Raw genomic sequence first — 115,343 nt, forward strand, 5'->3', positions numbered from 1 at the left:
TAAACAGGCCGATCATGCCGCTGTCCATGCCCAGGGCGCTGAAGGCGTTGTTCAGGTCGCTGGTGTCCTTGACGTTGCCCAGGGCGTTATCCAGCCCTGCTGCTTTACCGCTCGAGCCCAGTAGACCGGCCAGTGCCCCCAACTCACCGCCGCCCGAGAGCATGTCGATGCCCGGCACGCTTTTGGCCAGTTCCGAGTAGTCGGTCGAACTCAACTGGTTCTTCGCCAGCCCCAGCATCGCCCCGGCACCGCCGACGGCTTGTTGTGGGGTGATGTCCAGTTCACTGAGGGTGCTCAGCAGGTCGGCTGTCTGCGGCGTCGGTGCGGCAGTTTCGGCCGCGTCACCGCCCTTCATGCCGGCAATGGCATTGGCCGCATCGCTCAGGCTGAACTGTGCAAAGGCCGGGCTGGCGGCCAGGGTCAGGAGTGATGCCAATGCAAAACCGCGTGAAATTTTCATTCAGACATCCTCTTGCGTCATGAAAAACGCCCGGCTTACGGGCGCAAAGCTGCCGATTTGACCGGGCAAACGCGGACATGTTCCTCAGGTTTCCACCCAATTCCCATCCACTCGTCACAAAGCAGCCCTGTAGCCTGCGGCACTATCAGATCTGCTAGTGGGCGGCGCTGCTCGAATGCACCACAGTAAAACCCTGGATCGACAAACTCATTCAGGAACCTGGCCATGCTCCCCACTCGAGAAACGCTGCTCTGCCGCTACCGTTACGACGCGCTGGATCGTCTGGTTGATTGCACTCCCTCTGCGCAGGCCCCCACCCGACGCTTTTACCTGAAAGATCGCCTGGCTACCGAGATTCAAGGTGTGGTGCAGCGTTCGATCATGCAGCACAACGATCAATTGCTGGCTCAACAGCAGCGTCAGAGTGGGGCCGTGGAAGCGTGCTTGCTTGCCACTGATCAACAGCGTTCGGTATTGAATGTACTCGACGCATCTCGCCCCCATCCCCTCGCCTACTCACCCTATGGTCATCGCCCTGCGGAAAGCGGCTTGCTCAGCCTGCTCGGCTTCAACGGCGAACGGCCGGATCCGGTGACGGGGGGTTATTTGTTGGGGAATGGTTATCGGGCGTTTAACCCGGTGTTGATGCGGTTTAACAGCCCGGACAGTTGGAGCCCGTTTGGGGAGGGAGGGTTGAATGCGTATGCATATTGCGTAGGGGATCCGGTGAATCACGCAGATCCATCGGGTCATTCCATTTGGATAGTCCGACTTGCTAAAGGAATTGGTAATTTTTTAGGAGCAAGAACACCAGCTAGTAGCGCTAGTGTATCGCGCGGAGCAACACGTTCACCGCAAAGTGGGGATTGGGTAGGCGGCGTAGTCGAAGGTTCTGGAGTGCCAGATCTTGCAAAAGTGTTTGCCCAATTGAGTGATGATATTGACGCTGGCGTATCCGTTCCAAGAGAGAAGATTACTCCATGGTTCATTGAATGGCGCATCTTTAAAGAGCGGAGCCGCGCAATGCCACCGGACCTTCCAACTTACGAAGAAGCTGGCAGGCTCGCCGCTAACTCTAGCCCACCAGACTACAACAATGTAGTTAGCCAGACTAGTCCATCAGCCTACAACAGTGTAGTTAGGCAGGGTTTACCTCGGTGAGTTATTGATGATTCATACATAGATAAAAAGGGCGACAGCACGTCGCCCTTTTCTTTTAGCAGTAGTAATTACGCCGCACTAAACATCTTATGCGGATCAATCACAAACTTCTTCGGCACACCCGCGTCAAACTCGCCATACCCCTGCGGCGCCTGATCCAGGCTGATCACCTGCACCCCCACCACTTCGGCGATGTTGATGCGGTCCCACATGATCGCCTGCATCAGCTGGCGGTTGTACTTCATCACCGGGGTCTGGCCGGTGTGGAAGCTGTGGGATTTGGCCCAGCCCAGACCGAAGCGGATGCTCAGGCTGCCCATTTTCGCGGCAGCGTCGACAGCACCCGGGTCTTCGGTCACGTAGAGGCCGGGGATGCCGATCTTGCCTGCCACACGCACCACGCCCATCAGCGAGTTGAGCACGGTGGCCGGGGCTTCGTGTTTCACGCCGTCATGGCCATGGCCACGGGCTTCGAAGCCGACGGCGTCGATGGCGCAATCCACTTCCGGCTCGCCCAGCAGTGCGGCGATCTGTTCGTGCAGCGGCGTGTCCAGGGACAGGTCGGCGATTTCGAAACCCTGGGCCTTGGCGTGAGCCAGGCGCACGGTGTTGACGTCACCGATGATCACCACCGCCGCACCCAGCAGGCGAGCGGATGCGGCCGCCGCCAGACCGACCGGACCGGCACCGGCGATGTACACGGTGCTGCCCGGGCCAACGCCAGCGGTCACGGCGCCGTGATAGCCGGTCGGCAGGATGTCCGAGAGGCAGGTCAGGTCGCGGATTTTTTCCATTGCCCGGTCGCGATCCGGCAGTTTCAGCAGGTTGAAGTCGGCGTACGGCACCATGGCGTATTCGGCCTGGCCACCGGTCCAGTCGCCCATGTCGACGTAACCATAAGCACCGCCCGGACGCGCCGGGTTGACGCTCAGGCACACGCCGGTGTGCATCTCTTTGCAGGAACGGCAGCGCCCGCAAGCCACGTTGAACGGTACGGATACCAGGTCGCCGATTTGCAGGTTCTCGACGTCGCTGCCCTTCTCGATCACTTCACCGGTGATCTCATGGCCCAGCACCAGGCCGGTTTGCGCCGTGGTACGCCCGCGCACCATGTGCTGGTCGGAACCACAGATGTTGGTGGATACCACACGCAGGATGACAGCGTGTTCAATCTTCCTGCCGCGCGGGTCCTGCATTTTCGGATAGTCAATATTCTGCACTTCGACCTTGCCAGCGCCGAGATACACCACACCACGATTGCCAGACATGCTTTCACCTCGCTGTTGTTTTTATGGAACCGCGTTGCCCAGGCAGGCAGCGCGTTAAATGCTCGGGTTATTGCCTGTGTGTCTTGTGTTGTCTGTTATGCCGCTATCGCGAGCAGGCTCGCTCCTACATTGGAATGCATACCCCTGTAGGAGCGAGCCTGCTCGCGATTGCAATCTAAAGAACGACTGTTCTGTTCGCGTTCAAAAACACTCTTCTCTCAATGTGATACCCGACCGCCCGGGCCAGCGTCAGCCCTTCGATATCCCGCCCCTTGGCGATCAGATCTTCCGGGTAATGGCTGTGGTCCACTGCCTCCACACCCTGGGCAATGATCGGGCCTTCATCCAGGTCGTTGTTGATGTAATGCGCGGTGGCGCCCACCAGTTTCACACCCTTGTTGTAGGCCTGGTGATAGGGCTTGGCGCCCTTGAATCCGGGCAGCAGGGAGTGGTGAATGTTGATCGCCTTGCCATCGAGCTTGCGGCACAGTTCCGGCGACAGCACTTGCATGTAGCGCGCAAGGATCACCAGTTCGGCGCCGGACTCTTCGATGACCTGCCACACCTGGCGCTCTTGCGACGGTTTGTCGTTCGGGTCCAGCGGGAAGTGGTAGTACGGAATCTGGTGCCAGTCGGCCAGTGGCTTGAGGTCCGGATGGTTGGAGACCACCGCGGCGACGTCCATCGACAACTGGCCGATGCGTTGGCGATAGAGCAAGTCGTTGAGGCAGTGATCGGCCTTGGAAACCATGATCACCACTTTCGGCCGATAGTTCGGCGCGACCAGTTCGAAGATCATGCCGAAGGCTTCACCGCGCTCGGCGAGGCCCGCGCGGAAGGACTGCTCGTCGAAACCGTCGGGCTGACGGAATTCCACGCGAATGAAGAAACGGCCCGAGAGCCGGTCATCAAAGGAATGGTGCTCGGTGACGTAGCAGCCCTGCTCGAACAGAAAGCGGGTCACCGCGTCCACGGTGCCGAGCACGCTGGGGCAGTCGGCGGTCAGAATCCATGTGTCTGGGGCGCGGCTCATAGTGCGGTGACTCCTGTGAAATCGGTGGATGCCTACTGTAGGAGCGAGCCCTGCTCGCGATGGAGGCCAACGATGACGCGTACTTTCTGATTCAACGCGTTGCCTTGAAGTCCATCGCGAGCAGGCTCGCTCCTACAGTGACGGTGGTGATCAGCCCTGTACGCTCAGGCCGTACTCGGCAGAAGCATCCTGCAACCACAGCCACCAGTAATCCGAGAAGCTGCGACGAATCAGCAGTTCCCAGGTGTCTTCGGCAGTGTGACGGATCATCAGTTGCGACTTGGCGAACACCGTGCCGACGGCTTTGCCCACCGGGAAGTTGTTCGGGTGCACGTCGTAGCTGGTGGACTTCATCAGCACCTGGCGCACGTTAGGGCCGCTCAGTTCGAGGAGTTGCTGGCCGCCGCTGACGTTGACGATTGCAATGTGCAAATCGCCCAGCGCTGCGCGCAGTTTTTGCTCGGCGGCCAGTTCTTCACCGGTCGGCACGATCAGCAGCCACTCATCCGGCCCCATCCATTGCAAACTGGTTTCGCCTTTGACGATGACGCTCAGTGCACCCGGCAATTCGATGCCGAGGGCCTTGTGTACGCCGGCGGCAAACGCGGCATCGTGGCCATCGCCACGGATGGTCAGGTGGCCGAGGAGTTTTTTCTCACGCACGGTCACACCGGCGTTCTTGCGGCCCTTGCCCACCAGGCTGGCGAGGTCGGCATGATGCAGCGACGACTCGGCCTTGGCCCCGGAGGTTGGGCGTTGTTGGTAAACATTGGCTGCGGTCATAAAGCACCTTTCCTGAATTCGTAATCCCTGTGGGAGCGGGCTTGCCCGCGATAGCGATTCGTCAGTCACAGTTGTGCTATCTGGTCTGACGCCATCGCGGGCAAGCCACGCTCCCACAGGTACTGTGGTGTCACACGTTCTGGCGATCGCCCTTCGGATCGAAGAACACCGAAGAAACGATTTCCGCCTCGATCACGCTGCCGTCGGCCAGCGGTGCGAACACTCGCTCGCCCATCCGCTGCAACCCGCCCTTGACCACGCCCATGGCGAACGAATAGCCCAGGGAGTTGTGCAGGTAACTGGAAGTCACGTGCCCCACCATGGTCATCGGGATGGCTTGCTTGGTGTTGAACACCAGTTGCGCACCTTCCGGCAGCCATTTGTTCGGATCGATCGGCTTCAGGCCAACCAGTTGCTTGCGCTGATCACGCACGCAGTCTTCACGGTTCATGCCACGCCAGCCGATCCACGAGAACGGTTTGGTGCGACCGACACACCAGCCCATGTTCAGGTCGTCCGGGGTCATCGAGCTGTCAGTGTCCTGACCGACGATGATGAAGCCCTTCTCGGCCCGTAGCACGTGCATGGTTTCGGTGCCATATGGCGTCAGGTTGTACTTCTTGCCGGCGTCGACGATTTTCTCGAGCACGCCCATCGCGTAGTCGGCTTGCACGTTGACTTCGTACGACAGCTCACCGGTAAACGAAATCCGGAATACCCGCGCCGGCACACCGCCCACCAGACCTTCTTTCCAGGTCATGAACGGGAAGGCTTCGTTGCTCAGGTCGATGTCGGTGACTTCAGCGAGCAGCTTGCGGCTGTTCGGCCCGGACAGGGTCATGGTCGCCCAGTGGTCGGTGACGGAGGTGAAGAACACCTTCATGTCCGGCCATTCGGTCTGGTGGTACAACTCCAGCCACTGAAGTACGCGAGCCGCGCCGCCGGTGGTGGTGGTCATGACGAAATGGTTGTCGGCCAGGCAAGCCGTCACGCCGTCGTCGAAGACCATGCCGTCTTCTTTGCACATCAGGCCGTAACGCGCCTTGCCCACATCGAGCTTGGTCCAGGCGTTGGTGTAGACGCGGTTGAGGAACTCGCGCGCATCCGGGCCCTGGATGTCGATCTTGCCCAGGGTCGAAGCATCCAGCAGGCCGACGCTGTCGCGCACGGCTTTGCATTCGCGCTTCACCGCGGCATGCAGGTCTTCACCGGATTTCGGGAAGTACCAAGGACGTTTCCACTGGCCGACGTCTTCGAACTCGGCGCCATTTTTCAGGTGCCATTGATGCAGTGCGGTGTAACGTACCGGCTCGAAGATGTGCCCACAGTGACGACCGGCTACGGCGCCGAATGTCACCGGCGTGTAGTTCGGACGGAACATGGTGGTGCCCATCTGCGGGATGGTCACGTTCAGCGAACGGGCAGCGATGGCCAGGCCGTTGACGTTGCCGAGCTTGCCCTGATCGGTGCCGAAGCCCAGCGCGGTGTAGCGCTTGACGTGCTCGACCGACTCGAAGCCCTCGCGGGTCGCCAGTTCGATGGCGGCGGCGGTGACGTCGTTTTGCAGGTCGACGAATTGCTTCGGCGCCCGTGCGGTGTTCTTTTCGTGGGGCACCTGGAACAGCGCCAGGGTCGGCTCTTCGAGACGGCTCAGGGCTTTCGGCAGTACGCCTTCGACAGTCTGGAACCCGGCTTCAGCAGCGGCGCGAGCGCCGCCTTCAAAACCATCGGCCAGGGAATCGCCGAGGCCGTAGACGCCGTTGATGCCACCGACGCACACGCGTTTCTGCGGTGCTTCACCCGGTACGAAACCGAGGATGTCTTCGCGCCAGATCGGCTTGCCACCCAGGTGCGAAGCCAGGTGAACCACCGGGCTGTAGCCACCGGAGCTGGCGACCACGTCGCAGTCGAGCCATTCGCCTGGGCTGGTCACGGTGTGGGCTTTGACATCGATGGCGGCCACACGGGCAGCGGTCACGTGCTTGCTGCCACGAGCCTCGATCACGGCACTGCCGGTGAGGATGCGGATGCCTTTGGCGCGGGCTTCTTCCACCAGCGCACCACGCGGATTGCTGCGGGCGTCGGCGATGGCCACCACTTGCAGGCTGGCATCGAGCCAATCCAGGGCAACGCGGTAGGCGTGGTCGTTGTTGGTCGACAGCACCAGCTTCTTGCCCGGTGCCACGCCGTAACGACGCACGTAGGTCGAGATGGCGCCGGCGAGCATGTTGCCCGGCACGTCGTTGTTGCCGTAGACCAGTGGACGCTCGTGAGCGCCAGTTGCCAGCACCACGCGATTGGCGCGGACCCGGTGGATGCGCTGACGCACCTGGCCAATCGGTGCGCGGTCGCCGAGGTGATCGGTCAGGCGCTCGTGAATGGTCAGGAAGTTGTGGTCGTGGTAGCCGTTGACCGTGGCGCGCGGCAACAGCAGCACGTCCGGGGTGTTCTTCAGTTCGTCGATGACGCTGGCGACCCACTCGGTCGCAGGCTTGCCGTCGAGGCTTTCGCGGGAATCGAGCAGGCTGCCGCCGAACTCTTCCTGTTCGTCAGCCAGGATCACCCGGGCACCGCTGCGCGCAGCGGCCAGTGCAGCGGCCAGACCTGCTGGGCCAGCACCGACGATCAGCACGTCGCAGTGCTGGTTCATGTAGTCGTAGGTGTCCGGATCGTTCTCGGTCGGCGAGCGGCCAAGACCGGCAGCCTTACGAATGTACTTCTCGTAAGTCATCCAGAACGATTGCGGGTACATGAAGGTTTTGTAGTAGAAGCCCGGTGGCATCAGCTTGCCGCCGACCTTGCCGAGAATCCCCATCATGTCGTTGTTCACGCTCGGCCAGCCGTTGGTGCTGGTGGCGACCAGGCCTTGGTACAGCGCCTGTTGCGTGGCGCGCACGTTAGGGATCTGCGTGGCTTCGGTGGCGCCGATCTGCAGCACCGCGTTCGGCTCTTCGGCACCGGCGGCGAAGATGCCGCGCGGACGGGAATACTTGAAGCTGCGACCGATGATGTCGACGCCGTTGGCCAGCAGTGCAGCGGCCAGGGAATCGCCTTCGAAGCCTTTGTAGTTCTGGCCGTTGAAGGTGAAGGTCAAGACTTTGTTGCGGTCGATCCGTCCGCCGTTGGACAGGCGATTGATCTGGCTCATACCTTCTCTCCCAGAGCCGTGCTGGCCGCTTTCGGGCTATCGGTCTTGTCGGTGAATTGTGGCTTGGTGCCGATCTTGTAGGTTTCGAGAATCTCGTAGGTCACGGTGTCGCGGGTGACGTTGAAGTACTGACGGCAACCGGCGACGTGATCCCACAGCTCGTGGTGCAGACCGCGCGGGTTATCGCGGAAGAACATGTAGTCGCCCCACTCCTCGTCGGTGCAGGTGTTCGGATCCAGTGGACGCGGGATGTGCGCCTGGCCGGATGCATGGAATTCCTCTTCGGAGCGCAACTCGCCGCAGTGAGGACAGAAGATATGCAACATGGGGATTTCTCCTGTTAGTGGGCAACCGCAGCAGCGCCGTGTTCATCGATCAACGCACCGTTGTGGAAACGGTCGATGGAGAAAGGTGCGGCCAATGGGTGCATTTCACCCTTGGCCAGGCTCGCGGCAAACACGTTGCCCGAGCCAGGTGTGGCCTTGAAGCCGCCGGTGCCCCAACCGCAGTTGAAGAACATGTTCGGTACCGGGGTTTTCGAAATGATCGGGCAGGCATCCGGCGTGGTGTCGACGATGCCGCCCCACTGACGGTTCATGCGTACCCGCGACAGCACCGGGAACATCTCGACGATGGCCTGGATGGTGTGCTCGATCACCGGGTACGAACCACGCTGGCCGTAGCCGTTGTAGCCGTCGATACCGGCGCCAATCACCAGGTCGCCCTTGTCGGACTGGCTGATGTAGCCGTGCACGGCGTTGGACATGATCACGCTGTCGATAATCGGCTTGATCGGCTCGGACACCAGCGCCTGTAGCGGGTGGGATTCGATCGGCAGGCGGAAACCGGCGAGCTTGGCCATGTGCCCGGAGTTACCGGCGGTCACTACGCCGACGCGCTTGGCGCCGATAAAGCCCTTGTTGGTTTCAACGCCGATGCACACGCCGTTTTCCTTGCGGAAACCGATCACTTCGGTCTGCTGGATCAGGTCCACGCCGAGGGCGTCGGCGGCCCGGGCAAAGCCCCAGGCCACGGCATCGTGACGGGCCACGCCGCCGCGACGCTGGACGGTCGCGCCCATCACCGGGTAGCGGGTGTTCTTGGAGCAGTCGAGGTACGGAATCTCGTCGGCAACCTGTTTGGCATCGAGCAGTTCACCGTCCACGCCGTTGAGGCGGTTGGCGCTGACCCGACGCTCGGAATCACGGATGTCCTGCAGGGTGTGGCACAGGTTGTAGACGCCACGCTGGGAGAACATCACGTTGTAGTTCAGGTCCTGGGACAGGCCTTCCCACAGTTTCATCGCGTGTTCGTACAGGTGCGCCGACTCGTCCCACAGGTAGTTGGAACGAACGATGGTGGTGTTGCGCGCGGTATTACCGCCGCCCAGCCAGCCTTTCTCGACCACGGCCACGTTGGTGATGCCGTGTTCCTTGGCCAGGTAATAGGCCGTTGCAAGACCATGCCCGCCACCGCCGACGATGACCACGTCGTAGACCTTTTTAGGGGTCGGCGTGCGCCACATTTTCTGCCAGTTTTCATGATGGCTGAGAGAGTGTTTGAAGAGGCCGAAGCCCGAGTAGCGTTGCATAGTCATTTACTCCAAAACCGCACTCAGCGATAAACCGGGAAGTCCGCGCACAGGGCCGCCACTTGCTCGGCGACATTGGCCTCGACATCGGCATCGCCGAGGTTGTCGAGGATGTCGCAGATCCAGCCGGCCAGCGTGACGCACTGGGTCACCTTGAAGCCGCGCGTGGTGACCGCCGGGGTGCCGATGCGCAGGCCGGAGGTCACGAACGGCGACTGTGGATCGTTCGGGACAGCGTTCTTGTTCACAGTGATGTGGGCGCGACCGAGTGCTGCATCCGCCTCTTTGCCGGTCAGGCCCTGACGGATCAGGCTGACCAGGAACAGGTGGTTGTCGGTACCGCCGGACACTACATCGTAGCCGCGTTTGATAAACACGCCGGCCATGGCCTGGGCGTTGTCGATCACTTGCTGCTGATAAACCTTGAAGCCAGGCTCCAGCGCTTCCTTGAAGCACACCGCCTTACCGGCGATCACGTGCATCAGCGGGCCGCCCTGGGCACCCGGGAAAACTGCCGCGTTGAGCTTCTTCTCGATTTCTTCGTTGGACTTGGCCAGGATCAGGCCGCCACGTGGACCGCGCAGGGTCTTGTGGGTAGTGGTGGTGACCACATCGGCGTAAGGCAGCGGGTTCGGGTACAGACCAGCAGCAACCAGACCGGCCACGTGGGCCATGTCGACGAACAGCAGCGCACCGACCTTGTCGGCAATCTGGCGGAAGCGTGGGAAGTCGAGGGTCTTGGAGTAGGCCGAGAAGCCGGCAACGATCATCTTCGGCTTGCACTCGACGGCCAGGCGCTCGACTTCGTCGTAATCGATCAGACCGGTCTTGGTGTCGATGCCGTACTGCACGGCGTTGTACAGCTTGCCCGAGGACGACACTTTGGCGCCGTGGGTCAGGTGGCCACCGTGGGCCAGGCTCATGCCAAGGATGGCGTCGCCGGCTTGCAGCAGGGCCAGGTACACGGCGCTGTTGGCCGAGGAACCGGAGTGCGGCTGGACGTTGGCATAATCGGCGCCGAACAGTTGCTTGGCGCGCTCGATGGCCAGTGCTTCAACCTTGTCGACGTGCTCGCAGCCACCGTAGTAGCGCTTGCCCGGATAACCTTCGGCATATTTATTGGTCAGGCCGCTGCCTTGCGCTTCCATCACGCGCTTGCTGGTGTAGTTCTCCGACGCGATCAGCTCGATGTGATCTTCCTGACGTTGCTCCTCGGCATTCATCGCCGCCAGCAGTGCATCGTCGTAACCCTGGATCTGGTCTTGCTTGCTGAACATCGCGTCTCTCCCAGCGGCGGCGGTGCGCCATTCGTCTCGGTGAGGCACTGGCGTTTCGGCAGTGCCCTTTGGTAGCGATGGTATGACTGGCTTGGAGTCGTCAAATGCCTACGGGCGCCACGCAAAGGTGCGTTTACGACATGGGAAGAAATGGCTGGCGGAACACGACCGTCGATCCGGCGCGAATCCCCTGTGGGAGCGAGCCTGCTCGCGATAGCGGTGGGTCAGCCACCATCATTACCGAATGTGGCGCCGCCATCGCGAGCAGGCTCACTCCTACAGGGTCAGGCGATGAGCTGTCGCACTGCGAGCAACACCAGGAAATGCAAGGGATAGAGCGCATACGCCCAGCGCCGCATCGGCAGTGGTTTTACGTCATGGGCATGTCGCAACAAGAACACTCCGAGCCATGGCGCGATCAGACACGTGACGATGGCCGGAATCGCCGCGACATTGCCCAGGCGAGCGGCGTGATACAGCACCTGCCACTGATTGGCCGCCAGGCACACCACCCCCGCCAACAGTGCGAAATACCAGGGGCGTTGCAGTACCAGCAGCATCGCCAGCGGCAACAGCACGCCAAAGAACCCGAACATCAATCGCTGGGAGAAAAACCCTGCCAACAGCAACGCGCCCACCGCCAGCAACCGCGACGCAAGCACCGGCTGCTGCCAGCCACGAACCACCAACAAGCCCAAGGCGAGGGTTGGCAGCACATTCAAGGTATCGGGATTGGGAATGTACATCCGGTAAGGAATTTCACTCACCGCACTAAATAGCAACAACCACCCTAGATAGCGCCACTGACCACCGGTCGTCGTAGTCCGCGTGCGCGCCAGATTGGCCGCCATCGCCAGGCAAAACCACGGAAACGCCAGGCGTCCCGGCACATACAACAGATCGGCGGAATAACCGACATATCGCAGGTGATCGAGCACCATGCTCAACAGCGCCAGCCACTTGAGCAGATCCAGTGCCCCGTCGCGCTGCTTTAAGTGCATGGTCTTGTGCATGGTCTTGTGCATTGTCACGTGCATAATTGCCCTTCGACACTGTATTTTCCCGACAGCGACATCCTGTGCGCTCCACCTGACGATCTTGGGTCTAGTGCGCACCCTCATTGACCACGGGACGCTTCACCATAGGCATCTCGACCACGGAAGCAGGCCATGACCGACAAGAGCCAACAATTCGCCAGCGACAACTATTCCGGTATCTGCCCTGAAGCCTGGGCGGCCATGGAACAGGCCAACCACGGCCACCAGCGCGCATACGGCGACGACGAGTGGACCGCTCGCGCCTCCGACGGATTCCGCAAGCTGTTCGAAACCGACTGCGAAGTGTTTTTCGCCTTCAACGGCACCGCCGCCAACTCGCTAGCGCTGTCGTCGCTGTGCCAGAGTTACCACAGCGTGATCTGCTCGGAAACCGCCCACGTCGAAACCGACGAATGCGGCGCCCCTGAATTCTTCTCCAACGGTTCCAAACTGCTGATCGCCCGCACTGAAAACGGCAAGCTGACCCCGGAATCGATCCGCGAGGTCGCGCTCAAGCGCCAGGACATCCACTACCCGAAACCCCGCGTCGTGACCCTGACCCAGGCCACCGAAGTCGGCAGCGTCTACACCCCGGACGAAATCCGCGCCATCAGCGCCACCTGCAAGGAACTGGGCCTGAACCTGCACATGGACGGCGCGCGCTTCTCCAACGCCTGCGCTTTCCTCGGCTGCACCCCGGCTGACCTGACCTGGAAGGCCGGCGTCGACGTGTTGTGCTTTGGCGGCACGAAAAACGGCATGGCGGTGGGCGAGGCGATTCTGTTCTTCAACCACAAACTGGCGGAAGACTTCGATTACCGCTGCAAGCAGGCCGGGCAGCTGGCGTCGAAAATGCGCTTCCTGTCGGCGCCGTGGGTCGGGATCCTGGAAAACGACGCCTGGCTCAAATACGCCAACCACGCCAACCACTGCGCGCAATTGCTCGCCGAGCTGGTCAGCGACATTCCCGGCGTGGAGCTGATGTTCCCGGTACAGGCCAACGGCGTGTTCCTGCAACTGTCGGAGCCGGCCATCGCCGCACTGACCGCCAAGGGCTGGCGTTTCTACACCTTCATCGGCAACGGCGGCGCACGCTTCATGTGCTCGTGGGATACCGAGGTAGAGCGCGTGCGTGAACTGGCGAAAGACATCCGCGAAGTGATGTCTCACTAAAACTCTGGCTTACACAGCCCCCTGTAGGAGCGAGCCTGCTCGCGATAGCGGTGGACCAGCCAACATTGATGTTGGACCTGACTCCGCTATCGCGAGCAGGCTCACTCCTACAAAAGCCATCCGCATCCCCTGATCGTTCGCACCTGAAGACTTCGTCTACATTGTCAGTCGAGCCTGTGCTCACATAACAATAATCAGGAGCGTGCGCATGTCCCTACAAGGCAAAACCCTGTTCATCACCGGCGCCAGCCGCGGCATCGGCCGCGAGATCGCGCTGCGGGCCGCACGCGATGGGGCCAACATTGTGATCGCCGCCAAAAGTGCCGAACCCCACCCCAAGCTGCCGGGCACGATTTTCAGTGTGGCCAAGGAAGTGGAAGCCGCAGGTGGCAAGGCGCTGGCCTTGCAGGTGGATGTGCGTGAAGAGGATGCCGTACGTGCGGCGCTGGCCCGGGCCAATGAACATTTCGGCAGTATCGATGCGCTGATCAACAACGCCGGGGCGATCAAGCTGACCGGGGTGCAGCACCTCGAACTCAAGCGCTTCGACCTGATGCACCAGATCAACACCCGCGCCGTCTTGCTGTGCAGCCAGGCTGCGTTGCCGTACCTGAAGAAGTCCGGCGGCCACATCCTCAACCTGTCCCCACCGCTGAACCTGGCCACCAAGTGGTTCGCCCAATACAGCCCCTACACCGTCACCAAATACGGCATGAGCATGCTGACCCTGGGCATGAGTGAGGAATTCAGGAATTACGGGATCAGCGTCAACTCGCTGTGGCCACAGACGATGATTGCCACCGCCGCCATCGAGTTTCAGCTAGGGTCGAGGGAATCGTTCAAGCATGCGCGCCTGCCGGCGATCATGGCGGATGCCGCCCACGTCATTCTGAACAGCAGCGGGCGCAGCCTGACCGGGCGCCTGCTGATTGATGAGGAGATTCTGCGGGAAAGCGGTGTGACGGAATTCGAGCACTATCGGTTCGCGCCGGACAGCAGCGACAAGCTCATGACCGACTTGTTTATCGACTAAACACCCTCCCCTGTAGGAGCGAGCCTGCTCGCGATGAACCTGAGAACACCGCGGGGGGTCAGGTTGTCAGCGTTATCGTTGACGTCCATCGCGAGCAGGCTCGCTCCTACAGGGACTATTGCGCAACCATTAGAACTCGATGCGCACGTCGCCTTTAGGCACGCTGCAGCACGACAGGATGAACCCTTCCGCTTCGTCTTCCTCGGTGATCCCGCCGTTGTGGTCCATCTCCACTTCGCCGCCCAGCTTCAACACCTTGCACGTCCCGCAAATCCCCATGCCGCACGCTTTCGGAATCATCAGGCCGACCTTGGCCGCCGCCGCATGCACGGTCTCGCCCGGGGCCACGCGAATGCTCTTGCCGGACGCCGTGAACTCCACCTGGTGCAGGTCCGCCACGTCGACTTCTGGTGCTTCGGCCGCTTGTTCGGCGTGCTCCACGGCGTCAGCGCGCGCCTCTGGCGGGGTCGCACCGAAGGATTCTTCGTGATAACGCGACATGTCGAAGCCAGCGGCTTCCAGCAAGCGCTTGACCGCATTCATATAGGGTGTCGGGCCGCAGCAGAATACTTCGCGCTCAAGGAAGTCAGGCGCCATCAATTCAAGCATTCTGTGGTTCAGGTAACCGCGATAACCGGCCCATGGCTCACCCATACCGTGCTTCTCGCAGATCAGGTGCAGGCTGAAGTTGTCGATCCGCGACGCCATGTGTTCCAGCTCACGGTGGTAAATGATGTCTTTAGGCGAACGGGCGCTGTGGATAAACACCATGTCGACATTGCCGTTGGTGTCGTAGAACCAGCGCGCCATGGACATGACCGGCGTGATACCAACGCCACCGCTGAGGTAGAGCACCTTCGGCGCGGTGAAGTCCATGGCATTGAACAGCCCGACCGGCCCGTGCACCGCCAGCTCCTGGCCTTCGTGCAGGGTGTCGTGCAACCAGTTGGACACTTTGCCGCCCGGCACGCGCTTGATGGTCACCGAAAAGCTGTACGGCACCGATGGCGAGCTGGAAATGGTGTACGAACGCATGATCGGCTGGCCTTCAATCTCCAGCTCCAGGGTGACAAACTGCCCCGGTTTGAAGAAGAACAGGATCGGCTGGTCGGCCATGAAGCAAAAGGTGCGCACATCCCAGGTTTCCTGGATGACTTTGACGCAACGGACGATGTGTCGACCATTGGCCCAGGTCTGGGTGGTTACCGGGTTCAGGAAGCTGTTGGACATGCTGATCTCCACGGCCGACTGTCGGCCTTCATGTTGGCGATTCTGCGTATAGCGCGAACCATCCATTTACCTATCTGCGACATTGACATGCTTATCGCGACCAGCCCCCAACGACCGGGGCTTGCGCGTCGGGAACAGATTGCACCATGTCGCCCATGGATAAGGTTCTGGCCTGCGCCGGCCCCACACTCGCTCCATACCAAGACACAACCTTTACACCTTGCGTAGCAAACCTGATTAGCCACTTTCGCCGGCCACGCAGATGGCCTTGAGGATTAAACGATGGACGTCACTACTACCCTGAGCCTGGGCGATCCGCTGGAACCCGCACGCAAGGCCACCGCACAGATGCTGCAAGAGCGCGAGCGCACGTTCTCGCTGCCGCAGCCGTTTTACTCTGACGAGCGGCTGTTTGATATCGACATGCAGGAAATCTTTCAGAAAGAGTGGTTGATCGCCGGCATGACCTGCGAGATCCCGACCAAGGGCAACTACCTGACCCTGCAGATCGGCAAGAACCCGATCATCGTGATCCGTGGCGCCGAAGGCGTGGTCCATGCGTTCCATAACGTCTGCCGCCACCGTGGCTCACGCCTGTGCACCAGCGACAAGGGCAAGGTCGCGAAGCTGGTCTGCCACTACCACCAGTGGACCTACGAACTCGACGGCCGCCTGCTGTTCGCCGGCACCGAAATGGGCGCCGACTTCGACATGAAAGAGTACGGCCTCAAGCCGGTGAACGTGAAGACCGCCGGCGGCTACATCTTCATCAGCCTGGCGGAGAACCCGCCGGCCATCGATGACTTCCTGTCGACGCTCAACCATTACATGGAACCGTACGACATGGAGAACACCAAGGTGGCGATCACCACCACCTTGATGGAAAAGGCCAACTGGAAACTGGTGCTGGAAAACAACCGCGAGTGCTACCACTGCAACGCGTCGCACCCGGAGCTGCTGAAAACCCTGCTGGAGTGGGACGACGTTACCGACCCGCGCGCCGACCAGGCCTTCAAGGACCACGTAGCCGCCTCCGCCGCTGCCTGGGAAGCCGAGAAGATCCCTTACGCCCACGCCAGCTTCGGCCTGCGTAACCGCATCGTGCGCATGCCGCTGCTCAAGGGCACCGTGTCGATGACCATGGACGGCAAACAGGGCTGCGCCAAGCTGATGGGCCGCATCCAGAACCCGGACCTGGGCTCGATGCGCATCCTGCACCTGCCCCACTCCTGGAACCACTGCATGGGCGACCACATCATCGTGTTCACCGTGTGGCCGATCAGCGCCCAGGAAACCATGGTCACCACCAAGTGGATCGTGCATAAGGACGCGGTCGAAGGCGTGGACTACGACGTGGAGCGCATGCGCCAGGTCTGGGACGCCACCAACGATCAGGACCGTCGCCTGGCCGAAGAGAACCAGCGCGGCATCAACTCCACTGCGTACCAGCCTGGGCCGTACTCCAAGACCTATGAGTTCGGCGTGGTGAACTTCGTGGACTGGTACAGCGAGCGGTTGCTGAGCAACCTGGGGGCCGAGCCTGCGCCGTACCTCAAGGGTGTCCCGGTTAGCGGCTAAACATCAAAAGCATCGCGAGCAGGCTCGCTCCCACAGTGGATTTGTGAACGACACAGATCGAGTGTGGGAGCGAGCCTGCTCGCGATGGCGCCCTCAGCATCAACACAGTCCTCTCGGTAATTCCTCTCTTCATTAGAACTGTACGAAATATGATCTATCTCGTTCAGGCCTATGCCCGCCGCACCTCCCAGCCTTCCACAAACAAGTTATCCACACCTCCACCCACAGCAATTGGGGACAACTGTGGAAAGACTGCAAAATTTCTCCACAAAAACCAAAGAAAAACGGTGACTTATCCAGAAGCATGCTTCCACGGGCGCACTGGTCGTTTTTTGATCAGAAGCCTGAAAGGCACGAACGGCGTAGCTTATAGAGGATGGCAAACACCTTATCCACAGAAGCGCCAACAGACTTTGGGGTTAACTTCGAAGACGCTGTGGAAAACCGCTATGACTCGCAAGAAACCGGTGATTGCGTGGAATTCTACGGCTCACAACCATCAATTGATCATTTTTTAACCGAGACCATGTAAGCCGCTGTTTATAAGGCCTACAGCCGATAGCAAACATCTTATCCACAGAAGCGCCAACAGAGATTGGGAGCAAGTCTGCATCCACAACAGCACTTATCCCCTTGAAAAAGCTTGGAAAAACTACAAACAGGACTGGTTGTTTTTTAACCGTCAGCCTACAAGGCTTGATTTGTATGGGGTGTAGCGAGGGGCGAACATGTTATCCACAGAACCACCAACAGGGATTGTGGGTAAACACCGAGTTGTTCAGACTTTATTGAGGCATGAATGACCTGAATCCAGGTCCAGGTTCAATTCAAAGTCTTTGAAGGCGCGCCATCCGAGCAGTATCGACGGGACGTATTGCCCTGCTATCAGCGACGGCGGGATGGTAAAGCCCGGGTAGTATTTGTAGGTGACCGCCATGATGTTGCCTTGCAGGGCCAATACGCCGTCGAAGCGTTGGAAACGCTTGTTGTCGTTGGTGGAAACGCTCGAGCTTCCCGGTGTCAGCGCCTGCACAACGCTGAGCTGCCTGCCGGGTGACGAGGCCGTCAGGTAGTCGACATTTCCGGTATCGATGATGGCCTGCGTTACCCGGCGATCCAGCTGTGCGGCCACCACCAGCCGTTGATTGAGATCCAGGCGGCTGACGACAATCGACGCATCACAACGTGTGGCCGGCGGGGGATTCAGCTCCAGTGTGCTGCTGGTGATCTTCAAGCGCCCCAGCTTGCTGATCAGATCCAGCCCCAACAGGTTATCCCGGTCGCTGACAAAGACCAGGACGTTCTTGAACTCGCGGGTGCCGACTTTCAGCGACCGGAGAATTCCCAGCCTCGCAGCCAGGCCCTTTTCGCCATAAAACGTGCTGTAGCGATAAAAAGCATCGGGCAACAACTTGATGCCCATCTGTTTCGCCGTGTCGATGTTGACCCGGGTTTGCGGTGCGCCCGTGTCCAGTACAAAACGCGCCGAGGCACCATTGGCCGCGCCGATCTCGATAAATGGCAGCACTTGTTCAGCGATGTAGAAGTCGTCGGCATACGGATGGAGCGGCAGCACCTCATGCCTCGTCGAACCGCTGACCGAGAAATCGCCGGTCGCCGCCAGGACAGCCAGTGATTTGCTGCCAAAGGTGGAGAACAGAGGTTTCAGATAGGCGTTGGCCGCAATCGCCCGGGCATGCCTGGCCTTGATCGCCAGATAGTATTCGGGGAGTTGGTTGGCGACTTTGGCTTCGAGCAATCTGGCGAAGACCGTCACCGAACAGCTGAGGTGTCTATCGGCATCCAGCACCTTGTCGCACTGTTGCCGCAGTTGCTCCAGGGACGCGCTACGGCCCTGTTCGGAGTCTATCCAGCGATAAAAATCCTGGTCAGCCTCAGACGCTTTTGTCTGGACGGCAGAGATCAAGCCTGTGGATACCCACATGGCCGATGCAAGGAGTGCCAGAAGAGCGATAGTCTTCATATTCAGGCCAGTCATAAAAACCGGGGGTTATGAGTCAGCGCTGAATGTCTGAAAGCTCCCGAAAGCGTGCCGCACCCTTGATCAGCGCACAGAGAACTGTAGCTCACCGCCCTCGTCGGCGTGGGACGAGAGCGAGGGTTCGTGGCGTTGTGGATAACCGTCGCCGGTCGACCTCTCGAGCAAGCTCAAGGCCTGTGCATAAGATAGGCGTCACCGGTGACGCGGATCATGGGATGAGGGGTGACCTGGCAGGTCTTGATTATCCCGAAACCGTGCCGCTCGTAAAAACGCCGGGCGCCAGTGTTGGCGGCGTAATCGATCAGGCTCAGGCCATTGAGCCCCAGTTGGTCGGCGCGTTCTTGAGCGTGGGCGAGAAACTGTACGCCCAACCCCCGATTGCGCCAGCCTTCATGCAGGGCCAGGCTGGAGATGTACAGGGTATCGGGTACCTCCATGTCGGCGTAGGGCGCCAGTACCGGGTCGGTCGTCGGCACCGCCAGTGGGTCGTGGCGCATCACGTAGCTGTGCATCATGCCAATGACCTGACCACCGGCCTCGGCGATCAGGCAGTTCTGGTAGGAGAAGTCCACGTCGTCGCGTGCATAGCGAATGGCGCCGACATCCAGCAATGCCTGGCCGGGTTCGGCCAATTGGCTCCAGATGTAATCCGAAGCGCCTTCCGATGAAATCTGAAACAGGCGAGCAATCTCACGCGCATCGCCGCGCGTGGCCGAACGAAACAGCACTTCCATTTAGCTGGACTCCACAGGGCTTTGAGCGCCCGATTTAACGCGAACGCTTGAGGCGCGACAACGCAGCGACGGCACGGTTGTTTGTCCGGTTGTTACAGCTTGCAGCGCAGCCCTAGCGGACTACACCTTCCTCAACCAGCAACTTCAGAATCGCCTCGGCCCCGGCCTGGGCCGTCACGCCCTTGAGCACCTGCCCGCCTCCACCACTGGCCTTCGCCGTCGCAGCTTTCATACGGTCGGCACCGCTCTTGGCCTTGATCACCTTCAGGCGCTTGGGCCGTGGCTTGGCCGGTTGCAGGGTGGCGACCGCGAGCAGTTCATCGTCGATGACCTCGACGTCCTGCGCTTGCAGCACGCCGCGTCGGGCCGGGCCGTAAGCGCTCTGCCGAGGCTTGGGTGCGGCGTTATCCACCGTCGCCAGAAACGGCAGGCGCACCTTCAATCGACGGCGTTGACCGCGGGGCAAGGCTTGCAGCACCAGCGCCGAACCGCCATCGATGGACTCGACCTGCGCCAGCCCCACCACCAGCGGCCAGCCCAGGCTTTCGGCCAGCAGGAAGGGCAACATGCCCGAGCCTTCACCGGTTTCCGCCTGGCTGCCGGTCAACACCACTTGAGCACCGGCATCGCGCAAATACTCGGTCAGCGCCGGTAGCGCGTCGGCGCCTTGCGGTTGTTCCAGCACATGCAGTTGCTCAAGCCCCATGCCCAGGTAAGCGCGTAATGCAGGCTCGGCGATGTCGCCGGCATGCAGCACCTGCAAGTTATCCCCAGCCAATTGCAGGCCCAGTTCAACCGCCCGCGCATCCTGCTCCGCGCGACGCGGCCGACCGGACGTCGGGTGGGCGCCGATGGACACCAGGCTGATGATTTTCGTGCTCATAAACCTTTCCTTCCCTTAAGCCGCATCGCGCTTGGCGTCGTTGCGGTAAGCCTCTACCGCCTCGATCAAGGCTTGAAGAATCTCCGCGCTCTCACCGATCACCGAGAGGTCCGCACGCTTGATCATGTCGCAGCCAGGGTCGAGGTTGATCGCCACCACCTTGTCGCAGGCACCAATGCCTTGCAGGTGCTGGATCGCCCCGGAAATCCCCACCGCCACATAGACCCGTGCGGTAACCCAGGTACCGGATGCGCCGACCTGACGGTCGCGGGCCATGAAGCCATCGTCCACCGCCACCCGCGAGGCGCCTTCGGTCGCGCCGAGGGCTTCGGCGGTCCTGTGGAAAAGTCCCCAGTCCTTGACCCCATTACCGCCGGAGAAAATGAACTCGGCTTCGGCCATGGGAATTGCCGCCGGATCGACGGGCACCGCGCCCAGATCTTCGATCCGCGACAGGCTGCGCGCCACGGTTGTGGATAACTCCACCGGCAAGGCTTCGTGACGGGTTTCGCTGACCGGTTCGGCGCACTCGGCAGCCGCCAGAATCAATCGCGCCAGCGGACGGGCAAGGTCTTGCAGACCCGCGCCAGCACGGCCGATGCACTCCTGATCCTTGACCTGCCAGACCCGCGTGGCCGGGCGCTCGCCCAGTGCCGCAGCGAAACGCCGGCCGAGCTCACCACCGCCACTGCGGCTGTCCGGCAGCAACCAGTGACGCGGGCTGAACTGGTTATCCACAGCCCGCAGGCCCTGGACCCGTTGCTCCGGTGCATAACCGCTGAACTCTTCGCCTTCCAGCACCAGCAGCCGGTCGACGCCCGCCGTGGCAAAAGCGTTTTCCTTGTGTTCGCCGAAGACCACGGCCAGCACCGCGCCGTCCTTGCCGGCCAACTGATGAGCCAGGCCCAGCAGGTCGCGGTCGTGACTGCTCAAGCGACCACCGACCATGTCCGGCACCACGCTGATGTAAAACGCCGGCGCGGCCACCTGATGCAGCGGCAACTGCACTTCAACAGCAGCCGAGCGTTTGGTCGCCCCGCCCTGCTGGGCGCCGCTGCGGTCGATGCGTTTGATACCGTTGGGACCAATGAAACCGATGCCATGGGGATTCTTGCGGATGACGCCGTTAGGCCCCATCCAGCTGTGTTGCGCCGGCTGCATGGCTGCGTGCAACGGGTGCAGACGGTTGCGGGCAATCCATTCGGCCCGAGGGTCGCGGCGGATAATGTCGCTCATCAGTGCACCTCCGCGGGTTCACGTTGGGCCGGTGTAGAAGGTTTGGTCGCGGCTTCTTCCAGCAACGCGTCGGCCACCAGTTCGGCAATGTCCTTGATCATCGGCCGGGGTTCGACCACGCCTTCGAGCATTGCGGTGCATTGTGGACAACCTACGGCCACCAGTTCGGCGCCGGTTTCGCGGATGTCTTCCATGCGCATGTCGGGAATCCGCTGCTTGCCGGGAATGTCGGTGATCGGCGCGCCGCCGCCACCGCCGCAGCAGCGCGAGCGGAAGCCGGAACGTTGCATCTCTTTCACTTCGATCCCGAGGGCGCGCAACACCTGACGCGGCGCCTCGTATTCGCCGTTGTAGCGACCGAGGTAGCACGGATCGTGGTAGGTCACGCTGTCGCCTTTGTGCTGACCGAGGTTCAGCGCGCCGGCCTGGATGATTTCCGCCATGTAGGTGCTGTGGTGCTGCACCAGGTAGTTGCCGTCGAAGGCGCCGTACTCGTTTTTCAGCACGTGGAAGCTGTGCGGATCGCAGGTGACGATGCGGTTGAAGCTGTACTTGGCCAGGGTCTGGATGTTGCGTTTGGCCAACAGCTGGAAGGTTGCTTCGTCGCCCAGGCGCCGGGCCACGTCACCGCTGTCGCGTTCTTCGAGGCCGAGCACGGCGAAGTCGATTTTCGCCGCCTTGAGCACTTTGACGAAGGCGCGCAGGGTGCGCTGGTTGCGCATGTCGAAGGCGCCGTCGCCGACCCAGAACAGCACGTCGGTGGATTTCTTTTCACTGAGCAGGTTGAGGTTCAAGTCTGCTGCCCAGTTCATCCGCCCGCCCGGCGCGAAACCGCCCGGGTTGTCGGTAGCGATCAGGTTTTCCAGGACTTCGGCACCCTTGTTCGGGGTCGCACCTTTTTCCAGGGTCAGATGACGGCGCATGTCGACGATGGCATCGACGTGCTCGATCATCATCGGGCATTCCTCGACGCAGGCGCGGCAGGTAGTGCACGACCACAGGGTCTCGGCATCCACCAGGCCGTTGACGATCGGCTGATGCGGATTACCGGCGTGTTCGCCAATCGGCTTGCCGGGATACGGGCTGCCGGCGAACTTGGCATCGGTGCCACCAGCCAGGCCGACGACCATGTCCTGAATCAGTTTTTTCGGGTTCAGCGGCTGGCCGGCGGCGAAGGCCGGGCACGCTGCTTCGCATTTACCGCACTGCACGCAGGCGTCGAAGCCGAGCAACTGGTTCCAGGTGAAATCCTTGGGTTTTTCCACGCCCAGTGGCGCGGTCGGGTCGTTCAAGTCCAGAGGCTTGAGGCCCGTGGAACGACCACCGCCGAAGCGTTCGGCGCGACGGTGCCAGGCCAGGTGCAGCGCACCGGCGAAGGCGTGCTTCATCGGCCCGCCCCAGGTCATGCCGAAGAACAGTTCCGACACACCCCACAACACGCCAACCCCGAGAATCGCCGCCAACAGCCAACCACCGAAGTTTTCCGGGAGGATCCCGGCCACCGGCAGGGTCAACAGGAAGAACGAAGCCGAGAACGCCAGCAGGCTTTTCGGCAGGCGCATCCACGGGCCTTTCGACAGGCGCGACGGCGGGTTGCGTCGACGCAGGTAAACAAAGATCGCGCCGACGAACATGATCGCCGTCATCAGTAACAGCGCATAGCCGAGGAAGCGGTTATGCAGGCCGAAACCATGCACCAGAATCGCCAGCACGATGGACGCCACCGCACCGCCGGCTGTGGCAACGTGGGTGTTGGCAATGTATTTGTCCCGCGCGACCACATGGTGCAAGTCGACCATGTAGCGCTTGGGCATGGCGAACAGGCCGCCGATCAGGTCGACTTTCGAAGCCCGGCCCCGGCGCCACATGGCCACCCGCCGCAACGCGCCCAGGACACCAAGGCCCAGGGCTGCGAACAACAGGATTGGAAGAAGGGTGTTCAACATGGTGAAGCTCCCAAAGACCTCGGGTCTTGCAAGGGTTCATGTGCTTGCCGTTAAAGGCCTGGCACCGACCTGTGGCGAGGGGGCTTGCCCCCGTTCGGCTGCGAAGCAGTCGTAAATCGGTCAAATGCATTTTTTACTGACAGACCGCATTGACTGATTTTGGGGCCGCTTCGCAGCCCAACGGGGGCAAGCCCCCTCGCCACAGTGATGGTGGTGATGCTGTTAGAAATCCTTGCACAACCGCAGCGCGTCGTAGATCGCAGCGTGTGTATTGCGCTGAGCCACACAGTCGCCGATACGGAACAGCAAGTAGCCGTCGCCCGTGGTGCTCAGCGAAGGTTGCGGCTTGATCGCGAACAAGGCTTCGATGTCCATCTGGCCTTTGTTGCGCGAGCCTTCCTTCAGCGCGTAGTAGATTTCTTCGTCCGGACGCACGCCGTTTTCCACCACCACCTGGTCGACCACCCGCTCCTCTTTGGCGCCGGTGTATTCGTTTTCCAGCACCGCCACCAGCTTGTCGCCTTCGCGGTAGACCTTCTCCAGCATCATGTCGCCGGTCATGATCACTTCTTTGGGGTACATGCTGCGGTAGTAAGTCGGGAACGACGTACCGCCGATGGCCACGCCCGGTTTGATGTCGTCGGTGACGATCTCGACCTGGCTGCCCTTGTCGGCGAGGAAGTCAGCCGTCGACATCCCGGTGAACTCACAAATGGTGTCGTAGACCAGCACGTTCTTGCCCGGCGCGACCTTGCCGTCGAGCACGTCCCAGCTGCTGACCACCAGGCCTTCAGCCGCGCCCCAGTGTTCGTTCTGCTCCAGGAACGGATGACCGCCCACCGCCAGCACCACCACATCCGGACGCAGGTCCAGGATGGTCGCCGCATCCGCCGCGGTACCCAGGCGCAGGTCGACTTTCAACCGCGCCAGCTCCAGCTGGAACCAGCGAGTGATACCAGCGATCTGGTCCCGCTGCGGGGCTTTCGAGGCCGTGGTGATCTGCCCGCCGATGAATTCCTTCTTCTCGAACAGGGTCACGTCGTGGCCGCGTTCGGCCGATACACGAGCAGCTTCCATCCCGGCCGGGCCGGCACCGACCACCACCACCTTGCGTTTGACGCCGGTGGTTTTCTCGATGATGTGCGGCACGCCCATGTATTCACGGGAGGTCGCGGCGTTCTGGATGCACAGCACGTCCAGGCCCTGGTACTGGCGGTCGATGCAGTAGTTGGCGCCGACGCACTGTTTGATCTGGTCGACCTGGCCCATCTTGATCTTGGCGATCAGGTGCGGGTCGGCGATGTGAGCGCGGGTCATGCCGACCATGTCGACGTAGCCGCCCTCCAGAATACGCGTGGCCTGGTTCGGGTCCTTGATGTTCTGCGCGTGCAGCACAGGTGCCTTGACCACTTCCTTGATGCCGGCCGCCAGATGCAGGAACGGCTCCGGTGGATAACTCATGTTGGGGATAACGTTGGCCAGGGTGTTGTGGGTGTCGCACCCTGAACCCACGACACCAATAAAATCGATCATGCCGGTGTCGTCGTAGTACTTGGCGATCTGCTTCATGTCCTCATGGGACAAGCCATCCGGGTGGAATTCATCACCGCACAGACGGATGCCGACGCAGAAATCAGGGCCGACTTCCTTGCGCACGGCCTTGATCACTTCCAGGCCGAAACGCATGCGGTTCTCGAAGCTGCCGCCCCATTCGTCGGTACGCTTGTTGACCCGCGGGCTCCAGAACTGGTCGATCATGTGCTGGTGCACGGCCGACAATTCGACGCCGTCCAGGCCACCGGCCTTGGCCCGCGCCGCAGCACTGGCGTAGTTGCCGATCACCCGCCAGATTTCTTCCGGCTCGATGGTCTTGCAGGTCGCACGGTGCACCGGTTCACGGATACCCGACGGCGACAGCAGGGTTGGCCAGTGCTCGCCGTCCCAACGGGAGCGTCGGCCCATGTGGGTAATCTGGATCATGATCTTGGCGCCATGCTTGTGCATGGCATCGGCCAGGTTCTGGAAGTGCGGAATGATCCGGTCGTCCGCCAGGTTCACCGACTTCCACCAGCCTTGCGGGCTGTCGATGGCCACGCTGGAGGAGCCGCCGCAAATTGCCAGGCCGATCCCGCCCTTGGCTTTCTCTTCGTAATACTTGACGTACCGGTCGGTGGTCATGCCGCCGTCGGTGGCATAGACCTCGGCGTGCGCGGTGCTGAGCACGCGGTTGCGGATGGTCAGTTTGCCGATCTGGATCGGCTGGAACATTGCTTCGAAAGCCATGGCGGGTTCCTCGACTTACAACGGCTTGACGGTGAACAAGCCGTCTTCGTGGCCCTCTTCGGAGCCACCGTAGACTTGCTCGGCCACGGTGCGGATCTTGCTGCCGCGAGCGGCGAGGATCTGGTCCATGGCCCCTGCAAACCAGCCGGTGAACATGTAGTCGACCTTGCGTCCGACCTTGCCGTACACGTAGACGAATGCCGAGTGTTCGAGCTTGACGCTGGCGGTGCCTTTGTCGAGGTCGATGTCCTGGATCTTGAACAGGCCCCAGCCGCGCTGCGACAGGCGCTTCATGTAGTGTTCGAACACCGCGACGCCTTCCAGGCCGTGGCATTCGGCTTCTTTTTCACACCAGTGCCAGGCGGACTTGTAGCCGGCCTTGTAGAGGATTTCGGCATAGGCTTCAGCGCCCAGCACTTCCTCGATGCCCATGTGGTTGTTGACGAAGAAATGGCGCGGCACGTACAGCATCGGCAGGGCGTCGGAGGTCCAGACACCGGTTTCGCTGTCGACTTCGATTGGCAATTGCGGGGCGATCTTGGCCATGGAAACTTAACTCCAGAAAATTCGTTGTGTTGCCCGCTGCACGGACGGCAGCGGGAAAGGATTCAGAAGTGCGGCGGCTTATTCGCCCCAGACATCTTTCAAAACGTTGACCCAGTTCTCGCCCATGATCTTGCGCACCACGCGCTCGGAGTGGCCGCGCTTGAGCAGGGTCTCGGTCAGGTTCGGGAACTCGCCCACGGTGCGGATGCCCAGCGGGTTGATGATCTTGCCGAAGCTGGTCAGGCGGCGGGCGTAGCCCTTGTCGTGGGTCAGGTATTCGAAGAAGTCCTGGCCGTGGCCCTGGGTGAAGTCGGTGCCGATGCCGATGGCGTCTTCGCCGACGATGTTCATCACGTACTCGATGGCTTCGGCGTAGTCGTCGATGGTCGAATCGATGCCCTTGGCCAGGAACGGCGCGAACATGGTCACGCCAACAAAACCGCCATGGTCAGCGATGAATTTCAGTTCTTCATCGGACTTGTTGCGCGGGTGCTCCTTGAGCCCCGACGGCAGGCAGTGGGAGTAGCAGACCGGCTTCTTCGATTCGAGGATGACTTCTTCGGAAGTCTTGGAACCGACGTGGGACAGGTCGCACATCACGCCAACGCGGTTCATCTCGGCGACGATTTCGCGACCGAAGCCCGACAGGCCGCCATCACGCTCGTAGCAACCGGTGCCCACCAGGTTCTGGGTGTTGTAGCACATCTGCACGATGCCAACGCCGAGCTGCTTGAAGACTTCGACATAGCCTATCTGGTCTTCAAAGGCGTGGGCATTCTGGAAGCCGAAAAGGATGCCGGTCTTGCCCTGCTCCTTGGCTTTACGGATGTCGGCGGTGGTGCGCACCGGAATCACCAGGTCGCTGTTCTCGCGGATCAGCTTCTGGCTCGCGGCGATGTTGTTGACAGTGGCCTGGAAGCCCTCCCACACCGACACGGTGCAGTTGGCTGCGGTCAGACCGCCCTTGCGCATGTCTTCGAACAGTTCACGGTTCCACTTGGCAATAATCAGCCCGTCGATAACGATGCTGTCGGCGTGCAATTCGGCTGGGCTCATCAGGCTGTCCCCTTATTAGCGATTCATGCGCCGAATCGTCTGCCGGCGCTTTGGGGCCAGCATATGCCTCGGTGCCTAAGCACCCGGGTGCAAAAACGACAGGGGAATTGCCGAAAGCGTCAATCCGCGACAAAGGGTCGTCGCCAGGCACAATCACCGACCTGTTCAAGGCCCGCGGCTTGGGCCAGAATTCGCCGCATCACTGGATGCTTCACTGGACAAGGGCGGCGACGATAATGAAATCGATCATTCTGGCAATGGCACTGATTGCGACCGGCGTACACGCAGCGGAGGTGTCCGACGACAACCCGTGCGACAAAGTCGAAAACGACGTCCAGACCCTGGAATGCTCGGCCTTCAGCAAAACCTCCGCCGAAGACCTGCTCAAGGAAAACCTCCAGGGCCTGGCCGAGCGCATGCAGTCGCAGTACGGCAAAAACCCGTCGCAACTGGCCGACATCACCGCCAAGATCAAAGCCGCCCAACAGCAATGGCTGAAGACCCGCGACGCAGACTGCGCCATCGAAGCCTTCCCTGCCACCGCCGGCAGCAAGGCGCTCACCATTGCCCAGAACGATTGTGTGGCGCGGATGAGTGATGAGCGGTCGGAGTTTTTGGAGTCGATTGGGCAGGAGTAGTCCTGAAAATTCCGGTGAAAGCTGGAACTGCATCCAGCTTTCAACTGCGGCTTCCCTTCTTCCTACAACAAGTTCTGATCTCGCCTACGCGCATTGCCTGGAAGCCCCAATCTGTGGGTTTTTCACGCAACATCCTGACAATTGTTGTTGATTGGCCATCTGAAAAATATAAGTAAAGATTCGCAAATCTTATAAAAGACTTATATTCTTCCATGAACAGCATCCACTGGACTCGAAAGGCCGTTAAGCAACTCCTGAAATTGCATTCCGTTCATCAGGGTCAGGTTCGTGATGCCATCACGGCGCTGGCAGGCATGCCCGATGTAGGCAATGTCAAAGCACTGGTCGGTCATGACTACGCTTATCGACTGCGTGTCGGTAACTATCGGGTTATGTTTGATTGGGATGGCGCGATCAAAGTGGTCAGTATTCAAGAGGTCAAAAAACGCGATGAACGCACCTACTGACATCCAAATCATCAATGACGCCGAAGGCAATCCAGCCTTCGTGGTCATTCCCTATGCACAATACGTGGCGCAGAAAATCGAACCCGACTTGATCCCCCATGAGGTGGTGAGCCGAATCGTCGATGGCGCTACTCCCATCCGCGCCTGGCGCGAACACTTGAACCTTACCCAGGAAGAAGTGGCCAAACGCATGGGCATCACTCAACCGGCTTTCGCCCAGCAAGAGACTGTCGCCAAGCCTCGCAAGGCCACCCGCGAGAAGATCGCTGCGGCTTTTGGCATCACCGCCAGTCAGCTTGAACTGTAAGCTGCACACCCTCTGTCACTAATGGGATTGAACATGAAAGTCTGCGGCATCGAAATCAAGGGCAGCGAAGCGATCATCGCCGTGGCCACGCTGGACGGTCAGGCGCTGGGCCATGTCGCACTCGCCACCAAGAAAATTGCCCTGGACGATGACGACGAAGCCGCCAACGTCAAAGTGTTCGCCGCTCAAGTCGCTTCGTTTGTCCGCGAGAATTCCATCGACCGCATTGCGATCAAGAAGCGCAGCAAGAAAGGCGAGTTCGCTGGCGGGCCGACCACCTTCAAGATCGAAGGGGTTTTCCAGTTGCTGGAGAATTGCGAGGTAGCCCTGCTGTCTCCGCAGACCATCAATGCCCAGGCTAAAAAGCACAATTTCGAACTGCCAGGGACGCTGAACAAGTATCAGCATGAGGCCTATAAAGCGGCGTGTTTGGCGTTGGTGAAGAAGTAATCTCAGGCACCGCTGTACAACTGTAGGAGTGAGCCTGCTCGCGATAGCGGTGCATCAGTCGACATGAATGTGTCTGACAGACTGCCTTCGCGAGCAGGCTCACTCCTACAGGGTTTTCGGGTGTTTATACTTTCGCGGTACGCCGGTCTTCTCTTGGACAGCGCTCATACTTCGCCCGATAACTCCGGGTGAAATACGACGGCGATTCAAACCCGCACGCGATGCTCACTTCCAGCACACTCATGTCGGTCTGGCGCAGCAACTGCCGGGCTTTCTCCAGCCTTAACCGCAGATAGAAATTGCTCGGTGTGTCGTTCAGATGCAGGCGAAACAACCGCTCCAGCTGCCGCCGCGTCACCTTGATCGATTCCGCCAGTTCCAGCGTGCTCAGCGGCGGTTCGCTGTGCTGCTCCATCTCACCGATCACGTGCACCAGCTTCTTGTTGCTGATGCCATAACGGGTGGCGACTTCCATGCGCTGGTGGTCTTTGCGCGGGCGGATGCGGCCAAGCACGAATTGCTCGCTGACCTGGATCGCCAGATCGGGGCCGTGGGCCTGGGCGATCAGATCCAGCATCAGGTCAATGGAAGCGGTGCCGCCGGCGGAGGTGATGCGCCGGCGGTCGATCTCGAACAGCTCCTGGGTGACGCTGAGCTGTGGATAGGATTCCTTGAAGGCGTCGATGGCTTCCCAGTGCAGGGTCAGGCGATGCCCCTCGAGCAACCCCGCCTCGGCGAGGATGAAGCTGCCAGTGTCAATGGCGCCGAGGGTCACGCCTTCGTGGTCCAGGCGGCGCAGCCAGTGCTCCAGCGCCGGGGTGGTGAATTTCAGCGGCTCGAAGCCGGCGACCACCAGCAGCGTCGCGCCTTTTTTCAACGGCTCCAGCGCAGCATCGGCGTTGACCGACATGCCGTTACTGGCCAGCACCGCCCCGCCATCAGCGCTCAGCACATGCCAGCGGTACAGCTCGCCACGAAAGCGATTGGCGACCCGCAACGGCTCGATGGCCGAGATAAATCCGATGGCCGAGAAACCCGGCATCAACAAGAAGTAGAAATCCTGGGACATGGAGCGCACTCGCTTAGCAGGTAACAGGAGGCCAGGTAACGAGAGGGCGGGCAGCGTAGGGATGTTGATACGCCACTTGCGAGCGGCATTCAAGAGCACAGGTCGCTGCAGTGCAAGAGCTGGTCGCCGCAGTGCGCTTTCATCGGTGCTTTGCTGCGTAACTTGGCATCACCGGCGCATCAGACACCGGAACTCACAATAAACGAACTGCCGAGGAACCTGAGAATGAAACGACTGATCAGCAGCTGTGTTCTTGCACTCAGTGGTACCGCTTTGCTGAGCGCCAGTGTCATGGCCGCCGAACCCGCCGCATGCCAGAACGTGCGCATGGGTGTAGTGAACTGGACCGACGTGATCGCCACCAGCGCCATGACCCAGGTATTGCTCGATGGCCTCGGCTACAGCACCAAACAAACCAGCGCCTCCCAGCAAATCATCTTCGCCGGGATCCGCGACCAGCGTCTGGACCTGTTCCTCGGCTACTGGAACCCGCTGATGACCCAGACCATCACCCCGTTCGTCGACGCCAAGCAGGTCAAGGTGCTTGAAGCGCCAAGCCTGCAGGACGCCCGCGCGACCCTCGCCGTGCCGACCTATCTCGCCGACAAGGGCCTGAAAACCTTCGCTGACATCGCCAAATTCGAAAAAGAACTGGGCGGCAAGATCTACGGCATCGAGCCTGGCTCGGGCGCCAACACCCAGATCAAGGCGATGATTTCCAAGAACCAGTTCGGCCTCGGCAAGTTCCAGCTGGTCGAGTCCAGCGAAGCCGGCATGCTTGCCGCCGTGGATCGCGCCGTACGTCGCAACGAAGCCGTGGTGTTCTTCGGCTGGGCGCCGCACCCGATGAACGTTAACGTAAAAATGACCTACCTCACCGGCAGTGAAAACGCCCTTGGGCCGGACGAAGGCAAGGCCACCGTGTGGACCGTCACTGCACCGACATACGCCGAACAATGCCCGAACATCGGTCGTCTGCTGAGCAACCTGACGTTCACCGCCGAAGACGAGAGCCGGATGATGCAGCCGCTGCTGGATCACAAGGACGCTTTCGAGTCGGCCAAACAATGGATCAAGGATCACCCGCAGGACAAAAAACGCTGGCTTGAAGGCGTCACCACCTTCGACGGCAAACCGGCCGCTGAAAACCTGAAACTGACCAGTAAATAAACCCGAACGAACTACCGTCTCGCAGCCCCAACGGGCTGCGAACGGAACCATCACGCCTGGCCAAAACCAAAAACCCGCCTGTAAGGAACCGCCTCATGAACCACGACGTCATCATCACCTGCGCACTCACCGGTGCTGGCGACACGACCGCCAAGAGCCCACACGTGCCGGTCACCCCGAAACAGATCGCCGCTGCCGCCGTGGAAGCCGCCAAGGCCGGCGCCACCGTGGTTCACTGCCATGTGCGTGACCCGCAAACCGGCAAGTTCAGCCGTGACGTGGCGCTGTATCGCGAAGTGATGGAGCGCATCCGCGAGGCGGACGTCGACATCATCGTCAACCTCACCGCCGGCATGGGCGGCGACCTGGAGATCGGTGCCGGCGAGAACCCGATGGAGTTCGGCCCGAATACCGACCTGGTCGGCCCGCTGACCCGCCTGGCCCACGTCGAAGAACTGCTGCCGGAAATCTGCACCCTCGACTGCGGCACCCTGAACTTTGGCGACGGCGACACCATTTACGTCTCCACCCCGGCCCAGCTGCGCGCTGGTGCCAAACGCATCCAAGAGCTGGGCGTGAAAGCCGAGCTGGAAATCTTCGACACCGGCCACCTGTGGTTCGCCAAGCAGATGATCAAGGAAGGCCTGCTCGACAACCCGTTGTTCCAGCTGTGCCTGGGCATCCCTTGGGGCGCGCCGGCGGACACCACCACCATGAAAGCCATGGTCGACAACCTGCCGGCCGACGCGGTCTGGGCCGGCTTCGGTATCGGTCGCATGCAGATGCCGATGGCGGCGCAAGCGGTGTTGCTCGGCGGCAACGTGCGCGTCGGGCTGGAAGACAACCTGTGGCTGGACAAGGGCGTGCTGGCGACCAACGGCCAACTGGTCGAACGTGCTGGCGAAATCCTCAGCCGGCTCGGCGCCCGCGTCCTGACCCCGGCTGAAGGCCGGGCAAAAATGGGCCTGACCAAGCGCGGTTGACCCTTACACATTTTTCCCCAAGTTTTTTCCGAGCCAAATTCAGGAAGTCGCCATGAGCTTTATCACCGAAATCAAAACCTTCGCAGCGCTGGGCAGTGGTGTCATCGGCAGCGGCTGGGTGTCCCGCGCCCTCGCCCATGGCCTGGATGTAGTGGCCTGGGACCCGGCGCCCGGCGCTGAAGCCACCCTGCGCAAACGCGTCGCCAATGCCTGGGGCGCGCTGGAGAAACAAGGACTGGCGCCGGGTGCATCGCAGGATCGCCTGCGCTTTGTCGCGACCATCGAAGAGTGCGTGCGCGATGCCGATTTCATCCAGGAAAGCGCCCCGGAGCGGCTGGAGCTGAAACTGGACCTGCACAGCAAAATCAGCGCGGCGGCCAAGCCCAATGCGCTGATCGGTTCCAGCACTTCCGGCCTGTTGCCGAGCGAGTTCTACGAGAGCGCCACACACCCGGAACGCTGCGTGGTCGGGCATCCGTTCAACCCGGTTTATCTGCTGCCGTTGGTCGAAGTCGTCGGCGGCAAAAACACCGCCCCTGAAGCAGTGCAAGCGGCCATGAAGGTCTATGAATCCCTGGGGATGCGCCCGCTACATGTGCGCAAGGAAGTACCGGGTTTCATCGCCGACCGCCTGCTCGAAGCGCTGTGGCGTGAAGCGCTGCACCTGGTCAACGACGGCGTGGCGACCACCGGCGAAATCGACGATGCCATCCGCTTCGGCGCGGGCTTGCGCTGGTCGTTCATGGGCACCTTCCTGACCTACACCCTGGCCGGTGGCGATGCCGGCATGCGCCACTTCATGGCACAGTTCGGCCCGGCGTTGCAATTGCCGTGGACTTACTTGCCGGCGCCGGAACTGACCGACAAACTGATCGACGACGTGGTCGATGGCACCAGCGATCAACTGGGTAAACACAGCATTTCGGCGCTGGAGCGCTATCGTGATGACTGCCTGCTGGCGGTGCTGGAGGCGGTGAAGACCACCAAAGAGAAGCATGGGATGGCTTTCAGCGAGTAAACCCAGACTTTGGGGCCAGCAGCACTGGCCCCATCGCGAGCAGGCTCGCTCCTACAGGGGAATGCATTCCAATGTAGGAGCGAGCCTGCTCGCGATAGCGGCAGCCCAGTCACCATCAATGTTGGAACTAACATCATGCCCACCCTCACCACCTACCAAACCACCATCATCCCCGACTGGGTCGACTACAACGGCCACCTGCGCGACGCCTTCTACCTGCTGATTTTCAGCTACGCCACCGATGCACTGATGGATCGCCTGGGCCTGGACAGCAACAGCCGCGAAGCCAGCGGCAATTCGCTGTTCACCCTCGAATTGCACCTCAATTACCTGCACGAAGTGAAGCTCGACGCCCAAGTCGAAGTGCACACCCAAATCATTGCCCACGACAGCAAGCGCGTGCACCTCTATCACAGCCTGCATCTGGTTGGTGAAGCCCAGGAGCTTGCCGGCAACGAACAGATACTGCTGCACGTCGACCTCGCCGGACCGCGTTCGGCGCCGTTCAGCGAACTGTCCTTGAGCCGGCTGCAAGCCGTCGTCGCCGAACAGGCAGACCTGCCAACGCCCGAGTACATTGGCCGAGTGATCGCATTGCCCACAAAAAAATAACAAGGAGATCGCCATGAACACCGCCGCTGCATTTGCCGACTTTCGTACCTATCCGTTGATCAGCCCGCTGACTGGTGTGCAGACCCTGGCAGACCGTGTTCTGGTGAAGTGGGCCGACGATCGCGTCAGCCCTTTCCACCATCAATGGCTGCGGGACAATTGCCCGTGCCCGCAGTGCGTCTACACCGTGACCCGCGAGCAAGTGCTGGAAATCGTCGATGTGGCTCCAGATCTGATACCCGATAACACAAGCATCGACGGCGAAGGCTGTTTGACGGTTGATTGGCAGGACGGCCACTCAAGCCGCTTCGACCCCGGCTGGCTACGCGCCCACGCCTATGACGACGAGTCCCGCGCCGAGCGTCAGGCACGCAAGCCGAAAGCCAGGCTCTGGCACAGCGATTTGCAGCTGCCGGTATTCGAATATCAAGCACTGATGACGGATAACGACGCTCTGTTGCAATGGCTGTTGGCGGTACGGGATACCGGATTGACCCAAGTCCGTGGAGTGCCCACCGAGCCCGGTTCTCTGAAGCTGATTGCCCAACGGATTTCCTTCATCCGCGAGAGCAATTTCGGCGTGCTGTTCAACGTGCAATCCAGGGCCGACGCCGACAGCAACGCCTACACCGCTTTCAACCTGCCGCTGCACAGCGATCTGCCGACCCGGGAGTTGCAACCGGGACTGCAATTTTTGCATTGCCTGGTCAACGACGCCGAGGGTGGCGAGAGCATTTTTGTCGACGGGTTTGCCATCGCCGACGCCTTGCGCCGGGAAGACCCCGAATCCTTCAAAAGCCTCTGCGAAATCCCCGTGGAGTTTCGCAACAAGGACCGCCACAGCGACTACCGCTGTCTCGCGCCGATCATCGCCTTGGATGCGTTGGGGCAGGTATCGGAAATCCGCATGGCGAACTTTCTGCGCGGGCCGTTCGATGCCTCGGTAGAACAGATGCCCAAGCTCTATCACGCCTACCGGCGCTTTATCGCAATGACCCGCGAGCCTCGATTCAGGTTGATGCAGCGGCTCAATCCCGGGGAGCTGTGGTGCTTTGACAACCGCCGCACCCTGCACGCCCGCAACGCCTTCGACCCCGCCACCGGGGCGCGGCACTTCCAGGGCTGCTATGTGGACCGGGATGAGTTGTTGTCGCGGATCCTCGTGTTACAACGTTAAACCGCGTCATCGTTCTTCGCGGGCTTGCTCGCGAAGGCGGTATATCAATCAACACAAAACCCACTGAATCACAGGCAAAAAAAGCCCCGATCAAGCCGTGACAGGATCGAGGCAGAGGGTACTGTTGAGGAGCTGCGATGCGAGGGTGACCAAACCTTCGTGAAGCGAGCTGAGTCCAGTGTGCCCACTCCCCCGCGCGCCGGGTTAGCCGAAAACGACATGTTCATAACCAATTGAGCCATTGCGACAATTCGTCCTTGCCGACACCCGGCACCCCTACCAGAATCGAACCACGACACCGTTCCCTGAAGAAGGATTGCGTCATGATGCACGCCGATTTGATAGACCAGGAAGACCTGTTGGGCCAGCTCAAGTCGTTGGGCTTCAACGTGCCCAGTGGAGCCACCGCCGAGCAGGCTTGCGAATGCGTGGTAAGGGGCTTGGACGATGCCCGAGCGTATGAACTTCGCAAGATGGTCAAGGAGATGTACACCAGCAGCGCGACGATCCTGCCGGCAGTGCGCCAGGCCATCGACAAACAATTGCTGCCGGCGTTGTCGGAGTACCAGCAAAACCACACCGCCCGATAAAACGCCTTCGCGAGCAGGCTCCCACACTGGTTCTGTGAACAACACAGATCAAATGTGGGAGCGAGCCTGCTCGCGAATGAAGTCGACCCGGTTTAGAGCCTTACACTGGCAAACGTCGACTCATTGCGCGCCTGGCTCAGCGCCGACAACGGCCCGGACAACGGCGACAGCACCAGTGCTTGTGGCAGCGGCATCATCGCTACTTGCTGGGTGGTGTTGGATCCTACGCGCTCGTCACGCGGCGGAATGCCGAAGTATTCGCGGTAGCACTTGGAGAAGTGCGGCGTGGACACAAACCCGCACACCGACGCCACTTCGATGATCGACATCGGCGTTTGCTTGAGCAGCTGGCGCGCACGGATCAGGCGCAGCTTGAGGTAGTAACGCGACGGCGAGCAATGCAGGTATTTCTGGAACAACCGCTCGAGCTGACGACGGGACACCGCGACATACACCGCCAGTTCGTCCAGGTCGATCGGCTCTTCGAGGTTGGCTTCCATCAACGCGACGATTTCCTGCAACTTCGGCTGGTTGGTGCCGAGCATGTGCTTGAGCGGCACACGCTGGTGATCCTGCTCGTTGCGGATACGCTCGTAGACGAACATTTCCGAAATGGCCGCCGACAGCTCACGACCGTGATCGCGGCTGATCAAGTGCAGCATCATGTCCAGCGGCGCGGTGCCGCCGGAGCTGGTGAAACGGTTACGGTCGAGGGTGAACAAGCGAGTGCTCATCGCAACACGCGGGAAAGCTTCCTGCATCGCCGCCAGGCATTCCCAGTGCACGCTGCAATCAAAACCGTCGAGCAGGCCGGCGCAGGCCAGGGCCCAGCTGCCGGTGCACACCGCGCCGAGGCGGCGGGACTGGCGGGCCTGGCTTTGCAGCCATGACACGTGTTCGCGGGTAACAGTGCGCTGGATGCCGATACCGCCGCAGACGATGACGGTGTCCATTGGCGGGGCTTTGTGCATGGAGGCGTCGGGGGTGATCTGCAGGCCGTCACTGGCCCAGACCTGGCCGCCGTCGACGGTGAGGGTGGTCCAGCGATACAGCTCGCGACCGGACAACTGGTTGGCCATGCGCAGGGGTTCCACTGCGGAGGCCAGAGAAATCAGCGTGAAATTGTCCAGCAGCAGAAAGCCGATGGATTGAGGCGCACGGTTCTGGGGTTGGGCCCCGGAGTTGAACGTCGTCATCGCGGTATCTCCTCACACAAAGCGGGTGATGGCCTCAGGCGGAGGCTCTTTTTATTGCCATCGTTCTCGCGTGGGAGACGGGCTTTGTAATGACAGAGCAATTGCCATGCCTATTTTTGAATGCGCGTTCAATAACTCCTGAAAACGACGTCGGAATGTGTCTATCTATGTCTTGCAAGGCAGGGGATTTAAATGGCCATCAGGACTGGCAAGCGCCCCGGCCCACAAGCTGTGAGCAATTCGGTAGCACTTGTGGGAACGGCGTTGCGCCGCGATGGAAAGGAGTGTCACCGCAGGCACGGGTGACGAGCGGTCGAAGGCCGGTTGGCCCTCGATCGGTGGCAAAACGATTTATCTGTGAGCGACGCGCTAAAAGGTGGCGCGTTTTCGAGCTGGTGTTCACTTAGCGCGCAGTTTTGACTGGTCCGTGGCGAGGGGGCTTGCCCCCGTTCGGCTGCGAAGCAGTCGTAAAAATCTTAGGGCCGCTTCGCGACCCAACGGGGCGGTGCGGCGGTCCGACAAGCCCCCTCGCCACAGGGGCGACTCGGTCTCAGCACTCCACTGCACTGACCGCCAACCCACCCCGCGATGTCTCCTTATATTTGTCATGCATATCGGCACCGGTATCGCGCATGGTGCGGATCACCCGATCCAGCGAAATAAAGTGCTGGCCATCACCGCGCAAAGCCATTTGCGCGGCGTTGATTGCTTTCACCGCGGCAATCGCGTTGCGCTCGATGCACGGCACCTGGACCAATCCACCCACCGGGTCGCAGGTCAGGCCGAGGTTGTGTTCCAGACCGATCTCCGCCGCGTTGCACAGTTGCTCTGGCGTGGCGCCAAGAATTTCCGCCAGCCCCGCCGCCGCCATGGCGCAGGCCGAACCGACTTCACCCTGGCAACCGACTTCGGCACCGGAGATCGAAGCGTTTTTCTTGCACAGGATGCCCACCGCCGCCGCGCCGAGGAAGTAGTCGACGACATTGGCGTCGGTCACGGCCTCGCTGAATTTCATGAAATAGTGCAGCACCGCCGGAATGATCCCCGCCGCGCCGTTGGTCGGCGCCGTGACCATGCGCCCGCCGGCGGCGTTTTCTTCGTTGACCGCCAGGGCGAACAGGTTGACCCATTCCATGGCGCTCAAGGTCGAGCCGATCACGTTGGGTTTGTTCAGTTCCTGCAGGCTGCGATGCAGCTTGGCCGCGCGGCGGCGCACGTTCAGCCCGCCGGGCAGGATGCCTTCGTGTTTGAGGCCCTGTTCGACGCAATCCTGCATGGCGCGCCAGAGCTTCATCAGGCCGCTACGGATTTCCTCTTCGCTGCGCCAGACCTTCTCGTTAGCCATCATTAGTTCAGCTACGCGCAGATTGTGCTTTTTACACAGTTCCAGCAGCTCGGCCGCACTGGAAAAGTCATAAGGCAACACAGTGCGGTCGAGGTCGACGACACCGCTGGAGGCCTGAGTCTCATCGACGACAAAACCGCCGCCGACCGAATAGTAGGTGTCGCGATGCAACTCACCGTCATCACCCTCGACAATCAGGGTCATGGCGTTGGGGTGGAATGGCAGGTTCTCGTCGATCAGGCGCATGTCCCGGGCCCAGATGAAGGGCACCGGCAAGCGACCGTCGAGCAACAGCGTATCGGTCTCGCGCAGGGTGGCGATACGAATGCCGATTTGCGACGGATCGATCGCATCCGGCCACTCGCCCATCAAGCCCATGATCACGGCATTGTCGCTGCCGTGGCCGATACCGGTGGCCGACAACGAGCCGAACAGCTGGACTTCGACACGCCGCACCTGCTCCAGCAACCCGCGCTCACGCAAGTCCTGCACAAACAAAGCCGCCGCCCGCATGGGCCCCACTGTGTGTGAACTGGAAGGACCGATGCCGATTTTGAACAGGTCGAAAACACTGATAGCCATTACTGCCGAACTCCTGGATGGGCCCACTGCGCACGCAAAAGCGCACGGTGACGGAGCTGCTACGCTCAAGCTGCAATCCGCCGAGATGACCGCATCATCAAGCTTTTATCCAGTTGTTCGACGTCTCTAACCGACGCACTCATGCCCACCAGCGCCGCGTGTCTTTTACGCCGTGTTTTCGCCGTTTTTTTGCGGTTCAGCGGGGAAAAAGGGGCTGAAAAAATCTGTAAACGACGTCACCGACACTGGATGCGACCATCCCTGTACTGGATACGACGCACCCTGTAGGCGTCAGATTTTCACTGGTACATGATCATATCGACTCGATTGCAAGGCGCCGTGGTAGAGCTGTCTCCAGAACGCCATCCAACCGCAACCTATAAGTGCGGTGGTCCAGTCGGAACACTGCCAAAAAAAACACCAAGGAGTCCATCCATGAAAGGTTCCCCGTCGTTGTTGTTGGCCGCCATGCTTAGTCTGCCGGTTCTGGCGCAAGCCGCAGAACCGGCGCAGTGCAGTACCGTAAACTTCTCCGATGTCGGCTGGACCGACATCACCGCGACTACCGCGACCACCAGCGTCGTGCTCAACGCCCTCGGCTACAAGACCAAGACCACCATGATTTCCGTGCCCGTGACCTACAAGTCCCTGGCCGACGGCAAGAACATGGACGTGTTCCTGGGCAACTGGATGCCGACCATGGAAAACGACATCAAGGCCTACCGCGATGCCGGCACCGTGGAAACCGTGCGCACCAACCTCAAGGGCGCCAAGTACACCCTCGCCGTTCCTCAGGCGCTGTACGACAAGGGCCTGCATGACTTCGCCGACATCGCCAAATTCAAGAAAGAGCTCGACGGCAAGATCTACGGCATCGAGCCTGGCAACGACGGCAATCGTCTGATCCAGAGCATGATCGACAAGGATGCCTTCGGCCTGAAGACCGCCGGTTTCAAAGTCGTCGAATCCTCCGAAGCCGGCATGCTGTCGCAGGTCGACCGCGCGCAGAAACGCGACACTGCCGTGGTGTTCCTCGGCTGGGCGCCGCACCCGATGAACAAGCGCTTCAAGATTCAATACCTGACCGGTGGTGATGACTTCTTCGGCCCGGACTTCGGTGCCGCCACCGTGGCGACCAACACCCGCAAGGGTTATGCGCAGGAGTGCAGCAACGTCGGCCAGTTGCTGAAGAACCTGGAGTTCACCGTCGACATGGAAAGTGAACTGATGGGCAACATCCTGGACGACAAGATGAAGCCTGACGCGGCCGCCAAGGCCTGGCTGAAAAAGAATCCACAGGTGCTCGATACCTGGCTCGCTGGCGTGACCACCATTGACGGTAAACCTGGCCTGGAGGCCGTGAAAGCCAAACTGCAGTAATCGTTTATGCCGGGCAGGTTCGCCTGCCCGGGCTGTTTATTTCCTTGCATGCGGACGTTCACTACCATGCTGATTGATCAGAAAATACCCCTAGGCCAGTACATCGCAGGCTTCGTTGAATGGTTGACGCAACACGGCGCCAACACCTTCGACGCCATCGCCGTGACACTGGAAACGATGATCCACGGCGTGACGTTTGCGCTGACCTGGTTCAACCCGCTGGCATTGATCGGCCTGATCGCACTGCTCGCCCACTTCATCCAGCGCAAATGGGGCCTGACCGCCTTTGTCGTTGCTTCCTTCCTGCTGATCCTCAATCTGGGGTACTGGCAGGAAACCATGGAAACCCTCGCCCAGGTGCTGTTCGCCACCCTGGTCTGCGTGGTCATCGGCGTGCCGCTGGGCATCGTCGCCGCGCACAAGCCGATGTTCTATACTTTAATGCGTCCGGTACTCGATCTGATGCAGACCGTACCGACCTTCGTGTACCTCATTCCTACCCTCACCCTCTTCGGGCTGGGTGTGGTCCCGGGCCTGATCTCCACGGTGGTGTTCGCGATTGCCGCGCCCATCCGCCTGACCTACCTGGGTATCCGCGATGTTCCGGAAGAATTGATGGACGCCGGCAAGGCCTTTGGCTGCTCGCGACGCCAGCTGCTCTCGCGAATCGAACTGCCCCACGCCATGCCAAGCATCGCGGCCGGTATCACCCAGTGCATCATGCTGTCCCTTTCGATGGTGGTGATTGCGGCACTGGTGGGCGCCGATGGCCTGGGCAAACCGGTGGTCAACGCACTGAATACAGCTGATATCGCCCTGGGCTTCGAAGCAGGCCTGGCGATCGTACTGCTGGCGATCATGCTCGACCGTATCTGCAAACAACCCGACGCCAAAGTAGGGGGTGACGCATGAGCATAATCCGCTTCGAAAACGTAGACGTTATCTTCTCCAAGGATCCACGCGAGGCACTCAAGCTGCTGGATCAGGGCATGACCCGCAACGAGATCCTGAAAAAGACCGGGCAGATCGTGGGGGTCGAAAAGGCCAGCCTGGATGTCGAAAAAGGTGAAATCTGCGTACTGATGGGCCTGTCCGGCTCCGGCAAGTCCAGCCTGCTGCGCTGCATCAACGGCCTCAACACCGTCAGCCGCGGCAAGCTGTTCGTCGAGCACGAAGGCAAGCAGATCGACATTGCCTCGTGCACGCCGGCAGAACTGAAAATGATGCGCACCAAGCGCATCGCGATGGTGTTCCAGAAGTTCGCCCTGATGCCTTGGCTGACGGTGCGCGAGAACATCAGCTTCGGCCTGGAGATGCAAGGTCGTCCCGAGAAGGAACGGCGCAAACTGGTGGACGACAAGCTTGAGCTGGTGGGCCTGACCCAGTGGCGCAACAAGAAACCCAACGAGCTGTCCGGTGGTATGCAACAACGTGTGGGCCTGGCCCGTGCGCTGGCGATGGACGCCGACATTCTGCTGATGGACGAACCGTTCTCGGCACTCGACCCGCTGATCCGCCAGGGCCTGCAAGACGAACTGCTGGAACTGCAACGCAAGCTGCACAAGACCATCGTGTTCGTCAGCCACGACCTCGACGAGGCCCTGAAACTGGGCAGTCGCATCGCGATCATGAAAGACGGCCGGATCATTCAGTACAGCAAACCGGAAGAAATCGTCCTCAACCCTGCGGACGACTACGTGCGGACCTTCGTAGCCCACACCAACCCGCTGAACGTGCTGTGCGGCCGCAGCCTGATGCGCTCCCTGGACAACTGCAAGCGCATCAACGGTTCGGTGTGCCTCGATCCGGGCGGCGATTCGTGGCTGGACCTTGCCGAAGGCAACACTATCAAAGGCGCACGCAAGAACGGCTCGAACATGGACCTGCAGAACTGGATGCCAGGGCAAGCCGTCGAAGGCCTGGAACGCAAGCCGACTCTGGTGGACTCCAGCATCGGCATGCGCGACGCGCTGCAGATTCGTTATCAGACCGGCAACAAACTGGTGCTGCACGATAACAACCATGTAGTGGGGATTCTTGGCGACAGCGAGCTGTATCACGCACTGCTCGGCAAGAACCTGGGGTAAGGCAACAGACACAAAAACGCCGCGAGATAATCGCGGCGTTTTTGTTAGTGCAGAAATACAGCTGCAAACAGAGAGCCCTGTGGCGAGGGGGCTTGCCCCCGTTCGGCGGCGCAGCCGTCGTAAATCCGGATAATGCGGTTTATCTGAACTACTGCAGAGTCTGGGTTTGGGGTCGCTGCGCAACCCAACGGGGGCAAGCCCCCTCGCCACAATTAGAACTGCGGTGCATTCACTGCACCGCAACCCCTTCACAACTCAGCTATAAACCCGGCCAAGGAGCTGCCGATGGCTTTCAAACTGATCGAGCACGTCACGGGTGATCTGATCCTGGGTGAAGCCCATCAAGTCGTAGTCCTGGCTGCCGTTGTGCAGGTACACCTCGGCACGGTAGTAACGCTGACGCGCCTCATCGGACTGCGCCGACTCGGTCGGTGTGGCCAGGTAGCCGTCCAGGCTCACTTCGTAGACGAAAGGGTTGCCCTCTTCCATCTCCACCCGTACGCCCATGCAGCGCTTGGACTTGCCCAGCAGTGTCTGCACTTGCAGGCCTTGAGCACGCATTTGCGCCGTCGCATCTTCCAGCGCAGGGCTCACGTGCTTGTCCATGAAGCGCTGCACCACCGACTGGCTCGGTTGCAGATCCAGTTGGGTCAAGCGCTCGCTGAAACCACGACGACCGCGTGCCGCCAGTTCCGCTTGCTCCTGTTCGATCTGCACGTCCTGGCGCATGGCCTTGTGCAAGCCGAACATGAAGAACACCAGCACCACCGAGAACGGCAGACCGGCCAGCACCACCATGGTTTGCATGGCTTCGAAGTTGCCGGCGAACAGCAGGCCGATGGTCACCAGGGTGATCACCGCCGACCAGAAGATCCGCAGCCAGTGAGGCGCGTCTTCGTCGACGTTGCCGCCCTTGCACGAAAGGTTGGCCATCATCACCGCGCCGGAGTCCGCCGGGGTCAGGAACAGCACGAAACCGACAAAGATCGACACGCCGATCACAATCTTCGACGCTGGGTAATGCTCAAGCAACTGGTAGATCGCCATGGACGGCTGTTCCAGCGCCGTCTTCCCGAGCTCCACCGCCCCATGGTTCATCACCAGGTCCAAAGCCGAGTTACCGAAGATCGACAACCACGCCAGGGTGAAGCCCAGCGGAATCAGCAGCACGCCGGCTACCAGTTCGCGCACGCTGCGACCACGGGAAATACGCGCAATGAACATGCCCACGAATGGCGCCCAGGAAATCCACCAGGCCCAGTAGAACAGGGTCCACAGGCCCAGCCAGCGGTCGGACTTCTCACTGTCGCCTTCGTACACATAGAGGTCGAAAGTCTTCAGCACCACGCCATTCAGGTAGTCACCGACGTTCTGCACGAAGCCGTTGAGCAGGTGCAAGGTCGGGCCGAACAACAGGACGAAAATCAACAGACCGCTGAACAGCACGATGTTGAGGTTGGACAGACGGCGGATGCCGTTTTCCACGCCCGACACTGCGGCGATGGTCGCCACGGTGCTCATCACGATGATCACGATCAGCAGGTTGGTGTTGCTGTGTTCCATGCCGAACAGGTTTTCCAGCCCCGACGACACTTGCAGCGAACCAATCCCCAGGTTGGTCACCAGCCCCAGCAGGGTCACGAACATGCCGAAGCCGTCCACCGCATGCCCGGCCGCGCCCTTGACCCAACGCTCACCCACCAGCGGATACAACGCCGAACGCAACGCCAGCGGCTGGTTATGACGGTAAGCAAAGTAGGCAACGGCCAGACCGACCAATGCGTAAATCGCCCAGCCGTGCAGGCCCCAGTGCAGGAAGGTCAACTGCACGGCCTGACGGGCGGCAAGGTTGCTGCCGGCCACGCCTTCCGGCGGGTTGAAATAGTGGTCCAGCGGCTCCGAAGCACCGAAATACAGCAGCGAGATGCCGATACCCGAGGAGAACAGCATCCCCGCCCAGGCACCGTAGCTGAAGTCCGGGGTGTCGTCCTTGCTGCCCAGTTTCAGTTTGCCGTAGGACGAAAACGCCAGGCCGACGACAAAAATCAGGTAGGCGGCGATCACCACCATGTAGTACCAGCCGAAGCTGCGGGACAACCAGGCTTGCGCCATACCCAGCACTCTGCCGGCCTCTTGCGGGGCGATGATCAGAATGGCGGTCAACAACAGAATCAACGCGGTAGAGGTGTAGAACACCCAACCGTTGACCGTCACCTTCTCGGGTGGGGTCTTTATTAGCGAGGCAGAACTCATGGCACAGATGCTCCGGGCAGTGCGAGAGAAGAACGCAAGGCAAACGAGTTACCCGACCAATCGGTTAGTGGGCAGCCGACCAGCGGGTGATATAAAGACAGCCCGAAAAAAGCCCGAAACCCCTGGAGCGCCGCAGCGCGTAGGTTTCGAGCAGTTTCGGAAGTCATTTTTTCCGCCGCTACACGTAGGAAAATTCACAGACAGCGACGATTTGTCGCAGATCTTATTCTTTGTTGATTGAACGTTCAATCAAAACAAAATAGACTGGCCTTCAACCCGGTAGCCGTCGTACGTCCACCGGAAGGCCTAAGGAGATGTGCAAGATGCCCAAGGTCGGTATGCAACCCATCCGCCGCCAGCAATTGATCGAAGCCACTTTGCAGGCCGTCGATCAGGTCGGAATGGGGGACGCCAGCATTGCGCTGATCGCCCGTTTGGCCGGTGTCTCGAATGGCATCATCAGTCACTACTTTCAGGACAAGAACGGCCTGATTGCCGCCACCATGGGGTACCTGATGACCGTTCTGAGCGAGAACGTCACCCTGCGCCGACAGGCGCTGACAGATGACAGCCCGAGGGCACATCTGCAGGTGATCATCGAAGGCAACTTCGACGCCAGCCAGGTCAATGGCCCGGCAATGAAAACCTGGCTGGCCTTCTGGGCCACCAGCATGCACCAGCCGTCTTTGCACAGGTTGCAGCGGATCAACGATCACCGCCTGTATTCCAACCTGTGCTGCCAGTTCCGCCGCGTGCTGCCGCTCAATGATGCGCGCAGTGCCGCCCGAGGCCTGGCAGCGTTGATCGACGGTTTGTGGTTGCGCGGCGCGCTGTCGGGAGATGCTTTCGACACCGGGCAGGCGCAACAGATTGCTTACGAATACATGGATACCCAACTGGCCAAGCGGGTGAGTTAGAGCACACATAAACGCTCAACCACCGAACGCGCCAGCCACTTAATGCTCTTGCGAGGACTTTATGGCCCGTTTCGAACTGCAAAAACTCTACATCGATGGCGCGTACAGCGACGCCAGCAGCGACGCCACTTTCGAAGCCATCAACCCGGCTAACGGTGAAGTCCTCGCAAAAGTGCAACGTGCGACCCAGTCAGACGTCGAACGCGCTGTGGTGAGCGCCGAAAAGGGCCAGAAAATCTGGGCCGCCATGACCGCCATGGAGCGTTCGCGCATCCTGCGTCGTGCCGTGGAAATCCTGCGCGAGCGCAACGACGAACTGGCCGCTCTGGAAACCCTGGACACCGGCAAGGCCTACTCCGAAACCCGCTACGTCGACATCGTCACCGGCGCTGACGTGCTGGAGTACTACGCAGGCCTGGTACCGGCCATCGAAGGCGAGCAGATTCCGCTGCGCACCACTTCGTTCGTCTACACCCGTCGCGAACCGCTGGGCGTCGTGGCCGGTATCGGCGCGTGGAACTACCCGATCCAGATCGCCCTGTGGAAATCCGCACCCGCCCTGGCGGCCGGTAACGCGATGATCTTCAAGCCAAGCGAAGTCACCTCGCTGACCACCCTGAAACTGGCCGAGATCTACACCGAAGCCGGCGTGCCAAACGGCGTGTTCAACGTCCTGACCGGCAGCGGCCGCGAAGTCGGCACCTGGCTGACCGAGCACCCGCGCATCGAGAAAGTCTCGTTCACCGGCGGCACCGACACCGGCAAGAAAGTCATGGCCAGCGCTTCGAGCTCTTCGCTCAAGGACGTGACCATGGAACTGGGTGGCAAGTCGCCGCTGATCATCTGCGACGACGCCGACCTCGATCGCGCCGCCGACACCGCGATGATGGCCAACTTCTACAGCTCCGGTCAGGTTTGCACCAACGGCACTCGTGTGTTCGTTCCGGCCCACCTGAAAACCGCTTTCGAAGCCAAGATCGCTGAGCGCGTTGCACGCATCCGCATCGGCAACCCGGAAGACGAAAACACCAACTTCGGTCCGCTGGTCAGCTTTGCGCACATGGAAAGTGTGCTGGGCTACATCGCCAAGGGCAAGGAAGAAGGTGCCCGCCTGCTGTGCGGCGGTGAGCGCCTGACCGACGGCGAATTCGCCAAGGGTGCGTTCGTGGCGCCGACCGTGTTCACCGACTGCACCGACGACATGACCATCGTGCGTGAAGAAATCTTTGGCCCGGTGATGGCGATCCTGTCCTACGAAACCGAAGAAGAAGTGATCCGCCGCGCCAACGACACCGACTTCGGCCTGGCCGCCGGTATCGTCACCCGCGACCTGAACCGCGCCCACCGCGTGATTCATCAGCTGGAAGCCGGTATCTGCTGGATCAACGCCTGGGGCGAGTCCGACGCGAAGATGCCGGTTGGCGGCTACAAGCAGTCCGGTGTCGGCCGTGAGAACGGCATCAGCTCGCTGAACAACTTCACCCGCATCAAATCGGTACAGGTCGAGCTGGGCGATTACGTCTCGGTGTTCTGATCCGCACGCGCTCTGGAGTGAACGCCATTGTGGCGAGGGGGCTTGCCCCCGTTGGGCTGCGAAGCAGCCCCATCCAGGCGCTGCATGCTTTCAGATAAAACGCAGTCGCTGATTTTACGACTGCTGCGCAGCCGAACGGGGGCAAGCCCCCTCGCCACAGTTACCCGGCGTCAAGGCGACCGCGACCTGACCAACTTCAAAGAGGGTGCATTCAATGTCCCAAGAATTCGACTACATCATCATCGGTGCCGGCTCGGCCGGTAACACCCTGGCGACCCGTCTGACCGAAGACGCAGGCGTCACCGTCCTGCTGCTCGAAGCGGGCGGCCCGGACTACCGTTTCGACTTCCGCACGCAGATGCCGGCCGCTTTGGCGTTCCCGCTGCAAGGCCGTCGTTACAACTGGGCCTACGAAACCGATGCTGAGCCACACATGGACGGTCGTCGCATGGAATGCGGTCGCGGCAAGGGCCTGGGCGGTTCCTCGCTGATCAACGGCATGTGCTACATCCGCGGCAACGCCATGGACTACGACGGCTGGGCGAAACTGCCAGGCCTGGAAGACTGGTCGTACCTGGACTGCCTGCCGTATTTCCGTAAAGCGGAAACCCGCGACATCGGCCCGAACGACTACCACGGCGGCGACGGCCCGGTCAGCGTGACCACGCCGAAAGCCGGCAACAACCCGCTGTTCCACGCCATGGTTGAAGCCGGCGTGCAGGCCGGTTACCCGCGCACCGAAGACTTGAACGGCTACCAGCAGGAAGGCTTCGGCCCGATGGACCGCACCGTGACCCCGAAAGGTCGTCGTGCCTCCACCGCCCGTGGTTACCTGGACGTCGCCAAGAAGCGTTCGACCCTGACCATCGTCACCCACGCCCTGACCGACAAGATTCTGTTCGAAGGCAAGCGTGCGGTCGGCGTGCGTTACCTGGTCGGCGCCGCTGAAGAGCGCGTTGAGGTCAAGGCGCGCAAGGAAGTGCTGCTGTGCTCCGGCGCCATCGCTTCGCCGCAGATCCTGCAACGCTCCGGCGTCGGCCCGGCCGAGCTGCTGAACAAGCTCGACATTCCGGTGGTCCACGACCTGCCGGGCGTCGGTGAAAACCTGCAGGATCACCTTGAGCTGTACCTGCAATACGCTTGCACCCAACCGGTTTCGCTGTACCCGTCGCTGCTCTGGTACAACCAGCCGGCCATCGGTGCCGAGTGGCTGTTCAACGGCACCGGCATCGGTGCCAGCAACCAGTTCGAAGCCGGCGGCTTCATCCGTACCCGTCCGGAATTCGAATGGCCGAACATCCAGTACCATTTCCTGCCGGTAGCGATTAACTACAACGGCAGCAACGGTGTGAAAGAGCACGGTTTCCAGGCGCACATGGGCTCCATGCGTTCGCCAAGCCGCGGGCGCATCCAGGCCAAGTCCAAGGACCCGCGCCAGCACCCGAGCATCCTGTTCAACTACATGGCCACCGAGCAGGACTGGCAGGAGTTCCGCGACGGCATCCGTCTGACCCGGGAAATCATGCAGCAACCTGCACTGGACGCCTTCCGTGGTCGCGAAATCAGCCCGGGTATCGACGTGCAGAGCGATGAGCAACTGGACAAGTTCATCCGCGAACACGCCGAAACCGCGTTCCACCCGTCCTGCTCGTGCAAGATGGGCACCGACGACATGGCCGTGGTCGATGGCGAAGGTCGCGTGCATGGCATGCAAGGCCTGCGCGTGGTCGATGCGTCGATCATGCCGATCATCACCACCGGCAACCTCAATGCCCCAACGATCATGATGGCCGAGAAAATCGCCGACAAGATCCGTGGCCGCAAGCCGTTGCCGCGCAGCACCGCCACATACTATGTGGCCGGTGAAGCGCCGGTGAAGGGCAAGCCGATGCGGGAATTGAGCCAGACGGCGTAAGGCTTTACACCGCGTCACGGCCAATCGCGAGCAGGCTCGCTCCTACAGTTGATCGCACTCCCTCATGGGAATGCGGTTGAATGTAGGAGCGAGCCTGCTCGCGATGAGGCCCGACCAGACACCACCCCTCCCAAAGTATCTCCGCTCTAGACCGCTCCACCCTTGATCCTCCCCCCCTCGCAGGCCTAATCTAGCGCCACGCAATCGTTTCACCCCTCCCCTCGCAACACCGCGCCATCGCCACTCCATACCCAGGAGGTTCACGAATGTTCGATTTCTACCCCCAGCTCAAGCAGCGCTTCGCTGCCTTGCGCACGGGTGCTGAATTCTTTTCCCTGCGTTATGTGCGCGAGTCCGGGCAGTACCTGTCGGTGCGCAAGAACGTCGCCGAACCGCCGAGCCTGAGCCGTGACGAAGGGGCGATGCTGACCGTGCGGGTCAATGGCGTCGAGGCCTATGCGGCCACCAACGACCTGTCGCAACAGGGCCTGCAGGCCGCCCTCGAACGCGCCGAACTCCAGGCCCGTCGACTCAAGCCCCACGCCTTGCTGGACCTGCGCGAGCAGGCTGTTTCCAGTGACCGCGCCGATTACTTTTCACCCAACCTCGACCAGGCATTTCCGTCCTTGAGCGACTGCTACCAGTTGCTCGGCACCGAGTCGGCCGCCGTGCCCAAGGACGAGCGCCTGGTAAACTGGCAGGTCAGCCTCGGCATCACCCACGTCGAGCAGATTTACCTCAACAGTGCCGGTGCCGAACTGCGCCAGGCCCAACGTTTTGTGTACCCTGGTCTGGACGTCACGGCGTACGACGGCAACGACAGCCAGACCCGCAGCCTTGGCCGTGAGAACTTCGGCCAGCAAGGTGCGGCGGACGTCATCGGCCGCTGCGGCCTGATCGGTGCCGGTGCCCAGGTGGCCGATCAGGCCCTGCAATTGCTCCTGGCGCCGAACACCCCGCAAGGCAAGCGTGACCTGCTGCTGATGCCCGACCAGATGATGCTGCAAATCCACGAGTCCATCGGCCATCCGCTGGAGCTGGACCGCATCCTCGGCGACGAGCGCAATTACGCCGGCACCAGTTTCGTCAAAGCCAGTGATTTCGGCCACCTGCAATACGGTTCCGGCCTGCTCAACGTGACCTTCGACCCGGACATCCCCGAGGAGCTCGCCAGCTACGGCCATGACGACGACGGCACGCCCGCCAGCAAACAGTTCCTGATCCGTGAGGGCCTGCTGCTGCGCCCGCTGGGCGGTGCGTTGTCGCAATTCCGTGCGGGCATGGAAGGCGTCGCCAACAGCCGCGCCTGCGGCTGGAATCGCCCACCCATCGACCGCATGGCCAACCTCAACATCGAGCCGGGCGATCAGTCCATCGAACAACTGATCGGCGGCATCGAACACGGCGTGCTGATGTCGACCAACCGTTCATGGTCGATCGACGATGCCCGCAACAAATTCCAGTTTGGCTGCGAATGGGGCCAAATTATCGAAAACGGCGAACTCAAGGGCGTGGTGAAGAATCCCAATTACAGGGGCATCTCCGCGCAGTTCTGGAAAAGCCTCAGCGCCGTCGGCGATGCCAGTACCCTCAAGGTCCTCGGCACGCCGAACTGCGGCAAGGGTGAACCGAACCAGGTGATCCGCGTCGGCCACGCGTCACCGGCCTGTGTGTTCAGCAACGTTGATGTATTCGGAGGAGACGCCTGATGAATCCTTCAATCAGCCAGTCCGCGTCGTTCAAGGCGCTGGTCAACAGCTTGCGTGAAGCGCTGCACGAGCCCGAGCAGTTCACCCTCAGCTACGCCGCCGAATCGTCGGCTTTCGTGCGTTTCAACCACGCCAAGGTGCGTCAGGCCGGTCAGGTTCAGCAGGCGAGTATCGGCCTGAAGCTGATCAACGAAGGCCGCCATGCCGACCTGCACATCACCCTGGCCGGCGATCCGCAGGTGGATGCGCAGCGCCTGAGCGAAGGTCTGCAACAGCTGCGTGACACCTTGCCGCTGCTACCTCCGGACCCGTACCTGCTGCTCAACCACAATGGCTGGCAGAGCAACAACGTGCAGTCGCATCCGCTGCCGGACACCGAACAGGTGGTCGCGCAAATTACCCAGGCCGCCGAAGGCCTGGATCTTGTCGGTTTCTACGCTGCCGGCCCGATCAGTCGTGGCTTCGCCAGTTCTTCGGGCGCCTTCGGCTGGCATCAGGCGAACAGTTTCAACTTCGACTTCAGCCTGTTCCACGAGAACGGCCAGGCCGTGAAAGCCAGCTACGCCGGGCACGACTGGAACAGCGAAGGCTTTGCCAGACGCTTCCAGCAAGCCCGCGAGCAGCTTGAGTTTCTGGGCCGGCCGCTACGCACTTTGCCGCCCGGCCAATACCGCGCCTACTTGGCACCGGCGGCGCTGGAAGAAATCATGGGCATGCTGTGCTGGGGTGGTTTCTCGGCACAGTCGATCGCCAGCAAAAGCAGCCCGCTGCAAAAGCTCTACGGAGGCGACAGCGCGTTCAGCCCGCTGGTCTCACTGGATGAAAAAGTCAGCGGTTCGCTGAGCCCGGCGTTTTCCGATGAAGGTTATCCGCGCAGCGATCTGGGGTTGATCGTCGACGGCAAGGCCGGGGCACGACTGGTCAGCTCGCGCAGCGCCGCGGAATACGGCTTGACCGCCAATGGCGCCAGCGGCGGTGAATCACCGAGCGCGCTGAACATGAAAGCCGGGGCATTGCCTGACGCGGACATCCTCAAGCAACTGGGCACGGGGTTGTACATCAGCAACCTGTGGTACCTGAACTTCTCGGACCAACCGGCCGCACGCCTGACCGGCATGACCCGCTTTGCCACGTTCTGGGTCGAGAACGGCGAGATCCAGGCACCGGTCAGCACCATGCGCTTCGATGACAGTGCTTACAGCCTGCTCGGTTCGCAGCTGGAAGCGTTGACCGAGGAGCGCGAGTTGTTGCTGTCGGCGAGTACCTATAGCCAGCGGGCGACGGCGTCGGCGTTGTTGCCGGGGGCGCTCGTAAACCGATTGACTCTTACGTTGTAAACACAAAATCCCGGTATACCGGGAAACTTGTGGCGAGGGGGCTTGCCCCCGTTCGGCGGCGAAGCCGTCGTAAATCCAGCGAATGCGTGTTTTCTGGCGAAACGCATTTGCTGAGCTGGGACTGCTTCGCAGTCCAACGGGGGCAAGCCCCCTCGCCACAATGGTCCTTGCCAACCCAATTGAGGTCCCATGCCCAACCGCCCACCTCTCGACGCTGTCACCGCCCGTTGGGTGCCGTGGGTCGTCGCCATTGCCTTCTTCATGCAGTCCCTCGACGGGACGATTCTCAACACTGCCCTGCCGGCCATGGCCCGTGACCTGGCCGAAGACCCGTTGCGTATGCAGGGCGTGATCATCGCCTACATGCTCACGGTCGCCTTGCTGATTCCCGCTTCGGGCTGGATCGCCGATCGCTTCGGCACCAGGAAAATCTTCTTCGGCGCCATTCTGCTGTTCAGCCTTGGTTCGTTGCTCTGCGCGCTGTCGACCAGCTTGAGCCTGCTGATCGGCGCCCGGGTGATCCAGGGCCTGGGCGGCGCGTTGATGTTGCCGGTCGGGCGTCTGGTGGTGTTGCGCGCCTACCCGCGCTCGGAACTGGTCAGGATCATGGGCTTCATCACCATTCCCGGGCTGCTTGGCCCGTTGATCGGCCCAACGATGGGCGGCTGGATGGTGCAATACCTGACCTGGCACTGGATCTTCCTGATCAACCTGCCGGTGGGGCTGGTCGGTTGCTATGCCGTGTGGAAATTCATCCCCGACCTGCGCGGTTCCGAGCGCACGCGCTTCGATAGCCTGGGTTTCGTGCTGTTCGGCGCGGCGATGATTCTGATTACCATCGCCATGGAAGGGCTCGGCGAACTACACCTGCCGCATTTGCGGGTAATGTTGCTGCTGTTCGGCGGCATGGCTTGCCTCGCCGCGTATTGGCTGCGCGCCGGGCATATCGAAAACCCGTTGTTTGCGCCGTCGCTGTTCAAGACCCGGACCTTTGCCGTGGGCATTCTCGGCAACCTGTTCGCCCGTCTCGGCAGCGGCGCCCTACCCTTTCTGGTGCCGCTGCTGCTGCAAGTGGCGCTGGGCTATTCGCCGTCCCAGGCGGGGATGAGCATGCTGCCCCTGGCGGCGGCGGCGATGATCGCCAAGTGGGTGGCGCGACCGCTGATCGAGCGTCTGGGTTACCGCATCGTGCTCACCGGCAACACCCTGGCGCTGGGGATCATGCTGGCGAGCATGGGCCTGGTCAGCGAGCAAACGCCGTACTGGCTGCTGCTGTGCCAGCTGGCGATCCTTGGTGCGATCAACTCCTTGCAGTTCACCGCGATGAACACCGTGACCCTGATCGACCTCGACGACGCCAGCGCCAGCAGCGGCAACAGCCTGCTGTCGGTGGTCGCGCAATTGTCCCTGAGCCTGGGCGTTGCGTGCGCCGGTGCATTGCTCGGCGGGTTCACGGCGGAGATTGGCAATGATGGCGTGGACACGGTCCTGGGGGCATTCCAATTGACCTTCGTGACCGTGGGAATCATGGCGATGCTGGCTGCTACGATCTTCTCGCAACTGTCAAAAAATGACGGACGGCGAGTTAAGCGTCCGGAAGAACACATAGAGCCTTAGGGCGAATGGCCACTGGACTGGTACACTGCGCGACATTTTGTTTTGCAGGCCAGTCCCGTGACCACCATCGCCACCGAATTTAATACTTTGCCGCTGTCCGCCGCCATGCTGGCTAACCTCGACTCCCTCGGTTATGCCCAGATGACGCCGATCCAGGCGCAAAGCTTGCCGGTGATCCTCAAGGGGATGGACCTGATCGCCCAGGCCAAGACCGGCAGCGGCAAGACCGCCGCCTTCGGCATCGGCCTGCTGAACCCGATCAATCCGCGTTACTTCGGTTGCCAGGCGCTGATACTGTGCCCGACCCGCGAGTTGGCCGACCAGGTCGCCAAGGAAATCCGTCGCCTGGCCCGTGCCGAAGACAACATCAAGGTCCTGACCCTGTGTGGCGGCGTGTCCCTCGGCCCGCAGATCGCTTCGCTGGAACACGGCGCGCACATCATCGTCGGCACCCCGGGACGCATCCAGCAGCACCTGCGCAAGGGTTCGCTGGTACTCCACGGCCTGAACACCCTGATCCTCGACGAAGCCGACCGCATGCTCGACATGGGTTTCTACGATTCCATCGAAGAAATCATCATGCAGGCCCCGGAGCGTCGCCAGACCCTGCTGTTCTCCGCCACCTACCCGGTAGGCATCAAGCAGTTGGCCTCGAAGTTCATGCGCAACCCGCAGCAGGTGAAGGCCGAGGCGTTCCACGACGACACGCAGATCGAGCAGCGCTTCTACGAGATTTCCCCGGATGACCGCATGAGTGCGGTGACCAAGGTCCTTGGCCACTTCCGCCCGGCGTCCTGCGTGGCCTTCTGCTACACCAAGCAGCAGGTTCAGGAAACCGTCGACCACCTGACGACCAAAGGCATTTCCGCCGTCGGCCTGCACGGCGATCTGGAACAGCGCGACCGCGACCAGGTACTGGCGATGTTCGCCAACCGCAGTACTTCGGTACTGGTGGCGACCGATGTCGCTGCGCGCGGCCTCGATATCGATTCCCTGGACATGGTGATCAACGTCGAGTTGGCCCGTGATTCGGAAATCCACATTCACCGCGTCGGCCGTACTGGCCGCGCCGGTGAGAAAGGCCTCGCGATCAGCCTGGTGGCGCCGTCCGAAGCGCAGCGCGCCCAGGCTATCGAGCAATTGCAGAAGACACCATTGACCTGGGACCAGGTGGACAACCTCACCTCCAAGGGTGGTGGCCCGCTGTTGCCGCAGATGAGCACCCTGTGCATCGCTGCCGGCCGCAAGGACAAGGTTCGTCCGGGCGACATTCTTGGCGCACTGACCGGTGACGCCGGCATCCCCGGTGCCCAGGTTGGCAAGATCGCGATTTTCGACTTCCAGGCCTATGTGGCCGTGGAGCGCGGCGTCGCCAAGCAGGCCTTGCAGCGTTTGAACGACGGCAAGATCAAGGGCCGTTCGTTGCGCGTTCGCATCCTGTAAGAACAACGCACTTCCCCTGTAGGAGCGAGCCTGCTCGCGAAAAACCTGAGCTCACCGCGTTGAGCCAGGCTGCCAGCGTTATCGTTGACGTCCATCGCGAGCAGGCTCGCTCCTACAGTTAGTTTTGTGGTGAAACACCGTGAGGACACCGTTTTGCGCTCTACCGAAGTCGTGATCATTGGCGCTGGCGCCGCAGGGTTGATGTGTGCATTGGCCGCCGCCGGGCGCGGGCGCAAGGTGCTGCTGCTCGATCATGCCAACAAGGCCGGCAAGAAAATCCTGATGTCGGGCGGTGGCCGCTGCAATTTCACCAACATGTACACAGAACCGAGCAATTTCCTCTCACAGAACGCGCATTTCTGCAAATCCGCCCTGGCCCGTTACACCCAGTGGGATTTCATCGGCATGGTGGCCAAGCACGGCGTGCCATACCACGAGAAAAAACTCGGCCAGCTGTTCTGCGATAACAAATCCAGCGACATCCTCGAAATGCTGCTCAACGAGTGCGATCAGGTCGGCGTCAGCCTGCACCTGGACACCTCGATCCAGACCATCGAGAAGCTCGAAAGCGGCTACCTGCTGGACACGACACTCGACCAAATCACCTGCGAATCCCTGGTGATCGCCACCGGCGGCCTGTCGATCCCGACCCTGGGCGCCACCGGTTTCGGTTACCAGGTCGCCAGGCAGTTTGGCCATGAGCTGCTGCCGACCCGCGCCGGTCTGGTGCCGTTCACCATCACCGATCAGCTCAAGGCCTTGTGCACCGAGTTGTCCGGTACATCGGTGGATTGCCTGGTGAGCTGCAACGACCAGAGCTTTCGCGAGAACATCCTGTTCACCCACCGCGGCCTCAGCGGCCCGGCGATTTTGCAGATCTCGTCGTTCTGGGAATCCGGCGATACCGTCGAGATCAACCTGCTGCCGGATCACGACGTGCCGGACTGGCTGCAACAGCAACAGGCCGAACGCCCCAACAGCGAGTTGAAAACCCTGCTCGGTGAAATCTTCACCAAGAAGATGGCCAACCTGCTGGCGGACAACTGGTTCGTCTCCAAACCGATGAAGCAGTACACCCACGCGGAACTGGCCGATATCGCGGAAAAGCTGGCGAGCTGGAAAGTCGTGCCCGCCGGCACCGAAGGCTATCGCACCGCCGAGGTGACCCTGGGCGGCGTCAACACCAATGAAGTGTCGTCCAAGACCATGGAATCGCTGAAAAGCCCGGGGCTGTACTTCATCGGCGAAGTGCTGGACGTGACCGGGCATCTGGGCGGGTTCAACTTCCAGTGGGCCTGGGCATCGGGCTACGCGGCTGCGCAGTACGTCTGATTCAAAAATCTACACAACCCCTGTGGGAGCGAGCTTGCTCGCGATGAGGCCATAACATTCAACAGAGATGTTGACTGACAGGCCGCCATCGCGAGCAAGCTCGCTCCCACAGGTTTCTCTGCCAGCTTCAACCCAGATCACAAAGCTCAAAGGAACAGATTTTGCTGTCTGATGTGATCGACGCCATTGCGTCGGCGTCATTAGTGGCTCAATTTAGCGTCATTGCCTCGGAAGGCCTTCGCATTTCATGTCATCGACTTCGTTCAGCCAGTCTCTGCGTCGCCTTTGGGCGCTGGATAAATTCAGCTACAGCGTGCGGGTATTCATTGCCCTGACCGGCACCATGGCGCTGTGTTGGTATCAGGATGAAATGGGCCTGCTGATCCCGTTGTTCCTGGGGATTATCGCCAGTGCCCTGGCCGAAACCGACGACAGCTGGCAGGGCCGTCTCAACGCGCTGGCCGTGACGCTGGTGTGTTTCGCGGTTGCCGCCTTGTCCGTCGAACTGCTCTTCCCCTACCCCTACCTCTTCATCATTGCCTTTGCCCTCGCAGCGTTCTGCCTGACCATGCTCGGCGCCCTCGGCGAACGTTATGGCGCGATTGCCTCGGCGACGCTGATACTGTCGGTCTACACCATGATCGGCGTGGACCAGCGTGGTGGCGCGGTCACCGACTTCTGGCACGAACCCCTGCTGTTGGTGGCCGGCGCAGCCTGGTACGGCGTGCTCTCGGTGCTGTGGCAAGCGCTGTTTTCCAATCAGCCGGTGCAGCAGAGCCTGGCGCGCCTGTTCCGCGAGCTGGGCTTTTACCTGAAGCTTAAATCCTCGCTGTTCGAGCCGATCCGACAAATGGACGTGGAGGCGCGGCGCCTGGAACTGGCCCAGCAGAACGGCCGGGTGGTGGCGGCACTGAACGCCGCCAAGGAGATCATCCTGCACCGGGTCGGCAACGGTCGCCCGGGGTCGAAAGTCAGCCGCTACCTCAAGCTGTACTTCCTCGCCCAGGACATTCACGAGCGCGCCAGTTCTTCGCACTACCCTTACAACGCCCTGGCCGACGCCTTCTTCCACAGCGACGTGCTGTTCCGCTGCCAACGCCTGTTGCGTCAGCAAGGCAAGGCCTGCCGGGCCCTGGCCGAATCGATCCAGATGCGCCAGCCGTTCACCTATGACGCCAGTTTCGCCGAGGCCCTGAGCGACCTGGATGCCTCTCTCGAACACCTGCGCATTCAGAGCAACCCGGCCTGGCGCGGCTTGCTGCGTTCACTGCGGGCACTGGCGGCCAACCTCGGCACCCTCGACCGCTTGCTCAGCGATGCCAGTAACCCCGACGCCCTGGCCGACGCCACCGACAGCAGCCTGCTCGACCGTTCGCCGCGCAGCCTCAAGGACGTGTGGCTGCGCTTGCGCACGCAACTGACGCCGACCTCGCTGCTGTTCCGCCATGCCCTGCGATTGCCCCTGGCCTTGAGCATCGGCTACGCCATGGTGCATTTGATTCACCCGTCCCAGGGCTACTGGATCATCCTCACTACGCTGTTCGTCTGCCAACCGAACTACGGCGCCACCCGCCGCAAACTCGGTCAACGGATCATCGGCACCGCCATCGGCCTGACCCTGGCCTGGGCGCTGTTCGACCTGTTCCCGAACCCGCTGATCCAGTCGTGTTTCGCCATCGCTGCCGGGGTGGTGTTCTTTACCAACCGCACCACCCGCTACACCCTGGCGACGGCGGCAATCACCCTGATGGTGCTGTTCTGCTTCAACCAGGTGGGTGACGGTTACGGGCTGTTCCTGCCCCGGTTGTTCGATACCTTGCTCGGCAGCCTGATCGCCGGCCTCGCGGTGTTCCTGTTCCTCCCGGACTGGCAGGGCCGACGCCTGAACAAAGTGCTGGCCAACACCCTGGCCTGCAACAGCATTTACTTGCGTCAGATCATGCAGCAATACGCGGCGGGCAAAAGCGACGACCTCGCTTACCGCCTGGCCCGCCGCAACGCGCACAACGCCGACGCGGCACTGTCGACCACGCTGGCCAACATGCTGATGGAGCCGGGGCATTTCCGAAAGGAGGCGGATGTGGGCTTCCGCTTCCTGGTGCTGTCACACACGCTACTCAGCTACCTGTCGGGCCTCGGCGCGCACCGGGAAACTCAACTACCGACGGACGTGCGCGAGCACTTGATCGAAGGGGCCGGGGTGAAACTGGCCGCCAGCATCGACGCGATCGCCCAAGGGCTGGCGAGCAAGTCTTCGATCGAGATTCAGAGCGATGAAGAAGAAGCACTGGCCAATGAGCTGGAACAGATGCCTGATGAAATCGATGAGGGGCAGCGGTTGGTGCAGACGCAACTGGCGTTGATCTGCCGGCAGTTGGGGCCGTTGAGGACGTTGGCGGCGCATCTGATCAAGGACACCAGTGAGGATTGAGATCCCGGCTGAATGTACCGGCCCCTTCGCGGGCAAGCCCGCTCCCACAGGGTTATCTGATGGTCACAGGATTTGTGTTCACCTTCGCCCACTGTGGGAGCGGGCTTGCCCGCGAAGAGGCCATCAGCAACAGTACAGAATCCGGATCAATGCACTTACATCCCGTGCTGTCTCATCAACTTGTCATAACTCCCGTCCGCCTTCATCGCCGCGATCTCCCGGTCGAAACCGGCGACGATCCGTGCATGCTCGGGATTCTTCAGGCTGACCATGATATGCAGGCTGTTCTCGCTCAACGCCTTGGGCAGGAACTCCACGGCGTTTCGCACCTTGGGTGACTCACGGGCCAGGTAGTAGCGGGCGACGAATTCATCTTCAAGCGTCAGCTTGACCCGGTCGGCCGCGAGCATGCGCACCGCCATGGCAAAACTGTGCACGGGGATTTTCTGCAACGACTCGTCGTTGTCGAACGGAGGCGAATACGCGTATCCACGCACGATGGCGATCGGATAAGTGTGCAATTGCTGCAGGTTATTGAATTCGATGGGCGCGTCTTTGCGCTTGAGAAAGCGCACGCGATTGAGCAGGTACTCGCCGGAAAACTGGCCAAGCCTGGTCCGCTCCTCGGTGTACCAGGCGTTGACCAGCACGTCGTATCGACCCTCGCCCAATCCCATCAAGGCCCGTGCCCAGGGCACCTGCTCGAACTCACTGGCATAGCCAGCCCTGGCGAGCGCGGTACTGACAATGTCCGTGGCCAGACCACCGTTGACGAGCGTGGAATCGGTAAAGGGGGGCCAGGCATCAGCGACCAGCCGCAGTTTTTCTGCCGCCGCTCCCTGAACCAGCAACAGCAATCCAATCAAGGCCAAAGCTCGATGCAATCGCGGCATGCCAGAAAATCCTTAGCGGGCGGGTTGCCCGACGTGTTTTCAGCCAAAACCCCAAGGCCCCTGTACCGGCAAGACCCGGGTACTCAACATTAGCTCATCGAAGCAACAGCACAGCGCTTCGATCCAGATTACACAAAGAAGACATCCGCGCGAAAAATGAATGATGGCATTTTGGCCTTTGTCACAGATTCTTCCGCCATAAAGACTTCTGGCGTGAGTGCGCTTAGTATCGGAACGACGTTTTCAGGGAATCAAAACATGACAGTCGATTGGATCTGCAAACACCACAGCGACCTGGGCAAGGAACAGCTGTACGCCATTTTGCAGTTGCGTGCGCAAGTGTTCATCGTCGAGCAGCAATGCGCTTATCAAGACGTGGATGGCCAGGACCTGGAAGGTGACACTTGTCACTTGATGGCTTGGGACAGTAATCAACTGGTGGCCTATCTGCGGCTGCTCGACCCGGAACTGCAAGGCGGGGACGTAGTGATCGGTCGGGTGATCATTGCTCCACAAGCACGAGGCGCGGGGCTTGGACATGCGTTGATGGACCAGGCGTTGAAGCAGATTGAAGAACGCTGGCCGCAAACGCCGATCTACCTCTCGGCCCAGACGCATTTGCAAGGGTATTACGGGCGGTACGGGTTTGTCGTGACGGGCGAGGAGTTTGTCGAGGATGGCATTCCACACATTGGCATGCGTCGTCCGTAAGGGCCTCTTCGCGAGCAAGCCCGCTCCCACATTTGATTTGAGTTGTGAACACAATCCAGTGTGGGAGCGGGCTTGCTCGCGAAGGCGTCAGTCAATCCACTGAAAAAATTTCAGGGATATTCCAGCACCGCCTTGATCTGCCGCAGATTACGCTCGATCCAACCGCGATCAATCGCCCCCCACTCGCGAATCCGATAGCGCCCCGCATGGTTGCGCGCGCCTTCTTCCTGCTCGAACTCACAAATGATATCCAGATCCGCCAACGCCGCGATGGTGTCCTGCGCCGTGCGCCGGGGCATGCCGGTGACTTCAGTCAGCGTCGGGACGCTGCTGGCCAGCCCGCTGTCGATCAGGTACGCCACGTACAACCGGCGATAGAAGCTGCTCTTGGTCTTGCTCACGTCCATCTGATGCTCCTTATAAGATCGCAGCCTGCGGCAGCGCCTACAGATCCCGCCACGTCAGGTACACCCGCACATCAAATTCCACCTGGTGATAACCCGGCAGCATGTGTTCGCACAGTTTGTAGAAGGCCTTGTTGTGGTCCGATTCCTTGAAGTGCGCCAGCTCATGCACCACGATCATTTTCAGGAACTCGGAAGGTGCTTCCTTGAACAGCGAAGCGATGCGGATTTCCTTCTTGGCCTTGAGCTTGCCACCCTGCACCCGGGAAATCGTGGTGTGCAGGCCAAGGGCACGGTGGGTCAGGTCCAGACGGTTGTCGAACAGTACCTTGTCGATGGCCGGGGCATTACGCAGGTACTCCTGCTTGAGGTCCAGGGCATAGGTGTACAGCGCCTTGTCGCTCTGCACCCCGTGCTTTTGCGGGTAACGCTGGCTCAGGTAATCGCCCAGCCGACCGTCGGCGATCAGCTGGCGCACCTGATCCTGCAGGGTAGCGGGATAAGCCTGGAGATATTTCAACACGGTCATCGGGGCGGCAATACAGATCACTGAAAGGTCGCCAGTGTAGCGAATTCAGCGGGGCAGCGCGCTCCAGTCAAACGGCTGGACAAAGACCCCGGTATCTTCGGCCATCAGCGGCCGGGCAACCAGAAAACCTTGCACATATTCACAGCCGCTGGCTTGCAGCCATTCATACTGCGCGACGGTTTCCACCCCTTCGGCAATCACCAGGATCCCGAACTGTTTGCACAGTTCGATCACACTGCGCACCAGCGCCGCATCCCTTGCCGACTCCGGCAACCGGGCGACCAAATGGCGGTCGATCTTCAGAGTATCCAGCTCCAGGTCGCGCAAGTGCGTCAGGGAACAGGGGCCGGCCCCGAAGTCATCCAATGCCACTCGTACCCCCAGATTGTGCAGCAGGCGCAATTGCTTGCGGGTTTCCTCGGGGTTATGCATCAAGGCCTCTTCCGTGACCCCGACTTCCAGATGACGCGGTTGCAGGCCATGGCGCTCCAACACCTGGCGCAACTCGGTGACCAGGTTGGGCATGCCGAACTGCGTACTGCTCAAGCTGACGCCAAGCACCAGATCCTCGGCAAACAGGGACTCCCAGGCTTTGCGTTGCCCGGCGCCGCGATGGTAGATCCAGCTGCCCAGGCGACTGATCAGCCGCGCCTCCTCCAGCAATGGCAAAAACAGCCCCGGGGGGACATCGCCAACGCTCGGATGCTGCCAGCGCAACAAGGCCTCGAAACCACGAATCCGCCCGTCGGCAATCGCAACCTGAGGCTGGTACACCAGATTGAAATCCAGATTCTCGATGGCCGTGCGCACACTTTCTTCCAGCATCAGCCGCGTACGCGCCCGGCCGTTCATTTCGTGGTCGTAGAAGCGATATTGCTGGCGACCGGCACGCTTGGCTTCGTACATGGCGATGTCGGCCGCCCGCAGCATACCGTCAAGATTGGCGCCACAATCAGGGAACGTGGCGATGCCGATGCTGGCACCCAGGGCGATATCGAGGCCGTCGATCTGCTGACAGATCGACACTCGCTCGATGAGCTTCTCGGCAATCTTCGCCGCCTGCTCGGGGACCTCCAGATCCAGCAGCGCGGTGAATTCGTCGCCGCCCATCCGCGCCAGAATGTCGAAGGGCCGCAGGCAAGCCTTCAACTGTTCGGAGACCCAGCGCAGCACCCGATCGCCGGCATCATGCCCGAGCGAATCATTGACTCGCTTGAAACCGTCGAGGTCCAGGTACATCAAGACCCAGGAGCTGTTGGAACGCTCACCGCGCAACAGCAGGTTCTCTACGGTCTGGTAGAAACCCCGACGATTGAGCAATCCGGTCAGCGGATCGGTGACCGCCTGAAACTCCAGCTGCTGATGCAGATGGCGCACCACCGACATGTCCAGCACGGTCACGACCATCGCGTGTTGCTCGGCGGGCAATGGCGCGCAGGACAAGGCCACCGGCACCTGCTGGCCGGGCGCGGTTCGTAGCTGGGCATCGTGCAGGCGCAGGGTTTCGCCGCGTTTGTATCCGGCCAGCAACTCGGAATCGGCCCAGATCGGGATATGCGGCTTTTGCAGGTAGTCCAGAAACTCCTTGCCTTGCAGTTCCTGCACCGGGGCATTGAGCAACCGTGACATCGCCGGATTGGCAAACCGAATCAGGCCGTCCTCACCCAATACCAGAATGCCTTCGGCGGCGTTATCCAGCACCGACGCATTAAAGGCACGAGCGGCTTCCAGATCATGACTCAGGCGCTGCAGGGCCCGGCGGTTACGCTGGTGTTCGAGCAACGCCTGGACCTTGGGCGTGAAGACCTGTGGGTCGAACGGCTTGAACAGGTAATCCACCGCACCACTGGCATAGCCCTTGATCACGGCGTCCTGGGACTGTTCGTTGGCGGTCAGGAAAATGATCGGCGTGAGACGGGTCCGCTGGCTACCGCGCATCAGGCGCGCCACTTCATAACCGTCCATGTCCGGCATCTGCACGTCCAGCAGCACCAGGTCGATATCGTGTTCAAGTAACAAGCCGAGGGCCTCGAAACCCGAGGCGGCAGTAATGACCCGCCAGCCCTGGCGCTGTAACAACGCGCGCATGCTGATCAGGTTTTCAGGGTAATCGTCGACGACTAATAGGGTTGAGCCGCCTTCTACTGGCGTGGGTTGCGCGCATTCCATGCTGCTTCTCTAATTGCGGGTGTGTCAGGCCGGTTTCTCGTGAAAACCGGACAAATACTGTGCCTTCACTCTAGACCCGGTTCTGCGAAAGCAGAAGGTGTCAGTGAGCCATCATTTAATCATTGTGTCTTTTTACCGACTAACGGTCGAATGCTCAGTCCGATGAAAACCCGGAAGATGGCATTTCGACAGGATGTTGACGTCAACCACCCGTCAGGCGGGCATTAACAAAATTCCCCGCTACGCTTATAAAGGCCGCCCCAAAGGTGCGGTCTAGAGCTTCTGGCACGCCCGTGCAGCATGAACCCAGTGGAAGAACCGACATGATCGATCTCGCAACCTGGAACCTCAGTGTTCCCGTTGGCAGCCCGCCGTACACCGTCGAAACCGCCAAACTGGTGGATGGCTTCAAGGATCAATACTTCCATTCAGATACCGGCACATTGTTTTTCTGGACGCCCGTGACCGGCTCCCGTACCGAAAACGCGATTTATCCGCGCACCGAATTGCGTGAAACCTACAGCAACGGCACGTTGAAAAACTGGTATTACCCGGAGTCCGACAATTTGTTGTATGCCACTCTGGCAGTGAATCAGGTGCCGAGTTCCGGGAAGATTGTCATTGGCCAGATCCATGCCTATCAAAGCCAGAAGCCTATGGTGAAGGTCGAATACCAATACAAAACCAGTACAGGCACCGGCAATATCGTCGCCAAGGTCCGGATGCATCCCTATGACGATACAAGCCGGGTGATCATCGTCGCGACGGGGGTGAAACTCGACCAGGAGTTCAACTACCTCATTCACCTCAGCCCCGGTGGCGCCTTGGGCATCAGCGCGGCAGGCTATCAATGGGATACGCAAATCAGCACAACCTGGCGCGACAAACCGCTGTACTTCAAGGCCGGGGTCTATGTGCAGGACAACACCGGTTACACCACTGAAGGCGGCAAAGTGACGTTCAGCAAGCTGGATATCGATCACAATCAATGATGCCGAGGCATCGTTGACACTGTGGGAGCGGGCTTGCTCCGGGCATGGATTATCACCCACAAAAAACCCGCCTCTCGGCGGGTTTTTCATCAAGGCAGTTTAACGCTCAGGCTTAGTTGACCTTGGCGTTCAGCTCACCTTTCAGGTAACGCTGATACATGCCTTCCAGCGAGATCGCCTTGATCTTCGAAGCGTTGCCGGCAGTGCCGAAGGCTTCGTATCGGGCGATGCACACGTCGCGCATGGCAGTAACGGTGGCGCCGAAGAATTTACGCGGGTCGAACTCGCTCGGATTGGTAGCCATCAGACGACGCATCGCACCGGTGGATGCCAAACGCAGGTCAGTATCAATGTTGACCTTACGCACGCCGTGCTTGATGCCTTCGACGATTTCTTCAACCGGAACGCCGTAGGTCTCTTTGATGTCGCCGCCGTACTGGTTGATGATCGCCAGCCACTCTTGCGGAACCGAAGACGAACCGTGCATCACCAGGTGAGTGTTCGGAATGCGCTTGTGGATCTCTTTGATGCGGTCGATCGCCAACACATCGCCGGTAGGCGGCTTGGTGAACTTGTAGGCGCCGTGGCTGGTGCCGATGGCGATGGCCAGGGCATCCACTTGAGTGCGTTTTACGAAGTCGGCGGCTTCTTCCGGGTCGGTCAGCATCTGGCTGTGATCCAGAACACCTTCGGCACCGATGCCGTCTTCTTCACCGGCCATGCCGGTTTCCAGCGAACCCAGGCAGCCCAGCTCGCCTTCTACCGAAACGCCGCAGGCGTGAGCCATGGCTACGGTTTGCTGGGTAACGCGGACGTTGTAGTCGTAGTCGGTCGGGGTCTTGCCGTCTTCGCCCAGGGAACCGTCCATCATGACCGAGCTGAAGCCCAGCTGGATGGAACGCTGGCAGACGTCAGGGCTGGTGCCGTGGTCCTGGTGCATGCACACCGGAATGTGCGGGAATTCTTCGATCGCGGCCAGGATCAGGTGACGCAGGAATGGCGCGCCAGCGTATTTACGGGCGCCGGCCGAAGCCTGGACGATCACCGGGGAGTCAGTCTTGTCAGCGGCTTCCATGATGGCGCGCATCTGCTCAAGGTTGTTGACGTTGAAGGCTGGAACGCCGTAGCCGAACTCGGCTGCGTGGTCCAGCATCTGGCGCATGCTGATAAGTGCCATTGTGTGTATCTCTCCCGGTTGAGGGTCGTTAATCGTGCCAGCCTGCCGGAGCGGCGGCGGCTATTCAAGTTTTTGCAGATCGGGGGTTGGCCCGGGCTGCGGATTCGGTGTTCTTCGTTTTACTTGGCCTTGCAACCACGGCCGATCAAATCATTGGTGGCGACCCAGTAAACCAGGCCTTCCTCACCTTTTATGTGAAACGCCAGCATGTCATTGCTGTACAGCGAACCCGACGCACCCGGCTCCTGCTTCAGGCGGTAGACCTGATCAGCACCGCCCATGCGCACGTCGACTTCCCTGCGGCTGTCGTCGGTGTAGCGCCACAGCACTTTGGCCTGGCTGTCGCAGGTCCAGGTGGTCCAGTTATCCACAGGCGCGGACGACTGGAACGGGTTCAACTGATTGAACTGAGCACAACCGGCCAACAACGTCAGCGCCGCAACGGCGATAAAACCTTTCATCCGTGTCCCTCGACTGACGGCGCACGCTGCCAGCCCTGAGTAATGAGTCAGACCCGTCAAGGGCAGCCATGTTCCTTGGCGGGTGCCTGGGTCTCGTATTTGTCCAGGCCTTCCGGCCCGGAACGCTTGTTGAGCACCGGGTTGGTTTCCGCCTGCCAGTCAGCCTGGTAGCAGCCTTTGTCCGACCCGGACAGCGCAGATTCCGGGGTGGCCTTCGGGTTACTCCCGCACGCCACCAGCGAACCTGCGACGATCAACAGCGCTAACGTCTTGACCATTTCAACACTCCCTTGCCTGGTCAAACGGGCGACCCTCAGGCCTTGGCCCGGCTTTCCAGGACTTCAACGGCTGGCAGGACCTTGCCTTCGACGAATTCGAGGAACGCGCCGCCACCGGTAGAAATGTAGGAGATCTGCTCGGCCACGCCATACTTGTCGATGGCCGCCAGGGTGTCGCCACCGCCGGCAATGGAGAACGCCGCGCTGTCCGCGATGGCCTGGGCCAGCACTTTGGTGCCATTACCGAACTGATCGAATTCGAACACGCCGACCGGACCGTTCCACAGGATGGTTTGCGACGACTTCAGCAGCTCGGCGAAGTTGGCAGCGGTCTGTGGGCCGATGTCCAGGATCATGTCGTCGGCAGCGACGTCAGCGATCAGCTTGACGGTCGCAACGGCGCTTTCGGCGAATTCCTTGGCAACCACCACGTCCACTGGCAGCGGTACGCTGACCTTGGCGGCGATGGCGCGAGCGGTGTCCAGCAGGTCCGGCTCGTACAGGGATTTACCGACCGGGTGACCGGCAGCGGCCAGGAAGGTGTTGGCGATACCGCCGCCGACGATCAACTGGTTGCAGATCTGGCTCAGGCTATTCAGCACGTCGAGTTTGGTCGACACCTTGGAGCCGGCGACGATGGCCGCCATTGGCTGGGCCGGGGCGCCCAGGGCTTTGCCCAGTGCGTCCAGTTCAGCGGCCAGCAGCGGGCCGGCAGCAGCGACCTTGGCGAACTTGGCCACGCCGTGGGTCGAACCCTCGGCACGGTGAGCGGTGCCGAAGGCGTCCATCACGAACACATCGCACAGGGCGGCGTATTGTTGGGCCAGTTCGTCAGCGTTCTTTTTCTCGCCTTTGTTGAAGCGCACGTTTTCGAACAGCACGATGTCGCCCGCTTTCACGTCGACACCGCCCAGGTAATCGGCTACCAGCGGCACTTCACGACCCAGAGCACGGCTCAGGTAGTCGGCGACTGGCTTGAGGCTGTTCTCGGCCGAGAACTCGCCTTCGGTCGGACGGCCAAGGTGCGAGCAGACCATCACGGCCGCGCCTTTTTCCAGGGCCAGCTTGATGGTCGGCAGCGAGGCCAGGATACGCGCATCGCTGGTGACAACACCGTCCTTGACTGGGACGTTGAGGTCTTCGCGGATCAATACGCGCTTACCTTGCAGATCGAGGTCGGACATCTTCAACACGGTCATGGGTCGCACTTCCTACGGTTTTTTTGAAGTTGCTGTTTGCAGATAGTGTTCTGCAACGTCCAGCATTCGGTTGGCAAAACCCCATTCGTTGTCGAACCAGGCCAGGATGTTCACCAGCCGTGGGCCGGAAACTCGGGTCTGACTGGCATCGACGATCGCCGAATGTGGGTCATGGTTGAAATCACAGCTTGCGTGGGGTAGCTCGGTATAGGCCAGCAGGCCTTTGAGCGGGCCGCTGGTGGCGGCTTCGCGCAGGATCCGGTTGACCTCGGTGGCGTCGGTCGCGGTGGCGGTCTGCATCGTGATATCGAGGCAGGACACGTTGACCGTCGGCACCCGCACGGCTTTGGCCTGAATTCGGCCGGCAAGTTCCGGCAGCAGGCGTTCGATGCCACGCGCCAGACCGGTGGACACCGGGATCACCGACTGGAACGCCGAGCGGGTGCGGCGCAGGTCTTCGTGGTGATAGGCATCGATGACCGGCTGATCGTTCATGGCCGAGTGAATGGTGGTGATCGACACGTAATCCAGGCCAATGGCCTGATTCAGCAGACGCAACAGCGGCACGCCGCAGTTGGTGGTGCAGGATGCGTTGGACACCAGCAACTCGTCGCCGGTCAGGCAATCCTGGTTCACGCCATAGACGATGGTCGCGTCGACGTCCGTCTCGCTGGCCATCGGCTGGGAAAACAGCACGCGCGGGGCGCCGGCGTCGAGGAAACGCTGGCCGTCTTCGCGCGTGTGATAAGCGCCGGAGCACTCCAGCACCAGATCGACGCCCAGGGACGCCCAATCGATGCCTTCGGGGGTGGCACTGCGCAGGACCTTCACGCAGTCGCCATTGATATGCAGACAATCGCCGTCGACCTTCACTTCGCCGGGGAACCGGCCATGGGTGGAGTCGAAGCGTGTCAGGTATTCGATGCTGGCCATGTCCGCCAGATCGTTGATCGCGACAATCTCGAACCCGGCCTTCTCGCCTCGCTCGAACAACGCACGCAAGACGCAACGACCAATCCGGCCGTAGCCGTTGAGTGCAACTTTGTAGGGACGCGGTTGAGGCATGGGGTTCTCGATAGACGCAGTCAGACGAAATCTCGTTAACAACACAATCCTTGTAGGAGCGAGCCTGCTCGCGATGGACTTAAGGACAACGCATTTATCCAGACAGCCAGCGTTACCGTTAACGACCATCGCGAGCAGGCTCGCTCCTACAGAGGAACGCGGTGATCGTGAAACCACCGCGTTGTGCTTTAGTCTTCCAGCAACTCTTCAGCCTGACCCAGGATGTTTTCCAGGGTGAAGCCGAACTCTTCGAACAGGGCCGGCGCAGGCGCCGACTCGCCGTAGGTGGTCATGCCGATCACGCGGCCTTCCAGGCCCACGTACTTGTACCAGTAGTCCGCGTGAGAGGCTTCGATAGCGATACGGGCGCTGACCTGCAACGGCAGGACCGATTGCTTGTAGCCGGCGTCCTGGGCATCGAACACGCTGGTGCACGGCATGGAAACCACGCGAACCTTGCGGCCCTGCTCGGTCAGCTTGTCGAAGGCCTGAACAGCCAGACCAACTTCGGAACCAGTGGCAATCAGGATCAGCTCAGGCTCGCCCGCACAGTCCTTGAGCACATAGCCACCACGGCTGATGTCGGCGATCTGGCCGGCATCACGGGTTTGGTGCTGCAGGTTCTGACGCGAGAAGATCAGGGCCGAAGGACCGTCCTTGCGCTCCAGCGCGTACTTCCAGCTCACCGCCGATTCAACGGCGTCGGCTGGGCGCCAGGTATCGAGGTTCGGCGTGCAGCGCAGGCTGGCCAGTTGCTCGATTGGCTGGTGAGTCGGGCCGTCTTCGCCCAGCCCGATGGAGTCGTGGGTGTAGACGTGGATTACCCGCTGCTTCATCAGGGCCGACATGCGCACCGCGTTGCGGGCGTACTCCATGAACATCAGGAAGGTCGCGCCGTAAGGCACCAGGCCGCCGTGCAGGGCGACGCCGTTCATGATCGCGGTCATGCCGAACTCGCGCACGCCGTAGTACATGTAGTTGCCGCTGGCGTCTTCGGCGGTGACGCCTTTGCAGCCTTTCCACAGGGTCAGGTTGGAACCGGCCAGGTCAGCCGAACCGCCGAGGAACTCAGGCAGCAACGGGCCGAACGCGTTCAGGGCATTCTGGCTGGCTTTACGGCTGGCAATGGTTTCGCCCTTGGCGGCCACTTCGGCGATGTAGGCCGAGGCTTTTTCGCTGAAGTCTGCTGGCAGGTCACCGCTCAGACGACGCACCAGTTCGCTGGCTTCAGTCGGGAACGCGGCGGAGTAGGCAGCGAAACGCTGATCCCACTCGGCTTCCACGGCTTTACCTGCTTCCTTGGCGTCCCACTCGGCGTAGATATCGGCCGGGATTTCGAACGGGCCGTGGTTCCACTTCAGCGCCGCACGGGTCAGGGCGATTTCTGCGTCACCCAGTGGGGCGCCGTGGCAATCTTCCTTGCCTTGCTTGTTCGGCGAACCGAAACCGATGGTGGTCTTGCAGCAGATCAGAGTTGGCTGCTCGCTTTTACGTGCAGTGTCGATCGCCGTCTTGATCTCTTCCGGATCGTGACCGTCAACATTGCGGATCACTTGCCAATTGTAGGACTCAAAACGCTTCGGCGTGTCGTCGGTGAACCAGCCTTCGACTTCGCCATCGATGGAGATACCGTTGTCATCGTAGAAGGCGATCAGTTTGCCCAGGCCCAAGGTACCGGCCAGGGAAGCGACTTCGTGGGAAATGCCTTCCATCATGCAGCCATCACCCAGGAACACATAGGTGTGGTGGTCGACGATGTTGTGGCCAGGACGGTTGAACTGCGCCGCCATGACTTTTTCAGCCAGGGCAAAACCCACGGCATTGGCCAGGCCCTGGCCCAGTGGACCGGTGGTGGTTTCAACGCCCGGGGTGTAGCCGAGTTCCGGGTGGCCCGGGGTGCGGCTGTGCAGTTGACGGAACTGCTTCAGGTCGTCGATCGACAGGTCGTAGCCGGTCAGGTGCAGCAGCGAGTAGATCAACATCGAGCCGTGGCCGTTGGACAGCACGAAGCGGTCACGGTCGGCGAACGATGGATTGCTCGGGTTGTGCTTGAGGTAGTCGCGCCAAAGTACCTCGGCGATATCCGCCATACCCATCGGGGCACCGGGATGGCCGCTGTTGGCTTTTTGCACGGCATCCATGCTGAGGGCACGAATGGCGTTGGCACGCTCACGACGGCTAGGCATCGCTGTTCTCCTGGGGGCTTGAATAAAACGAAACGGAAAAAAGGCGAGCATTTTCCCTCACCGGGACGCCTCGGGGCAATGACAGATAGTCATCTGGAGGCGTTTTTCCAATGGATAACGACGTATTCGCCTGATGAAACCTTTCCGCCGTCCAATTGTTGACTGAAGCTAACGTCGAGAAGTGCCATCTATCGAGCAATATCAAAACTTTTTGATATTGCTCTTGCGATGCCATCGACCGGTGACTAGACTGCCGGCCTTATGAATTTACGCGTGCCCTCCATTCAACATGACGATTGCGATGAGCTGGCAGCCTTGTGCAAGGCTGGCGGCGATCCCCTGCGGTTGAATGTCTTGCGCGCACTGGCCAACGACTCGTTCGGTGTGCTGGAACTGGCGCAGATCTTCGGCATCGGCCAGTCAGGCATGAGCCACCACCTCAAGGTACTGGCCCAGGCCGACCTGGTGGCGACGCGCCGCGAAGGCAACGCGATTTTCTACCGTCGCGCCCTGCCCCACACCGAACTGCTGGGCGGCAAACTGCACGCAGCACTGCTCGAAGAAGTGGACAACCTGACGCTGCCGACCGACGTACAGTCGCGCATCGCCCAGGTCCATGGGCAACGGGCGGCCGCCAGCCAGGACTTTTTCTCACGGGTGGCGGAGAAGTTTCGCGCCCAGCAAGACCTGATCGCCGGCCTGCCGCAGTACCGCGAAAGCGTGGTGGCCCTGCTCGACAAGCTGAGCTTCGGCCAAGGCGCAACGGCCATCGAAGTCGGCCCCGGAGACGGCGCATTCCTGCCGGAACTGGCGCGCCGCTTCGCGCAGGTCACGGCGCTGGATAACAGCAGCGCGATGCTCGAGCTGGCGCGCCAGGTCTGCGAACGCGACAAGCTGACTAACGTTAGCCTGCAACTGGCCGATGCCTTGAACGGTGTCACCCTCAAGGCCGATTGCGTCGTACTGAACATGGTGCTGCACCATTTTGCCGCGCCGGCCGATGCGCTCAAGCACATGGCCAATTTGCTGCAACCAGGCGGTAGCCTGTTAGTGACAGAGTTATGTAGCCACAACCAGAGTTGGGCCAAGGAGGCCTGCGGTGATCTCTGGTTGGGGTTTGAACAGGACGATCTGGCCCGTTGGGCCACCGCTGCGGGACTCGTTCCCGGGGAAAGCCTCTATGTAGGCTTACGTAATGGTTTCCAGATCCAGGTCCGCCATTTTCAGCGACCGGCTGGCGACACTCACCATCGGTAATTTCAGGAAAACATCGAGATGAGCGAATACTCCCTTTTCACCTCCGAGTCCGTGTCTGAAGGGCATCCGGACAAAATCGCCGACCAGATTTCTGATGCGGTGCTGGACGCCATCATTGCTGAAGACAAGTTCGCCCGTGTGGCGTGCGAGACTCTGGTGAAAACGGGCGTGGCGATCATCGCCGGCGAAGTCACCACTTCGGCCTGGGTTGACCTGGAGCAGATCGTTCGTGACGTGATCACCAACATCGGCTACACCAGCTCCGACGTTGGCTTCGACGGCGCGACCTGCGGCGTGATGAACATCATCGGCAAGCAGTCCCCTGACATCAACCAGGGTGTCGACCGTGCCAAGCCTGAAGATCAGGGCGCCGGCGACCAGGGCCTGATGTTCGGCTACGCCAGCAATGAAACCGACGTGCTGATGCCTGCACCGATCACCTTCTCGCACCAGCTGGTACAGCGCCAGGCAGAAGCCCGTAAATCCGGCCTGCTGCCTTGGCTGCGTCCGGACGCCAAGTCGCAAGTGACCTGCCGTTACGAAAACGGCAAGGTTGTCGGTATCGACGCCGTTGTTTTGTCGACCCAGCACAACCCGGAAGTGTCGTACAACGACCTGCGCGAAGGCGTGATGGAGCTGATCGTCAAGCACGTGCTGCCTGCCGAACTGCTGAGCAAGGACACCCAGTTCCACATCAACCCGACCGGCCAGTTCATCATCGGCGGCCCGGTGGGTGACTGCGGTCTGACCGGTCGCAAGATCATCGTCGACAGCTACGGCGGCATGGCCCGTCACGGCGGCGGCGCGTTCTCCGGTAAAGACCCATCGAAGGTTGACCGTTCGGCGGCCTACGCCGGTCGTTATGTGGCCAAGAACATCGTCGCTGCCGGCCTGGCCGAGCGTTGCGAGATCCAGGTGTCCTACGCCATCGGTGTTGCCCAGCCGACGTCGATCTCGCTGAACACCTTCGGCACCGGCAAGATCAGCGATGACAAGATCGTCAAACTGGTCCGCGAAGTGTTCGACCTGCGCCCATACGCAATCACCACCATGCTCGACCTGCTGCACCCGATGTATCAGGAAACCGCTGCGTACGGCCACTTCGGTCGCACCCCGGCGACCAAGACCGTTGGTGACGACACCTTCACCACGTTCACCTGGGAAAAAACCGACCGCGCCGACGCCCTGCGTTCTGCTGCCGGCCTGTAAGACTTCCCCGCAACACCCGAAGCCCCGCACGGTTCGCGCCTTGCGGGGCTTTTTATTGGGATTCGCTTTACACCGCGTCGCGGCCTTCGCGGGCAAGCCCAGTCACCAGAAACACTCGGTAAAACCCCCACCCGCTGCGCCAACTGATACTGACCTAGCCTTCAAGCACCTCACCGAGCAAGGACGCTCAAGATGCTTCCCGACCTGCGCCTGTTTCTCGCCGCTCTACTTACCTTTACCTGTCTGACCACCAGTGCCACCGAGTGCCCGGACTGGCCACCCGAACGCGCCCTGATTGAAGTCAACAAACTGCAACAACAAATCGACCTCTGGGACGACAGCTATCACCGCCAAGGACGCTCACTGATCGCCGATGAACTCTACGACCAGTCCCGCGCGCGACTCACCCAATGGCGCCACTGCTTCAACCTGAGCCCGTCCGCAGACCCCTTGCGCACTGCACGCGGCACGCTGCCCCACCCCATCGCCCACACCGGTCTGGACAAACTGCACGATCGGCCCGCTGTGGAAAAATGGCTGCGTGACCGGGTGGACGTCTGGGCCCAGCCTAAAATCGATGGAGTGGCGGTGACCCTGGTTTACCGCAACGGCCTGTTGGCCCAGGCAATCAGCCGTGGTGACGGCGAGAGCGGCCAGGACTGGACGGTTCCTGCGCGGCAGATTCCGGCCATCCCGCAACGGCTATCGCAGGCCCGGGACTTGATCGTGCAAGGCGAACTGTATTGGCGCCTGACCGACCACGTGCAGGCCCGGGCCGGTAGCCTCAATGCTCGTGGCTCGGTGGCCGGCCTGATGGCGCGCAAGGTCTTGAGCGCCGAACAGGCCGCCAACATTGACTTGTTTGTCTGGGACTGGCCCCAAGGGCCGGCGAGCGTGCCCGAGCGTGCCCGAGCGTGCCCGAGCGTGCCACGGCGCTGACTGCGCTGGGCTTCCCGGGCACCACGGCATACAGCCAGCCCATCGCCTCCGTCATCGATGCCGAACGCTGGCGCGAACACTGGTATAGCTCTCCTCTGCCCTTTGCCAGCGACGGCGTGGTCCTGCGCCAGAACCAGCGCCCAGCCGCCGAACGCTGGCAGGCCAGGTCACCTTATTGGGCCATCGCCTGGAAATACCCCTTCGCCCAGGCACTGGCCGAGGTCCGCCAGGTTCACTTCAAAATCGGTCGGACCGGGCGGATCACACCGGTACTTGAACTGACCCCGGTGCAGCTCGATGACCGGCAGATCAAACACGTCAGCGTCGGTTCGTTGCAACGCTGGCAGGCGCTGGACATCCGTCCGGGTGATCAGGTCGCCATCAGCCTGGCCGGGCTGACCATTCCCAGGCTCGATCGCGTTGTATTGCGCAGCAGCGAACGCGCCGAATTGAACGTACCGCTGGCAGCAGACTTCCATTTATTGAGTTGCTGGCAACCGACTCCGGGCTGTGAGGGCCAGTTTCTTGCGCGCCTGACCTGGCTCAGCAGTAAACAAGGTCTGGCGCTGCCCAATGTGGGTCCGGGGACTTGGGAAAAACTTCTTGCAACAGGTCGCATGAACAGTCTGCTGGATTGGTTGACCCTCGATCCCCAAGAGCTTGCTACCATTGACGGTTTCGGCGAGCACAGCGCGGTTCGCCTTGCGGACAGCTTCAACCAGGCCCGGCAACGCCCGTTCGCACACTGGCTCAAAGCCTTGGGATTGCCGCCGACAGGCCAGGCGCATCTCGGCGACTCATGGCAGGTACTGGCCCAGCGCGACATCGAGCAATGGCGAGCCGAGGCCGATATCGGGCCAGGGCGCGCGGCGCAACTGAACGCTTTTTTCCGCGATCCGCAGGTCCTGGCCTTGAGTGAAACGTTACGTGATGCGGGGATTAACGGCTTTTAGCTGTCGGCCCTGCGCCCACCGGGAACCCCAGGGGACCGCTGGGCTCCAACAAGCCATTGCCACACCGGCCTGCTTGCTTTCCTACATGGAGCTTTTATGAAACTTCTTTCACCGCTCGCCCTGTTGACCCTTTGCAGCGTGCTGGCCACCCCGTTGATGGCAGACGAGGAAGCACCGGGGCTGACCGGTTGCGCCGCCAAGAAGCAAGGTATCGTCAACCAGATCGAATTGGCCAAGGTCCACGGCAATGCCGACCAGCAGGCCGGCCTGGAAAAGGCCCTGAGCGAAGTCGAAGCCAACTGCACCGACGCCTCGCTGAAGAAGGAACGGGAAAACAAGGTGCTCGACGCCAAGCACGAAGTCAGCAAGCGTCAGGCGGACCTCGACAAGGCCATGAGCAAAGGCGACCCCGACAAGATCAACAAGCGCAAAGACAAACTCGCCGATGCCCGCAAGGAATTGCAGAGCGCATTGGATGAGCTGGATAAGTAACGCAGCAACTTTTTGTGGCGAGGGGGCTTGTCGGACCGCCGCACCGCCCCGTTGGACTGCGAAGCAGTCCCAAAATCGCCGAATCGAACTCAATCAGATATTCCTGACTGCTCAAACAAACGACGGCTACGCCGTCGAACGGGGCGGTTCGGCGGTCCGACAAGCCCCCTCGCCACAGGTCATGCGTAGCGCCGAATCAATGATCCCGAAACGCCTTATGACAAGCACTGCAAGCATCTTCGACTTTCTGCACCGCCGGCCCCAGGTTGCTGGCCTTGTAGGGTTGAACCTGGCTGGCGATCACCAATTCACCGGTGGCGCCTTCAAGGTCGCGGGCCATTGCCTGAAAGCGTGTCTGTTGCTCCCAGACATCGCTCTTGGCGCTGGTGTGATCTTCCTCGCGCACTTGCGGAAAATGTTGCCACGGCTCACGGGACAACGCATCGAGCTTAACCGCGCCTTCGGCGAACTTCGGACCATCGAACGCAATGCGCCCACGCAACATGCCGCCCAGATCTTCACCAGTCTTGAGCATCTGCTTGAAAATGGCCTTGCGCTGGCCGAGCGGCGAGTTAGGGTCGATGCCGCCGCAAGCGGACAACGTCAGGCAGGCCAGCAATACAACAGAAAGTCTTTTAAGAGTCATGGTGGCTTCAAGTCACGGAAAACGGCGGCCAGTATCCTCGCGTCATCGGCAAAGACCAATAGCCCTATTATCAATAAGGGTTGCTTGAGCACATGGAGCGCTCAGGCAACCGGCAAAGGAATCACTCCATGAACAGCTGTTTCAAGGCATGGCGTCACAGCCTGGCCTGGACCCTGCCGATGGCGGCCCTGCTCGCAGGCTGCACCGGCGGCGACAACCAACAACCGAAAACCCACGCCCTGGCCACTTACTCCAGCGCCACATGGGAAGCACTGCCGGCGGTGTCAGACAACGACCTGCTCGCCGGTTTCGGTTCCTGGCGTAGCGCCTGCACCCGACTCAAGGCCGACCCGGTCTGGGGTGGTACCTGCGCCGCGGCTGCCAATGTGCCGCAAACCGCCAGCGACATTCGCGGTTTTCTTAAACAGAACCTCGATGTCTTTGGCCTGCGCGCCGCCAACGACAACCCCAACGGCCTGATTACCGGCTACTACGAACCGGTCTATCCCGGAAGCCTGACCCAGACTGGCGCTGCCAATGTCCCGGTCTATGGCGTCCCCGAGGACATGATCATCGTCGCCCTCGACAGCATTTACCCGGAACTCAAGGGCAAGCGCCTGCGCGGTCGACTCGAAGGTCGTGTGCTCAAGCCATATGACGATGCGGCAGCCATCGAAAGCAAAGGGGTCAAGGCGCCGGTCGTGGCCTGGCTGACCGATCCGATGAACCTGCAGTTCCTGCAAATCCAGGGTTCGGGTCGTATCCAGCTCGACAATGGGCGCCAGTTGCGCATTGCTTATGCCGATCAGAATGGCCATCCGTATCGGCCGATCGGCCGCTGGCTGGTGGAACAGGGCGAGTTGAAAAAAGAAGACGTGACCATGGGCGCTATCAGCACCTGGGCCAAGGCCAATCCGTCGCGGATTCCCGAACTGCTCGGCAGCAACCCCAGCTACGTGTTCTTCACCCGCAACCCGGACAGCAACGAAGGTCCGCGCGGCTCGCTGAACGTACCGTTGACCGCCGGTTACAGTGCGGCCGTGGATCGCAAGGTGATTCCGCTGGGCAGCCTGTTGTGGCTGTCCACCACCAGACCGGACGGCACGGCCCTGGTTCGCCCCGTGGCAGCACAGGACACTGGCGGCGCCATTGCCGGCGAGGTTCGGGCAGATCTGTTCTGGGGCACCGGCGATGCAGCCGGGCAACTGGCCGGGGACATGAAACAGCAGGGGCAGATCTGGATGCTCTGGCCCAAAGGTACGGCGCTACCACAAGTGCCGCAGGTGGCGGATGCGGAGAAGACAAAACCCTAAACCAGCGGTGGCTGCCAGATAGCTATCGCGAGCAGGCTCGCTCCTACATTGGAACGCACACTCCTGTGGGAGCGAGCTTGCTCGCGATGAGGCCAGCGAAAACCCTGAAGATCTGTCAGACCGACACCACAAAGAAACTCACGATCAACGCTATCCCCACGAACCACACCAGCGACCGCAGTGTCGCCCAGTCCGCCAGGTAGCAAATGATGTAGAGCAGGCGGCTGGTAATGAACAGCACGGCCAGCACATTGATCGTCACCAGTTCGGCATTGCCGGCCAGATGCGCCACGATCACCGCCGCGGCGAACGCCGGGATCACTTCAAAACTGTTCAGTTGCGCCGCGTGCGCCCGTCTGCCCACGCCTTCCAGAGAGTCGAGAAAATCCCGAGGGTCATGATTGTCTTTCAGCCTGAACCCGCCACTGATCTTGGCGACCCACGTACACACATACGGCAGGAAAATAGCAATCAAAATGCACCACAGAGCCACCGTCATAACGCCGTCCTTTCTTCAAGTTATTGAGAAACGAATTCCATCGGGGCGATCAAAACTTCATCACCAGTATCCCGATCATCACAAGGCTACAAGCGAGTAGCCGTGGCCCGCCAAACGGCTCTTTCAGGTAACGCATGCCAAACAGCACCACCAGAATTACGCTGATCTCGCGCAACGCCGCTGCCTCTGCAATCGAGCCCAGTTGCATCGCCCACAGCACCAGAGCGTAGCTGAACAACACGCAAAACCCGACGGCCAGGCCCAGTCGCCACTGCTCGCGCCAGAACAACATGAACGCGGGTCGTTTGCGCACCAACGCCAACAGCGGAAACGGCCAGGCACTGAGCAAAGTGACCCAGACCAGGTAATCCAGTGGATGGGACCAGCGCCGCAATGCCTGCCCGTCGATGTAGGTGTAGCAACCGATGCACAGGCCGATCAGTGCCACCACCGGCAACATCGACCACGGCAAACGCGCACCGCCGCCGCCCTGCCAGAGCAGGCACAGCATGCCGAACGGAATCAGCAGGATGCCGAAAATCTGCTGATGGGTCAGCACCTCCCCGGCAAAGATCAGCGTCAGCGCCAGCACCACCAACGGTGACAAGCCGCGCATCAATGGATAGACCAGCCCGAGGTCGCCGACCCGATAGGCCTGGATCAGCAAATAGCGATAGAGCAACTCGAACGCCGCCGATGCCAGGATCCACGGCCAGATCTCCAGTGGCGGCACGCTCAGGAACGGCAGCATCAGCACGACAAAGAGCAGCGCCACGCTGTCCATGCAGGCCACCACCAACAGTCGCTCGGCACTGAACTTGATCAGGGTATTCCACGCCGCATGCAACAGCGCCGCCACCAACACCAACGCCGTCGCAAGCACGGCACACTCCTTATTTTGTCCCGCCCCTCTGTAGGAGCGAGCTTGCTCGCGAAGGTCGTCAACGATGACGCGCGCATCCTGGATAAGCGCGGCATGCTTGAGTTTTTCGCGAGCAAGCTCGCTCCTACAGTGTTTGGGCAGAGAATTGATTCGCCATATTTCAGTGGCTGTTTATACTGCAAGCGACCACGCCGCACTCAGTTGCGCACAGACTAATTCCAATAAAAATTCTGCCCGGCCCGCTCTCATCGAGAACGGTCGTCGGCCTGCGTATGCCTGATCACAGCGTCAAGACTACCGACAGAGACCTTGTGCATGCCACTCGCTTTGCTTGCCCTCGCTGTTGCCGCCTTCGGCATCGGCACCACCGAATTCGTCATCATGGGTCTTTTACCCGACGTCGCCCGCGACCTCAGCGTGAGCATTCCCGATGCCGGATTGCTGATCACCGGCTACGCCCTGGGCGTGGTGTTCGGTGCACCGATCCTCGCCGTCGGCACCGCCAACATGCCGCGCAAGGCCACCCTGCTGGGCATGACGCTGATGTTCATCCTCGGCAACATGCTCTGCGCGCTGGCGCCGAACTACGCCACGCTGATGGCCGCGCGCGTAATCACGGCACTGTGCCACGGCGCATTTTTCGGCATCGGTTCGGTGGTGGCCGCTGGGCTGGTGGCCCCCAACAAACGGGCTCAGGCGATTGCCATGATGTTCACCGGCCTGACCCTGGCCAACGTGCTCGGCGTGCCACTGGGCACCGCACTCGGGCAATACGCGGGCTGGCGCTCGACCTTCTGGGCCGTGTCGGTGATCGGGGTTCTGGCGGCGATTGCACAATGGGTCTGGCTGCCGAAAAACATCGCGATGGATAAAGCCAACCTGGCCAGCGAGTTCAAGGTGCTGGGCAAGGCCAACGTGCTGCTGGCCCTGGGCATGAGTGTGCTGGCCTCGACCAGCCTGTTCAGTGTGTTCACTTACATTGCGCCGATCCTGCAGGACATCACCGGTGTCAGCCCCCACGGCGTCACCATCATGCTGCTGTTGTTCGGCGTTGGCTTGACCGCCGGCAGCATGCTCGGTGGTCGTCTGGCGGACAGCCGCTTGCTGCCTTCGCTGGTGGGCATGGCGCTGGCAGTGCTGGTGGTGCTGGCGGCATTCACGCAAACCAGCCATTCGGTGATCCCGGCGGCGATCACGCTGGTGTTGTGGGGGACGTTTGCCTTCGCCCTGTGCCCGATCCTGCAACTGCTGATCATCGATCAAGCCCACGAAGCACCGAACCTGGGTTCGACCCTGAACCAGAGCGCCTTCAACCTGGGCAACGCGGCCGGCGCCTGGATCGGCGGGCTGGTGGTGGCCAGCGGAGCCGATCTGGCAGACCTGCCCTGGACCGGCGCGCTGGTCAGCGGGCTGACTGTGTTCACTGCACTGTTCTTCATCTATCGCCAGCATCGCGGTGCGGTTGCGCTTGATGCTCCCACAGGGGATCTCGGTTAAATGTGGGAGCGACGGTGCGGCGATCCGACCTGCTCGTGATGAATGCACCGCAAATATCACTGAACGGCGTCATCATCCTTGAACTGGTCCTTGAACTGGTCCTTGACGTACTTGATCTCGGTCCGGCCGTGAGGCGCCGGCAAGCCGTCTTCACCGAGGTTCACGAACACCATTTTTTCAACGGTGAGGATGCTCTTGCGGGTGATCTTGTTGCGCACTTCGCACGTCAGGGTGATCGAGGTGCGGCCGAACTCGGTGGCCGTGATGCCCAGCTCGATAATGTCGCCCTGGCGCGAGGCGCTGACGAAGTTGATTTCGGAAATGTACTTGGTGACCACACGCTGGTTGCCCAACTGAACGATGGCGTAGATCGCCGCTTCTTCGTCAATCCAGCGCAGCAGGCTGCCACCGAACAACGTGCCGTTGGGGTTGAGGTCTTCGGGTTTTACCCATTTGCGGGTGTGGAAATTCATGTTCACTCCTGAGCGTCTTGCCGAATGATGCTGACCATCATGGCAGAGCCCGACCTGGAGCTCTATTGAGCATCGTCTATGGTCTCGATTACCGTTCGGACATTGACCGACAGAAACGCTTTGGAAGATCAGCATAGCCCGCTATAATCGCCACCGTTTCAAAACGGTCATCTTCAATTGCTACCGTTTCCCGCCACCTGTCCGAGGGGCGCTGCAGCAGGTTTGACCTGTCAGGCTCGGATGGGGCGTTGCCTGGCCTTCACTGACCGGACACTAAACGCACAACGGCGCCCATTCGCATACATTACGAATGGAGGCTCTTCATGAGCGCTGTTATCACGCCTGCAGATTTTAACGATTACAAAGTCGCCGACATGTCCCTGGCTGCCTGGGGCCGTCGCGAAACCATCATCGCCGAGTCCGAAATGCCGGCTCTGATGGGTCTGCGTCGCAAGTACTCCGAAGAGCAACCGCTCAAGGGCGCAAAGATCCTCGGCTGCATCCACATGACCATTCAGACTGCCGTGTTGATCGAAACCCTGGTTGCCCTTGGTGCCGAAGTGCGCTGGTCGTCCTGCAACATTTTCTCGACTCAGGATCAGGCCGCCGCTTCCATCGCCGCTGCCGGCATCCCGGTTTTCGCCTGGAAAGGTGAAACCGAGCAAGAGTACGAGTGGTGCCTGGAACAGACCATCCTCAAGGATGGCCAGCCTTGGGACGCCAACATGATCCTCGACGACGGCGGCGACCTGACCGAGCTGCTGCACAAGAAATACCCGGCCGTTCTGGACCGCGTCCACGGCGTGACCGAAGAAACCACCACCGGCGTTCACCGTCTGCTGGACATGCTGGCCAAGGGCGAGCTGAAAATCCCGGCCATCAACGTCAACGACTCGGTGACCAAGAGCAAGAACGACAACAAGTACGGCTGCCGTCACAGCCTGAACGATGCGATCAAGCGCGGCACCGACCACCTGCTGTCCGGCAAGCAAGCGCTGGTCATCGGCTACGGTGACGTGGGCAAGGGTTCCGCTCAGTCCCTGCGTCAGGAAGGCATGATCGTCAAGGTTTCCGAAGTCGACCCGATCTGCGCCATGCAAGCCTGCATGGACGGTTTCGAAGTGGTATCGCCGTTCATCGACGGTATCAACAACGGCACCGAAGCCAGCATCGACAAGGCACTGCTGGGCAAGATCGACCTGATCGTGACCACCACCGGCAACGTCAATGTTTGCGACTCGAACATGCTCAAAGCCCTGAAGAAGCGCGCTGTTGTCTGCAACATCGGCCACTTCGACAACGAAATCGACACCGCTTTCATGCGCAAGAACTGGGCATGGGAAGAAGTGAAGCCACAGGTTCACAAGATCCACCGTACCGGCGCTGGCGATTTCGACCCGCAGAACGACGACTACCTGATCCTGCTGGCCGAAGGCCGTCTGGTTAACCTGGGTAACGCCACCGGCCACCCTAGCCGCATCATGGACGGTTCGTTCGCCAACCAGGTTCTGGCTCAGATCTTCCTGTTCGGCCAGAAGTACGCCGACCTGTCGCCAGCCCAGAAAGCCGAGCGCCTGACCGTTGAAGTACTGCCGAAGAAACTCGACGAAGAAGTGGCCCTGGAAATGGTCCGCGGCTTCGGTGGCGTCGTGACTCAACTGACCAAGACCCAGGCCGACTACATCGGCGTGACCGTCGAAGGCCCGTTCAAGCCGCACGCTTACCGCTACTGATAGACCGGCTTTTCCTGTGTAGGAGCGAGCTCGCTCGCGATGGACGTCAACGATAACGCGTGCTGTCTGGATGAACGCGTTGCCTTGATGTTTTTCGCGAGCAAGCTCGCTCCTACAGGGGGCCAGCGTCCGCCTTATGAGTTTCCAAGGATATGACCATGTCCCAAGATCGTCGCTACAGCTTCGAGTTCTTCCCTACGAAGACCGATGCCGGGCAAGAAAAGCTGCTCGCCACTGCTCGCCAGCTGGCCGCCTACAACCCCGATTTCTTCTCCTGCACCTACGGCGCCGGCGGTTCGACCCGTGATCGCACGCTGAACACCGTGTTGCAGCTCGAAAGCGAAGTCAAAATCCCTGCCGCCCCGCACCTGTCCTGCGTGGGCGATAGCAAAGCTGACCTGCGCGGCCTGCTGGCCCAGTACAAGGCCGCCGGCATCAAGCGTATCGTCGCCCTGCGCGGTGACCTGCCTTCGGGCATGGGCATGGCCAGCGGTGAAATGCGCCACGCCAATGACCTGGTTGAATTCATTCGTGAGGAAACCGGTGATCACTTCCACATCGAAGTCGCCGCTTACCCGGAAATGCATCCGCAAGCGCGCAATTTCGAAGACGATGTGGCCAACTTCGTGCGCAAGGCCAAGGCTGGCGCCGACAGTGCGATCACCCAGTACTTCTTCAACGCCGACTGCTACTTCTACTTCGTGGAACGCGTGCGGGCGCTGGGCGTGAACATCCCGATCGTGCCGGGCATCATGCCGATCACCAACTACAGCAAGCTGGCACGTTTCTCCGATGCCTGCGGTGCGGAAATCCCGCGCTGGATCCGCAAGCAACTGGAAGCCTATGGCGACGACACCCAGAGCATTCAGCGCTTTGGCGAACAGGTCATCACCGAGATGTGCGAACAACTGCTGCAGGGTGGCGCTCCAGGGCTGCACTTCTACACCCTGAACCAGGCTGAAGCGAGCCTGGCGGTGTGGAACAACCTGAAGTTGCCGCGTTAAAAGACGTTAAAGCACGCTTAAAAGATCGCAGCATGCGGCAGCTCCGGTAGGAACTGTCGCAGGCTGCGATCTTTTGCTTTCAACGCACTATTAATGTGCGGCAATCCACGGAGTTAGAGCATCTGCGGTGAGTTTCTGGCTCTTTCCGGTTTCTCGTCGTAATCTCAGCCCATGCCTTTGATCACGCAGTTAATCGCCATGCTTGTCTTCACTTGCCTGAGCTTCACCGCCCGGGGCGAGAAGCTGCGCATTGTCACGGAACCCTGGGCGCCCTACGTATACGAAGACAACAACGGCAAATCCCTGGGCCTGGACTACGAAACCACTGCCATTGTCTTCAAGCGCCTGGGCATCGAAGTGGAGTGGCAGTTCCTGCCATGGAAACGCTGCCTGTCGATGCTTGAATCAGGCCAGGCCGACGGCGCGCTGGACATCTTTCACAGCGACGAACGTGATGCGACCCTGCTCTACCCCAGCGAACCACTGTCTGAAGTCCAGTTCGTGATGTTCTACGCCAACGAACGCCCCCATCCGTTTCGCACCCTCGATGACTTGCAAGGCCTGACCATCGGCACCTCGCCGGGTTACCTGTACAGCAAGGATTTCAGCGATTCGACGCTGTTCACCCGCGAGCCGGCCCCGACCCATGAAGCCAACTTCGGCAAACTGGTACGCGGACGGATTGACCTGCTGATCACCGACCGCCGGGTCGGCCAGCATTTGCTCGACGAACTGGGCATCCGCGACAAGATCACCGAAAACCCAACGATCATCAGCCAGCAAAGCCAGTTTCTCGCGGTCCGGCGCAATGCGGGCATGGATCTGCTGGTGCAGCGTTTCGGCGCCGAACTCAAGCGTTTCAAACGCGAGCCCGCCTACGCTGAACTGAGTGCCCGCTACGGCGCGGAACCGGCAGCCAGCGTGAAGACTGAAAAGGCCACGGCTGCCGCGGAAAAAACCGTTGAGCAGCAGGAAAGCGGCGCGCAGTGATAGCTCTGTTATACTCCGGCCTTCCCGCCAGGCTGACGCCCGGACGCTCGGAATCGTTAAAGGCATCTCAACCCCGCTACTGCGCAGCTTTCAGCCCGCGCGAGCGCTTGCAGACGAGCCTTCGAGACCCTGCAGGACCGGACGGGATTGCGTCCTCTTAAACGCCATTCGCGCCAGGCAAGACTCCCATTGGGCCAAGCCCTAACTAGAACAGGATTACTCATGTCCTTTGCTTCCCTCGGTCTCTCCGAGGCTTTAGTCCGCGCCATCGAGGCAGCGGGCTATACCGAGCCTACTCCGGTGCAACAGCGGGCCATTCCCGCCGTGTTGCAAGGTCGCGACCTGATGGTCGCGGCACAGACAGGTACTGGTAAAACCGGCGGTTTCGCCCTTCCGATCCTGGAGCGGTTGTTCCCCAACGGTCACCCGGACAAATCCCAGCGTCACGGCCCGCGCCAACCGCGCGTACTGGTCCTGACCCCGACTCGCGAACTCGCAGCCCAAGTGCACGAAAGCTTCAAGGTCTATGCCCGTGACCTGAAGTTCGTCAGCGCCTGCATCTTCGGCGGTGTCGGCATGAACCCGCAGGTTCAGGCCATGTCCCGTGGCGTAGACGTGCTGGTGGCCTGCCCTGGCCGCCTGCTCGACCTGGCCGGCCAAGGCAGCGTCGATCTGTCCCACGTGGAAATCCTCGTGCTGGACGAAGCCGACCGCATGCTCGACATGGGCTTCGTCCATGACGTGAAAAAGGTCCTGGCCCGTCTGCCGGCCAAACGCCAGAACCTGCTGTTCTCGGCGACCTTCTCCAAGGACATCACCGACCTCGCCGGCAAGCTGCTGCACAACCCGGAACGCATCGAAGTCACGCCGCCGAACACCACGGTCGAGCGCATCGAACAACGCGTATTCCGTCTGCCGGCCAGCCACAAACGTGCCTTACTGGCCCACCTGATCACCGCTGGCGCCTGGGAACAGGTCCTGGTGTTCACCCGCACCAAGCACGGCGCCAACCGCCTGGCCGAGTACCTGGACAAGCACGGCCTGAGCGCCGTCGCGATCCACGGCAACAAGAGCCAGAACGCCCGGACCAAAGCCCTGGCCGACTTCAAGGCCGGCACCGTGCGCATCCTGGTGGCCACCGACATCGCCGCTCGCGGCCTGGACATCGACCAGTTGCCACACGTGGTCAACTTCGAGCTGCCAAACGTCGATGAAGACTACGTGCACCGCATCGGCCGTACCGGCCGTGCCGGTCGTTCGGGCGAGGCGATTTCGCTGGTCGCCCCGGACGAAGAAAAACTGCTGAAAAGCATCGAGCGCATGACCAAGCAGAAAATCGCCGACGGCGACCTGATGGGCTTCGATGCCAGCACCATTGAGGCCGAAAAGCCTGAAGTACGCGAGCGTCCGGACATGCGCAACCCGCGCAATCCACGTGGTCCGCGCGGCGACGGTCCGAACGGCAGCGGTGGTGGCGGCGGTCGCAAGGACAAAGGCAAGGACAAGGGCAAGGAAAAACCGGCCGGCGAACGCGGCGAGCGCCCTGCCCGTCAGCAGAAGCCACGTGAAGGCACTCCGGCTCGCGAACAGCGTCCGTCGCAGCCTCCTCGTGCCGCCGCTGACCGTGCCCCGGACGAGTTCCTGGACGACGATATCGATAACTTCGGTAACCGCGTCGACTACGTGCCGCAGCAGAAACCCGCACAAGGCCGTGGACGCCGTCCGGGTGCTCCGGCACAAGGCACTGCGGCAGGTTCGGGCGCTCCACGCTCCGGCAAGCCGCAAGGTCGCCAGAACGGTCCGCGCAACAGCGATGGCGCCAGCACCGGCACCCCACCGGCCAAGCGTAGCGGTCCTCGCAGTGGCGCACCGCGCGACGGCCAGGCCCGCCGCGAAGATTCGCGCAATCGCCGTCCGGCCCGTGACGAACAGCCGCGTTCGGAACCTGCCGTGCAGAACCCGCGCGGCCCTGCGCCGAAGATCATGCACAAGGAGTCGAAGGCTGACCGCTTCCCGACACCTGAGCAGCTGGATCAACTGCCAAGCCGTCCTCGTGGTGAGAAACCAGCGCTGCTGACCCGCAATCGCTGAGTTATCGCTGTAATAAAAAATGCCCCGGTTCGTGAGAACCGGGGCATTTTTTATGGCTGATGTAAAACCCTGTAGGAGCGAGCCTGCTCCGGGCGGCGTTCCGACGATGGTCGTCAACGATAACGCTGGAAGCCTGACGCTCCGCGGCGCTCTCAGGTCTATCGCGAGCAGGCTCGCTCCTACAGTCTCAGCATTACTTCGCTTTTACACCTTCAAAGGTCACGTACATCTCAACCGCATCGGACGATGGGCCCAGGTCTTTCTGCTTGCCGAAATCGGAACGCTTGAGGCTGAAAGTACCCTCAAAGCCTGCACGGTAGCCGCCCCATGGATCCTTGCCTTCGCCCAGGAAAGTGGCCTTGACCACGATTGGCTTGGTCACGCCGAGGATCGTCAGGTCGCCAGCTACGTCAGCAGTGTCCTTGCCAGCGGCGTTTTTGCCGGTGGGTTTGACGCTGGTGGAAACAAACTTGGCTTTGCTGGCGTTCAGGAAGTCTTTGCTGGCGATGTGCTTGTCGCGCTCGGCGTTGTTGGTGAACACGCTGGCGGTGTTCACGTTGAACTCGATCTTGCTGTCTTCAGGCTTGGCAGCGTCGAAGCTGAACTTGCCGTCGATGTCCTTGAAAGTACCGGTGATGAAGCTGTAGCCCAGGTGGCTGACCTTGAAGTCAACGAAGGCGTGCTGGCCTTCTTTGTCGACCACGTAGTCAGCGGCCATTACGTTACCGGCGGACAACAGGGCCGAACCGATTGCCAGAGCGGCCAGAGTCTTTTTCAACATGCTTTGTTTTCCTTTGGAGTCGAGGTTGAACTTCAGGAGTTGCGACCCAGCATTCGCTTGAGGGTCACATCACGATCGATAAAGTGGTGCTTCAATGCTGCCAACGCATGGAGTCCGGAAAAAATTACCAGTACCCACGCCAGATAGAGGTGAATCACGCCAGCGGTATCTGCCTGGTCCGGCAGTCCGGATACCAGCGCAGGGACTTCGAACAAGCCGAACACCGGGATACCGACACCTTCTGCGGTGGAAATCAGGTAACCGGCAATCAACACGGCAAACAGACTGAGGTACAGAAAGCCATGGCCGAACCTGGCACCGAGGCGCGTCATGCGGCTGTAGCTGGACAGGGTCGGTGGCGGTGGGCTGATGAAGCGCCACAGCACCCGCAGCAACATCACACCCAGCAACACCAGGCCGATGCTCTTGTGCAGGTCCGGCGCGTCTTTGCGCCAGGTGCTGTAGTAGTCGAGCCCGACCATCCACAACCCAAGCGCGAAAAGACCGAAGACCGCCAGTGCCACCGCCCAGTGAATGACGATACTGACCCAGCCGTAGCGGGAGGTAGAGTTACGTAGCTGCATTGCCTAGATCCTGTAAGTGCTGGCCCAAGACTATCGAGTTATCTATCGAATTAAAGCGGAAAAATTTGCTTTGAAATATCGAAAAATGCGATCAAGAGTCTGAAGCCTGCGAGTTAAGGAAAGATTAAAGGCGAAATTGTGAGAAAAAGTGAATACAAATCAGAGAACACCTGTATCAAAAGGTTTATTCGATTCTGGTCCAGGTTTTTCTCCAGGCAAAAAAAGCGCGGCCCTTGAGCCGAATGCTGATCGGTTAAGGATTTTGTGGGAGCGAGCCTGCTCGCGATGGACTCAAGAGCACCGCGGGTACCCAGTGGGTCTGCATCATCGTTAACGACCATCGCGAGCAAGCTCGCTCCTACAATGAGTAACGGCGCAACCTTCACCGATCCAGAGCCCCTGATGGCTGCCATTGCCTTTTCTATTTCACGCTAGCCTGTGATGTAGGTTTTTTAGAAAAGATATAAATATGTATAGCTACTTCCGATTTTTAACTTGATTGAATGAGGGTTCAACAACTCATTGATTAAGGAAAAAACATGGCTATTACTTACACCCCATTTCAAGCAAATGGCTCGCCATTGCTGCCTCCCAATCAAAGGATGTCACCGGGGCAGTACCTTATGTCCGCGAACGGACGCTTTAGATTGATATTGCAAGCTGATGGAAATCTGGTCATTAAGGATGGTGAAGCTGTAATCTGGGTTGCAGATAGCAATCAGCTTTATAACCGAACTACATATCCGAAAAGAATGCGGGAGCCTCTAATGTTTGTAATCAGCAATAGTGGTTTTCTCTATGACCCGTCCAGAAGGCGTTTATGGATTGCTGAAAGCACCCATAGCATTGATAAATCGCTTTGGTACAACACTTGTATGGTTATTCAAGATGATGGGAATTTGGTCATTTACGATCAGCGTACAGGAAGTCTGTGCTGGGCCCGCTATGGATTCGTCCCTAGTCGCATTTCAAAGCCAAATCCGGTCAAGATTTTATTTGAAGACAAGGAAATTAAAACTTGGAAATTCTCATTAGGCCCTCTTTAACCATGCAAACTATTTACACCCTTAAGAACTTTTGAAAACCGGAGGCGGCTGTAAACAATCAGGATCGTACGGATTTATCTGGCATTTATAGGCCAGCTCATGGCCGTATCCCTTAGGAAACCATTCACTACTTACACAGCCAGAAAGTGCTATAAACATGATTATTACTGCTAGTGTTTTCATACATCCTCCCGTTATCTGAAGAACATAAAGTCAAATATCATGATCCAGCTATCATTTCGTTCCGAATCATTTGTGGGAGGCTTCTGATACATCGCAGCAGCATGTAGGACCGCGCAGCAAAAACCGGACGCTTCATGTTTGATGGCAAAAAAAAGCGCGACCCTGGGGTCGCGCTTTTTTACACCTGAACGTTACTGAGCCTTGGTCACAGTGTCCGTCGCAGGTTTGGCCGCCGGCTTCTTCACCGCCTCGGCCTTCTTCACCGGAGCCTTGGCCGGGGCTTTTTTCGCCTCAGTCCTGGCAACCGATTTCGCCGGAGCCTTCTTGGCCGGCTCGGCTTTTGCCGGGGTTGCTGGCTTCGGTGCTTCGACCGGAGCCGCTGCAACGGCCGGGGCGGGTGCTGGCACAGGAGCAGGTGCTACCGGCTCAGGTGCTTTGACTGGCTCTGGCTTCTTCTCGTCATCCGAGCCCCCGAACAAGTTGCTGAAGAAGTTGCCCTTCTTCGCCGCAACCGCGCCAGCACCCGCCGCCGCAGCTGCCGAAACCACTTTCGCCGGTTCGAACGACTTGCCCGCTGCCAAATCTTCTACCTGGCCAGCTGCACGCTGGCCGGTGCGCAGCGCACCTTCCAGAGTGCCCGGATACAAGGTGTCGGTGTGTTCGCCAGCAAAGGCTACACGCTGAATCGGACGTTCCCACAGACGCCAGAACTTGCTGATCTGGCCTGGGCCGAACGCCAGGTAAGCGCCACCCATCGACGGGTCGGTGCTGTAGCGACGAATTTCATAACCGGTGAACGAGCCACGGGCCTGTGGATAAAAAGCGTGCAGGCGAATCAGTACCTGATCGGCCATCTGCTTGTCGCCGAACGCCTGCATGACGCGGGCGTTGTCGCCGGACAGGTTGATCACAACGTTGGCACCGCCCTTCAGGGCAGGCTCGACCCACAACATCCCCAGGCCGGTGTTGCTGTAGATCTCGCCGGACATGCGCGCCTTGCTTTCCCACACCGGCGTCTTGAACTTGAGCATGATCTGGTCGCGCCAACCGTAGTTGGTGCCCTTGATCGCCGCCAGGTGCTGGGCGTCCAGCGCCGGGGTCATCTGGATCTTGTTCAGGGCGCGCAACGGCACGGCCAATACAACGTAGTCAGCTTTATAACCGACACCGTCGACTTTGACGGTCACGCCGTCCTTGTCCTGAATGATCGCCGAGACCGGGGAGCTGGTCTTGATGGTTTTCAGCTGCTTGACGAAGGCCTGGCCCAGCACCGTGCTGCCGCCGACCAGGCGCGAAGCACGCAGGTCACGATCGGAGACGCCACGGTAGACGCGGCTCTGCTGCGCGAAGTACAGCAGCGACAGGCGCGAAGGTTCGTCGTAGCGGGTGCGGATCTGCTGGTTGATCAACTGGCGAGCGGTGGCCGGCAGGTTCTGCTTGTCGAGCCAGTTCGACACGTTGATCTGATCCAGCGCGTGCAGCGTGTTGTTGGCGGCCGGGTTCTGCGGGTCGTCGATCGAGCGCGCCAGATCGTCCACGGTCTTGTCGAAGCGCTTGAGCGCCTCGGCGGTGGCCGGCTGCTTGGTCGCAAGGTCAGCGGCGGAGAAATACTCGCCATCGATCAGGTAGCTTGGGGTCCGCACGAATTCAGGAGCCGGCGTGGTGCTCAGCTTGAAGTTCGAGACGTACTTGTTCAGTACCGGTTGGGCCTTGTCGTTGCCGATCCACTCGCTGGTGGCCATGCCGGAACGGCCGCCCAGGCTCGACTTGGCTTCCAGCAGGGTGACCTGCCAGCCTTTGTTCTGCAGCTCGTACGCGGCAGTCAGGCCCGACAGGCCGCCGCCGATCACTATCGCGGTTTTATCCTTGGCCAGCGCAGACACGCTGAACAGCCCCAACATCACCAGCGCACAGGCGCGCAGCCAACCGACAGACATTCAGCGAACTCCGGAATCACACGAGGAAAACAGCAGTTTTTGCGAACCAGACGGCTCAAGAACCGCGAAGGATACGTCAGCCTTCAGACGCCTGCCAGCAACGTCTATCAGACTGTAGAAAGTAGCTCATTCGACACAATGGGTTGTCCCCGTGGCACGCATTGCATAGGCTTGCGCCATTGTTTGTCCGCGCTTGTCTCGGACCGCCTCCAGGAGAGTGAAAATGGGCCTGAATAATCAGTGGATGCAACGCGATCTCGCCGTGTTGTGGCATCCCTGCACCCAGATGAAAGATCACGAAAAACTGCCGCTGATCCCGATCAAGCGCGGGGAAGGCGTGTGGCTGGAAGACTTCGAAGGCAAGCGCTACCTCGATGCGGTCAGCTCCTGGTGGGTCAACGTGTTCGGCCACGCCAACCCGCGGATCAACCAGCGCATCAAGGACCAGGTCGACCAGCTCGAACATGTGATCCTTGCCGGCTTCAGTCATCAACCGGTGATCGAGTTGTCCGAGCGCCTGGTGAAGATGACGCCGGAAGGCCTGACCCGGTGCTTCTACGCCGATAACGGCTCGTCCTGCATCGAAGTCGCGCTGAAAATGAGCTTTCACTACTGGCTCAATCGCGGTCAGCCGAACAAGAAGCGCTTCGTCACCTTGACCAACAGCTACCACGGCGAAACCATGGCGGCGATGGCGGTGGGCGACGTGCCGCTGTTCACCGAAACCTACAAAGCGCTGTTGATGGACACCATCAAGGTGCCGAGCCCGGACTGCTACCTGCGCCCCGCAGGAATGAGCTGGGAAGAGCACTCGCGCAACATGTTCGCCGCCATGGAGCAGACCCTGGCCGAAAACCACGACACGGTCGCGGCAGTGATCGTCGAGCCGCTGATCCAGGGCGCCGGTGGCATGCGCATGTACCACCCGGTGTACCTCAAGCTGCTGCGAGAAGCCTGCGACCGCTACGGCGTGCACCTGATCCACGACGAAATCGCCGTCGGCTTCGGCCGCACCGGGACGATGTTCGCCTGCGAACAGGCTGGCATCCGCCCTGATTTCCTGTGCCTGTCCAAAGCCCTGACCGGCGGTTATCTGCCGCTGGCGGCGTGCATGACCACAGACGAAGTCTACAGCGCCTTCTACGACGACTACCCGACCCTGCGCGCCTTCCTGCACTCCCACAGCTACACCGGCAACCCGCTGGCGTGCGCGGCGGCCCTGGCGACCCTGGATATTTTCGAAGAAGACAACGTCATCGAGAACAACAAGGCCCTGGCCCAGCGCATGGCTTCTTCCACCGCGCATCTGGTCGATCACCCGAATGTGTCCGAAGTGCGCCAGACCGGCATGGTGCTGGCCATTGAGATGGTCAAGGACAAGGCCAGCAAGGAAGCTTACCCATGGCAGGAACGTCGCGGCCTGAAGGTGTTCCAGCACGCCCTGGAGCGCGGCGCTTTACTGCGTCCACTGGGTAGCGTGGTGTATTTCCTGCCGCCGTATGTGATCACTCCGGAGCAGATCGACTTCCTTGCCGAAGTGGCCAGCGAAGGGATCGACATTGCAACCCGTGACAGCGTCAGCGTGGCGGTGCCGAAGGACTTCCATCCTGGGTTCCGTGATCCGGGTTGATTGATTTCACCTAAGCTTCAGCGCTGACCGGACTACCGTCATCGTCGGATCGCCGCCCGGAGCAAGCCCGCTCCCACAGGATTGCGCTGTACCTGTGGGAGCGGGCTTGCCCGCGATGGGGCCGCCAGATATCTACACCTTTTACCGAGACCCAGCATGAGACTGTCCCGCTTCTTTATCGACGCCCCCTTGAGCATCGGCGAGCACGAGTTGCCCGAAGCCCAGGCCCATTACATCAGCCGCGTGCTGCGCATGGCCGAGGGCGATGCATTGCAGTTGTTCGACGGTTCGGGCCAGGAGTTTCGCGCCAGGCTGGTCGACGTCGGCAAAAAGCGCGTAGTGGTGCAGATTGATGAAAGTTTCGCCGGGCAGGTCGAATCGCCGCTGCAAATCCACCTCGGCCAGGGCCTGTCCCGGGGCGAGCGCATGGACTGGGCGATCCAGAAAGCCACGGAACTGGGCGTTACTGAAATCACCCCGATCTTCACCGAACGCTGCGAAGTCCGGCTCAAGGACGAGCGCGCCGACAAACGCCTGCTGCACTGGCGCCAGGTAGCGATCAGCGCATGCGAACAGTGCGGGCGCTCGCAAGTGCCGGTGATTCATCCGCCGCTGTTGCTGTCTGACTGGTTGAAGCAGACCGAAGCCGAATTGAAGCTGGTGCTGCATCCGGTGGCTGAGCCGATGGTGAGCCATGCCAAACCTTCAAGCCTGGCATTCCTGATCGGTCCGGAGGGTGGTTTGTCCGATGCCGAAGTCGATCAGGCCAAGGCGGGCGGCTTCCACGCCGCCCGCCTCGGTCCACGGGTGCTGCGCACCGAAACCGCGCCGGTTGTTGCACTGGCGGTGGCCCAGCAACTCTGGGGTGATTTCTAGGCTACTGCACCGGATCACTCACCGGTTTGGCAATGATCGCCTTGAGTTCGCTGGTCATCGGGAACTCAAGGTTTAACCCCTTCGGCGGGATCGGCTGCTCGAACCAGCGTTTGTAGATGCCATTGATCTCGCCCGAGCTGTACAGATCCGCCAACGCGCCGTTGACCAGCGCCAGGAACTGCGGATCGTCCTTGCGCACCATGCAGCTGTAGATCTCCCGCGATTGCTCCTCTCCGACCACCACCCACTTGTGCGGGTCATTGGCCTTGGCGCGCTCACCGTAGAGCAGCGCGTCGTCCATGTAGAACGCCGCCGCCCGGCCCGATTGCAGCATCTGGAAGGCTTCGCCGTGGTCCTTGGCGCTGATCACGAACATGTCGATCTTGTGATCGACGTTGTAGCTTTTCAGGAAGCGCTCGTTGGTAGTGCCGGCGGTAGTCACCACGTTCTTGCCGCGCAGGTCAGCGAAGCTCTTGATCCCGCTGTCCTTCGCGGTCAGCAACTGGCCTTTGACGTAGATGAAGCCATAGGAGAACGCCACCTGCTTCTGCCGCTCGGCGGTCACACCGGTAGAGCCGCACTCCAGGTCCACGGTGCCGTTCTGCACAAGTGGAATGCGGGTCTGCGAAGTCACCAGGTTGTACTTCACCTTCAAGTCCGGCAACGCCAGTTGCTGCTGGATGCGCTCGACGATCTTGCCCGCCAGATCCACCGAGTAACCCATCGGCTTGCCACTGTGATCGCCCACGTAGGAGAACGGCACCGAAGCATCGCGATAGCCCAAGGTGATGCTGTTGGCGCTGGCGATCTTGCTCAGGGTGCCGGTCAGCGGCGCTTCATTGGCCTGAACCTGACTGCCGAGCAACAGGCCAAGCGTACATGCGAGCAACGTGATTTTTTGCATTGTTATTCTCCGTTGTGGGTGTTGGTTTATCAGACGCGTGCAGCGATGACGGTGATTTCCACCAGCACCTGCGGACGGGCCAGTTCAGCCTGCACGGTGGTGCGGCTCGGTGCCTGTCCCGGCGATAGCCAGGCCGACCAGACCTCGTTCATCGCGGCGAAATCCTCGGTGATGTTCTTCAGGTAAATGGTCGCGCTGAGCAGATGATCCTTGTCGCTGCCCGCCTCGGCCAGCAAGGTATCGATTTTCGCCAGCACTTCGCGGGTCTGGCCGCTGGCATCCCGGGCATCGCCCGGCACCTGCCCGGAAAGAAACACCAGGTCGCCAAATTTCACGGCGCCAGACAGGCGTGGGTTGCTGTGCAGTCGGGTAATGGTCATTGCAGTGTCCTCTTCTGAAGTCGGTGTTCAGGCGGCCCGGTGGTTGAAACCGCTCAGGTCAATGGAAGGCCGGCGCTCGCCGATCAGCTCGCTGAGCAAGCGCCCGCTGCCGCATGCCAGGGTGAACCCCAGCGCGCCGTGACCGAGGTTGAGCCACAGGTTGCGATACGCCGTCGCGCCCAGCAACGGCACGCCGCTGGGGGTGGCCGGGCGCATGCCGGCCCACTCGACGGCTTCGTCATAGGCGCCGGCATTTGCAAAGGTGTCACGGGCCTGACGCTTGATCAGCGCCAGGCGCTTGGGGTCCAAAGCGGGGTCGAAGCCGACGATGTCGACCATCGCCGCCACTCGCAATTGCTCGCCGATGCGGGCGTAGACAATCTTACGGTCATAGTCGGTGATGCTCACGTCCGGCGCCCGGTGACCGGCGCCGATCGGCACGGTCAGGCTGTAGCCCTTGAGCGGATAAAGCGGCAGTTGCAGCCCGGGCAGCGCCAACAGCGGACTGCGGTGACCGGCGGCGATCACCAGTTGTTCGACTGGCAGCACGTGTTCGCCCAGTTCGATGGCGTTGACGCTGCCGTTGTTGTGGCGAATGCCGGTCACCGCTTGCCCGAGACGAAACTCGCAACGGCCGGACGCTTGCAGCCGGGCGGCCAGTTGCTGGCAAAAGCCGTGGCAGTCGCCGACCTCTTCGTCCGGGGTGTAGATCGCCCCGACAAAGGACGCATCGATCAGCGCCGGTTCCAGTTGCGCGCATTCGGCCGGCGACAACACCTGCTGTTGCTCCGGGTCGGCCAGGCCTTGGCGCGCATGTTCGAAGCTGCTGTTCTGGCGGAAAGTCACCAGTTTGCCATTGCGCCGCCAATGGAACCCCGCCAGTCCATCGTCCTCGCGCCAGGATCTCAATGTGTCCTGGCTGAACAGCGCCAGGCGCAACAAGTGCGCGGCGTTCTCGCGGTTGACTGAGCGACGGCATGCGCCGAGGAACGACGCCATCCAGCGCCACTGGGCCGGATCGAAGCGCGGGCGCAGCTTCAGCGGTGAATCGCCGCGCAGCATCCAGCCGATGGCTTGCCAAGGCACACCGGCGTCGGCCAGGGGCGCGACATAGCGATAGGACAACTGGCCGCCGTTGGCGAAGCTGGTTTCGCTGCCCAGCGAGTCCCGCGCCTCGACCACCGTCACCTCGAAGCCGTCGCGCACCAGCGCAAAGGCCGTTGCCAGGCCAATCACGCCGCCACCGATGATGCACACACGCTGAGCCATGTCCGTCCTTAAAGCCGTTGTGAAGACGAGATCAAGGTTAGAGCCAGGTGACAGACGTTGAACAATGCATAAAGATGGCAAACCCATAAACAAAGGTTATGGACTTGCCATGCGCCTTCGCCATATCGAGATTTTCCAGGCCATCCGCCAGACCGGTTCGATCAGCGCTGCCGCGCAATTGCTGCACGTCTCGCAGCCGGCGGTGAGCAAGGTGTTACAGCACGCCGAGCAACAATTGGGTTTTCCGCTGTTCCTGCGGGTACGCGGCAAGTTGCAGGCGACGCCGGAAGCACTGGAACTGGAGCGCGAAGTGGACAAGGTCAGCGAAAGCCTGCAAGGCGTGCGACGCCTGGCGCAGAGCCTGCGCCGCGAGCCTGGCCACAGCCTGCGCATCGGTGCCACCCCGGCGCTGGCCCTGTCATTGCTGCCACCGGCCATTCACGAATGGACCGGGCGTTACCCGGACATCGCTTGCGAACTCTCCAGCGCCCACAGTCGCGAACTGGTGCAGAACCTGTTGATGCGCGAAGTGGATGTCGCCCTGACCCTGCAACGCCCGGATCACCCGGGGCTCAAGGCCCAGGCGCTGGCGTCCGGCGTGCTGGTGGCGCTGGCGCCGAGTGGTTACTGGCCTCAGGAAGAGGTGGGTAAACCGTTGCCATTGATGGCGCTGGCGGATGCGCCGCTGATCGGTTTATCCAGCGCCGATCCACTGGCCGCGCGGCTCGACAGTTACCTGGAAGCGGTCGAACCGCCGCCCCGGGTACGCATCGCCGTGCAAACCTACTCACTGGCACGGGCGATGGTGGAATCCGGCGCGGGCCTGGCGGTGATCGATCCGTTCACCGCCCTTGGCGCCTCTCCCGCCACCACAACGATCCGCCCTCTGGCACCACCGTTACCCATCACCCTGTACGCAGTGACCCGCGCCGCCGAACCACCGCCCCACACCTTGAACGACCTGTTGCAGGTATTCAGCCGTCGAGCCCGGGAGCAGCTGGATCGCCTTGTCCCGGTACAGCCTTAAAGGACATAAAAGAAAATCGCCACAAAGTGCAGCAAACTCCCGGCGATCACGAACAGATGCCAGATCCCGTGGGCATGGCGCAGGCGATGATCGAGAGCAAAAAAGATAATCCCCACGGTGTACAGCACCCCGCCCGATGCCAGCCACGCAAACCCGGCGCCGCCCAGCGCCGCGAGCAGCGGCTTGACCGCCACCAGCACAATCCAGCCCATCACCGCATAAATCACGATCGACAGAATCCGTGCTTCCGAACGCGGCTTGATCTCCTGCAGGATGCCGATCAGCGCCAGACCCCAGACAATCCCGAACAATGTCCAGCCCCACGGTCCGCGCAGGGTCACCAGGCAGAACGGCGTGTAGCTGCCGGCGATCAACAGATAGATCGAAAAGTGATCGACCTTCTGCATGATCGCTTTCTTGCGCCCGCGCACGCTGTGGTACACGGTCGATGCGCTGTAAAGCACCAGCAAGGTAAAGGCGTAGATCGCCATGCTGACGATTTTCCACGGACTGCCGTCGAGACTGGCCAGCACAATCAGCCACACCCCGCCGATAAACGCCGCCACTGCCCCGAGCAGATGCGTCCAGGCGTTCAGTCTTTCCCCGTGATACATGCGTTGCTCACCTCGAATTTCATTGCCGCAGAGCGCAAGGCTCAGGCTTGAAGCGTAAAAGCGCAATGTTTCTGTACGACGGGCCCGGCGTAATTGGGCACAATCAAGTCATTCCAAAAAGAGTCCGCCCCATGCTGATCGATGAAGAGTTGACCCTGAAAAAGCTCGAGGTGTTCCTGGCCTTCATGCGCACCGGCAACCTGGCGCGGGCCGCTGCCGAGTTGCAGACCAGTAACGTCAGCGTGCATCGGGCGATCCATTCCCTGGAAAGCGCCCTGCGCTGCCCCTTGTTCAAGCACGAAGGCCGCAGCCTGACGCCGCTGGAAAGCGCTTATGTGCTGGAAGAGCGGGCGCAGAAGCTGATTCAGGATGTCCTCGAAAGCGTACGCCTGACCCGCGAAGCTGCCGGGTTCTCGGCCGAACGTTTCAAACTCGGCTCGCTGTATTCACTGACGGTGAAGACCGTGCCGCAGCTGATCATGGGTTTGAAGATCCGCCGCAGCGAGCTCAACATCGACCTGATTCTGGGCTCCAACATCGACCTGCTCTACAAGCTCAAGAACATGGAAGTCGATGCGGCCCTGGTGTCGCTGGACGAGAGTGTCAACGATCCGGATTGCGAGCAGATCCCGCTGTTTTCCGACGACATCTTCCTCGCCACACCCGCCGACTCTAAGTTTGCCCAGCGAACCGAAGTCGACCTGGCCGAGGTCCGCGACGAAACCTTCATCACCCTGACCCAGGGCTTCGCCACCCATCAGGACGGCAAGCGGGTATTCGAGCAGGCAGGGTTCGAGCCGAAGGTGGCGATGCAGGTCAACGACATCTTCACCCTGCTGAGCATGGTCAGTTCGGGTGTGGGTTATGCGTTGCTGCCGGGGCGGATTGCGGCGGTGTACGAGAACCGGGTGAAGCTGATCCCGTTGCAGGAAAAGTACCGGTTGCAGCAGCACATTGGCGTGGTGTTCCTGAAAGCCAAGGAGCGTGATCCGAATCTGCTGGCGTTGCTGGCGGAGTGTCGGATGTATGCCAATCGGCAGGCTTGAAACCGCGTCGCCTGCATCGCGGGCAAGCCACTCTCCCACAGGAACTGCGCTGTCCCTGTGGGAGCGAGCTTGCTCGCGATGACGTCGGTATAGTTAACGAAGATCCCGCGACTTACCCAACAATCCCGCGAACAATGAAGTACAACAGCGAAGGCCCGAGCAAGCAGCCAAGCCCGGTGTGGAAGGTCGCGGTCAACGCACCATAAGGCACCAGGCGCCGATCCGTCGCCGCCAAACCGGCGGTCACGCCACCGACCGTCCCGGCCAGCCCGCCGAACACCATCGCCGAGCGCGGGTTATCCAGACCCATCCAGCGCGCCGCCATCGGCGTACCCACCATTTCCAGAATCGCCTTGATCAGCCCGGTGGCAATCGACAGCGCCACCACATCGGAACTGGCGCCAATGGCCGCACCGGTCACCGGCCCGACGATGTAGGTCACCGCGCCAGCACCAATGGTGGTCATGCTAACCGCATCACGGTAACCGAAGACCCAGGCCATACACGCGCCGACAATAAACGGCAGCACTGTGCCCAACAGCAGCGCGATCACGCCGATCAAGCCGGCCTTTTTCGCTTCCGTGGCCTGCACTTCAAATGCCGTGGCGACGATGGCGAAGTCTCGCAGCATGGCGCCGCCCATCAGCCCGATGCCGGAAAAAAGCGTCAGGTCCGCCAGGCCTTTTTGCCCGCCGGTCATCGTGCCGCCGACCCAGGCCAGTACCAGGCCGATGACGATGGCAATCGCAGAGCCGTGGATACGCCCGAAGGTCAGGCGCTTGGAGATCACCACTGACACCCACATGATCACGCCGACAAAGGCAAATGCAGTGACCAGACCGTTGTGTTCCAGACCGTTCTTGATGAGATTCCACATATCAGCGAGCTCCTGCCGGTGCGCCAACCGGCGTTACATCCACCGGTTCATCGGGCAAGGGTTCGCCTCTGTGGGTCCGGCTGATCAGGGCAATGGTGCAGCCGCAGATCACCACCGAACCGATCGCCGCCAACACCGCCACCGGACCACCGTGCAGCGCCGTGACCACGTTTTGTTGCGCGGCCATCGCCACCACCACCGGGATGTACATCGCGCCCCAGAAGCCGACGCCCAGCTCGCAATCCTTGGTCATGCCGCCACGCCTGTGCATCCACAACCGTGCGCAAATCAGCAGGATCATCGCGATCCCGACACCGCCGACGTTTGACTTCACTCCCAGCAACACACCGAGCATGTCACCCATGATCACCCCTGCCAGCGTACAGATCGCCAACAGCGCCACACCGTAAATAATCATTGTTGTAGTCCTCAAAGTGCATCGTCGAATGTTGTTTTTGTTGTTCGAAGCCAGAGTCGGTTTTAGGAGTGGCGACTGCCCTCCTCTCGCATCAGCGCCTGCAAGGTATCGAGCCGGGCACCGTCGAAGGCAATCACGGTGCCCTGCTCGAACACCCGGCGCGCCAGCCCCGTCAGCACCGAGCCTGGTGGCAGTTCGATCTGTAGACGTACGCCGCGCTCGTAAGCGCTTTGTACCGTGCCGCGCCAATCGACGATGCGGCACATGTTGAAGGCCAGGTCGTCACGCAAGGCTTCAGGCTTGATCAGCGGACGCGCGCGACTGCCGCTCAGGTAACCGATCTTCGGGGTGTGCAGCGGCACCTTGGCGAAGGCTTCGGCCAACCGTTGCGCGGGTGCCTCAAGCAATGGGCAGTGGGACGGCACGCTCACTGCCAGACGCTTGGCCAAGCCGGCCCCGCAACCTTTCGCCAACTCCGCCACCACTTTCATTGCAGTGTCGCTACCGGCAATCACCACCTGGTTATCAGCGTTGATATTGGCCAGATAAACCGGCATTTCTGCGCTGTGCACCCGGGCCAGCAATCCTTCCACCGTGGTCAGGTCCAGACCGATGATCGCGGTCATGCCGTAGCCCTGTGGGTAAGCCTGCTGCATCAACTCACCGCGCAGGCTGACCAGATGCAATGCATCGCTGAACCCCAGGGCACCGGCCACCACCGCTGCCGGGTAAGCGCCGATCGACAAGCCGGCCACGTAGTCCGGGGCCATCGCCAGCTGGCGTGAAGCGGCGACACCGGCGATCAGCAGGCAAAGCTGAACCGCCCTCGTCGACTGCAACGCCTCGGCAGAATCCAGCTGCATCACATCCTCACCGAGCAGGTCGCTCGCCTCGATCATCGTTTCCCGAGGCAAACGCGCCAGCATTCCGGGTTGTTGCGCGCCCTGGCCGGGGAACACCAGCAAGCTGCTCATGCTGCTTGCTCCTGTGGATTCCACGGGTCGGTAACCAGAGTGGCTTGAATGGCATTTTTCAGCAGGACCCGTGACGAAGCACCGGCCCATTCGCGCAAGGCAACGGCGCCCGATGGTGTCTGCAATTGCAGGTCCACGCGGCACACGACGGCATCAAGAACGGCCACCAACGCCTGGGCGTCGACACGACTCAACGGACTCGGCATACGCAGGATCAGATCGAGATCGCTGCCCTCGTGCAATGCGGCAAATCCACTGGCTAACTCGAACCCGGTACTGCCACTGACACCCCAGGTCCAACCGCTGTTATCGAGGTGTTGGCGCAGTTGCGCCAAGGCCCGTAGCGCCGGGAAATCGCGCTGGCCTTGAACATGGCACAGCTCTTCCGGCCGCACCCGCCGCGTAATGGCGGCGACTTCCATCACCGCCGCATATCGCTGTTCGCGCAACGGCCCGCGCACGCCCACCGCCACCTGCCCCGCCGCGCTCAAGGCGCGACGGACCACCACCGGCTGGCCGGCACTGATCAACTCGATCACCCAGGCAGGCGCATCCACAGGCAACTGCTGCGGGGTCATGCCCCACAGCAGGTCGTGAGCCAATAGCGTGCTCACCACTGCGCTCTCAGCAATTGGCGAACCTTGCTCGACGCCGCCCGATTGGCCGCACCCAGGCGACCGCTCAGATCGCGGCCAGCGGCGGCCACATCGCTAATCGCCTGATGCAGGCACTCGGTCACCCGCGCCAGATCCGCCACCGTCGGCTGCTCGATCTGTTCCACCGACAAGGTTTCCCACAACAGCCCGAGGCTGGCGTAGCTGTCGATGTCATAAGCCATCGGCGGCACGCTGGCAGCCAGGGCTTCGAGCTCTTCGACGCTGCGCAAGGTCACCCGCGCCGCCGACGCCTTGCCCATGGCGTGCACCATCACCCCCGGATCGCGCAGGGCGATCAAGCGGTTGGCCTGATAGCCGTGGGCCAGGAACGCCCCGGACATCGCCTTGCCCACCAGCAAGCCGATCACCGCATGACCGGCCAGACGGGCACGGGCATAACTGTCCGCCGCAGCGGCCAGCGCCTGATGAATGCCGAGGGCTTCTTCGCGTCGACCGTAAGCCTGGCTCGGCACGTCGACGATGGCGATCAGGGCGCGTTTGCGTGCCTTGTCCTGATCGGCGGCGATGACTTCATCCACGGCCTTGGCCAGGCCCCAGCCTTCGAGCAAACCCACCTCGCCGTTGCGTGCACGGACGAAGCGGTTTTCCGGGTCGGCCACCACCGCGATGAAACGCACAGGCTGATCGCCCAGCGAACCGTCGGCGACCTTCAGCGAAGCCGGCAAACCCTCGACCGCTTTCGCCCCGGCGCTCAAGGCGTTGAACCAGTTCAAGCCTCGCAGGGAATACGAACTCATGGGCGTTCTCCTTGGTACAGATCGCGAACCACAGACGGTTCGATTTGCGGTTCGGTGTCCAGACGCGCCAACCGTTGCAGGTACAGCTCGGCCTGTTGGCTACGTGGTTGCGCCGGCAAACCTTGCTGGAGTAACTCGCCCACCTGCTGGCGGATCTGCGCCACGTCGTCGGCAACATAGCGATCCACCAGGTCACTGGCGAAACGTTGCTCACCACCGGTCAGGCTCCAGATGAAGGGCCGGTCGCGGGAGTCGTATTCCTCGAGTCCGGCTTCCTGTTCGATTACCTGCGGACCGTTCAGGCCGAGTCGCGCCTCCCGGGTCACCAACAGATAGCTGCACAACCCGGCGGCAATCGACATGCCGCCAAAACAACCGACGCTACCCGCCACGACACCGACCACGGGCTGGTACTGCTGCAAGTCGACAATGGCTGCGTGAATGTCAGCAATCGCCGCCAGGCCGAGGTTGGCTTCCTGCAAGCGCACACCGCCGGTTTCCAGCAGCAGCACGGCGCGGGTCGGGATACCGTTGCGGTTGTCCTCGGCGGCCAGTTCCAGTGCGCCGGCAATTTTTGCTCCACCGACTTCACCGAGGCTGCCGCCCTGGAACGCACCTTCGATGGCCGCGATCACCACCGGCAAACCATCGAGATTGCCCTTGGCGATCACCACGCCGTCATCGGCTTGCGGCACCACGCCTTGGCGCGACAGCCACGGCGACATGATCCGTTGAAAGGGGTCGAGCAGTTCGCGGAAGGTGCCGGCGTCGAGCAACGCCTTGGCCCGTTGCCGCGCACCGAGTTCGACGAAACTGTGCTTGTTGAGCAGGGATGCGCTGTCAGTCATGGCCGATCTCCTCGAAGCCTTGCTCCAGACGCAGGCGCACCACGCCGGGTGTCGCGCCGAAATCGTGGATGTCGATGTCCATCGCCGGTGGCGTCTGACCGTCGAACATCCGTGCGAACAGATGCTGCCAGCGTTGTTCGCTGCCATTGACCGAGGTCTGCACATTGATCGTCAGCTTGCCGGCCTGACCCGGTTCGATCAGCACTTCCAGATCACCCGAGCCGACACAGCCCACCAGGGCGCGACCGCGTGGCGGCTGCCCGGCGGGGAATTCAAAGGATAAGGTTTCCATCAATACACTCCCTGGATAAGGCCGTCGCCAGACGCGATACGGTCGATGAACAGGCAGGCTGCGAGCAGGTCGGCAGCGCCACCGGGCGAGGCATTCAGCGCGATGAGTTGTTGGTCCAGCTCATGCAAGCGGCGACGTCCGCCGAGGCTGGCACTGCCACCCGCATCGAGCACCGCCCGGGCGCCCAGTTGCATGGTGTTCAGGCCTTCTTCACCGGCGCGGTAAAGCACGCAGGTGTCGGCCAGATTGGTCATGATCGCCAGCAGCGCGTCGAGCCGGGCGTTCTGTTCGCCATGGCCGGCGGCGCGGCTGCGCAGCAGTTGTGGCAGGGCACGTTGGGTCACCGCCGGAAAACCCAGTTGCGCTTCTTCACGGGCACCGCGAGCGCCGTAGCGCTGGGCGACTTGCGCACCGTGACTGAGCGGGCGTGGTGCAAAACGGTCGTCGAGCAAAGCCAGCCGCGCAGCCCGTAACGCCACGCTATTGGCACTGCAGGATTGAGGCTCCAGCGCCGCGGCAGTGATCAACAAGCCCAAGGCCCAGATCGCCCCGCGATGGGTGTTCACCCCGCCAGTGGTGTCGAGCATGGCTTGCTCACCTTCGCGACCGATGCGGCCCACAGCTTCGCGCAGGGGCAAGCCGATTTCGCCGAACTCGATGGCGGCTTCCGCCATTTCTTTAAAGGCCGGCCACAAGGACAGCGCCGATGCGTGCATCAGCCCCAAGTGCAAATCGGTGTGGGCGCCATTGCCGCGACGGTCGACCAGTGCCGGTTTCGGCGACAGATCAGCCTCATCGATCAGTGCGTCCACCGCCAGGTCCGCCAGCCGTTCGGCCAGACTCAGGCTTTTTGGTTGCAGGTTAAGTGCGTGCATTACCAGCTCCTGAACTTGGCGGGCGGGTTGTAGAGGCCACCGGACCACTCCACCAGATCGGCCACGCTTTTCGCCGCGAGCAACTCGCGAGTGGCGTCGGTGCGGCGGATGCCGAGGTCTTCGGGCAAGGCGATCAGGCCTTCACGGCGCATGCGTGCAGTGTCTTTGGGGTTGTGGCGCAGGCCGATGGCGGTCACCCCGGCGACGGCGGCGATCATCGCCTGGCGTTCTTCCAGTGACCGGGCCTTGTACAGGTAGGCGATGCCTTCTTCGGTCAACAGGTGGGTCACGTCGTCGCCGTAGACCATGATCGGCGCCAATGGCATGCCGCTTTTCTTCGCCACTTCGACCGCATCGAGGGTTTCAACGAAAGTCGGTTTGCCGCCCTCCTGGAAGGTTTCGACCATCTGCACCACGAGCTTTTTGCCACGCTCGAGCATCGGCTCGGCCACGTCGGTGTTGCGCATGTCGAGCCAGGCCGGTGTGCCATGGCGACGACCGCGCGGGTCGTGGCCCATGTTCGGTGCCCCGCCGAAACCAGCCAGGCGCCCGCGCGTCACGGTGGAAGAATGCCCGTCACCATCAACCTGCAAAGTCGCGCCGATAAACAGGTCTACCGCGTATTGCCCGGCCAGTTGGCTGAACATCCGGTTCGAACGCAGGGAGCCGTCGCGCCCGGTAAAGAACACATCCGGCCGCGCCGCAATGTAATTCTCCATCCCCAGCTCGGTGCCGAAGCAATGCACGCTTTCGACCCAGCCGCTTTCAATCGCCGGAATCAGGGTCGGGTGCGGGTTGAGCGTCCAGTTGCGGCAGATTTTGCCTTTGAGGCCGAGGGATTCGCCGTAAGTCGGCAGGATCAGCTCGATTGCCGCGGTATTGAAACCGATGCCATGGTTGAGCGACTGCACGTTGTGTTTTTCGTAGATCCCGCGAATCGCCATCATCGCCATCAGCACGTGCACGGGCTTGATGTGCCGAGGGTCGCGGGTGAACAGTGGTTCGATATAGAACGGCTTGTCGGCCACCACCACGAAGTCGACCCAGGACGCTGGAATGTCTACCCGCGGCAGGTCGCTGACGTCGTCCACCAACTGGTTGACCTGGACGATGACGATGCCGTCGCTGAAGGCCGCCGGTTCGATCAGTGCCGGAGTGTCTTCGGTGCTCGGCCCGGTGTAGATGTTGCCGGCGCGGTCGGCCATGAACCCGGCCGAAAGCACGACGTTGGGGATCAGGTCCACCACCAGCCGTGCGTAGAGTTCGATGTAGGTGTGGATCGCACCGATTTCCAGCAGGCCGTCTTCGAGCAACTGGCTGATGCGCAAGCTCTGGGTGCCGGCAAACGAGAAGTCGAGCTTGCGTGCGATGCCGCGCTCGAACAGATCCAGGTGCTCGGCGCGGCCGACGCTGGGCATGATCATGTGCAGGTCATGCAGCTTCGCGGGGTCGGCCTTGGCCAGGGAGCGCGAAAGGAAATCCGCCTGCTTCTGGTTGTTGCCTTCGAGCACCACACGGTCGCCGGGCAGGATCAGCGCTTCGAGCGCCGCGACGATGTTGTCGGTGGGCAACACCACACCGTCGGCAAGACCTCGCACCAGCTCGAGGCGCCGCTGCTTTTCGCTGCGCCGCCGCGTCCATCGCGAGTCGGGGGATATTGTTGTTGTCATGACCACTCCACGGGTTCGCTGTCGTGGGGGTCACCTTAGGAGTGTTGGGTGGGGGTATCAATCAAGCAGAGTGATGGATCGTTACGCTCAGGTTAATGATCGAGATCTGCGTCGTTCATGCGGGCCTCTTCGCGGGCAAGCCCGCTCCCACAGGGTTAGTGGTTGCCGTTGAATTTGGGCAACACACGGACACTGTGGGAGCGGGCTTGCCCGCGAAGAGACCGGTGCAGGCAACCCAAGACCGCGATCAGATGGCCAATCCGGCATCCACCAACAAGTCCTCCAGCGCCAACAGATCCGGCACCTTGGCCACCTGCTCGCCCACCTGCACCGCTGCCTGCTCCAGCGAACACAACGGCACATCCACATAACTCAACTGGCTGTCGAGCTTGCAGGAGCGCGGAATCCCCTGCACCAACAGCGCGATGAACTTCAGCTCGGGGCGCCCGCCCAGGGCGTTGAGAATGACGATCCGCGCGCGTTCGCCGATGACGATTTTCTGCGCGCATGCCGACTCGAAACTCAGCAGCGGAATCTGTCGGTCGCGCCACGCCACCAGGCCCAGGTACCACGGCGGTGTGTCGAGGTCGAAGGTCCCCGGCTGCTGGTAATCGATCAGCTCGGCAACGGCGACGTTCGGCAGGAGCAGGTTGCGGTCGGCCAACGGCAGCAGCAGGCCGGTGAGGTTGCTGGTGCGGTGTTCAAGCATGGGTCTTGCTCCACAAGGCGATGCTTTCGAGCAGCACCGATTCCTGGTACGGCTTGCCCAGGTAGTCGTTGACGCCGATGGCCATGGCGCGGTCGCGGTGTTTCTGCCCGGTACGGGAGGTGATCATGATGATCGGCAGGTGTTGCAGGCGTTCGTCGTTGCGCACCTGGGTCGCGACTTCGAAGCCATCCATGCGCGGCATCTCGATGTCCAGCAGCATCAGGTCGGGCATGTGCTCCTCCAGCAGCAGCATGGCATCGACTCCGTCCTTGGCGGTCAGCACGTTCATGCCATGGCGTTCGAGCAAGCGGCTGGTGACCTTGCGCACGGTGACCGAGTCGTCGACCACCATCACCAGCAGCGGCCGATGCGGTTCGGCCTCGATCTCTTGCCCGGCCGGACGCTGGGGTACACGGGCCTGCATGGCGCGGATCGGCGCCAGCAAATCCAGAATCAGCACCACCCGGCCGTCTCCGAGAATCGTCGCCCCGGACACCCCTTGCACCGCCGCAAACTGCGGCCCCAGGCTCTTGACCACGATTTCGCGAGTGCCGGCCATGGCGTCCACCAGCACCGCGATGTGCCGCTCGTTGCACTGCACCAGCAACACCGGCAATGGCAGGCTCTGGCCCAACAGCTTCGGGCGCGGGCTGGTTTTCAGCAGCTCACCCAGGTAGCACAGCTCGTAACGCTGTCCGGCGTATTCGTAGGTCGGCGAATCGAAACGGAAATACCCTTCGAGTTCATTGGGCAGGACGCGCACGATGCCGTCGATGGTATTGAGCGGGATCGCGTATTGGTCCTCACCGCACTGCACCATCAACGCCCGGTTGACCGATACGGTAAACGGCAGGCGAATGCGGAAATGCACGCCCTGCCCGGGCACCGAGTCGATGCTCATGGTGCCGCCCAGTTGCCGCACCTCTTCGTGCACCACGTCCATGCCGACGCCGCGCCCGGAGATCTGGGTGATTTTTTCGGCAGTGGAAAACCCCGGCTGCAGGATGAACTGCAACACGTCGTGATCACTGATGACGCTGTCCGGGGCGAGCAGCCCGCGCTTGATCGCCTTGCGCCGCACCGCGTCCAGCGGCACACCGGCGCCGTCGTCGCGGATGTCGAAAATGATGTCGCCGCCTTCGCGCAGCAGATCGAGGGTGATCTTGCCCTTGGCCGGTTTCCCTGCCGCCAGCCGCACGTCGACAGACTCCAGGCCATGGTCGACGGCGTTGCGCAGCATGTGTTCCAGCGGCGCGGCCATGCGTTCAAGAACGTTGCGGTCCATCTCGCCTTCGGCGTTATCGACGATGAAATCCACGTCCTTGCCCAGTTCGCTGGACACCTGCCGGACGATGCGCTGCAAACGCGGGAGCATGCGTTCGAACGGCACCATGCGCGTGCGCATCAGGCCTTCCTGCAATTCGGTGTTGATGCGGCCCTGCTGTTGCAACAGGTTTTCCGTGTCCTGATTTCGTCGCTCGAGGGTTTCCTTGAGGTCGAGCAAGTCTGAGGCCGATTCGAACAGCGCCCGGGACAGTTGCTGCAACTGTGAGTGGCGATCCATTTCCAGCGGGTCGAATTCCTCGTAGCCCAGGCGTTCGGCGTCGACTTGCTGGCGGCTGAGGATCCGTCCCTGGGTTTCGGTGTCGAGGCGGCGCAACTGGTCGCGCATCCGCTCGATGGTGGTCTCCATCTCATTCAGGGCGATGTGCGCATCGTTGACCTGCTGTTCGATCCGGCCACGGAAGATCGAGGTTTCACCGGCCAGGTTGACCAGATCGTCGAGCAGCTCCGCCGAGACCTTGACCATGTCCGCGCCGGCTTCGGACGGCGGCGCCAGCGGCTCGACCTTGGGCGTGGCCGGTGTCGCAACGGGTGCGGGCGCTTCAGGCACGGCCGGGTGGCTGAAGTTCTTGATCGCATCGATCAAACGGTCGGCCGGTGGCATCGGCTCACCGGCGCGGGCCGCATCGAGCATCTGCGCCAGGCGGTCATGGCTGCGCTGCAACAGCGCGAACAACGGCTCCGTCGGTTGCAGCACACCGGTGGACAGGCCTTCGTAGAGGAACTCCAGTTCATGGGCCAGATCGCCAATCGCGGCGATTTCCACCATGCGCGCGCCGCCCTTGAGGGTGTGCAGGTCGCGCAGCAGGGTTTCCACTTCCTGACGATTCGAAGGCTGGGCCTGCCAGCGCGCCAGCGCCGCCCCGGAGCTTTCGATGATGTCGAAACCTTCCTCGAGGAAGATCTCCAGCAATTCCGGATCGTGCGCAACCGAATCGTTGTCGGTCGCCTGTCGGGGTGCCTCGGCGATACCCGCATGCCCTTGACGGTAGGCACGAATGGCTTCGATCAGCTCCCGGGAATCGTCCAGTGGCTGGTTGAGCTGCAACTGTTCGAGGTACAACGCCAGTCGCTCATGGCTCTGTTTGAGCAGCACCGCCAGTGAATCGCTGAAGGCATAACGACGGTCCACCAAGCCCTGGTAAAGGCTTTCCAGTTCATGGGCCAGATCGCCGACCGGCCCGATCTCGGCCATGCGCGCGCCACCTTCGAGAGTGTATAAATCCCGTTGCAGGGACGACAGCGGCGCGGCGTTGTCAGAGTCGCGCAACCAGCGCTGCAAGGCCTGACCGGCGCTTTCTAGGATATCCACCGCTTCCTCAAGGAAGATCGCAACGATTTCATCGTCCAGCCCTGGCGCCGTCGCACGCTGCTCAAGCTCCGCGGTGGCCGTCCCCAGTTCACGGATGCTCAGGCTCCGGCTGCCATCGCTGCGGATCAGGCCCATGGCCGACGGGTCGAGGCTCTCGTCGAGCAGTTCGCGCAAGGCCCTGATCCGTTGCGGCTGCGGGCTGACTTCCTGACCGGCGGCCAGTTCATCGAGCATGTTGATCAGCGCTTCATGGGCACCCTGTGCTTCATGGAAAAACCGCTCGCTGACCGCCAGGCTGCTTTCTTCCACGGCGCCGTACAGGTCGAGCAACGCTTCGCACAATTCATCCACCGGGTGCAGGTCGGCCAGATGGGCGCCTTCGCCGAGGGTGGTCAATTCGTCCAGCAGGGCGCTGAGTTCCTGGCGTTCGCCGGGGTGTTGCTGCCAACGCTGCAACAGGCTTTCGGCGTCCAGCAGGATGTCCATGCCCTGGGCGAGGAAGTTGTTGATCAGCTGCGGATCGCGCTTGATCCGCAGCCCGGTGTTCGGTGTGCTCAGGAGGTTTTCCAGTCGCTCGGCCAGCAACGCCTTGGCTCGCTCGGTCAAACCCTGGGCGCCGGGAATTTCCGCTAGCGGATCGCGTTTGAGCTGGCGTAAGCCGAGGCGGAACAGTCCTTCTGCCTCCAGCAGCAGTTCAACTTCGTCCAGATCCAGCGCGATCAGGTGCGCCTTGTATTCCCGGGCCAGTTGATCCAGCGGCGCGGCCAACTCGGCAATCGGCAACACACCGGCCATATAAGCGCTGCCCTTGAGGGTATGCAGGGCGCGCTGCAATTCGTCGCTGGCCTGCAACGGTACATGTTCGGCGGCCTGATCGAGGAAGCGATTGAGGCTGCCCAAATGGGTTTCGGCCTCTTTGCGGAAGATCTCCAGCAACAACGGGTCGAGGGCGGCGACATCTTGCGTATCCTCATCGGACACCGGCTCATCGCCCTTGGCCAGGGCATGGGCACGGGCTGCCAACTGATCGACATCGTTGCGCTGACGCTGGGCATTGGCGGCGTATTCGGCCACCAGCTCCGGCAGCAGATGCAGCACATCGCCGATCAGTTGCTGCACCGTAGCGCCCGGCTCCACGCTGTTTTCCAGGACGCGGTTGAGCAGGTTTTCCACGGCCCAGGCCAGCTCCCCCAGCACCAGGGCACGCACCATGCGGCCACTGCCCTTGAGGGTATGAAAGGCGCGGCGCAGTTCACCCAGGGCCGAGCGGTTGTCAGGGTTGACCGACCAGCGCGGCAAGTACTCGCGCAGGATTTCCAGGACTTCGTCGGTTTCCTCGAGGAACACTTCGCGCAGTTCTTCGTCCACCGGCTCTTCGCCCGAGGGCGGCGGCAGCAGGCTGCCCGGGGTGTTCAACGCGGGCGGGTTCAGGCTCGAAACCGGGCTGGCGAGCACATCGGCCAGGGTCTGGACGACCTGTGGATCATCCAGCTCCTGCATCATCTGCATGACCTGCGCTTCGCTCGGGTTGAGTACATCATCAAGCACGGGCACATGCTGCTCACTGGGGAAAAACCCGAGGCTCGCCAGGCTTTTTTCCGCGACATCGAGCAGGTTTTCGCCCTGCGCCTGCGGGTCATCGCTGAGGCGTTCAAGGTAGTACTCGATGCTGGTGATCACGTCGGCCAGGCTGTCCAGTTCCTGCCAGCCCGGTTGACCCGGCTCGAGCAACAGGTGCTCGCGGATAAAGTGATTGCAGGTTTCCACCAGGCCCGCAGCCCGACTCAAGGGAATCATCGCCAGAGCGCCGCGCACCTGGGTCAGCAAGGCCGGCAGCGCCTGCAAATGCTGGCGGTCCCAATCGGCGTCGATGTAGTCGACGATCATGTCCTTGGCCTGCAGCAAACAGATGCGGGCCTCCTTGATCACGATCTGATGGATCTGCGTCAGGTCGGTGGTCGGCAGGCGGTTGTCGTCCTGGCTCTCCGGCTCCACGGTTCCGACCATGCCGGCCAGCGTCGCTTCGACGTACAGCAAGGCCCCGGCAACGTCCATGAGGATCGCATCGTTGGGTTCGCGCTGGCCCTGAGCGAGGCTGAGCACCACCGCCAATTGATCGATGATCACCTTGCGCGGCTGGCCGAAACCCAGCACCGCCAGGGTGTCGGCGATTTGCCGCAGCGGCGCCAGCAGGCTGTCGAGGTCGGAGGTGTGTTGGCGGTCACTGCGCACGAACAGGTCCAGGCGCTCCTTGACCCGCACCAGCTCTTCGCACAGAGCCGCCAGCACCGAGCGCATGGCGTCCCGGTCGGGACCGGCCAGCCGCGCGCGTTCTTCATCGACCATCGCGCTGTCGGGCAGCGCGTCGTCCAGTGAGTAGCGTTCTTTCATGGTCAGCATCTGCCCGGTGGGATGTTCGGCCTTGGCAATGTAGAACAGCAAACTCTTGAGCAGCTCCGGCGGGGCCGGTTGATTGATGCCGGGCATGCTTTGTTCGAGCAGGCGTTTGAGTTCCTTGTCGGCCTCCTTGAACAGGCTGCGCAAGGCCGGGCTGTTGGCGATCGCACCGCCTTGCATGCCTTCGACCAGCGCCGATGCCACCTGCCATAACGGGCTCAGGGGGGCGTTGGCGCACAGTGCTTCGAGGCGGGTAAAGACCTTGGCCAGGTAATCGAGGTTGGTGTCGTTGTCCTGTTCACGCAAAAATCCGACCAGCGCCATTTGCAACATCTGCCGCAGCTTGCGCAGCACACCGGGCAATTCGGCCGGTTCCAGTTGCACCAGCGTTTGTGCGTCCAACACTGGCAACTCGGGCAATTGCGGGCTGAACAGGCTGGTTTCCGACAGCAGGCTTTCGCCCCGGGCGCTGCGCAGGTCGTTGATCAGTGGCAACACCACCAATGGCAAGTCGCGACGCGCGCCTTGCACCCGGTCGAGGTAGATCGGCAGCTGCCCGAGGGCCTGCATCAACAGGTGCAACGCCTCGTCGCGATGGCTGACGCGGTTGCCCTGCAAGGCCATGGCCAGTTGTTCCATTTCTTCGGCGAGCAACGCCGCGCCGTAGAACTCGACCATCTGCAAACTGCCGTGGACCTGATGGATGCATGCCAGGCAATCATCCAGCGCTTGGGTCGCCTGCGGGTCATCGAGCAGGTTTTCAATCGCGTGATGAGCCTGTTTCAGCGTTTCGGCAATCTCGCCCTTGACCCATTCGAGGGCCACATAGTCGTGCCGATCACCCATAACCACTCCAATCACAATTCAGATACCCATGGGCGGTTCAAGCTTTGTCCACAACCTGCGCCTTGGCATCCGGCAAGGTGAAACCGGACACCGAACGACGCAACTGACTGGCCATTTTCGCCAGGTTACCGATGCTGTCGGCCGTGGCGGTGGAACCCGACGACGTCTGCGAGGTGATCTGCTGGATCACGTTCATCGTCAGGGAAATCTGACCGGCCGACGACGTCTGCTGTTGCGCCGCATTGGAAATGCTCTGGATCAACGCCGCAAGTGTCTTGGACACGCCTTCGATCTCTTCCAGGGCCACACCGGCATCCTGCGCCAGACGAGCGCCGCGCACCACTTCGGTCGTCGTCTGCTCCATAGAGATGACCGCCTCGTTGGTGTCGGTCTGGATCGCCCGCACCAGGGTTTCGATCTGCCGGGTGGCGGCGGACGAGCGCTCGGCCAGGCGCTGCACTTCATCGGCGACCACGGCGAAACCGCGGCCGGCGTCACCGGCCATGGACGCCTGGATGGCCGCGTTGAGGGCCAGGATGTTGGTCTGGTCGGCAATGTCATCGATCAGGCTGACAATGTCGCCGATTTCCTGTGATGACTCACCCAGGCGCTTGATGCGTTTGGCGGTGTCCTGAATCTGCTCGCGAATGTTGTCCATGCCGTGGATGGTGTTGTGCACCACCTCGTTGCCCTTGTTGGCGATTTCCACCGAGCGCTCGGCAACCGCCGAAGATTCAGCCGCGTTGGCCGACACCTGGTCAATGGACTCGGCCATGTCGTTGATCGCCATCGACGCTTCGGAAATCTGCTGGGCCTGATGTTCCGACGCCTGGGCCAGGTGCATGGCGGTGGCTTGGGTCTCCTGCACGGCGGCGGCGACCTGGCCGGCGGTGAGGTTGATGGTCGCGACCAGGTCGCGCAACTGGTCGACGGAGTAATTGATCGAGTCGGCGATGGTGCCGGTAAAGTCTTCGGTCACCGAGGCCGTCACCGTGAGGTCGCCGTCGGCCAGGTCTTCGATCTCGTCGAGCAGGCGCATGATGGCGTTCTGGTTACGCTCGTTTTTCTCGGCGGTTTCGCGCAACTGACGATTGGTTTCGCGCACCATCACCAGGCCGATCAGGATGATCGAAGCCAGCGCCAACAAGCCCAGCACATAACCGCCTATGGTGTCGGTGGTGCGCCCGCCGACCATGTTTTCAAAACCGCTGGCCAGGTGTGAGGCTTCGTCGAGCAGGGTTTGCGACAGGCTGAAAATGTTCGAGGCCGATTCGCGGACCTTGAACAGCTCCGGCGAGGTTTCGAGGATCTCGTCCACCGAGCCCGAGACGAACTCGAACAGCTCGGAGATTTCCGCGAGCCGCGCACGGGCGTCGCGGTCTTCGACCTGGCTGACCTTGAGCGCCGGGTCGCCCTGGAGCATGCCGTTGAGCACCTTGCCGAATTGCATCGCGTCACGTCCGAACGCATCGGCGGCCTGCTGTGAATTTTCGTCGCCGGCCAACACCGTGTTGACCGCGCCGAGGATCCGTTCGGCCAGCAGCGACTGGCGCTGGGCCATCGCCACCTGGGCCGCCGGGGCGCCCCGTTGCAGCAGGATCTCGACGACTTTTTCGTACTCGACCTGCAATTGCGGCACGGTTTCGGCCAAAGTCGCGGCGACCTGATGCAGCGACAGTACGGTTTGCTCGCTGGAGAGAATCGCATCGGTATTTTTCAGCAGGCGCTCCCAGTCCTGTTGCACCGCGCGCATCTCTGGACGCACAGTGGTGGGGGCTGGCGGCAAGCCGGTGGCCGGGTCACCCTTCTTCAGATAACCCCAGCGCCGGGCAAAATCGTTGCGCGCATCACTGAGCAACTTGAACGCGGCAGCCTTGCCGGCGGCGGCTTCGGTGGCGTTCTTGGCGATACGCTGGGACAGCACGCGCAGTTCGCCGGCGTGGCCGATGTACTGCTTGTCGTAGGTAGCCTGGGTGTTGAAGTACGCGAAATTGGCGAACAGCAGCATGATGAAGACGATCAGCGCGATG

97 protein-coding genes, 1 pseudogene and 1 riboswitch (2 of these 99 cut by a window edge) are annotated in these 115,343 nt (G+C 61.1%); of the genes and pseudogenes, 43 read left to right on the forward strand and 55 right to left on the reverse strand.

The genetic code is table 11. From position 1 onward, the window contains the following. Positions 1-460: the 5' portion of a DUF2780 domain-containing protein gene (locus tag AC3IX1_RS26360; RefSeq protein ID WP_489386345.1), read on the reverse strand. Its footprint begins 95 nt before the window's first position; the window shows 460 of its 555 coding nt (coding positions 1-460); the start codon lies at positions 458-460; its stop codon lies beyond the left edge, outside the window. A 225-nt stretch (positions 461-685) separates the two neighbouring features. Here AC3IX1_RS26360 and AC3IX1_RS26365 point away from each other — a divergent pair, with 225 nt between their 5' ends. Further along, on the forward strand, positions 686-1,621 hold the full coding sequence (locus AC3IX1_RS26365) for an RHS repeat-associated core domain-containing protein (protein WP_489386346.1): 936 nt from the start codon (positions 686-688) through the stop codon (positions 1,619-1,621). 68 nt (positions 1,622-1,689) lie between these two features. Here AC3IX1_RS26365 and fdhA read toward each other — a convergent pair whose 3' ends face one another. From fdhA to AC3IX1_RS26405, 8 genes are all read right to left on the reverse strand, one after another. After that, complete coding sequence (gene fdhA / locus AC3IX1_RS26370; protein WP_489386347.1) at positions 1,690-2,889, reverse strand: formaldehyde dehydrogenase, glutathione-independent; 1,200 nt, start codon at positions 2,887-2,889, stop codon at positions 1,690-1,692. A gap of 175 nt (positions 2,890-3,064) precedes the next feature. Continuing rightward, positions 3,065-3,922: a formyltetrahydrofolate deformylase gene (gene purU / locus AC3IX1_RS26375; protein ID WP_477753324.1), complete on the reverse strand. Its 858-nt coding sequence runs from the start codon at positions 3,920-3,922 to the stop codon at positions 3,065-3,067. Between the two features lie 150 nt (positions 3,923-4,072). Beyond that, positions 4,073-4,705 (reverse strand): sarcosine oxidase subunit gamma, encoded by a 633-nt coding sequence (locus AC3IX1_RS26380; RefSeq protein WP_489386348.1) that lies wholly within the window; start codon positions 4,703-4,705, stop codon positions 4,073-4,075. Between the two features lie 130 nt (positions 4,706-4,835). Then, positions 4,836-7,853 carry a sarcosine oxidase subunit alpha gene (locus AC3IX1_RS26385; RefSeq protein ID WP_489386349.1) on the reverse strand — a complete coding sequence of 1,006 codons (3,018 nt, stop codon included), beginning with the start codon at positions 7,851-7,853 and terminating at the stop codon, positions 4,836-4,838. Further along, positions 7,850-8,179 (reverse strand): sarcosine oxidase subunit delta, encoded by a 330-nt coding sequence (locus tag AC3IX1_RS26390; RefSeq protein WP_046039383.1) that lies wholly within the window; start codon positions 8,177-8,179, stop codon positions 7,850-7,852. The genes AC3IX1_RS26385 and AC3IX1_RS26390 overlap by 4 nt, the downstream gene beginning before the upstream one ends. Positions 8,180-8,193: 14 nt before the next feature. Further along, a complete protein-coding gene (locus AC3IX1_RS26395; RefSeq protein ID WP_007947735.1) occupies positions 8,194-9,444 on the reverse strand; it encodes a sarcosine oxidase subunit beta in 1,251 nt (416 codons plus the stop codon). A 23-nt stretch (positions 9,445-9,467) separates the two neighbouring features. Further along, positions 9,468-10,721: a serine hydroxymethyltransferase gene (gene glyA, locus AC3IX1_RS26400; protein WP_489386350.1), complete on the reverse strand. Its 1,254-nt coding sequence runs from the start codon at positions 10,719-10,721 to the stop codon at positions 9,468-9,470. A 284-nt stretch (positions 10,722-11,005) separates the two neighbouring features. Further along, positions 11,006-11,758: a TraX family protein gene (locus AC3IX1_RS26405; RefSeq protein ID WP_489386351.1), complete on the reverse strand. Its 753-nt coding sequence runs from the start codon at positions 11,756-11,758 to the stop codon at positions 11,006-11,008. Between the two features lie 132 nt (positions 11,759-11,890). On the opposite strand from AC3IX1_RS26405, the gene AC3IX1_RS26410 reads away from it, so the two are divergent. Together AC3IX1_RS26410 and AC3IX1_RS26415 are read left to right on the forward strand one after the other, a co-directional pair. After that, the gene (locus AC3IX1_RS26410; protein ID WP_489386352.1) at positions 11,891-12,931 is read left to right on the forward strand and encodes a threonine aldolase family protein; all 1,041 of its coding nucleotides are present in this window, start codon (positions 11,891-11,893) and stop codon (positions 12,929-12,931) included. Between the two features lie 208 nt (positions 12,932-13,139). Further along, positions 13,140-13,964: an SDR family oxidoreductase gene (locus AC3IX1_RS26415; protein ID WP_489386353.1), complete on the forward strand. Its 825-nt coding sequence runs from the start codon at positions 13,140-13,142 to the stop codon at positions 13,962-13,964. Between the two features lie 129 nt (positions 13,965-14,093). Here the strand turns inward: AC3IX1_RS26415 and gbcB are convergent, their stop codons facing one another. Then, the gene (gbcB, locus tag AC3IX1_RS26420; RefSeq protein ID WP_489386354.1) at positions 14,094-15,194 is read right to left on the reverse strand and encodes a glycine-betaine demethylase subunit GbcB; all 1,101 of its coding nucleotides are present in this window, start codon (positions 15,192-15,194) and stop codon (positions 14,094-14,096) included. 282 nt (positions 15,195-15,476) lie between these two features. Here gbcB and gbcA point away from each other — a divergent pair, with 282 nt between their 5' ends. Further along, positions 15,477-16,772: a glycine-betaine demethylase subunit GbcA gene (gene gbcA / locus AC3IX1_RS26425; protein WP_489386355.1), complete on the forward strand. Its 1,296-nt coding sequence runs from the start codon at positions 15,477-15,479 to the stop codon at positions 16,770-16,772. 778 nt (positions 16,773-17,550) lie between these two features. On the opposite strand, the gene AC3IX1_RS26430 is transcribed toward gbcA, so the two are convergent. The 8 genes from AC3IX1_RS26430 to AC3IX1_RS26465 all read right to left on the reverse strand — a co-directional run bounded on the left by AC3IX1_RS26430 (position 17,551) and on the right by AC3IX1_RS26465 (position 27,458). Then, on the reverse strand, positions 17,551-18,717 hold the full coding sequence (locus AC3IX1_RS26430; RefSeq protein WP_489388792.1) for a retropepsin-like aspartic protease: 1,167 nt from the start codon (positions 18,715-18,717) through the stop codon (positions 17,551-17,553). A gap of 224 nt (positions 18,718-18,941) precedes the next feature. Beyond that, positions 18,942-19,508: a GNAT family N-acetyltransferase gene (locus AC3IX1_RS26435; RefSeq protein WP_489386356.1), complete on the reverse strand. Its 567-nt coding sequence runs from the start codon at positions 19,506-19,508 to the stop codon at positions 18,942-18,944. 112 nt (positions 19,509-19,620) lie between these two features. Then, entirely contained in the window at positions 19,621-20,391 is a 771-nt protein-coding gene (gene etfB, locus AC3IX1_RS26440; RefSeq protein WP_489386357.1) for an electron transfer flavoprotein subunit beta, read from the reverse strand. 15 nt (positions 20,392-20,406) lie between these two features. After that, complete coding sequence (gene etfA / locus AC3IX1_RS26445; RefSeq protein WP_489386358.1) at positions 20,407-21,627, reverse strand: electron transfer flavoprotein subunit alpha; 1,221 nt, start codon at positions 21,625-21,627, stop codon at positions 20,407-20,409. Continuing rightward, on the reverse strand, positions 21,627-23,573 hold the full coding sequence (gene dgcB / locus AC3IX1_RS26450) for a dimethylglycine demethylation protein DgcB (RefSeq protein WP_489386359.1): 1,947 nt from the start codon (positions 23,571-23,573) through the stop codon (positions 21,627-21,629). The genes etfA and dgcB overlap by 1 nt, the downstream gene beginning before the upstream one ends. Before the next feature lie 222 nt (positions 23,574-23,795). Beyond that, positions 23,796-25,856, reverse strand: coding sequence for a dimethylglycine demethylation protein DgcA (dgcA, locus tag AC3IX1_RS26455; protein ID WP_489317489.1), 2,061 nt, complete (start codon positions 25,854-25,856; stop codon positions 23,796-23,798). Between the two features lie 15 nt (positions 25,857-25,871). Then, positions 25,872-26,402: a DUF5943 domain-containing protein gene (locus tag AC3IX1_RS26460; RefSeq protein ID WP_008048169.1), complete on the reverse strand. Its 531-nt coding sequence runs from the start codon at positions 26,400-26,402 to the stop codon at positions 25,872-25,874. Between the two features lie 78 nt (positions 26,403-26,480). Continuing rightward, positions 26,481-27,458: a dipeptidase gene (locus tag AC3IX1_RS26465; RefSeq protein ID WP_032829497.1), complete on the reverse strand. Its 978-nt coding sequence runs from the start codon at positions 27,456-27,458 to the stop codon at positions 26,481-26,483. 236 nt (positions 27,459-27,694) lie between these two features. Here AC3IX1_RS26465 and AC3IX1_RS26470 point away from each other — a divergent pair, with 236 nt between their 5' ends. The 4 genes from AC3IX1_RS26470 (at position 27,695) to AC3IX1_RS26485 (ending at position 29,320) form a co-directional block, all read left to right on the forward strand. Beyond that, entirely contained in the window at positions 27,695-28,096 is a 402-nt protein-coding gene (locus AC3IX1_RS26470; RefSeq protein ID WP_489386360.1) for a lysozyme inhibitor LprI family protein, read from the forward strand. A gap of 212 nt (positions 28,097-28,308) precedes the next feature. Beyond that, positions 28,309-28,563: a type II toxin-antitoxin system RelE family toxin gene (locus AC3IX1_RS26475; RefSeq protein WP_347909508.1), complete on the forward strand. Its 255-nt coding sequence runs from the start codon at positions 28,309-28,311 to the stop codon at positions 28,561-28,563. Next, positions 28,547-28,870 carry a helix-turn-helix domain-containing protein gene (locus tag AC3IX1_RS26480; RefSeq protein ID WP_046039364.1) on the forward strand — a complete coding sequence of 108 codons (324 nt, stop codon included), beginning with the start codon at positions 28,547-28,549 and terminating at the stop codon, positions 28,868-28,870. The genes AC3IX1_RS26475 and AC3IX1_RS26480 overlap by 17 nt, the downstream gene beginning before the upstream one ends. A gap of 33 nt (positions 28,871-28,903) precedes the next feature. Further along, positions 28,904-29,320, forward strand: coding sequence for a DUF3010 family protein (locus AC3IX1_RS26485; protein ID WP_489386361.1), 417 nt, complete (start codon positions 28,904-28,906; stop codon positions 29,318-29,320). A 124-nt stretch (positions 29,321-29,444) separates the two neighbouring features. Here AC3IX1_RS26485 and AC3IX1_RS26490 read toward each other — a convergent pair whose 3' ends face one another. After that, entirely contained in the window at positions 29,445-30,389 is a 945-nt protein-coding gene (locus AC3IX1_RS26490) for a GlxA family transcriptional regulator (protein ID WP_489386362.1), read from the reverse strand. Positions 30,390-30,614: 225 nt separating this feature from the next. Here AC3IX1_RS26490 and AC3IX1_RS26495 point away from each other — a divergent pair, with 225 nt between their 5' ends. From AC3IX1_RS26495 to AC3IX1_RS26520, 6 genes are all read left to right on the forward strand, one after another. Beyond that, positions 30,615-31,559 carry a choline ABC transporter substrate-binding protein gene (locus AC3IX1_RS26495; RefSeq protein WP_477777274.1) on the forward strand — a complete coding sequence of 315 codons (945 nt, stop codon included), beginning with the start codon at positions 30,615-30,617 and terminating at the stop codon, positions 31,557-31,559. 95 nt (positions 31,560-31,654) lie between these two features. Continuing rightward, positions 31,655-32,542: a 3-dehydrocarnitine:acetyl-CoA trimethylamine transferase CdhC gene (cdhC, locus tag AC3IX1_RS26500; RefSeq protein WP_008048151.1), complete on the forward strand. Its 888-nt coding sequence runs from the start codon at positions 31,655-31,657 to the stop codon at positions 32,540-32,542. Positions 32,543-32,594: 52 nt separating this feature from the next. Next, positions 32,595-33,560, forward strand: a complete 966-nt coding sequence (locus tag AC3IX1_RS26505; RefSeq protein WP_489386363.1) for an L-carnitine dehydrogenase — start codon at positions 32,595-32,597, stop codon at positions 33,558-33,560. Positions 33,561-33,695: 135 nt separating this feature from the next. Continuing rightward, complete coding sequence (locus tag AC3IX1_RS26510) at positions 33,696-34,172, forward strand: thioesterase family protein (protein WP_489386364.1); 477 nt, start codon at positions 33,696-33,698, stop codon at positions 34,170-34,172. A 13-nt stretch (positions 34,173-34,185) separates the two neighbouring features. Further along, entirely contained in the window at positions 34,186-35,349 is a 1,164-nt protein-coding gene (locus AC3IX1_RS26515) for a gamma-butyrobetaine dioxygenase (RefSeq protein ID WP_489386365.1), read from the forward strand. Between the two features lie 323 nt (positions 35,350-35,672). Beyond that, positions 35,673-35,939: a hypothetical protein gene (locus AC3IX1_RS26520; RefSeq protein ID WP_489353663.1), complete on the forward strand. Its 267-nt coding sequence runs from the start codon at positions 35,673-35,675 to the stop codon at positions 35,937-35,939. A gap of 92 nt (positions 35,940-36,031) precedes the next feature. Here the strand turns inward: AC3IX1_RS26520 and gbdR are convergent, their stop codons facing one another. Both gbdR and AC3IX1_RS26530 read right to left on the reverse strand, forming a co-directional pair. Continuing rightward, positions 36,032-37,135, reverse strand: coding sequence for a choline metabolism transcriptional regulator GbdR (gbdR, locus tag AC3IX1_RS26525; RefSeq protein WP_007975492.1), 1,104 nt, complete (start codon positions 37,133-37,135; stop codon positions 36,032-36,034). A gap of 550 nt (positions 37,136-37,685) precedes the next feature. Beyond that, positions 37,686-39,062, reverse strand: coding sequence for an L-serine ammonia-lyase (locus AC3IX1_RS26530; protein WP_489386366.1), 1,377 nt, complete (start codon positions 39,060-39,062; stop codon positions 37,686-37,688). A gap of 435 nt (positions 39,063-39,497) precedes the next feature. Here AC3IX1_RS26530 and AC3IX1_RS26535 point away from each other — a divergent pair, with 435 nt between their 5' ends. From AC3IX1_RS26535 to choV, 3 genes are all read left to right on the forward strand, one after another. Beyond that, positions 39,498-40,442, forward strand: a complete 945-nt coding sequence (locus AC3IX1_RS26535; RefSeq protein ID WP_150701680.1) for a choline ABC transporter substrate-binding protein — start codon at positions 39,498-39,500, stop codon at positions 40,440-40,442. A gap of 66 nt (positions 40,443-40,508) precedes the next feature. Further along, positions 40,509-41,354: a choline ABC transporter permease subunit gene (gene choW / locus AC3IX1_RS26540; protein WP_095944879.1), complete on the forward strand. Its 846-nt coding sequence runs from the start codon at positions 40,509-40,511 to the stop codon at positions 41,352-41,354. Continuing rightward, the gene (choV, locus tag AC3IX1_RS26545; RefSeq protein ID WP_489386367.1) at positions 41,351-42,529 is read left to right on the forward strand and encodes a choline ABC transporter ATP-binding protein; all 1,179 of its coding nucleotides are present in this window, start codon (positions 41,351-41,353) and stop codon (positions 42,527-42,529) included. The genes choW and choV overlap by 4 nt, the downstream gene beginning before the upstream one ends. Before the next feature lie 255 nt (positions 42,530-42,784). On the opposite strand, the gene AC3IX1_RS26550 is transcribed toward choV, so the two are convergent. Then, positions 42,785-44,725: a BCCT family transporter gene (locus AC3IX1_RS26550; protein ID WP_489388793.1), complete on the reverse strand. Its 1,941-nt coding sequence runs from the start codon at positions 44,723-44,725 to the stop codon at positions 42,785-42,787. Positions 44,726-45,105: 380 nt separating this feature from the next. Between AC3IX1_RS26550 and betI the strand changes: the two genes are divergently transcribed. From betI to yccS, 9 genes are all read left to right on the forward strand, one after another. Further along, positions 45,106-45,699 carry a transcriptional regulator BetI gene (gene betI, locus AC3IX1_RS26555; protein WP_489386368.1) on the forward strand — a complete coding sequence of 198 codons (594 nt, stop codon included), beginning with the start codon at positions 45,106-45,108 and terminating at the stop codon, positions 45,697-45,699. Between the two features lie 61 nt (positions 45,700-45,760). Further along, positions 45,761-47,233: a betaine-aldehyde dehydrogenase gene (gene betB, locus AC3IX1_RS26560; RefSeq protein WP_489386369.1), complete on the forward strand. Its 1,473-nt coding sequence runs from the start codon at positions 45,761-45,763 to the stop codon at positions 47,231-47,233. Positions 47,234-47,447: 214 nt separating this feature from the next. After that, entirely contained in the window at positions 47,448-49,148 is a 1,701-nt protein-coding gene (gene betA / locus AC3IX1_RS26565) for a choline dehydrogenase (RefSeq protein ID WP_489386370.1), read from the forward strand. A 266-nt stretch (positions 49,149-49,414) separates the two neighbouring features. Continuing rightward, entirely contained in the window at positions 49,415-50,857 is a 1,443-nt protein-coding gene (locus AC3IX1_RS26570) for a TldD/PmbA family protein (protein ID WP_489386371.1), read from the forward strand. Then, positions 50,857-52,194, forward strand: coding sequence for a TldD/PmbA family protein (locus tag AC3IX1_RS26575; protein WP_489386372.1), 1,338 nt, complete (start codon positions 50,857-50,859; stop codon positions 52,192-52,194). Before AC3IX1_RS26570 ends, AC3IX1_RS26575 begins: the two co-directional genes overlap by 1 nt. A gap of 189 nt (positions 52,195-52,383) precedes the next feature. Beyond that, the gene (mdtD, locus tag AC3IX1_RS26580) at positions 52,384-53,811 is read left to right on the forward strand and encodes a multidrug transporter subunit MdtD (protein ID WP_489386373.1); all 1,428 of its coding nucleotides are present in this window, start codon (positions 52,384-52,386) and stop codon (positions 53,809-53,811) included. Between the two features lie 105 nt (positions 53,812-53,916). Beyond that, positions 53,917-55,254, forward strand: coding sequence for an ATP-dependent RNA helicase DbpA (gene dbpA, locus AC3IX1_RS26585; protein WP_263287191.1), 1,338 nt, complete (start codon positions 53,917-53,919; stop codon positions 55,252-55,254). Positions 55,255-55,407: 153 nt separating this feature from the next. Further along, positions 55,408-56,586, forward strand: a complete 1,179-nt coding sequence (locus tag AC3IX1_RS26590) for a BaiN/RdsA family NAD(P)/FAD-dependent oxidoreductase (protein WP_489386374.1) — start codon at positions 55,408-55,410, stop codon at positions 56,584-56,586. Positions 56,587-56,833: 247 nt separating this feature from the next. Beyond that, positions 56,834-59,017: a YccS family putative transporter gene (gene yccS / locus AC3IX1_RS26595; RefSeq protein WP_489386375.1), complete on the forward strand. Its 2,184-nt coding sequence runs from the start codon at positions 56,834-56,836 to the stop codon at positions 59,015-59,017. 155 nt (positions 59,018-59,172) lie between these two features. On the opposite strand, the gene AC3IX1_RS26600 is transcribed toward yccS, so the two are convergent. Continuing rightward, positions 59,173-59,910: a substrate-binding periplasmic protein gene (locus AC3IX1_RS26600; RefSeq protein WP_489386376.1), complete on the reverse strand. Its 738-nt coding sequence runs from the start codon at positions 59,908-59,910 to the stop codon at positions 59,173-59,175. 258 nt (positions 59,911-60,168) lie between these two features. On the opposite strand from AC3IX1_RS26600, the gene AC3IX1_RS26605 reads away from it, so the two are divergent. Continuing rightward, positions 60,169-60,621, forward strand: a complete 453-nt coding sequence (locus AC3IX1_RS26605; RefSeq protein ID WP_489386377.1) for a GNAT family N-acetyltransferase — start codon at positions 60,169-60,171, stop codon at positions 60,619-60,621. 110 nt (positions 60,622-60,731) lie between these two features. Here the strand turns inward: AC3IX1_RS26605 and AC3IX1_RS26610 are convergent, their stop codons facing one another. From AC3IX1_RS26610 to AC3IX1_RS26620, 3 genes are read right to left on the reverse strand one after another with little or no spacing between them, the layout of a single operon-like run. Continuing rightward, positions 60,732-61,028, reverse strand: coding sequence for a winged helix-turn-helix domain-containing protein (locus AC3IX1_RS26610; protein ID WP_008050237.1), 297 nt, complete (start codon positions 61,026-61,028; stop codon positions 60,732-60,734). 37 nt (positions 61,029-61,065) lie between these two features. Further along, a complete protein-coding gene (locus AC3IX1_RS26615) occupies positions 61,066-61,554 on the reverse strand; it encodes a M48 metallopeptidase family protein (RefSeq protein ID WP_489386378.1) in 489 nt (162 codons plus the stop codon). Positions 61,555-61,599: 45 nt separating this feature from the next. After that, complete coding sequence (locus AC3IX1_RS26620; protein ID WP_489386379.1) at positions 61,600-63,723, reverse strand: putative bifunctional diguanylate cyclase/phosphodiesterase; 2,124 nt, start codon at positions 63,721-63,723, stop codon at positions 61,600-61,602. Positions 63,724-64,046: 323 nt separating this feature from the next. Here AC3IX1_RS26620 and AC3IX1_RS26625 point away from each other — a divergent pair, with 323 nt between their 5' ends. Next, a complete protein-coding gene (locus tag AC3IX1_RS26625; protein ID WP_489386380.1) occupies positions 64,047-64,715 on the forward strand; it encodes a polysaccharide lyase family 7 protein in 669 nt (222 codons plus the stop codon). A 112-nt stretch (positions 64,716-64,827) separates the two neighbouring features. On the opposite strand, the gene fba is transcribed toward AC3IX1_RS26625, so the two are convergent. From fba to tkt, 6 genes are all read right to left on the reverse strand, one after another. Then, a complete protein-coding gene (gene fba / locus AC3IX1_RS26630) occupies positions 64,828-65,892 on the reverse strand; it encodes a class II fructose-bisphosphate aldolase (protein ID WP_007981624.1) in 1,065 nt (354 codons plus the stop codon). Between the two features lie 119 nt (positions 65,893-66,011). Continuing rightward, entirely contained in the window at positions 66,012-66,353 is a 342-nt protein-coding gene (locus AC3IX1_RS26635) for an MliC family protein (RefSeq protein WP_489386381.1), read from the reverse strand. A 56-nt stretch (positions 66,354-66,409) separates the two neighbouring features. Beyond that, the gene (locus AC3IX1_RS26640) at positions 66,410-66,631 is read right to left on the reverse strand and encodes a hypothetical protein (protein WP_489386382.1); all 222 of its coding nucleotides are present in this window, start codon (positions 66,629-66,631) and stop codon (positions 66,410-66,412) included. A gap of 35 nt (positions 66,632-66,666) precedes the next feature. Beyond that, positions 66,667-67,830, reverse strand: a complete 1,164-nt coding sequence (locus AC3IX1_RS26645; protein ID WP_150725096.1) for a phosphoglycerate kinase — start codon at positions 67,828-67,830, stop codon at positions 66,667-66,669. A gap of 12 nt (positions 67,831-67,842) precedes the next feature. Continuing rightward, a complete protein-coding gene (epd, locus tag AC3IX1_RS26650) occupies positions 67,843-68,895 on the reverse strand; it encodes an erythrose-4-phosphate dehydrogenase (protein WP_008050248.1) in 1,053 nt (350 codons plus the stop codon). 188 nt (positions 68,896-69,083) lie between these two features. Then, positions 69,084-71,081 (reverse strand): transketolase, encoded by a 1,998-nt coding sequence (tkt, locus tag AC3IX1_RS26655; protein ID WP_489386383.1) that lies wholly within the window; start codon positions 71,079-71,081, stop codon positions 69,084-69,086. 261 nt (positions 71,082-71,342) lie between these two features. Between tkt and AC3IX1_RS26660 the strand changes: the two genes are divergently transcribed. The 4 genes and pseudogenes from AC3IX1_RS26660 (at position 71,343) to AC3IX1_RS26675 (ending at position 75,931) form a co-directional block, all read left to right on the forward strand. Continuing rightward, positions 71,343-72,338: an ArsR/SmtB family transcription factor gene (locus tag AC3IX1_RS26660; protein ID WP_489386384.1), complete on the forward strand. Its 996-nt coding sequence runs from the start codon at positions 71,343-71,345 to the stop codon at positions 72,336-72,338. Between the two features lie 18 nt (positions 72,339-72,356). Further along, positions 72,357-73,547 carry a methionine adenosyltransferase gene (gene metK / locus AC3IX1_RS26665; protein ID WP_008050251.1) on the forward strand — a complete coding sequence of 397 codons (1,191 nt, stop codon included), beginning with the start codon at positions 72,357-72,359 and terminating at the stop codon, positions 73,545-73,547. A 192-nt stretch (positions 73,548-73,739) separates the two neighbouring features. Further along, positions 73,740-75,439: pseudogene (gene ligB / locus AC3IX1_RS26670) on the forward strand (NAD-dependent DNA ligase LigB). A gap of 96 nt (positions 75,440-75,535) precedes the next feature. Further along, positions 75,536-75,931: a DUF1090 domain-containing protein gene (locus AC3IX1_RS26675; protein ID WP_489386385.1), complete on the forward strand. Its 396-nt coding sequence runs from the start codon at positions 75,536-75,538 to the stop codon at positions 75,929-75,931. Between the two features lie 196 nt (positions 75,932-76,127). On the opposite strand, the gene AC3IX1_RS26680 is transcribed toward AC3IX1_RS26675, so the two are convergent. Then, a complete protein-coding gene (locus AC3IX1_RS26680) occupies positions 76,128-76,577 on the reverse strand; it encodes a c-type cytochrome (RefSeq protein WP_056726531.1) in 450 nt (149 codons plus the stop codon). A gap of 128 nt (positions 76,578-76,705) precedes the next feature. On the opposite strand from AC3IX1_RS26680, the gene mltA reads away from it, so the two are divergent. Further along, positions 76,706-77,890: a murein transglycosylase A gene (mltA, locus tag AC3IX1_RS26685; protein WP_489386386.1), complete on the forward strand. Its 1,185-nt coding sequence runs from the start codon at positions 76,706-76,708 to the stop codon at positions 77,888-77,890. Positions 77,891-78,005: 115 nt separating this feature from the next. Here the strand turns inward: mltA and AC3IX1_RS26690 are convergent, their stop codons facing one another. Both AC3IX1_RS26690 and AC3IX1_RS26695 read right to left on the reverse strand, forming a co-directional pair. After that, on the reverse strand, positions 78,006-78,389 hold the full coding sequence (locus AC3IX1_RS26690; RefSeq protein ID WP_489386387.1) for an MAPEG family protein: 384 nt from the start codon (positions 78,387-78,389) through the stop codon (positions 78,006-78,008). Between the two features lie 49 nt (positions 78,390-78,438). Continuing rightward, the gene (locus AC3IX1_RS26695) at positions 78,439-79,272 is read right to left on the reverse strand and encodes an EamA family transporter (RefSeq protein ID WP_489386388.1); all 834 of its coding nucleotides are present in this window, start codon (positions 79,270-79,272) and stop codon (positions 78,439-78,441) included. Between the two features lie 315 nt (positions 79,273-79,587). On the opposite strand from AC3IX1_RS26695, the gene AC3IX1_RS26700 reads away from it, so the two are divergent. Continuing rightward, positions 79,588-80,769, forward strand: coding sequence for an MFS transporter (locus tag AC3IX1_RS26700; protein WP_489386389.1), 1,182 nt, complete (start codon positions 79,588-79,590; stop codon positions 80,767-80,769). Positions 80,770-80,825: 56 nt separating this feature from the next. Here the strand turns inward: AC3IX1_RS26700 and AC3IX1_RS26705 are convergent, their stop codons facing one another. Then, positions 80,826-81,242: an acyl-CoA thioesterase gene (locus AC3IX1_RS26705; RefSeq protein ID WP_489386390.1), complete on the reverse strand. Its 417-nt coding sequence runs from the start codon at positions 81,240-81,242 to the stop codon at positions 80,826-80,828. A gap of 197 nt (positions 81,243-81,439) precedes the next feature. Next, a riboswitch (S-adenosyl-L-homocysteine riboswitch) is annotated at positions 81,440-81,542 on the forward strand. Positions 81,543-81,565: 23 nt separating this feature from the next. Here AC3IX1_RS26705 and ahcY point away from each other — a divergent pair. From ahcY to rhlE2, 4 genes are all read left to right on the forward strand, one after another. Continuing rightward, positions 81,566-82,975, forward strand: coding sequence for an adenosylhomocysteinase (gene ahcY, locus AC3IX1_RS26710; RefSeq protein WP_489386391.1), 1,410 nt, complete (start codon positions 81,566-81,568; stop codon positions 82,973-82,975). Positions 82,976-83,133: 158 nt separating this feature from the next. Next, on the forward strand, positions 83,134-83,979 hold the full coding sequence (gene metF / locus AC3IX1_RS26715; RefSeq protein WP_056726523.1) for a methylenetetrahydrofolate reductase [NAD(P)H]: 846 nt from the start codon (positions 83,134-83,136) through the stop codon (positions 83,977-83,979). A 171-nt stretch (positions 83,980-84,150) separates the two neighbouring features. Beyond that, on the forward strand, positions 84,151-84,969 hold the full coding sequence (locus tag AC3IX1_RS26720) for a substrate-binding periplasmic protein (RefSeq protein WP_489386392.1): 819 nt from the start codon (positions 84,151-84,153) through the stop codon (positions 84,967-84,969). Between the two features lie 222 nt (positions 84,970-85,191). After that, complete coding sequence (gene rhlE2, locus AC3IX1_RS26725; RefSeq protein WP_489386393.1) at positions 85,192-87,060, forward strand: RNA helicase RhlE2; 1,869 nt, start codon at positions 85,192-85,194, stop codon at positions 87,058-87,060. A 193-nt stretch (positions 87,061-87,253) separates the two neighbouring features. Here the strand turns inward: rhlE2 and AC3IX1_RS26730 are convergent, their stop codons facing one another. Then, positions 87,254-87,841: a YceI family protein gene (locus AC3IX1_RS26730; RefSeq protein ID WP_150755123.1), complete on the reverse strand. Its 588-nt coding sequence runs from the start codon at positions 87,839-87,841 to the stop codon at positions 87,254-87,256. A 32-nt stretch (positions 87,842-87,873) separates the two neighbouring features. Further along, the gene (locus AC3IX1_RS26735) at positions 87,874-88,425 is read right to left on the reverse strand and encodes a cytochrome b (protein WP_489386394.1); all 552 of its coding nucleotides are present in this window, start codon (positions 88,423-88,425) and stop codon (positions 87,874-87,876) included. 539 nt (positions 88,426-88,964) lie between these two features. Here AC3IX1_RS26735 and llpB point away from each other — a divergent pair. Further along, positions 88,965-89,471 carry a lectin-like bacteriocin LlpB gene (llpB, locus tag AC3IX1_RS26740; RefSeq protein ID WP_489386395.1) on the forward strand — a complete coding sequence of 169 codons (507 nt, stop codon included), beginning with the start codon at positions 88,965-88,967 and terminating at the stop codon, positions 89,469-89,471. A 374-nt stretch (positions 89,472-89,845) separates the two neighbouring features. Here the strand turns inward: llpB and AC3IX1_RS26745 are convergent, their stop codons facing one another. Then, entirely contained in the window at positions 89,846-91,591 is a 1,746-nt protein-coding gene (locus AC3IX1_RS26745) for an FAD-dependent oxidoreductase (RefSeq protein ID WP_489386396.1), read from the reverse strand. Between the two features lie 223 nt (positions 91,592-91,814). Between AC3IX1_RS26745 and AC3IX1_RS26750 the strand changes: the two genes are divergently transcribed. Then, positions 91,815-93,221, forward strand: a complete 1,407-nt coding sequence (locus AC3IX1_RS26750; protein WP_489386397.1) for an adenosylmethionine--8-amino-7-oxononanoate transaminase — start codon at positions 91,815-91,817, stop codon at positions 93,219-93,221. 156 nt (positions 93,222-93,377) lie between these two features. After that, positions 93,378-94,097: a 16S rRNA (uracil(1498)-N(3))-methyltransferase gene (locus AC3IX1_RS26755; RefSeq protein WP_489386398.1), complete on the forward strand. Its 720-nt coding sequence runs from the start codon at positions 93,378-93,380 to the stop codon at positions 94,095-94,097. A gap of 1 nt (position 94,098) precedes the next feature. On the opposite strand, the gene AC3IX1_RS26760 is transcribed toward AC3IX1_RS26755, so the two are convergent. From AC3IX1_RS26760 to AC3IX1_RS26770, 3 genes are read right to left on the reverse strand one after another with little or no spacing between them, the layout of a single operon-like run. Next, a complete protein-coding gene (locus AC3IX1_RS26760; protein ID WP_008050279.1) occupies positions 94,099-95,001 on the reverse strand; it encodes a transporter substrate-binding domain-containing protein in 903 nt (300 codons plus the stop codon). Positions 95,002-95,030: 29 nt separating this feature from the next. Beyond that, positions 95,031-95,381, reverse strand: a complete 351-nt coding sequence (locus AC3IX1_RS26765) for a RidA family protein (RefSeq protein WP_489386399.1) — start codon at positions 95,379-95,381, stop codon at positions 95,031-95,033. A 27-nt stretch (positions 95,382-95,408) separates the two neighbouring features. Continuing rightward, positions 95,409-96,650, reverse strand: a complete 1,242-nt coding sequence (locus tag AC3IX1_RS26770; RefSeq protein ID WP_489386400.1) for a D-amino acid dehydrogenase — start codon at positions 96,648-96,650, stop codon at positions 95,409-95,411. A gap of 109 nt (positions 96,651-96,759) precedes the next feature. On the opposite strand from AC3IX1_RS26770, the gene AC3IX1_RS26775 reads away from it, so the two are divergent. Then, positions 96,760-97,677 (forward strand): LysR family transcriptional regulator, encoded by a 918-nt coding sequence (locus AC3IX1_RS26775; RefSeq protein ID WP_223543298.1) that lies wholly within the window; start codon positions 96,760-96,762, stop codon positions 97,675-97,677. Here AC3IX1_RS26775 and trhA read toward each other — a convergent pair. Beyond that, complete coding sequence (gene trhA, locus AC3IX1_RS26780; protein ID WP_489386401.1) at positions 97,674-98,291, reverse strand: PAQR family membrane homeostasis protein TrhA; 618 nt, start codon at positions 98,289-98,291, stop codon at positions 97,674-97,676. The two genes, AC3IX1_RS26775 and trhA, sit on opposite strands and share 4 nt — an antisense overlap. Positions 98,292-98,422: 131 nt before the next feature. Between trhA and AC3IX1_RS26785 the strand changes: the two genes are divergently transcribed. Next, complete coding sequence (locus AC3IX1_RS26785; RefSeq protein ID WP_489386402.1) at positions 98,423-99,337, forward strand: LysR family transcriptional regulator; 915 nt, start codon at positions 98,423-98,425, stop codon at positions 99,335-99,337. Positions 99,338-99,449: 112 nt separating this feature from the next. Here AC3IX1_RS26785 and madM read toward each other — a convergent pair whose 3' ends face one another. The 12 genes from madM to AC3IX1_RS26845 all read right to left on the reverse strand — a co-directional run. Next, positions 99,450-100,214 (reverse strand): malonate transporter subunit MadM, encoded by a 765-nt coding sequence (gene madM, locus AC3IX1_RS26790; RefSeq protein ID WP_489386403.1) that lies wholly within the window; start codon positions 100,212-100,214, stop codon positions 99,450-99,452. A 1-nt stretch (position 100,215) separates the two neighbouring features. Then, positions 100,216-100,632 (reverse strand): malonate transporter subunit MadL, encoded by a 417-nt coding sequence (gene madL, locus AC3IX1_RS26795; RefSeq protein WP_489386404.1) that lies wholly within the window; start codon positions 100,630-100,632, stop codon positions 100,216-100,218. Between the two features lie 62 nt (positions 100,633-100,694). After that, a complete protein-coding gene (mdcH, locus tag AC3IX1_RS26800) occupies positions 100,695-101,606 on the reverse strand; it encodes a malonate decarboxylase subunit epsilon (protein WP_489386405.1) in 912 nt (303 codons plus the stop codon). After that, entirely contained in the window at positions 101,603-102,223 is a 621-nt protein-coding gene (locus tag AC3IX1_RS26805) for a malonate decarboxylase holo-ACP synthase (protein ID WP_489386406.1), read from the reverse strand. Before AC3IX1_RS26805 ends, mdcH begins: the two co-directional genes overlap by 4 nt. After that, the gene (mdcE, locus tag AC3IX1_RS26810) at positions 102,217-103,020 is read right to left on the reverse strand and encodes a biotin-independent malonate decarboxylase subunit gamma (protein WP_489386407.1); all 804 of its coding nucleotides are present in this window, start codon (positions 103,018-103,020) and stop codon (positions 102,217-102,219) included. Before mdcE ends, AC3IX1_RS26805 begins: the two co-directional genes overlap by 7 nt. Further along, a complete protein-coding gene (locus AC3IX1_RS26815) occupies positions 103,017-103,868 on the reverse strand; it encodes a biotin-independent malonate decarboxylase subunit beta (protein WP_489386408.1) in 852 nt (283 codons plus the stop codon). Before AC3IX1_RS26815 ends, mdcE begins: the two co-directional genes overlap by 4 nt. Further along, the gene (locus tag AC3IX1_RS26820; RefSeq protein WP_489386409.1) at positions 103,861-104,160 is read right to left on the reverse strand and encodes a malonate decarboxylase subunit delta; all 300 of its coding nucleotides are present in this window, start codon (positions 104,158-104,160) and stop codon (positions 103,861-103,863) included. The genes AC3IX1_RS26815 and AC3IX1_RS26820 overlap by 8 nt, the downstream gene beginning before the upstream one ends. Beyond that, positions 104,160-105,035: a triphosphoribosyl-dephospho-CoA synthase gene (locus tag AC3IX1_RS26825; RefSeq protein ID WP_489386410.1), complete on the reverse strand. Its 876-nt coding sequence runs from the start codon at positions 105,033-105,035 to the stop codon at positions 104,160-104,162. The genes AC3IX1_RS26820 and AC3IX1_RS26825 overlap by 1 nt, the downstream gene beginning before the upstream one ends. After that, complete coding sequence (mdcA, locus tag AC3IX1_RS26830; protein ID WP_102699950.1) at positions 105,035-106,705, reverse strand: malonate decarboxylase subunit alpha; 1,671 nt, start codon at positions 106,703-106,705, stop codon at positions 105,035-105,037. The genes AC3IX1_RS26825 and mdcA overlap by 1 nt, the downstream gene beginning before the upstream one ends. Before the next feature lie 247 nt (positions 106,706-106,952). After that, complete coding sequence (locus AC3IX1_RS26835) at positions 106,953-107,414, reverse strand: chemotaxis protein CheW (protein WP_489386411.1); 462 nt, start codon at positions 107,412-107,414, stop codon at positions 106,953-106,955. Next, positions 107,407-113,313 carry an Hpt domain-containing protein gene (locus AC3IX1_RS26840; protein WP_489386412.1) on the reverse strand — a complete coding sequence of 1,969 codons (5,907 nt, stop codon included), beginning with the start codon at positions 113,311-113,313 and terminating at the stop codon, positions 107,407-107,409. The genes AC3IX1_RS26835 and AC3IX1_RS26840 overlap by 8 nt, the downstream gene beginning before the upstream one ends. Positions 113,314-113,350: 37 nt before the next feature. Further along, on the reverse strand, positions 113,351-115,343 hold the 3' portion of the coding sequence (locus AC3IX1_RS26845; protein WP_489386413.1) for a methyl-accepting chemotaxis protein. It continues 68 nt past the right edge of the window; only the last 1,993 of its 2,061 coding nucleotides appear in the window; its start codon lies beyond the right edge, outside the window — the gene reads right to left on this strand; it ends in the stop codon at positions 113,351-113,353.

It is taken from the genome of Pseudomonas sp. KH_046_2, from assembly GCF_057838985.1.

Coding starts and splice junctions, on each gene's coding strand:
- AC3IX1_RS26365 (WP_489386346.1), top strand. CDS start 686: ATGCTCCCCACTCGAGAAACGCTGCTCTGCCGCTACCGTTACGACGCG.
- fdhA (WP_489386347.1), bottom strand. CDS start 2,889: ATGTCTGGCAATCGTGGTGTGGTGTATCTCGGCGCTGGCAAGGTCGAA.
- purU (WP_477753324.1), bottom strand. CDS start 3,922: ATGAGCCGCGCCCCAGACACATGGATTCTGACCGCCGACTGCCCCAGC.
- AC3IX1_RS26380 (WP_489386348.1), bottom strand. CDS start 4,705: ATGACCGCAGCCAATGTTTACCAACAACGCCCAACCTCCGGGGCCAAG.
- AC3IX1_RS26385 (WP_489386349.1), bottom strand. CDS start 7,853: ATGAGCCAGATCAATCGCCTGTCCAACGGCGGACGGATCGACCGCAAC.
- AC3IX1_RS26390 (WP_046039383.1), bottom strand. CDS start 8,179: ATGTTGCATATCTTCTGTCCTCACTGCGGCGAGTTGCGCTCCGAAGAG.
- AC3IX1_RS26395 (WP_007947735.1), bottom strand. CDS start 9,444: ATGCAACGCTACTCGGGCTTCGGCCTCTTCAAACACTCTCTCAGCCAT.
- glyA (WP_489386350.1), bottom strand. CDS start 10,721: ATGTTCAGCAAGCAAGACCAGATCCAGGGTTACGACGATGCACTGCTG.
- AC3IX1_RS26405 (WP_489386351.1), bottom strand. CDS start 11,758: ATGCACGTGACAATGCACAAGACCATGCACAAGACCATGCACTTAAAG.
- AC3IX1_RS26410 (WP_489386352.1), top strand. CDS start 11,891: ATGACCGACAAGAGCCAACAATTCGCCAGCGACAACTATTCCGGTATC.
- AC3IX1_RS26415 (WP_489386353.1), top strand. CDS start 13,140: ATGTCCCTACAAGGCAAAACCCTGTTCATCACCGGCGCCAGCCGCGGC.
- gbcB (WP_489386354.1), bottom strand. CDS start 15,194: ATGTCCAACAGCTTCCTGAACCCGGTAACCACCCAGACCTGGGCCAAT.
- gbcA (WP_489386355.1), top strand. CDS start 15,477: ATGGACGTCACTACTACCCTGAGCCTGGGCGATCCGCTGGAACCCGCA.
- AC3IX1_RS26430 (WP_489388792.1), bottom strand. CDS start 18,717: ATGTGGGTATCCACAGGCTTGATCTCTGCCGTCCAGACAAAAGCGTCT.
- AC3IX1_RS26435 (WP_489386356.1), bottom strand. CDS start 19,508: ATGGAAGTGCTGTTTCGTTCGGCCACGCGCGGCGATGCGCGTGAGATT.
- etfB (WP_489386357.1), bottom strand. CDS start 20,391: ATGAGCACGAAAATCATCAGCCTGGTGTCCATCGGCGCCCACCCGACG.
- etfA (WP_489386358.1), bottom strand. CDS start 21,627: ATGAGCGACATTATCCGCCGCGACCCTCGGGCCGAATGGATTGCCCGC.
- dgcB (WP_489386359.1), bottom strand. CDS start 23,573: ATGTTGAACACCCTTCTTCCAATCCTGTTGTTCGCAGCCCTGGGCCTT.
- dgcA (WP_489317489.1), bottom strand. CDS start 25,856: ATGGCTTTCGAAGCAATGTTCCAGCCGATCCAGATCGGCAAACTGACC.
- AC3IX1_RS26460 (WP_008048169.1), bottom strand. CDS start 26,402: ATGGCCAAGATCGCCCCGCAATTGCCAATCGAAGTCGACAGCGAAACC.
- AC3IX1_RS26465 (WP_032829497.1), bottom strand. CDS start 27,458: ATGAGCCCAGCCGAATTGCACGCCGACAGCATCGTTATCGACGGGCTG.
- AC3IX1_RS26470 (WP_489386360.1), top strand. CDS start 27,695: ATGAAATCGATCATTCTGGCAATGGCACTGATTGCGACCGGCGTACAC.
- AC3IX1_RS26475 (WP_347909508.1), top strand. CDS start 28,309: ATGAACAGCATCCACTGGACTCGAAAGGCCGTTAAGCAACTCCTGAAA.
- AC3IX1_RS26480 (WP_046039364.1), top strand. CDS start 28,547: ATGAACGCACCTACTGACATCCAAATCATCAATGACGCCGAAGGCAAT.
- AC3IX1_RS26485 (WP_489386361.1), top strand. CDS start 28,904: ATGAAAGTCTGCGGCATCGAAATCAAGGGCAGCGAAGCGATCATCGCC.
- AC3IX1_RS26490 (WP_489386362.1), bottom strand. CDS start 30,389: ATGTCCCAGGATTTCTACTTCTTGTTGATGCCGGGTTTCTCGGCCATC.
- AC3IX1_RS26495 (WP_477777274.1), top strand. CDS start 30,615: ATGAAACGACTGATCAGCAGCTGTGTTCTTGCACTCAGTGGTACCGCT.
- cdhC (WP_008048151.1), top strand. CDS start 31,655: ATGAACCACGACGTCATCATCACCTGCGCACTCACCGGTGCTGGCGAC.
- AC3IX1_RS26505 (WP_489386363.1), top strand. CDS start 32,595: ATGAGCTTTATCACCGAAATCAAAACCTTCGCAGCGCTGGGCAGTGGT.
- AC3IX1_RS26510 (WP_489386364.1), top strand. CDS start 33,696: ATGCCCACCCTCACCACCTACCAAACCACCATCATCCCCGACTGGGTC.
- AC3IX1_RS26515 (WP_489386365.1), top strand. CDS start 34,186: ATGAACACCGCCGCTGCATTTGCCGACTTTCGTACCTATCCGTTGATC.
- AC3IX1_RS26520 (WP_489353663.1), top strand. CDS start 35,673: ATGATGCACGCCGATTTGATAGACCAGGAAGACCTGTTGGGCCAGCTC.
- gbdR (WP_007975492.1), bottom strand. CDS start 37,135: ATGACGACGTTCAACTCCGGGGCCCAACCCCAGAACCGTGCGCCTCAA.
- AC3IX1_RS26530 (WP_489386366.1), bottom strand. CDS start 39,062: ATGGCTATCAGTGTTTTCGACCTGTTCAAAATCGGCATCGGTCCTTCC.
- AC3IX1_RS26535 (WP_150701680.1), top strand. CDS start 39,498: ATGAAAGGTTCCCCGTCGTTGTTGTTGGCCGCCATGCTTAGTCTGCCG.
- choW (WP_095944879.1), top strand. CDS start 40,509: ATGCTGATTGATCAGAAAATACCCCTAGGCCAGTACATCGCAGGCTTC.
- choV (WP_489386367.1), top strand. CDS start 41,351: ATGAGCATAATCCGCTTCGAAAACGTAGACGTTATCTTCTCCAAGGAT.
- betI (WP_489386368.1), top strand. CDS start 45,106: ATGCCCAAGGTCGGTATGCAACCCATCCGCCGCCAGCAATTGATCGAA.
- betB (WP_489386369.1), top strand. CDS start 45,761: ATGGCCCGTTTCGAACTGCAAAAACTCTACATCGATGGCGCGTACAGC.
- betA (WP_489386370.1), top strand. CDS start 47,448: ATGTCCCAAGAATTCGACTACATCATCATCGGTGCCGGCTCGGCCGGT.
- AC3IX1_RS26570 (WP_489386371.1), top strand. CDS start 49,415: ATGTTCGATTTCTACCCCCAGCTCAAGCAGCGCTTCGCTGCCTTGCGC.
- AC3IX1_RS26575 (WP_489386372.1), top strand. CDS start 50,857: ATGAATCCTTCAATCAGCCAGTCCGCGTCGTTCAAGGCGCTGGTCAAC.
- mdtD (WP_489386373.1), top strand. CDS start 52,384: ATGCCCAACCGCCCACCTCTCGACGCTGTCACCGCCCGTTGGGTGCCG.
- dbpA (WP_263287191.1), top strand. CDS start 53,917: ATGCTGGCTAACCTCGACTCCCTCGGTTATGCCCAGATGACGCCGATC.
- yccS (WP_489386375.1), top strand. CDS start 56,834: ATGTCATCGACTTCGTTCAGCCAGTCTCTGCGTCGCCTTTGGGCGCTG.
- AC3IX1_RS26600 (WP_489386376.1), bottom strand. CDS start 59,910: ATGCCGCGATTGCATCGAGCTTTGGCCTTGATTGGATTGCTGTTGCTG.
- AC3IX1_RS26605 (WP_489386377.1), top strand. CDS start 60,169: ATGACAGTCGATTGGATCTGCAAACACCACAGCGACCTGGGCAAGGAA.
- AC3IX1_RS26610 (WP_008050237.1), bottom strand. CDS start 61,028: ATGGACGTGAGCAAGACCAAGAGCAGCTTCTATCGCCGGTTGTACGTG.
- AC3IX1_RS26615 (WP_489386378.1), bottom strand. CDS start 61,554: ATGACCGTGTTGAAATATCTCCAGGCTTATCCCGCTACCCTGCAGGAT.
- AC3IX1_RS26620 (WP_489386379.1), bottom strand. CDS start 63,723: ATGGAATGCGCGCAACCCACGCCAGTAGAAGGCGGCTCAACCCTATTA.
- AC3IX1_RS26625 (WP_489386380.1), top strand. CDS start 64,047: ATGATCGATCTCGCAACCTGGAACCTCAGTGTTCCCGTTGGCAGCCCG.
- fba (WP_007981624.1), bottom strand. CDS start 65,892: ATGGCACTTATCAGCATGCGCCAGATGCTGGACCACGCAGCCGAGTTC.
- AC3IX1_RS26635 (WP_489386381.1), bottom strand. CDS start 66,353: ATGAAAGGTTTTATCGCCGTTGCGGCGCTGACGTTGTTGGCCGGTTGT.
- AC3IX1_RS26640 (WP_489386382.1), bottom strand. CDS start 66,631: ATGGTCAAGACGTTAGCGCTGTTGATCGTCGCAGGTTCGCTGGTGGCG.
- AC3IX1_RS26645 (WP_150725096.1), bottom strand. CDS start 67,830: ATGACCGTGTTGAAGATGTCCGACCTCGATCTGCAAGGTAAGCGCGTA.
- epd (WP_008050248.1), bottom strand. CDS start 68,895: ATGCCTCAACCGCGTCCCTACAAAGTTGCACTCAACGGCTACGGCCGG.
- tkt (WP_489386383.1), bottom strand. CDS start 71,081: ATGCCTAGCCGTCGTGAGCGTGCCAACGCCATTCGTGCCCTCAGCATG.
- AC3IX1_RS26660 (WP_489386384.1), top strand. CDS start 71,343: ATGAATTTACGCGTGCCCTCCATTCAACATGACGATTGCGATGAGCTG.
- metK (WP_008050251.1), top strand. CDS start 72,357: ATGAGCGAATACTCCCTTTTCACCTCCGAGTCCGTGTCTGAAGGGCAT.
- AC3IX1_RS26675 (WP_489386385.1), top strand. CDS start 75,536: ATGAAACTTCTTTCACCGCTCGCCCTGTTGACCCTTTGCAGCGTGCTG.
- AC3IX1_RS26680 (WP_056726531.1), bottom strand. CDS start 76,577: ATGACTCTTAAAAGACTTTCTGTTGTATTGCTGGCCTGCCTGACGTTG.
- mltA (WP_489386386.1), top strand. CDS start 76,706: ATGAACAGCTGTTTCAAGGCATGGCGTCACAGCCTGGCCTGGACCCTG.
- AC3IX1_RS26690 (WP_489386387.1), bottom strand. CDS start 78,389: ATGACGGTGGCTCTGTGGTGCATTTTGATTGCTATTTTCCTGCCGTAT.
- AC3IX1_RS26700 (WP_489386389.1), top strand. CDS start 79,588: ATGCCACTCGCTTTGCTTGCCCTCGCTGTTGCCGCCTTCGGCATCGGC.
- AC3IX1_RS26705 (WP_489386390.1), bottom strand. CDS start 81,242: ATGAATTTCCACACCCGCAAATGGGTAAAACCCGAAGACCTCAACCCC.
- ahcY (WP_489386391.1), top strand. CDS start 81,566: ATGAGCGCTGTTATCACGCCTGCAGATTTTAACGATTACAAAGTCGCC.
- metF (WP_056726523.1), top strand. CDS start 83,134: ATGTCCCAAGATCGTCGCTACAGCTTCGAGTTCTTCCCTACGAAGACC.
- AC3IX1_RS26720 (WP_489386392.1), top strand. CDS start 84,151: ATGCCTTTGATCACGCAGTTAATCGCCATGCTTGTCTTCACTTGCCTG.
- rhlE2 (WP_489386393.1), top strand. CDS start 85,192: ATGTCCTTTGCTTCCCTCGGTCTCTCCGAGGCTTTAGTCCGCGCCATC.
- AC3IX1_RS26730 (WP_150755123.1), bottom strand. CDS start 87,841: ATGTTGAAAAAGACTCTGGCCGCTCTGGCAATCGGTTCGGCCCTGTTG.
- AC3IX1_RS26735 (WP_489386394.1), bottom strand. CDS start 88,425: ATGCAGCTACGTAACTCTACCTCCCGCTACGGCTGGGTCAGTATCGTC.
- llpB (WP_489386395.1), top strand. CDS start 88,965: ATGGCTATTACTTACACCCCATTTCAAGCAAATGGCTCGCCATTGCTG.
- AC3IX1_RS26745 (WP_489386396.1), bottom strand. CDS start 91,591: ATGTCTGTCGGTTGGCTGCGCGCCTGTGCGCTGGTGATGTTGGGGCTG.
- AC3IX1_RS26750 (WP_489386397.1), top strand. CDS start 91,815: ATGGGCCTGAATAATCAGTGGATGCAACGCGATCTCGCCGTGTTGTGG.
- AC3IX1_RS26755 (WP_489386398.1), top strand. CDS start 93,378: ATGAGACTGTCCCGCTTCTTTATCGACGCCCCCTTGAGCATCGGCGAG.
- AC3IX1_RS26760 (WP_008050279.1), bottom strand. CDS start 95,001: ATGCAAAAAATCACGTTGCTCGCATGTACGCTTGGCCTGTTGCTCGGC.
- AC3IX1_RS26765 (WP_489386399.1), bottom strand. CDS start 95,381: ATGACCATTACCCGACTGCACAGCAACCCACGCCTGTCTGGCGCCGTG.
- AC3IX1_RS26770 (WP_489386400.1), bottom strand. CDS start 96,650: ATGGCTCAGCGTGTGTGCATCATCGGTGGCGGCGTGATTGGCCTGGCA.
- AC3IX1_RS26775 (WP_223543298.1), top strand. CDS start 96,760: ATGCGCCTTCGCCATATCGAGATTTTCCAGGCCATCCGCCAGACCGGT.
- trhA (WP_489386401.1), bottom strand. CDS start 98,291: ATGTATCACGGGGAAAGACTGAACGCCTGGACGCATCTGCTCGGGGCA.
- AC3IX1_RS26785 (WP_489386402.1), top strand. CDS start 98,423: ATGCTGATCGATGAAGAGTTGACCCTGAAAAAGCTCGAGGTGTTCCTG.
- madM (WP_489386403.1), bottom strand. CDS start 100,214: ATGTGGAATCTCATCAAGAACGGTCTGGAACACAACGGTCTGGTCACT.
- madL (WP_489386404.1), bottom strand. CDS start 100,632: ATGATTATTTACGGTGTGGCGCTGTTGGCGATCTGTACGCTGGCAGGG.
- mdcH (WP_489386405.1), bottom strand. CDS start 101,606: ATGAGCAGCTTGCTGGTGTTCCCCGGCCAGGGCGCGCAACAACCCGGA.
- mdcE (WP_489386407.1), bottom strand. CDS start 103,020: ATGAGTTCGTATTCCCTGCGAGGCTTGAACTGGTTCAACGCCTTGAGC.
- AC3IX1_RS26815 (WP_489386408.1), bottom strand. CDS start 103,868: ATGACTGACAGCGCATCCCTGCTCAACAAGCACAGTTTCGTCGAACTC.
- AC3IX1_RS26820 (WP_489386409.1), bottom strand. CDS start 104,160: ATGGAAACCTTATCCTTTGAATTCCCCGCCGGGCAGCCGCCACGCGGT.
- AC3IX1_RS26825 (WP_489386410.1), bottom strand. CDS start 105,035: ATGCACGCACTTAACCTGCAACCAAAAAGCCTGAGTCTGGCCGAACGG.
- mdcA (WP_102699950.1), bottom strand. CDS start 106,705: ATGACAACAACAATATCCCCCGACTCGCGATGGACGCGGCGGCGCAGC.
- AC3IX1_RS26835 (WP_489386411.1), bottom strand. CDS start 107,414: ATGCTTGAACACCGCACCAGCAACCTCACCGGCCTGCTGCTGCCGTTG.
- AC3IX1_RS26840 (WP_489386412.1), bottom strand. CDS start 113,313: ATGGGTGATCGGCACGACTATGTGGCCCTCGAATGGGTCAAGGGCGAG.